Origin of the sequence: Sulfitobacter sp. F26169L, assembly GCF_026410285.1 — a bacterium.
Lineage (GTDB): Bacteria > Pseudomonadota > Alphaproteobacteria > Rhodobacterales > Rhodobacteraceae > Sulfitobacter.
The window spans coordinates 57,672-170,841 of the sequence record NZ_JAPMLP010000001.1; the positions used below are offsets into that span (position 1 = coordinate 57,672).

The window sequence follows — 113,170 nt, forward strand, 5'->3', positions numbered from 1 at the left end:
CGAAACTGTCATGGAAAACGGTGAGCCGACAACAGATGTACAAAGTGTTGTGCAGGTTGCTGCAGATGGTTCTATTTCCGAAGTACAGGGTGAGCAGGGTACAAACTCACGCGGTGAAACAACGTTTGAATTTGCCGCAGATGTTCCTAACGGATCACAACTGATCGTCAACGCAACCGACCTGGCAGGCAACACATCGGGCACCTACCTGGTTCTGGATGACGAAGCCGCCACTGATACAGTTGATCTGACCAACATGGCGCTGGGTGACTTCCAGATCGAAAACCTCGATCTCGACTTTGCAGAAGCCGCAAGTGTTGTCATCGACGAGGCAAGCTTGCTGGCCCTGTCCACAGCAACCAACACGCTGACAATCCGCGGCTCTGCCGAAGATCTGGTCACCATTCAGGGTGGCGAAGAAGACGGCACCCGCGAAGTCGACGGCCAGACCTTCAACGTTTACAACGTTGGTGATGAAGGCACGCTATTGATCGAGCAGGAAGTCCCCGTCATCATCTAAGATGAACGGCTGAAAACAAGGGGATGCGGCGGGGCCAAACCACCGCCGCACCCCAAACAAAAACAATAAAAACAAAGATAAAAATATACATAAATATCGGCACGTTAAGGGCAGGATATGGGGCAGTGTAGGCTAAAGACGGCAGCGTTGTGCACGAGTGCGCTCGCGTTGGCGGGGTGTTTATCGGATGTAGGTGGCAACGCAGATGCGCCGGATGTTGTGGCGATGCAAAGTACGCAGTCCAATACTGTAACTGCGAAACCCACCCATTCCGAAAAGATCAACGCACAAAGTGACATCATTCAGGGTCTGATCGCCCGCCGTTCCGTGCTGCCCTCGGACAGTGCGTACAGTCGTGTGGCGACTGCGGTTCTAGCGGCCAATTCGCGCAGTGCTGAAAGCGAACTGCGTGCGGCCCAGTTGCGCGCCCGCGCCGCGTCGAAAAACTGGCTTCCACAGATTGGCCCGAACATCAGCCTGACATCGCTCGGCTCTGTTGTGGCGAATTTGATCGTCGAGCAGGTGATTTATGACAATGGCCGCAAGATGGGCGAGCGTGAATTTGCCGTTGCGGATGTGGAGGTTGCCGCCGTTGCGCTGGTGACAGACACCAACGAGCGCGTGCGTACTGGGCTGGACCTTTATATCACCGCTGTCGAGGCGCGTGAGAAACACGCGCTCGCCATCAAAAGCGCCAAGGATATCGGGCATTTTGAATGGGTGATGCAACAGCGCGTCAATGGCGGTGTCTCCGACAGCTCCGATCTGCATGTCCTGCGCCAGAAACTGTTGGAAATCCGCGCAAGCCAGTCCGCAGCTTCCGAAACAGCAACCACCGCGATTGCCGAGCTTAACGCAATGTCTATTGGCGATCTGGGCGATGTCCGCGGCACCCCGAACATTCCAGTCAGCGCCCACATTGCACAGCCGCTTAGCGTGATGCAGGCCGAGGCCGAAAAAATCCGCGCCGTTGCAGCAGCAAAGGTGGACCGCGCAGGCCAGTTGCCGGGCCTTACCGCTGGTGGCACTGTCGGCAAGAACAGCACTTTCGGACTGAACATAAAATCCGAGGGTCTTCTTGGGCTGGGTACGGGGGATCGTCTGAAAGCGATCGAAGCGACCAGAGAGGCGGCAGGTCGCCGCGTGTCCCAAGCGACAGAAGACGCTAACCGCCAGTTGCGCAAGTTCGAAGGCCAGATCGCCTCGAAAGAGCGTCAGGCGCAAGAGGCTGCAGGTCTCACTGCGCAGGCCAAGAGAAATCTCGATCTGTTTCAGGCCCAATACGATGCAGGGCAGCGGCAGGTGATGGATGTGGTCGGCGTCTATGAAACATTCGCACGTCAGCAAGAAGCTGAAGTTGCCCTGAAATACGAAGCGATCCGTTTGCGTGTGGCCATGGCCGAGCTTTTGGGCGTGTTGGCTGATGGATCCGCAATATGAGCAAGCCCTTTACCTTAACAATTGTAAATGGAAACTCCGCACGGTTGCGGGTCGACGAAAGCGTCGAGGCGCCCAAAGCAGACAACACATCGACATTTGAGGATAAACTGCGCGCGCGAGGTGCATTGATCGCCACATACGCAAGCGTATTGGGTAGCGAGATTTCGCAAGCCGATTTAGCTGATGCACTGGCCCGCAGGCTAAAGCCCGACGCGTCCGAGCAGGACGAGGCGCAGATCATTACCATGCTGTTGCGCAGCAACGGGTTGACTGCGCAGATGATCCGCAGCAATTCGCTGGAGGACCAAAGCTTTCCGGCGCTGGTGTATATGACATCCGGTCAGTTGTTGCTGGTGATGGGCCGCGATCGTGAAGACATGATCGTCTACGACACAACCTGCCCCGATAACCGCGCAATCGTACCCGCAACTGATTTTGTACCGTTCTTTTCCGGCCTGACGCTGCGCGCGCAAATGCCGATTGAAAAGGTGGCAGAGGTTCACAAGACCGCCGAAAAGCCAAAACACTGGTTCTGGGGGCAATTCGGAAAATTCAAACGCCAGCTTGGCGAAGTTGCCCTTGGCTCGTTTGTGGCCAACCTGCTGGCGGTCGCTGTGGCGCTGTTTTCCTTGCAGGTCTACGACCGGGTCATCCCGCACCAGTCCGAGGCGACGCTGTGGGTGCTTGCGGCGGGTGCTGTTCTGGCGCTGCTGATGGAAGCATTCATCAAGATGGCGCGCGCGCAACTAATGGACGGAGCAGGCCGCCAGATCGAACTTTCGGTGCTGCAACTGCTGATGAACCGCATCCTCGGGATGCGCAGCGATAAACGCCCCCAAGCGCCCTCCGATTTGTTTTCTTCTATGCGTGAATTCGGGTCTGTTCGGGAGTTCTTCACAGCCTCTACCATCGGCACAATCGCGGATATTCCGTTTATCTTTGTGTTTCTCGCTCTTGTGGCGTCGATCGCGGGTAATGTCGTCTGGGTGCTGGTGCTTGGGGGGATCCTGATGGTGGTACCGGGCTTTTTCATGCAAAAGCGCATGATCCGGCTGACGCAGGAAACCCAAGGAGCCACGGCGAAATCCTCGCGCCTGCTGCACGAAGCGATTTTCGAACTCGACACGGTAAAGACCCAGCGCGGCGAGGATCGCGTGCAGCGCATATGGTCCGAGTTGACGACCTTGTCGGCGGTAAAATCATCCGAGCAACGCAAGCTGGCCTCGGCACTTACATTCTGGAGTCAGGGCATACAGCAGGGCACCTATGTCGCCGCGGTAATCATGGGCACCTATCTGGTGTTTGCCGGTCAATTTACTGTCGGGTCAATCATTGCCACGGGCATTCTGACCTCACGCACACTGGCACCGCTGACGCAACTGGCCGGGACAATGGCGCGCTGGGGAAATGTGAAATCCGCCCTTGACGGGTTGGAGCATATCGCAGGTTCCGAGCAGGACAGCGCCGAAGGCCGCACCTATATGCGCCGCGATCACCTTGCAGGAAATTTCGAACTGCGTGACGTGACTTTCCGTTACACCGACGAAGGCGCGCCGACGCTTGAGTTGCCCGGGATCAGCATTTTGCAGGGCCAGCGGGTTGCGATCCTTGGGGCAAACGGATCGGGGAAATCATCTCTGCTGAAAGTGCTTAGCGGGCTTTATGCACCGACAAAGGGCCGTATTCTGATTGACGGCACCGAGATGACCCAGATCGAGCCGCGGGATCTGCGCCGCCTGATCGGATATCTGGGGCAGGACATCCGCCTGTTTTCGGGCACATTGCGCGACAACCTGAACCTGACCATGCTGGAGCGTGACGATGCGCGCCTGATGCAATCGTTGGAATTCGCAGGGCTGGGTGAATTTGTGCGCAATCATCCCAAAGGTTTGGATCTGGAGATTCTGGATGCTGGGGCGGGCCTGTCCATCGGGCAGCGGCAGTCCATCGGTTGGGCGCGTTTGTGGTTGCAAGACCCCAAGATTTGCCTGCTGGACGAGCCGACAGCGGCGCTTGACCAAAAACTGGAGCAGGCATTGGTCAAGCGGTTGGAAAAATGGATGCAGGGCCGCACAGCCGTGATTGCTACGCACCGCGCACCTATTCTGGCGCTGACAACACGCACCATCGTGCTGAACAATGGCCGGATGAGCATTGACGGGCCGCGTGACGAGGTCTTGGCACATCTGACCGGCAAAAAGGGAGATGCCGCATGAGCATTGCAATGGACGCTCATATCGAGCAGCAAATGCGCCGCCCTTCCATGGTGGTATGGCTCAGCGCCGGTGCGGTAATTGTTTTTGTGATCTGGGCATTCTTTGCGTGGGTGGATGAAATCGTGCGCGCTGAAGGGGCAATGATTTCAAGCTCGCGCCCGCAGATCATCCAGAACCTTGAGGGCGGCATACTGGCCGAACTGGAAGTGGGCGAGGGCGATATTGTCGAAGCGGGCGATGTTCTGGCGCGGTTGCATAATACGCAGTTCCAGTCATCGGTTGATGATCTGCAAGACCAGATCAGCGCGTTTGAAATCCGCCGCCTGCGTCTTGAGGCGGAAATCGACGGAGCCTTTACATTTGACGTTCCCAACGAATGGCGCACACGTACGCCGGATATGGTGGCCTCAGAGGCGGCACTGCTGCAAGCGCGCCAGTCGGATTATGTGTCATCGGTTGACGGGGCCAATAGGGTTCTGGTCGAAGCGCAACGCGAGCGGGACCTCATGGATGATCTGTTGAAAAACAAGATCGTTTCGCTGATAGAAGCGACGCGTGCGCGCAAGGCCTATGCCGATGCGAGGATCAAGTACGATGACGTTGTGACCAGCACCGAGTTGGAACGCGCACAGGAATATTCCGACGTATTGAAAGAGCTGTCGACGCTGCGCCAGAATCTCAAGGCAAGCACGGACCAGCTTGACCGTACACTACTGCGCAGCCCGATGCGCGGTATTGTAAACAATCTGAGCGTCACAACCATCGGCGGTGTTGTCCGTCCGGGTGAAGAGATATTGCAGATCATTCCACTGGATGAAGAACTGTTTGTAGAGGCAAGGGTGAAGCCCAAAGACATCGCCGGCGTGCGCCGCGGGCAGGCGGCGACCGTCAAACTGTCGGCCTATGATTACACGATTTACGGCACGTTGAAGGGCGAGGTGAAGTTGATCTCGGCGGATACGTTCAAGGACGAGCGTGCGCGCGATCCTGATGGCGATCCGCATTACAAGGTAACGCTGGCCGTAGACACCGAGCATCTGACACCGCGCCAGTCCGCGCTTGAAATCCGCCCCGGTATGCAGGCCAGCGTCGAGTTGCACACAGGTTCCAAAACGGTTTTACAATACCTGCTCAAGCCGCTGTACAAATCAAAAGAAGCCTTCCGCGAGCCGTGACCTGATCGGGCGCTTGCGCGCAAGACATGTTTTATGACGTACTCAATGCGGGCCGATGCGGTCCGCATTTTTCGCTTAGGGGTGGATAGAGGGTGTCAGGCGTCTGTATCGAGCCAGAGCGTGACAGGCCCGTCGTTTGTAAGGGCGACGGACATATCGGCGCCAAACCGGCCGGTCTGCACAGGGACATCCAGCGCCGCGAGCGCTTGCGCAAAATGCTCGTAGAGCGCACGGGCGTCTTCCGGTCTTGCCGCGCCGGAAAATCCGGGGCGGTTGCCGCGTGATGTGTCGGCGGCCAGGGTAAACTGGCTGACCACCAATGCCTCACCGCCCGTTTGCACAAGGCTGAGGTTCATTTTACCTGCGTCATCCTGGAACAGACGCAGTTTGGATATTTTCAATGCCAATGCGTCTGCTGTGGTGGTGTCGTCATCCGGCATGGCGCAAACAAGGATAAGAAGGCCGCGACCGATCTCTCCTATTATCTGCCCGTCAACGGTAACACTGGCATCGGTGATGCGCTGGATCAGGGCCCTCATGTGTCGTGCCAGCGGATGATATCATCCGTTCCGGCCCGATCGGTGCGAAAGCTGTTTGCGGGGGCGTGTTTGTCGGCGTAGCCGAGTGATATGGCGCACAGGATCAGGCGGTCGTCGGCAATGCTCAACTGCTGTTTCAGCAATGGTGCATGGGCTGCAATCGCCGCTTGCGCAATGGTAGCCACGCCCAGAGCGGTCGCAGCCAGTGTAAACGCAGTGACGAAGCCCCCCGAATCCATCGCGCCGTATGGACCCAATTGTGCGGGCGAATGAATGATCGCCACATGGGGCGCGTCAAAGAAGCAGAAGTTGCGCAGCATTTGCCTGCTCCGGCCTTCACGATCAGACCGATCTATCCCGACAGCGCTATAAAGCTGGAAGCCGCACGTGCGGCGGCGGTCTAGGTATTCGTCTCTATACTCGGTCGGCCAATCCAGATCGGGGGAGGGGGCAGGCGTGCCGGACTGAACGGCAGCCATCAGACAATCGCGCAGGCGGTCTGTGGCTGAACCGCGCGTGATTTCGACCTGCCACGGCTGGGCGTTGCACCACGACGGGACATGACGCGCAGTGTCTATGATGCGGGTCAGGTCCGCATCCGGGACCGGATCGGGCAGGAAGGCGCGGCAGGAATAGCGGTCTTGCAGAATCTGGTTGAGCGTTTCGATCTGGGTCATCTGTTATCCGTTCTGTGCATAAAGGTAGCCAATGATTGCGGCTGCGATGAGCCCCGCGATCACGGCAAATGTGATCTTGATCGCCGAATAAGGGCGTTCGCCCTGTACCCGCCCCGTGCGGCCGTTCACGACAAAGCGGTAAGATTTGCCGCGGTATTTGTAGGCGGCCAACCAGACGGGCAGCAGGATGTGTTTGAAGGTCATATCGCTGAGGTTCACATCCATGGAATGGATGCGCTGACGGTCACCACCGATGTCGAACTTGATATCGCGGCGGATCATCGCGTCCATTTTCGCGCGTGCCTCGTCAAACCCTTCGTCCAGTGTGACCGTATAGGCTTCCGCACTGAATCCGGCGAGGTATTCAGGTGCGTAAGGTTCCAGTGCGGTCAGATCCCACGGTTCCAGCGCATCGGTGAACCTTTTTGGCAGCGAGCGTGAGCCAAGAACAAGCACGTCATCAAAAAAGCGCGCTACACGCCCCGAAGTGCTACGCCAGCGTACCTTTGCCACCTGAACCTGCTGGCGCTTGCCATCACGCACGACGGTTTGGGTTTCGTAATAGACGGTGCCGCGTTCGCCGGTATAGCGGGTGTCGGATTGGGCGTCATAGGTCCAGTAGGGAACGTAAATTCCGTCCATTCGCCGCCCCTTTCGGGCATAGGATTGAAGGCCGTTGGGGGCAAACCACAGGCTGCCCAGCCAGTCCTTCATCGCATTGCGCGCGGTTTCTTCGGCCAAGGCAAAAGGCAGCACGCCGCGCGGTTTGATATGGCGGTTTACCCCTGTATCAACCACCACAGGAGTGGCACAGAACGGGCATTCGGTGGCTTGGCTATCTGCGTCGAATTCGATCTGCGCCGCGCAGTTCGGGCATTTGCTGACACGGGTTTCTTCCATTTGCACGGATTCAAGCGTCTGGGATAAGCCGCGCCTAAGGTCCAGCTCCGCAATAGCGCGCGAGTTGCTCCAGACTGTGCCGATTGCTTCTTCGTTGCCGCAGTGATCACACTTCAGCAGGGCTTTTTGGGGATCGTACCGCAGATCGCTGCCGCAAGTATCACAGGGAAATCGGTGTTCCTGCAGGACAGGTTTTGGCTGAAAATCTGGCAATGGTTGGCCTCTGGTCTGAACAAAACTGACCCCAACATTCAGCCTGCGACGAGGGGCGTCAAGGGGGGTCACAGGAAGCGGTGCAAGACTTTCGGTGCCATGATCCGCAGGGCATTGTCGCGCAAACGGAAGTGGCGCCAGATGTGAAATGCAGCGTGAAGCAAGATCACGACACCCAACAAATAAAACTGATAAATATGCAGCCGTCCGACCACCTCGTTTGCGCGTTGCCACCCCATTGGCGGAGCAATCGGTAGCCATAATCCGGCTTTGAGCTGAACAGCAGATGTCAGCCCCAGCAGGAAGCCCCCCAATGCGACCACAAACAGACCCCAGATGATCGCAAGGTGGAGCGGGCGATGAACCTTGCGCGCCCAGCCTTGCAGCTTTGGTCCCGGTCGTGAGGCAAGGCCGCGCCGCATTAATCCGACGGTACAGAGCAGGCAGATCGACACAAACACCAGCGCAAGATTGGAATGAAGCGCAAACCAGTGTCCGCCCAGTGGCACCACCATATCCGGCGTCACCAGCAGGAACCATACGAACAGCGGCATCATTGCGCCGTGCGTCCATTTCAGAACGGTACGGCGGGACGGCTTATAGCGTTTCAGACGGTTCATACATCTGATCACGTAGGATAGCAGGCCAAAGTTTCATTTGTCCCGGCCTGCTGTGCATCCACTACGCCTCTGGCGGTGGGGGCGGCATAACGGTGAACAGCTGCGCAAGCTCCATCACGTCTTCCGCTCGCTTCCATCCGTCCTGTCCGGCAGTCCAGACATAGGTTTCGCGCGAAAGCGAGCCTTCGCTTACCATGCGGCCCATTTTGGCTTTGGAGAATGGTCCGGATGTTTTTCCACCCTCTGCAATATGCCAGACATGTTCGACCGGAGGAGGTGGGGGCGGAGGCGCCGCAGCGGCGGCGGCCGGGGCCGGTTTTGCGCCCCAAGGACCGGCAGCAGCAGCTTGCGCGCCGATCTGCATGCCAAGACCCGCGCCCATACCCGCCTGAATGGCAGCCGCACCGGCACCATCGCGGCCCAGCGATTCCGCCGCCTGAAACTGCATGTATTCATTCAGGTTGCCAATCACCCCCATGGAGGAGCGTTTGTCCAGAACCTTCTCGACCGCAGGCGGCAGGGAGATGTTTTCGATGTAGAGTTCCGGCATCGCCAGCCCGTATTCTGCCAGTTGCGCGGCAATTTCGCTGCCCACCAGTTTGCCCAGCTCACGGGTGTTGGCAGCCATGTCGAGTACGGGAATTTGCGAGCGCGCGATGGTGCGTGAGAATTCCTGCACGATTATGTTGCGGATCTGGTAGCTGATCTCGTCCATGGTGAATTCGCCATCGGTGCCAACGATTTCACGCAGAAACAGTGCCGGATCAACCACGCGGACGCTGTAGGTGCCGAATGCACGCAGGCGGACGGGACCGAATTCGGGATCGCGTACGATGATCGGGTTCTTGGTGCCCCATTTGAGATCGTTGAACCGCGTCGTGTTGACGAAATAGATTTCGGATTTGAAGGGTGATTTGAACCCGTGATCCCAATGCTGAAGGGTGGTCATGATCGGCATGTTGTTGGTTTCAAGCATGTAAAGACCGGGAGTGAACACGTCGGCCAGTTGCCCTTCGTGTACAAACACCGCCGCTTGTCCCTCGCGCACTGTCAGCTTGGCACCGTATTTAATCTCATGCGCTTCGCGTTCAAACCGCCACACCAGCGTATCGCGGGTGTTGTCGGTCCAGTGGATGACGTCGATGAATTCACCGGAGAGGAAATCGAAAATACCCATGGAATGTCCTTCAGAAGTGTTTGTAGCGTACTCTATGCATCTGACAGCAGCATATCAAGAAACTGCGGTGCGTGCGTTAGACAGGCCCGCCATCGATCAGTTCGGCAGCGATTTTTTGCACAATAGGGCGCGCTTGTTCGGCAGTCATGCCGGCGCGCAGACGTGGATCGTACAGCATTTTCAGCAGCAGTTCGTCGTGGCGCGTCAGCAGGGAAAATTCGTCATCGTCGTTAAAGATCGACGGGCGCGCGGTGGGGCTGTCGTTGGCCAGACCCATGCCTTGCGCAAGCTCTTCGTGGATACACGACAGTCGCAGAAGGCTGGGGTTTTCGGCGCGGATCACCGCAAGGGCGGTGGTGTAGGTATTGGCCCCTGAGCCCGACGCATAGGCGGCAACCACGCAGTAGGTGTCGCGGGTCAGGTTATCAAGCGGTGCAAGGCTTGCCGCCGATACCCCCGGCAGGCGCGCGGCAGCGGCGGCAAGGGCAGCTGTGCGATCATCTTCGCCGGCGATTACAACAATGAAATTCGCTTTCTTGCTCATGCTCACAGAATGGCCCGACACGCGGCCTAGCCTTTCTGCATAGCTGCGCACATGTTCCGTATCACTCTTACGCTGCGAAGGCGGAACCCCATCGCCGAATATCAGATCCATCCGAACGGGCGTTGCCCAGCGGCGTAGGGGGCTCGGCCCGCCCGGACCTGAGAAATTACCGTCATATTCATTGAAAAAGGCGATTTTTTCAAAATTGCGCGCAAGCATCGTGCTGGTGAACGGCGTATCACCTCCTCCGCCATCACGGCGCAGCAGCCCTTGGCCCAACTGGGCGCTCTGCACCTGATTGAGATAACTGCGCAGGGCGGCACTTGCTTCGGATGTTGGGCGCGCGACAGCCGGAGGTTTGGCAGTCGCGCGGGGCTTGTCAGGGCGGGATACAGGTTTCAGGATCGGTTCGGCCGGTGCCGCGATGTCTGTACACGCGCTTAGGCCCAGTGCGATCAGCCCCAGACCCGCCATTATGATCTCACGCCCCCACATCATTTCTAGCGCGGTACGGCGCCGGACGCTGTATCGCCCAGTCCGGTCTTTTTGGATTTGGCGGCAGCTAGCGTATCGCGCAGCTTTGCCTCCATTTCCTTTAGGTCTTTTTCAGCGGAAGCACGTTTTGCTTTTCCTGCATCAGCGATCTGAAGGCTTTCCTCAATGGTCCCGATCAGGTCTGCGTTGGCAGCTTTTACAGCTTCGATGTCAAACACACCACGCTCCATTTCCTCGCGGATGATTTTGTTGCTGTCGCGCAGGTTCTTTGCATTCGAGGTCAGCAATTCATTGGTCAGATCATTGGCTTCACGCACCGCCGATGCCGCTTCGGCAGAGCGCTGGATGGTGACCGCCTGGGCCAGCTGTGTTTCCCACAGCGGCACAGTGTTTACGAGGGTCGAGTTGATCTTGGTCACAAGGCTCTTGTCGTTTTCCTGTACCAGACGGATGGAGGGCAGCGATTGCATGGTGACCTGACGGGTCAGTTTCAGATCATGCACACGGCGTTCCAGATCATCGCGCGCGGCGCGCAGGTCGCGCAGCTCTTGGGCGACCATCACCTTGTCGCTCTCCGCTGCCGCTTCCACGTCCGCTTCCTTGGCGGGGATCACGGTTGCATCAAGTTCTTCAACTTTGGCTTCGCCTGCTGCAATATAAAGCGCCAGTTCGTCGTAAAACTGCAGCGTTTTCTCATAGAGCATATCGAGCGATTTGATGTCCTTCAAAAGCGTATGCTCGTGGGACAGCAAATTATCGGTGATCTTGTCGATCTGGCCCTGAACCTGTTCGAACTTGGCGGTGAATTTGGCAAATGGTGCTGCGCGCCCGATCAGCTTTTCCCACCAGCTCCGCTCGCGGCGGACATCCAGTTCGGATACGGAAAAACCGCGAATGGTGGTGACGATGCCACGAAGGCTGTCACCCGCTGGCCCTACGTCCTTGTTGCGCACATCCTGCAACATCGCCTGCGATATTTCCTGCAATTCGGCCTGGGCGGCAGAACCGAAACTGATGATAGACTGCGTGTCGTTCATGTCCAACTCATCCATCCGCGCACGGATTTCGGCGCTTTGCGGTGCGTCTGCCTGCTCCAGTGTCGTTACGGCGTTTGCATATGCGGGTTCAGGCAGGACAACGGCGGTCACCTCCTCTACCATGGCGAGGGATTTGGCAGCTTTTTCGCGGACGTTCTCAGACATTTTCGGCTCCTTGTTTAATGTGCGCGGCTTGGATCACTCCAGACGCACACCTTCACGCGACAGCCGCTCGCGCAGCACGTCAATTTCGATGGTCAGATCACTACGGTCATCCAGCAGTGATTTGCGGTTACGGGCGGCAAAGTTCTTTTCGAGATCATCGAGAAGTGCCAGATAATCGGTTCTTGCCTGTGTGTCGCGTGTGCGCGCATAGATGTCAGCAAATTTTGCCGTCGCGTCACGTGCGCCTTTTAGATACACGCCCAGAAACTTGCGCGCAGCCGTCAGATCGCGCGGATCTTCTTCGACGGTGCGGATCAGTTCGCGCGCTGTGTCGATGAAATCTTCAAGACGCGCAGCGGACTGGCGATCATTCGCGCGCACAATCGTTTCGCGCATAGTGCCGAGATGCTTTTCGGCCTCGTCCACCACACGCGCAACACGGTCTTGCTGGAAGGTATCCACACCATCCATGCCTTTGTGGCGCATCGGGTCCAGCCCGAAGGCTGCGATGTGCAGGCCCGTAGCCACGATGCCGTAGATCACGGGGGCGACAATATCAAAGCCGTCCAGATGCGCGGTAACTGCCAGTGCCGTGCCGATCCCGCTAAAGGCGGCGGCGAAAATCTTGCGGGGCAGGGCAGGGCGGCGCGCGACCTTGCGCGCGTCATAGGCGGCCTGTGCGCGCAGGCCATTGCGCAACAACCACGCGGCCATCGTAAGCGAAAGTGCGCCCAATAGGGCAAGGAGAAGCGAAACGGGCCCCCCCGAAAAGCTGGTGGCGATCAACACAATGGCAGGCACAAACAGCACATTGGCCCGCCCGCCTACCGGGTCCACTTCGATCCTGCGGGCGCGACTCCCTTGGGGAAGGGATGTATCGGCACTGTCGTTTGTGCTGTATTTGCCGCCATACCTTTTAGCCACGCTCATACCCCTCCGAGCCAGCCGGAGCTGACGCCGAACAACAGCACGATCAGCGCGACATAAGCCGCTTTTTGAAAAGGTGTCGGTCCCATAGGCCCCCCGAATTCCGGCGCCTGGGCACCGATGTTAGAAATACCATAAGCAGCCACGCGCGCGGTTTCTAGTGCCGCCGGCCCGTGCGCCGCTCGGAATTAAGCTTTCGCGTGTAGCCCGATTGCAGAACCTCCACCGCGACCAGCACTAAAACGCTGAAATAGAACGTGGTTTTTGACATCGGGATAACTTCGTGCCCGAAAAACCGCAGCGCCAGTTCAGGATTATGTGTGGCATGTGCCGCCGCTTGCCCCGCTTCGCCCAACAAAACAATGCCAACAATCAAAAGGATAAACAGGCCCAATACCTCATACATCCGGTTGGCCTCCAGAAACTGGGTCACGCGCTCTGCCAGCAGCAGCATTGCAATGCCTGACAGGATGATCGCTGTGGCAAGGATGATAAAAACGTCCGTGATGGCCAGTGCCGACAGCACCGAATCAAACGAGAAAATCAGGTTCATCAAGACGATCAGCCCGACAACCTTGGTGGCTGATTTGCCCGACTTCGAGTTCAGGTCCGTACCGAGGTGTTCAATTGTCAGCATGTGGCTGATTTCTTTAACAGCCGTGTACATGATGAATGCACCACCGATGATAAACACCAACGTGGCAAAGTTGACGCCCCCTGTCAGCACACCTTCCCATTCGAGAATAAAGAACGGCTCGGCCAGCGCATCAATCAGACGGATCATCACAAACAGCAGAATAATCCGCAAGGCAACGGCGATTATGATTCCCCATTTACGCACGGCGGCCTGCTGGGCCACGGGGGCGCGCTGACTCTCGATCGAGATATAAAGCAGATTGTCAAAACCCAAAACGGCCTGCAAAAAACACAGCATAACCAGATTAACCATATTTTCGAATGTCAGCAGATCGAGCATAAACGTCACCTCATGAAAGCAATGATCCGCTTTACCGCAGCACATGGTTTATGTGAACCGGTTTGGCGCGGGGAATTCGGCGGAAAAAATGCCGTTTCAGGCATTAACGATAAATTGTGTAAATAATTCTAGGCTCTTGGAGGAGCGAAGGAGATATGTATGCTGCCACAACATCGGGAAAAAGATACCGCTGCCGCCCAACTGCTTGACGCGACATTGGGTAAGGGGCGGCGCCTACAGACCGCCCTTTGGGTTGGTGGATATACGCTGATCGTACTGGCGTTTATCTACGTCTGACGGGTAACAGATCATATCACCCTTCGCATCGCTAGCCACGGCGTGGATTTTTCGGCCCTGATGCGGGCTTTGATCCGGTCGCGGGGCGGGATTTTGATGCGGCGCTGCTGAATTTGCGCGGCTTTGCTGGTCCGCCTGCCTTGTTCATGGCTTCACGCGCTACCTTGTCCCTTGTGGCTTTGTCGGGGCGGCTTGGCTTGTATGATTTGCCACGTTTCGGACGGCTTTCTTCCATCTCTTCACGCGGCTTCGGCAGGCCCGGTTGGCCGGGGCCGCCGAACGCACCCTTGTGGGGGGTGCGCCGCTTGAATCCGCGTTTCACTTGCGTCGGCTCGGCGGGTGGCGCGCCCAGCAATGCCTCGGCATCCGGTCCCAACTGGTCACGCAGCACCTTGCGGCGGATCTCCTCAACAGCGCCCAGCTTGATATCGCCAAGCTGGAAAGGGCCATAACTGATGCGGATCAGCCGGTTTACGCTCAGCCCGATTTCCTCCATCGAACGGCGGATTTCGCGGTTTTTGCCTTCGCGCAGACCCACAGTCAGCCACGCGTTTGCGCCTTTCTGCCGGTCCAGCACGACATCCATCGGCTGGAATTGCTGCCCGTCCGCAATGATACCAGCGCGCAGCGGTTCCAGTTGTTCTTCGGTGGGGCGCCCGTTGACGCGCACACGGTACCGGCGCAACCACCCTGTCGAGGGCAGTTCAAGCATCCGTTTAATGCCGCCGTCATTAGTCAGCAGCAGCAATCCTTCGGAGTTCAGGTCAAGCCGCCCGACGCTCATCACGCGGGGTAGGTCATCTGGCAACGCATCATAAATCGTCTCCCGCCCCTTTTCGTCGCTGTCGGTTGTCACCAGCCCCTTGGGCTTGTGATACAGCCACAGGCGCGCAGGTTCGGCAGCGCCTACGGGTTTGCCATCCACGGTGATGCGATCCGCTGCGGTTACATTCAGCGCGGGCGAAGATATGACGGCACCATTAACTGACACGCGGCCAGCTTCGATCATCCGTTCGGCCTCTCGCCTGCTGGCGATACCTGCACGGGAGAGCGTTTTTGCGATGCGGTCACCGTCGGGTGAGGAGGGGGAAGAAGTATTTTTCATGCAGTGAGCCATAGCGCACCTGCCCCCCTTGCGAAAGAGACGGTTTTAGCGCCATCAAGGGATATGCAATTTACCTCGTTCATGGACGCCGCATTAACTCAGGCACGCGCAGCAGGTGCGCGCGGCGAAGTGCCTGTTGGCGCTGTGGTGGTGTCCGCCACGGGCGAGATCATCGCCCAGGCAGGCAACCGCACCCGCGAATACAACGATCCGACCGCGCATGCCGAGATGTTGGCGATCCGCGCAGCCTGTGCGCATTTGGGGGCAGAGCGGCTGACGGGATGCGCGCTATACGTCACGCTGGAGCCCTGTGCGATGTGTGCAGGTGCGATTGTCGCGGCGCGGATCGGGCGATTGTACTATGGCGCCGCAGACCCGAAATCGGGTGGTGTGGCGCAGGGCGCGCGGGTGTTCACCCACCCGCAATGCCACCATTCGCCTGAAGTTTTTGACGGCATCGCGGAGCGTGATTCCGAAACTTTGCTGCGCCAGTTTTTTGCTGCCAGACGCGAAAGCTAAGCTCGTCAGAGCTTGACGACCTCCATCACCTCGGGCGCGATCACCGATGTGCCCGGCGTAGTGCCGTTTATCAGTGCGTCAGCCGATTGCTCCAGCAGCGGGAAGGTGCGGTAATGGCACGGAATTACGACATTGAAGTTGAAATAGGTCCGCGTGGCGTAGGCTGCCATTTCCATATCCATGGTGAAATGTCCGCCTGCGGACAGGATGCCGATGTCGGGTTTGTAATAATCCCCGATCCACGCCATATCCGCCATCAGGCTTGTATCGCCCGAGATATAGATGCACCGTCCTTCGCCGCGCAGGATGAATCCGGCTTCGCTGCCCATGTAGCGCGGCGTGCCGTCTACCTCTGCGGTGGACGAGTGTGAGGCCGGCACCATGCTGGCCGTCACCTTTTCTCCCAGCGCAATTGTGCCGCCCATGTTGAATGCGTCGCCCTCAACAGCGCCCTGCGCGAACAGATAGTTGGCCAGTTCAAAAATGCCTGACACCGGCGCGCCGGTATCTCTCGAGATTTGCAGAATGTCTGCTGTGTGATCGAAGTGCCCATGCGTGACAAGGATTTGTGTCGCATTTTCAATGGCTGCGCTGTGTTGGTCTTCGGACAGCATAGGATTGCCGTTTAACCACGGATCAACCAGAATGACCTGATCCTCGATTTCGATGCGAAATGATCCGTGTCCAAGCCAGATGATATTCATGTCATGCCTCCTGAAGATATGTTCGCGCAGACATTAGCGCATCGCGCAGCGATAGCGAGGGGGGGAGCTAATTTTCACCTTTGCCTGATGTCAGATTGGTGTGTGACTTGCCTGCGCGCCGCGAGGGCGGTAGAGGACAAACAAGCAGATGAGGAAATCCTATGTCGATTGATGAAAGCACCGCCGCACGGGTGGCAAAACTGGCCCGTATCAAGGTTGAACCGGAGGCGCTGCCCGCGCTTGCGCAAGAGTTTAACACGATCCTCGGTTTCATCGAACAACTGGGTGAGGTGGACATTGAAGGCGTTGAGCCGATGACATCGGTAACCCCGCAAAACCTGCGCCGCCGCGCAGATGTCGTAGCTGATGGTGACCAGCAGGCCGCCGTTCTGAAAAACGCGCCCGATGCGCGCGAAGGCTTTTTTGCCGTGCCGAAGGTGGTTGAATAATGACTGAACTCAACAAACTGGGCCTTGCGCAGGCTCGTGATCTACTGCGCAAAGGTGAGACGACTTCAAAAGAACTGACAGAATCCTGTCTGAAGGCGATTGAGGGCGCAGACGCGTTGAATGCGTTTGTCCACCACACCCCCGAACTGGCGCTGGAGCGCGCGGCCGCTGCCGACGAGCGCCTGAAGAGCGGCGATGCTCCTGCGATGTGCGGTCTGCCCATCGGGATCAAGGATTTGTTTTGCACCAAAGGCGTGCCTTCCCAAGCGGCGTCTCGTATCCTTGAGGGGTTCAAACCGGAATACGAATCAACCGTCAGCCAGAATTTGCAAGATGCCGGCGCGGTGATGTTGGGCAAGCTGAACATGGACGAATTTGCCATGGGATCGTCGAACGAAACTTCGGTCTATGGCAATGCGATCAACCCGTGGCGGCGCGAGGCCTCCGATACGCCACTCACGCCGGGTGGATCATCGGGCGGGTCAGCTTCCGCTGTGGCGGCCGATCTGTGCCTTGCGGCAACGGGCACGGATACGGGCGGCTCCATTCGCCAACCTGCGGCGTTTACGGGAACCGTCGGAATCAAGCCAACATACGGGCGCTGCTCGCGCTGGGGTGTTGTGGCTTTTGCCTCGTCGCTGGACCAGGCCGGCCCGATGACCAAATCGGTGCGCGATGCGGCGATCATGCTGGAAGCCATGTGCGGCTTTGATCCCAAAGACAGCACATCCGCCGATCTGGCCGTGCCGGATTTCGAGGCGGCCCTGAGCGGAGATATCCGCGGTAAGAAAATCGGTATCCCCAAGGAATACCGTATGGACGGCATGCCCCAAGAGATTGAAAAGCTGTGGGCAGATGGTGCGGCGATGCTCAAGGATGCGGGCGCGCAGATTGTTGATATCTCGCTGCCGCATACCAAATACGCGCTGCCTGCCTATTACGTGATCGCCCCTGCCGAGGCGTCAAGCAACCTCGCGCGCTATGATGGTGTGCGCTATGGTCACCGCGCCAAACTGGATGCAGGTGACGGCATTACCGAGATGTATGAAAAAACCCGCGCAGAAGGGTTTGGCCCCGAAGTGCAGCGCCGCGTGATGATCGGCACCTACGTGCTGTCGGCCGGATTTTATGACGCGTATTACAACCGCGCGCGCCGTGTGCGGACGCTGATCAAGAAAGACTTTGACGATGTGTTCGCATCGGGCATTGACAGTATTCTGACACCGGCAACGCCCTCTGCCGCGTTCGGATTGGGGGAGATGACAGATGCAGACCCGATCCGGATGTATCTTAACGATGTCTTCACCGTTACGGTAAATCTGGCAGGGCTTCCGGGCATTTCTGTTCCCGCAGGCACCGACAGTCAGGGATTGCCAATGGGGTTGCAGTTGATCGGGCGTCCATGGGAGGAGGCCGATTTGCTGTCTTCCGCCTACGCGCTGGAGCAGGCCGCGGGTTTTGTAGCCAAACCCCATAAATGGTGGTAAACGGCGCGCAACGCGTAACAACAAATGCAGGCTTTTGATGATGAGTGTACGATTCGTGCTAGGTGTGTGTGCCGTAGCTGCCTTGACGGCATGCCAACCCGCAGCCCCGGAAGATAGCCGTTTCGGTGTAGGATTCGACCAGACATTTGATGCCCAGCGTGCAAATCGTGATGCTATGCTGGCGGGCAGTGTGCCTGCCGCACCATCGGTCAGCGCGCAGCCGCTTCCAGTGGCAGGATCACCAGCAGACACAGCTGCGCAGACGACTGCAATGCTGGCACGTACAGGGCGCGCACAAACCGTTGCGGATGCCGGACGGCTGGCCGCGGCGGCCAATAATTCTGGCGTTCCGCCGGTTGAGGCGAGCCCGTCCAACCCCGCACCCGGGCTTGTGAATAACGCGACCGGTATCAGCCAGGAAAACAACTTTGACGTGGTAACAAACCAGCGCAGCATCGAAAGCGATGCGGCGCGCCTTGCTGCCAACCGCGCGCAATATCAGGTTATCCAGCCGCAGGCCCTGCCCGAGAGGACAGATACAGGCCCCAATATCGTGGCATATGCGCTGAAAACCAGCCACCCCGTCGGGACAAAAATGTACAAACGCAGCCGCTTTAATGCGGCGAACCGGTTCAAGCGTAGCTGCGGCAACTACCGCCATATGGATCAGGCTCAGGCTGACTTCCTGACGGCAGGCGGGCCTGAACGGGACCCTAAGGGTATGGACCCTGACGGTGACGGATACGCCTGCGGCTGGAACCCTGCGGTGTATCGCACCATCGGCGACTAAGCCGCGCGTGGTGCAGGTTCTGAAATCCCCGAATTGTGGCGTGCGCCGGAATGGTTTAACGCCCACTATGGTTGTGCTGCACTACACCGCCATGGAGAGCGCGCAGGCCGCGCTTGATCGTTTGTGCGATCCGCAAGCTGAAGTGTCTGCCCATTATCTGATAGATGCGAAGGGGTCCGTGACCCGGATGGTCGAAGAAGCACAGCGCGCGTGGCATGCGGGTGCGGGTGAATGGGGCGGCGTTGATGATATCAATTCCCGTTCAATCGGGATCGAGCTGGACAATCGGGGGAGCCACCCGTTCTCTGCGCCGCAGATGGATGCGCTGGAGCAGTTGCTGGCGGGTATTATGAAGCGGTGGAACATTGCGCCTGAGGGTGTGATCGGCCATTCCGATATGGCGCCGGGCCGCAAAGATGATCCGGGCCCGTATTTTGACTGGGCGCGACTGGAGCGTTGCGGACTGGCAGCATCTGCGCACGCCCGAGACGTTGGAAACTGCGACGAAGCCGCTTTCTTATCGGCGGCGAAGACGGCAGGTTATAGCGCGGACGTTGCGTTCGAGACACTATTGACTGCCGTCCGACTGCGTCATGCACCTTGGCGCACAGGTCCGTTGTGCAGTGACGATTTCAGAATCTAAGATACGCAGGGCAAGTTTACCCATTGCACCCCATTGACGCGGCGCACGTGTAGGGCGTAAAGCCCGTTCTTGCGCGGAAGGCTGGATGGCTGCTTGCTTGCCTTCGGGCAAGCGGGAGGAAAGTCCGGACTCCGATAAGAAACGGTGCCGGGTAACGCCCGGGCAGGGCAACCTGACGGAAAGCGCCACAGAAAATAAACCGCCTGCCATTTCAAAGCACGCTTTGGATTGTCGGCAGGTAAGGGTGAAACGGTGGGGTAAGAGCCCACCGCGCGGCTGGCAACAGCGGCGGCATGGCAAGCCCCACCGGGAGCAACGCCAAATAGGGACCGCGTGCCGCTTTGTCTTCGGGCAGGGTGGCGAAGCTTCTTGTGCTTTAGCAGGTCCGGGTTGGCGGCTGTAGTTGTGTCGGTAACGGCATGGTCAGAGGAATGGTCATCCATGAGGGTGCGTGCAAGCGAATCCTCGGGACAGAATCCGGCTTATAGGCCTTCCGCGCATAAATTTACGTCGGTCAGCGGAATTTTTAAAATTCCGCAATGGAAAATTCAAATTTTCCACCCCTTATTTCTGCTGCTGCGCAATACGGGGTTGACTCGGGGCGTAGCAGGGGTAGAACCCGAAACTTAGAGATTACGCGCGTCAGTCAAGGGATATGCCGCGCCGCACAGGAGAATACAAAATGGCTAAGCCAACCACGATCAAGATCCGTCTGAACTCGTCCGCGGGCACAGGCCATTTCTATGTCACCAAAAAGAACGCGCGCACCATGACCGAAAAGATGGTTATGAAAAAATACGATCCCGTTGCACGCAAGCACGTTGAATACAAAGAAGGCAAAATTAAGTAAGACCGCCACTCTTTGACATTTAGAAAGCCGCGCAATTTTGCGCGGCTTTTTTGCGTTCTGTGCGAAAAATTCGCCGGTTGTATCCGGTGAGGAAACCGAACCTTTTCAAGAGCAAGGTAAAGAGGACGGGAGAGCAGCTGAGCCGCAATATGATCTTGGGTGGTGCGGGTTCTGATAATTCCACGCTAGCGCTTTGGGTGGGGCAGCAGACGGGTCTACCTGTAAAGCATCCGGATCAAGTGCATCTGTTGCCGCATTGAACGCCGCACTCGCAAGTAAAGCATGTCGCGATGGTGCGTGCGATTACCCCCCAGGATCGCTGGAGCAGCTTGTCAAAGACCTGTGCCACATGCAGATCCGGCCTGACCTGTTCGACGATTGTCCCAAGCGGTTTGATTTCGATACCTCTCGTATTCTTGTATAAATGTGGAATTATCGGAATACCTCGCGCAAAAGATACTTGGCTCACTTGCGGACAAGGGAAGCTTCCCGCCATTACATCATTTGAGAAGCTGACGTGGGGCGGCAGAATTCATGCGGCGATTTAGCTGCAGGGACCAGATGATGCTTGTAATGATTACTGGTGATGCAGCCGCAGGGGAGTTCACACAAGCGCATTAGCTGGGGGTGCAGACAAGATTGCCTGTGCATCATCTTGATCAGGTTTTCCGGATAGCCCGACCGGAGCCCCGGCCTGACGCGTAAAAACCTGCGATTATCGCGGGGATTTAGGTGTAGGAGTTTTGGCTCAGTGAAGGCTTCAATGCAGCGACGTTTGAAAGACGGTCGCGCAATTCGGGTGCGCTGCTCCGGCCGAATTTGCCGGTTCAACTGCGTCTTGCGCGTGTGGTGTGGTTGACGCTTGTGCATCTTCGGAGAAGTCGCCCTGATATGCCGGACGGCTGTGCGCAGTGCGTCGACCGGAACATCTATTCTATTTGGCAGGACTGCCATGAAGGGCGCCAGCGATTGAAGGCGTGTCGCGCATTGGCGGGGGATGGGGGGGCGTGCATTATCTGGCCAGTCGAAGGACGGCGCGGACGCTTCTAAGAGCGGTAGAAAAAGGAAAGCTGGAATGAAAAAAGCCGCCCCCTAAGGAGCGGCTTTGCGTCTTGTCACAGCAGGCTGTTGTTATTCGCGGCTGCCAAACAGTTGCAGCAAGAACATGAACATGTTGATGAAGTTCAGGTACAAGCTCAGCGCGCCCATGATGGCCGCTTTGCCCAACCATTCGCTATCGCCATGTTGTGCATGTGCGACGTACTCGGTTTTGATGCGCTGTGTGTCGTAGGCTGTAAGGCCGGCAAAGATCAACACACCGATTGCAGAGATCGCGAACGTCAACGCAGGGTTCGGGAAGAAGATGCTGACGATCGATGCAACAATCAGGCCGATTACACCCATAATCAGGAAGCTACCCCAAGCAGAGATGTCCTTTTTCGTGGTGTATCCCCAGAGCGATAGGCCCGCAAAAGCGATGGAAGTCACCAGAAATACCTGAATGATGGACACGCCGGTATATACAAGGAAGATCGAGCTAAGTGACAGGCCCATAACCAGAGCGAATGCATAGAACATCAGCTGTGCGGCTGATGCCGAAATGCGGTTGATTGCAGCGCCGAAGCCGAACACGAAAGCCAGCGGCGCAAACATTATAACCCATTTCAGCGGGGAGGCATAAATCGCTTGGCCAAGACCAGTAAGATACTGACCCTCACGCAGCGCGATCGTAGCACCGGCGGGATCGGATGTAACTGCCAGACCGGAAATGGCCCATGCGGCGGCGAAAGTTATCAACATGCCTACGGACATTGTTCCGTAGACCTTGCTCATGTGCGCGCGCAGGCCTTCATCAATCGCGGCTGTGCGGCTTCCGGCACGGGTCCGGATTGTATTCACGTCTGCCATGTAAAACTCCTAAAGATCGTCCGCGCAAAGATTTCGCGCGTATACAAGCGTAATATCATGCGGATGGGCCTTCTTTTCAAGGTGAATCGGTTAGGTTTTTATAAGTGGTTAATTCCACCATGATCTCGGAGCGTCCCAGAACGGTTTTGCCGCTTCAGCACTCGCTTCTGAACAGCGTAACAAGCCATCGCGCAACTGTGCATCATGAAACGCGGCAAAGGCACCACGTCTGCGTCAAACCGCAAGCAAGGGTAGGAAGGATATCCGCACCGGTAGTGCGCGGCTGGTTGGACGGGAAGGAGTAGTGCGCCTGGTCGCCTCCCGTATTTGTGATCTATTTGCATTAATCATTTTCAATAGTTGATGGGGTGCAAAACCTCATTATTCATAAAATCTAACGGGGTGAGGTGACACCTCGCGGCTTTATCGCGATTGCCGATGCTGGCGAGGTCTCGCAGGCTGCGGGTTTTTGAATTTGACGCAATCCGCAGTGTTGATGCACTGGAAACAGCTTAACGCCTATGAACCCGCGATTCGCGTTGTGCTAAAAACATCGCACACCAGAGCGCTGGAAGACATATTTGCCAAAGGCGAATGCGACGTGATCCTAACCATCGAAACCCCGATGCTGGCGGGCGGTACCACCCTTGCAGAGCGCCCTTTGCATTGGACAGGGGCACAGGGCGGTGCGGCTGATCAGCATTGTCTATGAACGCTTTTGCACTGTCCGTCCTATTTTTGTGGACGCACTGAACGCAGCGCGAATCCAGTGGCAGAGGCTTCTTGAGATAGGCAATAGCAGCCCAATTCACGCCACTGTCAATGGAGATCTGGCTGTCCATGCCGCCATTAAGGGCACGGAACCACCGCAACTGGTACGTATCAAACTCGGCGGCGCGCTGCCCGATCTGCCGGTGCAGATGGTCAACCTGTATCAAGCCGACGAAAAACTTGCGGCGTCAGTGTCAAAGCTTGTGTCGTTGCTGCAAACGCAGATTGTTGCGAAGTAACGGGGCAGCGCGTGAATTCATGGTTGTGGGAAGACTGGGTCTTGCAAGGTCTGCGTGCGAGTGAAACGATGAACGCATGAGATATGACACCCGCTTGATCAACGACCTTACCCATGTGGCCCACCTGATGGCGGATGCCGCTGGGGCAGCTATCCTGCCCCATTTCCGCAATGCTGATCTGGAGGCAGATAACAAGCTGTTGGGGGGGTACGATCCTGTAACCGTTGCAGACCGCGCCGCAGAGGCCGCTATGCGCGCGGTTCTCGATCAGCTTCGCCCCCAGGACGCGGTGCTGGGGGAAGAGTTGGGCACCAAAGACGGCACGAGCGGTTTGACATGGGTTCTTGACCCGATTGACGGCACAAGAGGGTTTGTGTCGGGCACGCCGACATGGGGTGTGCTGATCGCTGTGGGCGGCGCGGATGGCCCTTTTCTGGGGGTGATCGACCAGCCCTATACGGGCGAGCGGTTTATCGGCACGCCGCAAGGGGCGGAATTGATCCGGGGCCAGGACCGGCGCGCAATCCGCACCCGTAATGCGCGCGCCTTGTCCCAGGCGATTGTGTTTACCACCTTCCCCGAAGTCGGCACTGTTCAGGAAGAGAAAGCTTTTCATGCGGTTGCTAGCCGCGCGCAACTGGTGCGCTACGGAATGGATTGCTATGCCTATGCGCTGGTTGCATCGGGGCAGATCGATCTGGTGATCGAGGCAGGGCTACAGGCCTATGACATTCAGGGGCCACTTGCGCTTATTCAAGCCGCTGGCGGTGTGGTAACCGATTGGCAGGGCGGTCCGGCTCATAATGGCGGGCGGGTGATTGCGGCAGCAAATGCGCAAATCCATGCTGAAGCAGTGGAGATTTTGCGCAGACACATCACACCATGACCGTGACGCTGATCAAACGGGCAACGACCATTGTCACCATGGATGACGCGCGACGGGAGTTGCAAAACCACGATATTCTGATCCGCGGCGGCACGATTGCGGCGATTGGTCCTGATCTGGTTGCGCCGGAGGGGGCGCAGATTGTGCAGGCGCATGGGTGTCTGGTGACGCCCGGTTTGGTGAATACCCATCACCACCTGTATCAAAGTCTGACGCGTGCGGTTCCCGGCGGGCAGGATGCCCTGCTGTTTGGCTGGCTGCGCACGCTTTACCCGATCTGGCAGCGGTTTACGCCGGATCACATGTTCACTTCCGCGCAGGTAGGTCTGGCCGAACTTGCCCTGTCGGGCTGTACCCTCAGCTCCGATCATTTGTACCTCTATCCAAACGGCGCGCGGCTGGAGGATACGATCCATGCTGCCGCCGAAATCGGGCTGCGGTTTCACCCCACACGCGGCGCGATGAGCATTGGCGAAAGTAACGGCGGCCTGCCACCCGATGCGTTGGTAGAGGACGAGGCGGCGATTCTGGCCGATTGCATCCGCGTGATCGATGCGTTCCACGACCCTGCGGAAGGATCGATGTGCCGTGTTGGCATTGCGCCATGTTCACCGTTTTCGGTCAGCACCGATCTGATGCGCGAAGCAGCTGTTCTGGCGCGTGACAAAGGGGTGATGCTGCACACCCATCTGGCTGAAAACGAAGAAGATATCGCCTATTCGCTGGAAACCTTCGGGTGCCGACCCGGTGAATATGCGGAAAGCCTCGGCTGGGTCGGGCCGGATGTCTGGCACGCCCATTGCGTAAAGCTTGATCCGTCCGAAATCGCCTTGTTTGCGCGCACGGGAACGGGCGTTGCACATTGCCCTTGCTCCAACTGCCGCTTGGGCAGTGGCATTGCACCGCTGCGGGCGATGCGCGATGCGGGTGTGCCCGTGGGGCTGGGTGTGGACGGATCGGCAAGCAATGATGCGGGCAATCTGGTGGCAGAGGCGCGGCAGGCGATGTTGCTGCAACGTGTGGCCCAAGGTGCCGATGCCATGAGCGCGCGTGAGGCGCTGGAGATCGCCACCCGCGGCGGCGCCGATATTCTGGGCAGACCGGACTGCGGCCGTCTGGCCGTGGGCAAACGCGCGGATATCGCGATCTGGGATATGTCGGGAGTTCATGCGGCAGGATCATGGGACCCTGCCGCGCTATTGCTGGCGGGGCCGACTACGGTGCGGGATTTGTTTGTAGAGGGCCGGAAAGTCGTAAGCGATGGTGAAGTCATAACACTGGATATGCCAACCCTGCTGGCGCGCCAGAACGAACTGGCCGTTAAATTGAAAGACAGGACATGAAGAAAATTGCAGCAATGGCAGGGTTCTGTATGGTATTGGCCGCTTGTGGCGGCGGCAACGGGGGCGAGGTGGCAGCGCAACCCCAATCCGGCAGTCCGGCAATATCGGGTAGTACCGCGCACCAACAGATCAATGCGATCCGTGCAAAAGCAGACATGCCGCCGCTGGCCCGCAACGCACAGCTTGACGCGGCCGCCTTTGCCCATGCCAAGGATATGGCAGCCAACAATTTTATGGGCCACAAGGGCAGCGATGGTTCCACCGTGGGGCAGCGGGTCAGGCGGGCAGGGTATGGCTGGTGCAGTCTGGGTGAGAACGTCAGTCAGGGCTATGCTTCCGAAAGCAGCGCAATCGATGGCTGGCGTCGATCACCCGGTCACTATCGCAATCTGGTCAAGCGCAAGGTGAACGAATTCGGCATGGCCCATGTGAACGGCTATAGGGTACTGGTTGTGGGGGCGCGGCGCTGCTAGGTAACGCAGGCACCGGCGATCCATGTTGCCCTGATCGCGCGGTCATCGCCCATCATCAAGGTGGCGAACACGTCCTCCCAGACGGTGCCGGTGCGGTTTTCGCGCTGGGCAATAGCGGCGGTGGATTTCAGGTCAATCACAGCAATATCGGCAAAGTTCCCCGCGCGCAGGCTGCCGATCTCGTGGTCCAGATGCAGGCTGCGCGCTGATCCCGCCGTCGCCAGCCACAAGAGTTGGGCCGCGTGCAAAGCGTGGCCATGATGCTGCGCGGCCTCGTAGGCGGCGGCCATGGTGCGCAGCATCGAAAATGATGATCCACCGCCGGTGTCTGTTGCCAATCCCAACGGGATGCCGCGCTGGGCCAGTTCTGGCAGATCCAGCGCCCCGGACCCGATAAAGGCATTCGATGTCGGGCAATGGATCACACGGCCCTGAACCTCGGCCAGCCTGTCTATCTCACGCGGGGTCAGGTGAACGCAGTGGCCGTAAAGACCGCGCGCGCCCAACAGTCCGTGCGTCTCGTAGGTGTCCAGATAGTCGCGCGCTTGCGGAAACAGGCTGCGCACCCATTCTATTTCATCGGGCTGCTCGCTCAGGTGGGTCTGCATCAGGCAGGTGGGGTTTTCGGCCCACAGCGCACCCATTGCCGACAGTTGCTCTGGCGTTGAGGTTGGCGAAAACCGCGGCGTGATTGCATATTGCGCGCGGCCCTTGCCGTGCCAGCGAGCAATCAACGCCTTGCTGTCGTCATAAGCCGATTGCGCAGTGTCGCGCAGATCATCTGGGGCATTGCGGTCCATGCAGGTTTTGCCTGTTACCACGCACTGCCCGCGCCTTTGTACCGCCTCGAACAGCGCATCGGCGCTGTGCGGGTGGATCGTGCCGAAAGACGCCATCGTTGTGGTGCCGTTGGCCGCCGTCAGGTCAAGATACCGTTCGGCAATGGACTGCGAATAGGCAGGATCGTCAAACCGCGCCTCTTCGGGGAAAGTATAGGTGTTGAGCCAGTCTATCAGGCGTTTGCCCCAACTGGCGATCATCGCTGTCTGTGGATAATGGGCGTGGGCATCCACAAATCCCGGACAGATCAGATCATCCCCGTAAGAGATGATATCGGCCTGCGGATGCGCCGATTTCAGCGATGCAGCATCGCCCACCGCCACAATGCGCGCATCGTGCAACAGCACCGCCCCGGCAGAATTGATCTGCACGCAGTCTTCCCAAGGCTCGGCAAAGGGGTCGCCTTGAAACGTCAGGGTCTGGCCGGTCAAAAGTGTGTGTGTATTCATAAATTCGGACTTTACCTTTTTTGCCGGTGCAAGCAATGAGAGCTTGCGCAGTACCGTTGTGCTCTGCACGGTGCCTGTCTATGTTGCGGAACGTTTTTAGGGGGTAAATCATGTCGGATCAGATTACAGAAACGGATCAGACCCCCGAGAATAACGAGCCTGAGGCATATGTTCTGGGCAAACGTGATGTTTCGGCGATCCTTTATGCGGTGGAAACCGAAGACCGCGAAAAGCTGACCGAGCTGATGGAGCCGCTGCACGCGGCTGACATTGCCGACCTTCTGGAGCAGATCAGTTCGTTTGACCGCGCGCGTCTGATCCGGCTGTATGATCTGGAATTTGACGGGGAAATCCTGTCGGAACTGGATGAAGCGATCCGCGACGAAGTGGTATCGCTGCTGACGCCGCAGGTGTTGGTAGAAGCAATGCGCGAACTCGACAGCGATGATGTTGTCGACATTCTGGAAGACCTCGAGGACGCCCAGCAGGAAACCATTCTGCAAGCGCTGGAGGTCAACGACCGTGTCGCGGTCGAACAGGCGATGGGCTATCCCGAATACTCTGCCGGTCGCCTCATGCAGCGCGAGGTTGTCATGGCGCCCGAGCATTGGACTGTGGGCGCTGCCATCGACCATCTGCGCGCTACGCCAGAGGCGGAATTGCCCGACCAGTTCTATCATATCATCGTGGTTGATCCGCGCCTGCATCCGGTGGGCAATGTGACACTGGGCAAGCTCATGCGCTCGAAGCGCGAAACGCCCCTTTCCGCACTGTACGAGGATACATTCCAGATCATTCCCGCCCTGCGGGACGAAGGCGATGTGGCCTATGCGTTTAACCAGTATCACCTGATTTCCGCGCCTGTCGTCGATGAAGACGGGCGCCTGATCGGTGTGATTACCATTGATGATGCGATGGGCGTTCTGGACGAAGAACACGAGGAAGACATCCTGCGCCTCGCCGGTGTCGGCGAAAGCTCTCTTTCGGATCGCGTGATCGAAACGACCAAGCAGCGCCTTCCATGGCTGGCCGTCAACCTTGTTACGGCGATCCTTGCCTCTTTGGTGATTTCGCAGTTCGAGGTGGCGCTTGCCCAGATTGTCGCGCTGGCGGTGCTGATGCCGATTGTTGCCTCAATGGGCGGAAATGCAGGCACACAAAGCCTGACAGTTGCTGTGCGCGCGTTGGCCACAAAAGACCTGACCGGATCAAACGTGTGGCGGGTGATCCGGCGTGAATGTCTGGTCGGGTTGATCAATGGTGCGATTTTTGCGGTGGTGATGGGTATTGTCGGCCTGCTGTGGTTCGGCTCTCCGGCGCTGGGCGGTGTGATTGCGGTTGCGATGGTGATCAACATGGTTGTGGCCGGTCTGGCGGGAACGGGTATTCCCATTGTGCTGGAATGGGCTGGCGTTGACCCCGCGCTTGCTTCCGGTGCGTTTGTGACCACCGTTACCGATGTTGTCGGCTTCTTTGCCTTCCTCGGCCTTGCCGCTGCCGTCCTGCTATGAGCCTTGCGGACGACAAGGCAGCCGCGCGCGAAGCCGCGTTTGCACGGCGCAAGCCATTGTTCGAGACGGCAAGCGCCGCACAGGCCGGTTATCTAAGCGAGGTTCTGGCAGGGTATCACGGTGTCCCTGTGTCCGGTTTCATGCCAATCCGAACCGAGATTGATCCGCGCTCTGCAATGGCAGAGGCATCTGCACATGGTCCGGTTGGTGTGCCCGTGGTCATGGCCAAAGCGACGCCCTTGAAATTTGCGCTGTGGACACCGGAAAGCGAGATGGTGAAAGGCGCGTTCGGCGCGCTTGTCCCCTCCGATCCCGCTTTCTTCGAGCCGGAAATCCTGATCATTCCGCTGCTGGCATTTGACCGCAAGGGTGGACGGCTTGGATATGGCGGCGGCTTTTATGATCGCACGCTGGAAAAGCTGCGCGCGCGCCGCGCGACACTTGCCATCGGATTTGCCTTTGCAGGGCAGGAAGTGGCCGATGTACCGCTGGAGGCGACAGACCAGCCGCTTGACCTGATCGTAACCGAAGCCGGTGTGATCGAATTGGGGTAACCGTGCCCGAACAACCAACTGATCCCTTACCAGGATCTGCGCTGTATCTCCGGTTCAGGCTTGCACAGGGCGTAGCACAGGCGTAGCGATAGCATTATGAAAATACTCTTTCTTGGTGATGTGATGGGCAGCGCCGGACGCCGTGCCATCAGTGAAAATCTCGACCGCTTGCGGCGCGAATGGAAACTCGATTTCATCGTGGTAAACGGTGAAAATGCCACCTCTGGTATGGGGCTTTCGGGCGCGCACGCAAAAATTTTGCTGGATGCCGGCGCAGATTGCCTGACGCTGGGCGATCACGCGTTTGATCAAAAGGACATGCTTGCTTTCATCGAGCAGGAGCCGCGGATCATCCGGCCGCTCAACTTTTCCAAAAACGCCCCCGGTAAGGGCGCGCGCCTGTTCAAAACGCGTACGGGCAAGCAGGTACTTGTGACACAGGCGCTGGGGCAGGTGTTTATGAAACGCCCCTACGATGACCCGTTTTCGGCGCTTGATGCCGTGTTCAAAACCCACCCTCTGGGCGGCATGGCCAATGCGATCATCGTTGATATCCACTGCGAAGCCACATCCGAGAAGATGGCCACAGGGCATTGGTGTGACGGGCGTGCGTCCCTTGTTGTGGGCACCCATACCCACGTGCCCACATCCGACGCGATGATCCTTCCGGGCGGAACGGCCTATCTGTCTGATGCGGGCATGTGCGGGGATTACAACTCTATAATCGGGATGGATAAGGCAGAGCCGCTGCGCCGCTTTATCACCGGAATGCCAAAAGAACGGTTCACCCCCGCAGGCGGTGAGGCGACCCTGTCGGGTGTCTATATCGAAACCGATGACAAGACAGGACGCGCCACGCGTATCGTTCCAGTGCGCGAGGGCGGAAAGCTTCAGCAGAGCGTGCCGTGACAGAACCCATGCTGGGCCGCCGTGAGGTTCTGCTGCTCAGTGCGTTCCTGATTGTGATGGGCGCAGGCTGGGGGGCCTCGCAGCCCCTGACGAAAATCGCGGTCAGTACCGGCTATGGTCATTTCGGACTGGTGTTCTGGCAACAGGTCATTGGCGCCGTTCTTATGGCGGTGGTTTGCAGGGTGCGGCGCAAACCGCTGCCGCGCACGAAGGCTGCGTTGCGCACCTATCTGTTGATTGCTCTGATCGGCACAGTCCTTCCCAACACGATGGGGTATCAGGCGGCTGTGCATCTGCCTTCGGGCGTGATGTCGCTGCTGCTGAGCGTTGTTCCGATGTTTGCCTTTGTCATCGCGCTGGGCCTTGGCAACGACCGTTTTGCAATGCGCCGCCTTGTCGGCCTGTGCGTTGGTCTTGCCGGGGTTTTAATCATCATCGCGCCGTCTGTCGATCTGGGGCAGCGTGTTCCGGTGGGCTGGGCTGCGGTCTATCTGGCAGTTGCGTTGTGTTATGCATTCGAGGGAAATTATGTGGCGCGGTGGGGCGTGGCCGGGCTGGACCCGGTCCAGTTGATGCTGGGTGCGTCCCTCACGGGATTGGTGATCGTGGCGCCGTTGGTTTTGGTCACTGGCCAGTTTGTTGCCCCCCTATGGCCGCTGCCAGTGCCGCAGGCAGCCTTTGCCGCGTCGGCGGTGATCCATGTGCTTGTCTATGCCAGCTATGTCTGGCTGGTGGCGCGGACGGGCGCAATATTTGCAGTGCAGGTCAGCTACTTTGTGACGGGTTTCGGCCTGTTCTGGGCGTGGCTGGTATTGGGCGAGGCGTTTTCAAATATGGTCTGGATCGCGCTTGCTGCTATGTTTACCGGAATGTATCTGGTGCAGCCGCGGCCCCAAGCAGTGCTTGCCGCGGCGTCCGTGATACGCGACAACTAGACATCAACAGGGGCTGGCCCACGTATATGTTTGAACTTTCCCAATTTGCGCAGGCGATCCTTGCGCTCACCGTGGTGGCGGTGATGTTTATTCTGTTCTTGCGCGAAACGCTCCCGACCGAGGTTGTGGCCCTTGCGGGGGCTGCCGCGCTGCTGGCGATGGGGTTGCTACCCTATGAGGACGCGCGGATTGTGCTGTCCAACTCTGCCCCGTGGACGATTGCGGCGATGTTCATTGTAATGGGGGCGCTGGTGCGTACCGGCGCACTTGATGTGTTGACCCGAATGGCGGAGCGGTACGCGCGCACGAACCCCAAACTTGCGGTGGTCGGTGTGATCCTGTCGGTTATGGCTGCATCCGCGATTATGAACAATACGCCTGTGGTAGTGGTGATGATCCCTGTTGTGGTGCAGCTGAGCAAGACGCTGGGCACCAAGGCATCAAAGCTGCTGATCCCGCTGAGCTATGCGGCGATTATGGGCGGTTCGCTGACGCTGATCGGAACCTCGACCAACCTGCTGGTGGATGGTGTTGCCCGCTCTCAGGGGCTGGAGCCGTTCGGCATCTTTGAAATTCTGCCGATCGGTCTGGTGGTTTGCGCATGGGGTCTGATCTATATGGCAACCATCGGGCGGCGTCTGCTGCCCGAACGCGACAGCATGGCGGGCATGCTAAGTGACCGCTCGAAGATGAAATTTTTCTCCGAGGCGGTTGTGCCTGCGGAAAGCAACCTGATCGGGCGCGAAGTGCTGGATGTGAACCTGTTCAAACGGGACGGCGTGCGGCTGATCGACGTTGTGCGCGGGGATGCATCGTTGCGGCGCAATTTGAAAGATGTGGTGCTGCAATCGGGCGACCGCGTGGTCTTGCGCACGCAGATGGCCGAATTGTTGAGCCTTCAGGCCACGCCTGAACTGAAGCGCGTGGATCAGGTGTCGGCGGTTGAGACGACCACGGTAGAGGTGCTGATTACCCCGGGGTGCAAGATGATCGGACGCACCCTTGGCGCATTGCGGTTGCGGCGGCGCTATGGGGTGTATCCGTTGGCGGTGCATCGGCGTAACCAGAACATCGGTCGTCAGCTGGATGAACTTGTTGTGCGGGTGGGGGATACGCTGCTGCTGGAAGGCGCTGCAGAAGATATTCAGCGTCTGGCGCAGGATATGGACCTTGTGGAAGTGAGCACACCTTCCCAGCGCGCCTATCGGCGTGGACACGCGCCGATAGCAATCGCGGCACTTGCGGCGATTGTCGTGCTGGCCGCCTTGAACGTTGCGCCGATACTGATGCTGGCCGTCATTGCGGTTGCCGTGGTTCTGGTGACGGGGTGCATCGATGCAGACGAGGCATTCTCGTTTATCGACGGGCGATTGCTGGCGCTGATCTTTTCCATGCTTTGTGTGGGGTCTGCGTTGCAACATACCGGTGCTGTGCAACTGATCGTGGACGCCATATCACCCACATTGGCGACCTTGCCGCCGACAGGTGTGATTTTCTGCGTGTTTTTGCTGACAACGATCTTTACTGAAATCGTGTCGAATAACGCTGTCGCGGTCATCATGACCCCGATTGCGATATCGCTGGCGGCGGCGCTGGGAATGGATCCGCGCGCGCTGGTGGTTGCGGTGATGATCGCCGCGTCCTGCGCCTTTGCCACGCCGATCGGATATCAGACCAACACGCTGGTTTATGGTCCGGGTGGGTACAAGTTCACGGACTTCATGCGCGTGGGAATTCCGTTGAATCTGTCCATGTCGTTGATCGCCAGCGCGGTGATCCCGCTGTTCTGGTGAAGGGGCTAGGGCCTGACGGCCCTCTGGAGGCTCTGCCTCCAGACCTCCGGAGTTTTCGGGAAAAATGAAGCGGGGCGGGAAAAGCGCCGTTCTTCATCTTAAAGAGGCCAGAAGAACAGGATCGCGGGGATGGATACCGTCACTACGATGATTTCCAGTGGCAGTCCCATGCGCCAGTAATCCCCGAATCCGTATCCGCCGGGGCCGAGGATCAGTGTATTGTTCTTGTGACCGATTGGCGTGAGAAACGCGGAGGATGCGGCGATCGCCACCGCCATGAGGAACGGATCGGGGTTTACGCCCAACGACTGGGCCATCTGGATGCCGACCGGAGCCGCGACAATCGTTGTAGCGGTGTTGTTGAGGACGTCCGACAGGGTCATGGTGACGATCATGAGGATTGTCAAAACCGCCCATGCAGGCATCCCTGCGGTCAGGCTGACCAGAGAGCCTGCAATAAGTTCGGTGCCGCCGGATTTTTCGAGCGCTGCCCCCAGCGGGATCATAGAGCCCAGCAGCACTACGACTGGCCATTCGATGTGTGTGTAAAGCTCTGACAGGGGAACGATTTTGGTCAGCACATAGGCAACGACAACGATCCCCAGTGCAACGGGCAGATAGATAAGGCCGAACGAAGCGGCGACAACCGCCCCCGCAAATAGCCCGATTGCCAGCCAGACCTTGCTGTTTTCCGTGACCGCGAGTCCGCGGTCGGCAAGGGGCAGCACGCCCAGCCATTCGGTGACATCGTCGCCCGTGTCGCGCGGCACAAGCAGCAGCAGGATATCACCGGATTCCAGCGTGGTTTTGCGCAGCAGAGACGTTATCCTGCGGCCCCGCCGCGAAATGCCCAGTAGTACAGTGCGCTGGCGCCATGCAAGCCCCACAGCCTGTGCCGTCCGACCCGCAAGGCGGCTTTCCTCGGTGACGACAACTTCGATAATTTCGACACCTTCACCATCTGCCCGCAAGCGATGTTCGCGCGCACTGTCGGCCACAGCCAGATCAAGTGTCGAGCGGAATTCATCTAATGCGTCGGGCGTTGCCTCTAGCACCAGCGCATCGCCCTCTTTCAGGACGGTGTTCATGGCGCGGCCATACAGGCGCTTGCCCTTGCGCATCAGGCCGATGATGCTGACGTCGGTCTTATGGCCCGTCTCCTCCAGCTCGGACAGGCGTTTGCCGATGTGTTTGCTATCTTCGGGCACGACCAGTTCTGCGATATAGGCATCAAGGTCCTCGGCGCTGAGACCACCATCTTCGCGCGCAGGGATCAACCGCCAGCCAACCAGTGCGACAAACGCCAGACCCGCCAGCGCGGCAACGCCGCCCACTGGGGCGAAATCGAACATCTTGAACGGCGCGCCGAGGGATTCTTCGCGAATGGCGGCGATGATGATGTTTGGCGGCGTGCCGATCAAGGTAGCCATACCGCCAAGGATGGTGGCAAAAGAGAGCGGCATCAGCGACAGCCCCGGCGAACGGCCGGCCTTGCGCGCCGTCTGGATATCGACCGGCATCAGCAGCGCCAAAGCTGCCACGTTATTCATGAACGCGGACAATACGCCGCCCACAGCCCCCATCAGCGTAATATGCGCCCCCAGCGAGCGGGACGAATCCACCAGCGTGCGGGTAATAAGCAGCACAGCGCCCGATCGCACTAGACCGGCAGACACAACCAGAACCAGCGCCACCACCAGTGTGGCGGGATGACCAAAGCCGCTGAAGGCGTCCTTGCTATCTACAACCCCCAGCACAACGCCTGCCATTAGGGCGGCAAAAGCTACGATGTCATATCTGAACCGTCCCCAGAGCAGCAGGCCGAATACAGCGCCGAAGAGTGAGAAGAGGATGATCTGGTCAGATGTCATAGGGGCTATCCCGTTGGAGTTTTGGTTACTGTATCCAGCCGCAACGAGGACCGCCAGTTGCGATCTGTGTGCCAGCAGGGAGAGCAGCAAATCAACGGCCATGCCTCTGCTGCGGCGAAACGTAGGGTGCAGGTGTCCGGTTGTGACACGGTGCTGCCATCGCGCGGGGGCCTTCAACTGCGAGCGCGACGCAGCAGCCTACTTGAAGAATGACGCCGCTGTGACGTATAGAGACGCAAATCAGAATTGTCGGAGACATACATGGCAGGCCATTCCAAATGGGCAAATATTCAACATCGCAAAGGGCGTCAGGACAAGCTGCGCTCCAAGATGTTCTCGAAATTCTCCAAGGAGATCACCGTCGCTGCAAAGATGGGCGACCCAGATCCCGATAAAAACCCGCGCCTGCGCCTTGCCGTGAAGGAGGCCAAGCAGGCCTCCATGCCCAAGGACAACATCGATCGCGCGATCAAGAAAGCTATCGGGGGCGATGCGGAGGATTACGAAGAAATCCGTTATGAAGGCTATGGTAACAACGGCGTTGCAGTGATCGTCGAAACGATGACGGACAACCGCAACCGCACGGCATCAACTGTGCGTTCTACCTTTACCAAATACGGCGGCAATCTTGGCGAAACCGGCAGCGTTGGGTTCATGTTCGACCGGAAGGGCGAAGTGACCTATCCGCCCGAAGTCGGGGATGCCGACACCGTAATGATGGCCGCCATCGAGGCGGGTGCGGAAGATGTCGAAAGCAGCGAAGACGGGCACGTGATCTATTGTGCCGACACCGATCTGAACGAAGTATCCAACGCACTTGAGGCGGTTTTGGGCGAAAGCGACAGTACGAAGTTGATCTGGCGTCCGACCACCACAACCGAGCTTGACCTTGAAGGTATGGAAAAGCTGATGAAGCTGATCGACGCGTTGGAAGACGATGACGATGTGCAGCGCGTAACCGCGAATTTCGAAGCCTCGGACGAGGTAATGGCCGCGCTGGGAGACTAACCCGCAGGGAAGGCTACGCAAAAAGCGCCGCGGCATCTAATGCCGCGGCGCTTTTTGTTTTCAATGCAGAACATTCAGAAATAGAAACACGCTGCACGGGATCCGCTAGGCATGGAATTAATCAGGCCGCTTCAGGTTGCCTGACCCATGGAGCGCAGTAGCCCCCAAATACCGTTTTGATTGCTGCGTTTTCGGCGGATCACTTCGCGCTGGCTGGAAATGCTGGCCAGCACGCGTTTTACCTCGTTGAGGCGCGCCATAGCGCCACTGCCACCTGCGCTGGCCTGCATCCGCAGGATTTTCGCCTGCGTTTCCAGTGCGCCTGCGATTACTTCTAGTTCGGTTTGGCTGATTTCCAGCTTCTTAATCATATCGGGCATCTGCGGTTTCCTTCATCACTGTGGGGCAGATAGTCATTCGGACGTATATACGCTAGGGGAGATCGATCAGTTTCACGTGAACGGACGAAATATTATCGAAACAAGTTTTATTTCGGGCAAGATATTGAAATTTTGCAGAAGTTTTCGACCAGTTCTTTTCTACAAAAATTCCATTTTCGTCTGGCTCATGTGTCATGTAGCGCCTTCGCAGCCATAGATTGCGATGTGACATGCCTCGACACGGTGGCAGTGCGCGCATAGGACACAGGCGCGCAATAATCGCGACAGGAAAGGCCCGCTCATGATGTCATCGTTTGTTCCTGGCTTCCTGCTAAGTCTTTCCCTTATCGTTGCGATCGGGGCGCAAAATGCATTTGTGCTGCGGCAGGGATTGCGGCGCGAGCATGTATTCTGGGTTTGCCTGACCTGTGGTGTGTCCGATGCGTTGCTGATTACTGCGGGTGTGGCAGGGTTCGGCGCGCTGGCGCACAACGTGCCGTGGTTCGAAACAGTCATGCGGTACGGCGGCGCAGCGTTTCTGATCGTTTATGGGTGGCGCAACGCGCTCAGTGCATGGCGGGGTGGGGAAGCGTTGATCACCGAAGGCCGCGCGCCCACGTCGCTGGGGCGGACATTGCTGACGCTGCTGGCGCTCACATGGCTCAACCCGCATGTCTATCTTGATACGCTTGTTCTGCTCGGTTCGATCTCGGCGCAATATGACGACCGGCTGGCATTTGGCAGCGGCGCAGTGTTGGCAAGCATCGTTTTCTTCTTTGCGTTGGGGTATGGCGCGCGCCTGTTGCAGCCTGTTTTTGCAAAACCGGTCAGCTGGCGGGTGCTGGATGCGTTGATCGCGCTGACCATGTGGGTCATTGCGGCGACGTTGTTGATGCACTAACCCCGCACCTACCCAACAGGATTGCGACCGGACCCTATGCTGCTGCAAAAAAAACAAAGCCCGTTGATGGGCATCTTCTGGATGGCTGTGACAGGCTTTTGCTTTATTATGGTAACCGCGCTGGTCAAAACCATGGGACCACGCCTGCCCGCAGGGGAGGCGGCATTTTTGCGCTATGCAATGGGGTTTGTGTTTTTGATTCCTGCGTTGCTGTCACTGCGCACAGCGCACCTGACACGACGACAGTGGGTGCTGTTTTCGGTGCGCGGGTTTTTCCACGCGGGTGGGGTAATATTATGGTTTTACGCCATGGTTCGTATTCCCATCGCCGAAGTGACCGCGATGAATTACCTCGCGCCGATCTATGTGACCGTTGGCGCTGCCATTTTTCTGGGCGAGCGTCTGGCGGCGCGGCGTATTATCGCGGTGATTATTGGTCTCGTCGGCGCGGCGATAATCCTGCGCCCCGGATTTCGCGAAGTCAGCAGCGGCCATATCGCAATGCTGATCGCAGCTGTCGTCTTTGCTGGCAGCTATCTGGTGGCCAAGGTGATGGCCGACGAAGTGAAACCGGGCATCGTTGTGGCGCTGCTGGCGGTTTTCGTGACCATCGGCTTGGCGCCCTTTGCCGCTGCGGATTGGATCACACCGACAGGGCAAGAGCTCAAGTATCTGGCGGGGGTGGCATTTTTTGCAACCGCAGGTCACTACACCATGACGCTGGCCTTTGCCGCCGCACCTGTGACAGTGACCCAGCCGGTCACTTTTTTACAACTGATCTGGGCCGCGCTTCTGGGCGCATTGTGGTTTATGGAGCCGGTTGACATTTGGGTGGTGCTGGGCGGCTTTGTGATCCTTGGATCGGTGTTTTTCATAACGTGGCGTGAGGCCATGCTAAACCGCCGCGTGACACCGGATGCCCCTGCCACAAAGGGTTGATTTTTTCTTGATTGACCGATCAATCTAAAACCTGCACGTTGCGCGGCATGTTCAGAACGGTCCGATTCTAATGCCAAAGCTGGGGATGGAGCCTGTGCGCCGTGCCGCACTGGTGAAAGCAACGATTCAAGAAATCGGGCGCGCGCAGTCGTTGGATGTGACCGTCGGGCAGATCGCCAAAGCGGCGGGCATGTCCACGGCGCTGGCACATCACTACTTTGGCGGCAAACAGCAGATTTTTCTTGCAGCGATGCGCCATATTCTTACGGAATACTCTGTCGAAGTGCGCCGATGCCTTGCCCCGACCACCACCGCGCGCCAGCGCGCCGAGGCGATCATCACGGCCAGTTTTGATGAAACCTGTTTTGCGCCTGCCACTGTGGCCGCATGGATGACACTTTATGCAGGCGCGCCCGCACAGCCACAGATGAACCGGCTGGTGACGCTGTACCAGTCGCGCCTGCGTTCAAACCTGACCCATGCATTACGCCCGTTGACAAACACCCCGCAGAGGCATGCAGATATGCTGGCCGCCCTGATTGACGGCCTTTATCTGCGCGCAGCCTTGTCCGCCGACACGACCGGCGAAAACGCCAGACAAACCGCGCTGCGTGCCCTGAATATGTTTGTAAAGGACTAGACAATGAGCCAGCCCAATATCCTGATTCTGATGGTTGACCAGTTGAACGGCACGCTCTTTCCCGACGGGCCCGCCGACTGGCTGCATGCGCCCAATCTGAAAAAGCTTGCGGCACGCTCGACCCGCTTCAAAAACGCCTATACCGCATCGCCTTTGTGCGCGCCGGGACGGGCGGCGTTTATGTCGGGTCAGCTACCCAGTGCTACAGGCGTATATGACAATGCGGCTGAATTTGCGTCCTCCATTCCCACCTACGCGCACCATCTGCGCCGTGCGGGGTACTACACCTGCTTGTCGGGTAAGATGCATTTCGTAGGCCCGGACCAGTTGCACGGGTTTGAGGATCGCCTGACCACAGACATCTATCCTGCCGACTTTGGCTGGACGCCGGATTACCGCAAGCCGGGGGAGCGGATTGACTGGTGGTATCATAACATGGGCAGTGTCACGGGGGCCGGTGTGGCCGAGATCACCAACCAGATGGAATACGATGATGCTGTCGCCTACGAGACAACACGCAAGATTTACGAGCTGTCGCGCGGTCTGGACAAACGCCCGTGGTGTGTGACCGCCAGTTTTACTCACCCGCACGATCCCTACGTGGCGCGTAAGAAATACTGGGACCTCTACGCTGACTGCGAGCACCTGCTGCCCGAAATTCCGGCGATGGACTATGCCGATCACGACCCGCATTCCCAGCGCATTTTCGACGCCAACAACTGGCGTGAATTCGACATCACCGAAGACGACATCAAACGCTCGCGCCGCGCGTATTTCGCCAACATCAGCTATCTGGACGACAAGATAGGTGAAATCCTGCAAACGCTGGAGGATACGCGCCAAGAGGCGATCATCCTGTTCGTATCCGATCACGGTGACATGCTGGGCGAGCGCGGATTGTGGTTCAAGATGAGCTTTTTTGAAGGCTCGTCGCGGGTGCCGATGATGATTTGTGCGCCGCAGATGGCGGCAGGGCTGCACACAACGCCTGTCAGCAACATCGACGTCTGCCCGACGCTCTGTGATCTGGCAGGCGTCAGCATGGATGAAGTTTCGGAATGGACTACCGGCCAGTCACTGGTGCCGATGGGGCAGGGGGTAGAACGCAGCGAACCCGTGGCGATGGAATACGCCGCCGAGGGATCCTATGCGCCGATGGTGTCGCTGCGGTATGGAAAATGGAAATACAACCGCTGCGCGCTGGACCCTGATCAACTGTTCGATCTGGAATCCGATCCGCACGAACTGACTAACCTCGCAGAGGTGGCGGAGCACGCGGGCACCTTGGCGCAGCTCAGTGCCAAGGCAGACGCGCGTTGGGATCTGGAGGCCTATGATGCGGATGTGCGTAAATCACAGGCGCGTCGCTGGATTGTCTATGAGGCGTTGCGCAGCGGCGGCTATTACCCGTGGGATTACCAGCCGCTGCGCATGGCATCCGAGGCGTATATGCGCAATCACATGGATCTGAACGTTCTCGAAGAAAACAAACGCTTCCCGCGCGGGGAGTGATAAATACCGGTGGTTTCGTAGGGTGCGAGGGCCGCTGTTAAAATAAAGCACCCGAAAAACAACGATAGGGATAATCATGTTAACCACAATCATTTCCTTTGGAGTGATCCTTGCTTTTGCGCTGGTGGCCTTCTGTACAATCAGATGGTGGAACCTGACGCTCACAGGCGTCACGCCGATGCCGCTTTATGTGTTCATCGCCATTCTGTTTACCTCTGGCCTTGATGTGGGACTGATCATGTTCCCGCTGGCTTTCGACTTCCCGCTATATGCCGATACGGTGGCCGAGCCTGCTTACGGCGTCACGAACCCGCTTGCGCTTGAATTCGGGTTCTGGGGCTTTCTGATCTGGGCGTTTTACTTCCTCACGACATTCTATTTCTGCGCAATCGAGCCGCGGGTGAAGTTTTTCGAAATTCCGGCAGTCAAGATTTTGAACAACGTCGTGATCATTGCGACCTGCGCTTTCACCGGCGCGCTGTTCATCAACTATATGCCCTATTATATCATTGAGGTCGGAGATGGCGAAACCATCCTGCCAGTGTTCTATCTGATATGTTTCCTTGTCATCCTGATCGCTTCATTCAGTTCGACCGATCTTAAATTCGTGCGGGTTCTGTCGGTCAGTTCGACAGGGCTGTTTTTGTGTCTGATCGGATATATGTGGTATAATGCAGGCATGTCGCTCGGCGACTTTACCCGCACCGCCAGCAACATCGGCGGCTATTTCGGTAATATCGAAGAATTCATCACACCGATGACGGCCTATCACGAATTCTACCTGTTCTGGTGGTTTGCGTGGTCCATTATGATCGGCCAGTTTGTCGCGCGCTTTGTGGGCGGATTGAAGACATGGCAACTACTTGCCGCGCTGTTAATCTTTCCCTCCATCCCGCTCGGCATGTGGTTTTCGGTGCTGTATTTCTACTTCCTCAACGATATCGGAACAGACGGGCTGCCGAACTGGGCGATGACGATTGTCGGCATCGTGTTTGTGATCAATTCCTTCGACAGCCTGATCCGCCTTTATACCGATAACCTGAACCTGACGACCGAGCGTTTCGGCACCGTATCATATGTGTTTGCCAATGCGATTGGCCTGTTTGTACTGTCGTTGCTGTTCACGTGGGATTTCTTGAAAATCGAATGGATCGGCACGGTGGTGATCGGGATCTACCTTCTGGCGCTGAACTATTTGTTCTTCTTGAAACGCAAGCAGCTTACAAAGCTTACAGGTGATGCGCGCCCGATTGCTGAATAAACTTTTGTGCGGTTCCGATGTGGTGCCGCACAGAACCAACCAACCTGCGCCGCCTGCTGTTTCGGGCGGTGCAACATCGCGAAAGTGAAAGACCATGCAGACCCAACCCACCGCCAGCCATTTCATTAATGGTGAATACGTCGAAGATACCAACGGCGCCCCGATCGAGGTGATCTATCCGGCAACGGGAGAGGTGATCGCCACGGTTCATGCCGCCACGCCGGATATTATCGAGCGCGCGATTACTGCGGCGAAAAATGCACAAGCAGCATGGGCCGCGATGACAGGAACCGAGCGTGGCCGCATCCTGCGCCGCGCGGCCGACACCATGCGCGAGCGCAATCACGATCTGAGCGTGTTGGAAACCTATGACACGGGAAAACCGTATCAGGAAACATCCGTAGCCGATGCAACTTCGGGCGCTGACGCACTTGAGTATTTCGGCGGCATGGCAGCGACCCTGACGGGTGAACATATCCAGCTGGGAGAAGACTGGGTCTATACCCGCCGCGAGGCACTGGGTGTCTGCGTGGGGATTGGGGCGTGGAACTATCCAACCCAGATTGCCTGCTGGAAAGGCGCACCCGCGCTGGCCTGTGGCAATTCGGTAATCTTCAAGCCATCCGAAACAACGCCGCTCTGCGCGCTGAAGGTCGCCGAAATTTTGCACGAGGCGGGGCTGCCTGCCGGTCTGTACAATGTTGTTCAGGGTCTTGGCGATGTGGGGGCGGCGCTGGTCACCGACAGCCGCGTGGATAAGGTGTCATTGACGGGATCTGTGCCTACGGGGCGCAAAGTATATGCCGCGGCGGCCGCAGGCATGAAGCACGTCACGATGGAGTTGGGCGGCAAATCTCCACTGATCGTATTTGAAGATGCGGATATCGAAAATGCGGTGTCGGGGGCGATACTGGGCAACTTCTACAGCTCGGGGCAGGTGTGCTCCAACGGGACGCGGGTGTTTGTGCATAAAGACATCAAAGAGGCGTTTCTGGCCCGTTTGGCCGAACGTCTGGCGACCGCCAAAATCGGAGATCCGATGGACCCCGAGACAAGTTTTGGCCCGATGGTGTCGCACCAGCAGATGAAGATTGCGCTGGATTACATCGCCAAGGGCCGCGAAGAGGGCGCGCGGATTGTCTATGGCGGCGAAGCGATTGAAGGTGACGGGTTCTACATGCAGCCGTGTGTGTTTGCCGACGTGACCGACGATATGACCATCGCCAAGGAAGAGATTTTCGGCCCCGTTATGGCGGTACTGGATTTCGAGGAAGAGGCGGATGTTCTGGCCCGCGCCAATGATACCGAATTCGGTCTGGCCGCAGGGGTATTCACCCGCGATTTGACGCGCGCGCATCGTGTGGCCGCCGCGTTTGAGGCCGGCACCTGTTACATCAACACGTATAACGATGCGCCTGTCGAAGCGCCTTTTGGCGGGGTGAAAGCATCAGGTGTGGGGCGTGAAAACTCAAAGGCGGCAATCGAACATTATAGTCAGGTGAAATCCGTCTATGTCCGCATGGGCGATATGGAGGCACCATTCTGATGGTGAACATGCCGCAATCCCCGCAACCACGGATGTCTCGGGTCGACTTGGTAAAATGGATCGCAACGGCGGTGCAGCTTGTGGGCTATGGCCTTACGGGGTTGGGTTGGCAGCCGTGGAACGTATTCGCCTTTTTCATTGGCATCGCACTGTGGTTCGCAGTCGGTGTCATGTGGAAAGACCGTGCAATAATGGTGGTGCATGTGGGGGCGTTCGTTTCCCTGCTCGCCGGATATCTGAGTGCAAACTGATGGACGCTGATTTTGTAATTGTGGGTGCTGGCAGCGCCGGTTGTGCGATGGCCTACCGTCTGGGGGAAGCCGGCGCATCTGTGCTGGTGATCGAGCATGGGGGCAGCGACGTAGGTCCGTTTATCCAGATGCCTGCCGCGCTGAGTTATCCGATGAACATGAAGCGTTATGACTGGGGGTATCTGAGCGAGCCCGAGCCGCATTTGGGTGGACGCAAGCTGGTGTGTCCGCGTGGCAAGGTGGTTGGCGGATCGTCGTCGATTAACGGGATGGTCTATGTGCGCGGCCATGCGTTGGACTATGATCACTGGCGCGATGAGGGCGCGGACGGATGGAGCTATGCCGATGTGCTGCCGTATTTCCGCCGGATGGAAACATGGCATGACAATGGTCACGGTGGCGACGCGTATTGGCGCGGTAAGAACGGTCCGCTGCACGTGAGCCGTGGACCGCGCGAGAACCCGTTATTCGAGGCGTTTGTCGCTGCCGGAAAGCAGGCCGGATACGAGGCCACCGATGACTATAACGGCGAGAAACAAGAAGGCTTCGGCCCGATGGAGCAGACCGTGTATAACGGGCGCCGCTGGTCGGCGGCCAATGCCTATCTGCGCCCCGCGCTGAGACGCGACAACGTCACGTTGACCCGTGCCTTGGCGCAGCGTGTGGTGTTCGAGGAGGGGCGCGCCGTTGGTGTCGAGGTGAAGCGCGGCAGCAAAACCGAAACAATCCGCGCGCGCCGGGAAGTGATCCTTGCAGCATCCTCCATCAACTCCCCCAAGATTTTGATGCTGTCCGGCATCGGCCCCGCGGCACATCTGGCAGAGCATGGCATAGACGTGATTGCGGACCGGCCCGGGGTGGGTGGCAATTTGCAGGACCATTTGGAAGTCTACATGCAAATGGCTGCCAGCCAGCCAATCACGCTCTATCGCTACTGGAACCTCGTTTCCAAAGCCGCGATCGGCGCACAGTGGCTGTTTTCCAAAAGAGGTATGGGCGCGTCAAACCAGTTTGAAAGCGCAGCCTTCATCCGGTCGCGCGCGGGTATCCCTTACCCCGATATCCAGTACCATTTCCTGCCGATTGCGGTTCGTTATGACGGACAGGCAGCGGCGGAGGGCCACGGGTTTCAGGCGCATGTCGGGCCGATGCGGTCTAAGTCGCGCGGCCGGGTATCGCTAGCCTCTGCCAATCCGGCGGATGATCCGAAGATTTTGTTTAACTATATGTCCCATCCCGATGATTGGGAGGAGTGGCGCCGCTGCGTACGGCTGACCCGTGAGATATTTGCACAGGATGCGTTCAAGCCATACGTGAAACATGAAATCCAGCCCGGTGCCGATGTGCAATCAGATGCCGAGATTGATGCCTTTGTGCGCGAACATGCCGAAAGCGCCTATCATCCCTGTGGCACCTGCAAGATGGGCCGCGCGGATGACAAGGATGCGGTGGTAGACAGCCATGGCCGCGTGATCGGGGTGGAAGGTTTGCGCGTTGTGGACAGCTCTGTATTTCCGCGCATTACAAACGGCAATCTGAACGCGCCGTCGATCATGGTGGGGGAAAAGATGGCTGATCACGTGCTGGGCAAAGCGCCGCTGGCACCTAGTAACGATGTGCCGTGGATTCATCCCGAATGGGAAACGAAACAACGGTAACTGTCGCAGAAAAGCAAAACCCGCTGATTTCGTTAACCATTTGTTAACTTTTTGTTAACCTTTTGCCTCGTTTGCGATAGCATACGGGGATGAACACTCTGCATACGCGGCTGTAATGGCTGATTCATTTTCATACTTTTCGCTTCGCTGGCGCCTTGTGGTGCTGGCGGTGTTTGCCTGTGCCGCGGTCTGGCTGTCGGGCGGTGTGCTGCGCGCCAACATGAGCGAGGGGGGATTGTCTGGTCCGATCCGTGTCATTGATGGTGATACTTTCGAGGTTGCCGGCACCACCATCAGGTTGCATGCAATCGATGCGGTGGAAAACGACCAGATGTGCCGCACGCAACAGGGTAAGGACTGGGCCTGCGGGGGCTGGGTGACCAAGGTGGTCAAGGACCGCTACAGCGGCGCGATTGCGCGCTGTGAGGCGGTTGATATTGATCGTTACGGACGCACGGTGGCGCGCTGTAGTGCGCTGGGCGAGGATGTCGGCGCGTGGCTGGTGCGTGAAGGTATGGCATTTGCCTATGTAGAATATGGTGACGACTACGTTGCGATCGAGCGGTCCGCAGCAGCAGTTAATCGGGGTTTGCACGCCGTACGTGTTCAAACCCCGTCCGAGCACCGCAAATCCCGCGTAAAACGCATTTCCCAGCGCCCCCCATCCGATGGGAAATGCGTGATAAAGGGCAACATCAGCGCGGATGGAGAACGGATTTATCACCAGCCGGGACAGCGGTTTTACGCGCGCACACGAATCAATATCGCCAAGGGCGAGCGGTGGTTTTGCTCTGCCGGTGCGGCGCAGGCGGCAGGCTGGCGGCCCGCGCAGCGTTAGTCCACGCGGTAAGGCAAAACATCACGGCGGTCGGGATCAACGACAAGGTTACGCTCAAGCGGCGGCACAGCGCGTTGGTGACAGTTCTTGCGCGCGCATATCCGACAGGAAATTCCGATAGGTTCAAACGCGCTGTCGCGGCCAAGGTCCAGACCGTCGGCATATACCAGTTGCGAGGCGTGCCGCACCTCACACCCCAATGCGATGGCAAAGCGGCGGGTCGGCGCACCGAACCGGCCACCGGATTTGGATATATCACGCGCAATCGAAATATAGCGCACCCCGTCCGGCGTTTCGGCCAGCTGGCGCAAAAAGCGGGCAGGTGTTTCAAACGCGCGATGCACGTTCCATAGCGGGCAGGCCCCGCCAAAGCGCGCAAATTGCAGCCGCGTAGCCGAGTGGCGCTTGGTGATCGTACCTGCCTGATCCACCCGAACAAAGAAAAACGGCAGACCCTTTGCGCCGGGGCGTTGAAGGGTGGACAGCCGATGGGCCACCTGTTCGATAGATGCGCCGAAGTAGCGCGCCAAAACTTCCAGATCGTGGCGGCATTCCTGCGCGTGGGTCTGGAACAGACGGTAGGGTAACAGGGCAGCCCCCGCGAAATAATTCGCCAGACCGATTTTGGCGATATCGCGTGCCGCATCCGAATGAAATCGCGCCAGATCAAGCGTGGCGTCCAGCAGTTCATTGTGCTGGCGCAGGGCCACTTGCAGCAGCAACTGGAATGTCTGGGTTTCGGGCTGCGCGCGCGACGAGATGTGAAGCACTCTGCCATCCGGCTCGAGCAGGCGAAGGGAATCCATATCGCTGAACACAACGCTGACGCCGGACACAGCCAACGCATCTATCGCAAGACTTCGCATCTGCGCTGGTTCGCTGGCTTGTGATGCAAACCGTTCTGCGGCGCGGTCGACGGCATCTATATAATTGTCACAGTAATGGAAGAAATCGCGCACTTCTTCCCACGGGCTAGGCGTGGCGCGGGAATCTTCGCGGCCTAGTGCCTCATCCAGCGAGGCGAGGCGTTCCTGGGCCTGACGGTATCCCTGATGCAGCGCGATAAAGGCGCGCGCCAGCCCCGGCGCATTGGAAGCGGCAAGGCGCACATCTGCCAGCGGCGGGGATTCGCCCGTAAACAGCGGGTCCGCCAGCACTTCCTGCATATCACTTGCCAGCCGCTCGCTATCACCCGAGCTGAGTTCGGTAACGTCCATGCCGAATTCGGACGCCAGCGCCAGCACAACCGTGGTCGACACCGGACGGTTGTTGTTTTCCATCTGGTTGAGATACGGCAGAGAAACACCAAGGCGCGCGGCAAAATCCTTTTGCGTGTGCCCGATACGCAGGCGCTGTTCGCGCAGCTTTGCCCCCGCATATAGTTTCTGAGTAGCCATAGGAGCACGTCCTTTGCAAAGTGTTCGTGTGGGAACAGTTAACTTTGCAAAGCAATTCTCACAAGGGAGATTGCGGCGTGATACCAATCGTGCGTTCGCGACGCATTACGGCAAGGATCGCGAACAGACCCAAAATTGCAGTAATCAGCATCATCCATAACAGCGGATAAGCACCGGTTTCGGGGGTTAGCAATACACCAACCCATGCACTAAGGCCCGCGCCGCCGCCGATCATTATCGCACCACCAAGGCCCGATGCCGTTCCCGCAAGATGCGGGCGTACCGACAGCATGCCTGCGGTTGCGTTGGGGATCACCATTCCATTGCCGAGCCCCACCAATGTCATCATCCCAAAGAAGCTGAAAGGAGAGCCGTGCCCTGTAAGAAAAATCAATAACGAAATCGCGCTTCCCGCAGCATTGGCAACGCAGCCCCACAATACCATCTGGTTCACGCCATAGCGCGTTGTAAAGCGCCCAGTGATGAAATTACCTGCGAAATAGCCGATTGCAGGTGCGCCGAAGAAAAACCCGAGCGTCGCTGGCGACATGCCAAACACAACCTGTCCGACGAAGGGTGCACCGCCTAAATAGGCAAAGAATGCGCCCGAACTGAACCCGGAGGCGAGTGCATACCCCCAAAACCGAGGGCTACGCAGCAATTCGGGGTATTCGCCGAATTGTGCAGTCAGTGATTTATTTGAGGGAATTGCCGTTTCGCCCATGTCGTACCATGCTAACAACCATGTGCCGGCCCCCATCAGCAGAAGCGCCCAGAATACGGATTTCCAGCCAAGCAGTTCGTCCAGAATACCACCGACTGCAGGGCTGATCATCGGCACCACGGCCATGCCCATGCTTACATACCCGATCATCGACGCCGCCCGATCCTGACTGTACATATCGCGCACCGCAGCACGGCTAAGCACCATAGAGGTTGCAATCGCTGCCTGCATCATGCGGAACGTCAAAAACACTTCGATCGTGGGGGCAAAGATGCAACCGGCTGTCGCCAGCATAAAAATACCAATACCCCAGAGGGTTACGGGACGGCGGCCGAATCTATCCGAAATCGGCCCGATAAAGGTCTGTAGCAGTCCGGAAAACGCGAGGTAAACTGCAACCGAAAGCTGCATCACTGCGTAATCGGTCTCGAAATGCTCTGACATGGCTGGAAGGCTGGGCAGGAACATGTTCATCACGCAAGCGGACATGCCGGCAAGCAGAATGAGGGTCACAATGTGGGGCGGGGATCTTCGGTCGCCGATTTTGACAGGGCGCAGATCTGATCGGATATCTTGCATCACCCAGAGGTAGACCGCCCGATCATGCTTGTCTAGTTAAGTATTATGGGTTGGGCCGAAGTGACGGAAGGTCACTCGAAAATTAGCTGATTTGCAATTTGCAAAGAAACTTCTGAAAACTATTTGCAAATTTGCTAAATCGACCTTTGTCTGATCTCTGCACTGGTCTACAAGGCGAGTAAGTATTCCGATGGGAGGAGCCTGCCATGAAAGATATCCTGCAACAGCTTGACGAACGCCGCGCCGATGCGCGCCTTGGCGGAGGGCAAAAGCGAATTGACGCGCAACATGCCCGCGGCAAGCTGACCGCACGCGAGCGGGTTGATCTGCTGCTTGATGAGGGATCGTTCGAAGAATTCGACATGTTCGTTACTCACCGCTGCACCGATTTCGGCATGGAAAAGCAAAAGCCCGCTGGTGACGGTGTGGTGACGGGTTGGGGCACTATCAACGGCCGCCTCGTTTACGTCTTTTCGCAGGATTTCACGGTTCTGGGCGGGTCCGTTTCCGGCGCCCATGCCAACAAAATCTGCAAGATCATGGATATGGCAGTGCAGAACGGCGCGCCGGTCATCGGTATCAACGATTCCGGAGGTGCGCGTATTCAGGAAGGTGTGGACAGCCTTGCAGGCTACGCCGAGATTTTCCGCCGCAACACCGAGGCATCCGGCGTGATCCCGCAGATCAGCGTTATCATGGGGCCTTGCGCGGGCGGGGCTGTCTATTCTCCCGCCATGACCGACTTTATCTTTATGGTTAAAGATACCTCTTATATGTTTGTGACCGGCCCTGACGTGGTCAAGACTGTGACCAACGAACAGGTCACCGCAGAAGAGCTGGGCGGGGCCAGCACACACACGCGTAAATCATCTGTTGCCGATGCTGCGTTTGAAAACGATGTAGAGGCATTGGCCGAAGTGCGCCGTCTGGTGGACTACCTGCCAGCAAACAACCGCGAAAAGCCCCCCGTCCGCCCGTTCTTTGATACGCCGGACCGGGAGGAACCTTCGCTGGACACGCTCGTGCCTGCAAACGCCAACACGCCTTACGATATGAAGGAACTGATCCAGAAAGTTGCGGATGAAGGTGACTTTTACGAAATTCAGGAAGATTTCGCCAAAAACATGATCATCGGCTTCATCCGGATTGAGGGCCGCACTGTTGGTATTGTTGCCAACCAGCCGATGGTGCTGGCCGGTGTTCTGGATATTGACAGTTCCCGCAAGGCGGCGCGGTTTGTGCGTTTCTGCGACGCATTCGAAATCCCGATCCTGACGTTTGTTGACGTTCCCGGCTTCCTTCCCGGCACATCGCAGGAATATGGCGGCGTAATTAAACACGGCGCGAAGCTGCTGTTTGCCTATGGCGAGGCGACCGTGCCGCTGGTAACTGTCATCACACGCAAAGCCTACGGCGGTGCATATGATGTTATGGCGTCCAAGCATCTGGGGGCCGATTTTAACTATGCCTGGCCCACCGCCGAAATTGCCGTGATGGGGGCCAAAGGGGCGACCGAGATCATTCACCGCGCCGACCTTGGCGATCCCGAGAAAATTGCAAAGCACGCGGCGGATTACGAAACCCGCTTTGCCAACCCGTTTGTTGCAGCGGAGCGCGGATTCATCGACGAAGTGATCCAGCCGAGCCTGACGCGTAAACGCGTGGCGCGTGCCTTCGCGAGCCTGCGCAACAAGAAGACGCAAAGGCCGTGGAAAAAGCACGACAACATTCCGCTCTAGAGGAACGGCCATGCTGGATGTGATCCTTTTGAGGTGTTTGGCGCACCGGCATCTACACGATGCCGGAACCGCTACCTTGTGCGCATCGTTGACCCCGAAAGGAGAATGCGATGACCAAGGACCACGGCAATTCTATCAAGGACGACGAAACCTACGAGGCGCTGCGCGAGGACGGCGCGTCGAAGGAGAAGGCCGCGCGGATTGCAAACGCACAGGCCAGCGACAGCCAGTCGCCTTCAGAAAAGGGTGGGGCCGCATCACCCTACGAAGACTGGACCAAGGACGCATTGTACGAAAGGGCGCAGGAGCTGGAAATCAGCGGGCGCTCGGATATGAACAAGGCGGAATTGATCAAAGCCTTGCGCAACAGCTGACAGCGGGGGGCGCGGCATGATCCGCCCCATCGTTATGCGCTGGTGTTTCGCTGCGGCGGTCCTGTGCTTTCCAGTGCTGGCCGGTGCAGCAGAGGTGCCGTCGGGCCAAAAGATTGTTTTGCACGAGGTCCTGATTGATGACCAAGACACGGTAACCTATCTGCGTTTCCGTTTTCTGGCGCCGCAGATAGCAGCGGGCGACGGGCAGGTAACCTACGACGTTGCAGGGCAGGATATGATGCACCTGTGCGAGAATCTCGCCCTGCCATACGTTGCCGAATACGCGCTGAACGGGGACAGGATTGTGATTTCATTCATGGACCGGATCACCGAATTCGGCCAGCCCGATCCCGATGCAACCCAGTATTTTGAATCTTTTCGCCCTGAAAACGGGGTCTGCATATGGGACGATTTTTGATGCTTGCACAATATCTTGCGGCGCGACCCTCATGCGATCCTGCTATTGCGACTTTGGAGTCACAGAATTTGTCCACAGATTTATCCACATATCTACATGCTGCGCAGTTGGATAAGATGGCCACGGGCCGCATGTCTGTGCGGCTTGCATCCAATGCGGGCTATAATGCCGGCTACACAGGCCGGACCCGTACAACAAGTGACAGGAGATACAGATGTCGAAGAACATCAAGCTTTTGGGAATGCTCGGCCTTATGGTCGTCGTTGCCGCCTGTGCGCGCGAGCAGCAGGTCGAAGAATTTGTCGTGGTTGATCCAGAGCCGATCAGCCAAGAACCCGTCTTCACGGGCAAGTACAAATAACTTACTGACAGGACGGGCGGCAGCGCCCGTCCTGACCGCACCTCCCATCGCGGAGGGCGTGGCATGGCACTAGCATACATGCTGAAGCACCGCGGCTTTCCCGGCCGTCTGGCGGGAACGGATTTCCAGTTCACATTGCGCCGTGCAAACCCGAAAGGGGCAACCGAAATCACCCGCCGCGAGCGGCGCCCCGACCGGCGCGCACCAGACCGGCGGGCTGATGAAGCATTTTTTAAAGCGTTGTGGGAAAATTTCGGCGATCAGCCGTTCGAGCGGGGCAATCTGGATGCGGGGCGCCTGTCTTGGCTATTCGGACGCGAAGTCATTCCCGCGACCGATCCCTTTGATCCTGCGCATTACGAAGCAATGCTGGTGATTGATGTAAACGCTGCGCGCCAGTCATTTCCCCACATCATAGAGGCGTGACCGGCATGATTTCGCCCACCCATCCTGTATTCAAGCAGACCTTGGCCGAGAACCTTCTCCCCTTAAATGGGGACTATCGCGCGCAGCGTTTCGCACGCAGAGTCGTTCACGCGGTGCAATCGGGGTTTGCCCCCGAACGCAGCGCACTTCAGAACCACATCCCTCCCTTTGGCGGGCAGCAGGCGCACACAAAAGCTATGCTGCCCGTCCTTTTCAGATTGTATCCGGAAGGTGGGCTGGAGCGTTTCTGTTGTTCCGGCGTTTCTGCCAGAGGAAATTTAAGAAAAGGAAAAATGTCATGGGGCTTCGTAAAGTTACACTTGCATTTGCGGCACTTGCGCTCGTTACTGCTTGTGGCAAAAACATCGGCGAACAGGCGCTTGGCGGCGCAGCTATCGGCGCAGGCGCCGCAGCAGTCACAGGTGGCAAGCTCGCCAAAGGTGCGGCTATCGGGGCAGGGGCAAACGTTCTCGCCTGCCAAGCGAATATGGTGCGCTGTAACTGATTCAGGCACTGCAACACTCTACAATGCAAAGACCGTGCAGGCCCTGTGCCTGCGCGGTCTTGTGCGTTTCAACAACCTCTTTTTCAGTCATAAGGGCCCTGCATATGTTTAACAAAATACTGATCGCCAACCGGGGCGAGATTGCCTGCCGTGTTATCAAGACAGCGCGCAAAATGGGTATCCAGACTGTTGCGATCTATTCTGACGCCGACAAACAGGCGCTGCACGTCCAGATGGCGGACGAGGCGATCCACATCGGCCCGCCCCCTGCCAACCAGTCCTATATCGTCATCGACAAAGTGATGGAGGCGGTCAAAACCTCTGGCGCGCAGGCGGTTCATCCGGGGTATGGGTTTCTGTCCGAAAACTCCAAATTCGCCGAGGCGCTGAGCGCGGCCGGTGTGGCGTTTGTCGGCCCTCCGGTGGGGGCTATCGAAAAGATGGGGGATAAAATCACCTCCAAGAAGATCGCCAAGGAAGCAGGTGTAAACACCGTCCCTGGATATATGGGACTGATTGCGGATGCGGATGAGGCTGTAAAAATCTCTAACGAGGTCGGCTATCCGGTGATGCTCAAGGCGTCTGCCGGCGGCGGGGGCAAGGGGATGCGCATCGCGTGGAATGATGAAGAAGCGCGCGAGGGGTTCCAGTCGTCCAAAAACGAAGCGGCAAATTCCTTTGGCGATGATCGCATCTTTATTGAGAAATTTGTGACACAGCCACGCCACATCGAAATTCAGGTGCTTTGCGATGCCCACGGCAACGGGATTTACCTGAACGAGCGTGAGTGTTCGATCCAGCGCCGCAACCAGAAAGTGGTCGAGGAAGCGCCCAGCCCGTTTCTGGATGAAGCAACCCGCAAGGCGATGGGCGAGCAGTCTGTCGCGCTGGCGCAGGCGGTGGGCTATACCAGTGCCGGAACGGTTGAGTTCATTGTTGATGGCGACAAGAATTTTTACTTTCTCGAGATGAACACGCGTTTGCAGGTGGAACATCCTGTCACCGAACTGATCACCGGGGTGGATCTGGTGGAGCAGATGATCCGCGTTGCCAATGGCGAAGAATTGACGATCAAACAGGAAGACGTGCAGATCAACGGTTGGGCAATTGAAAACCGCCTTTATGCCGAAGACCCCTATCGCGGGTTCCTCCCTTCTATCGGGCGGCTGACACGTTATCGCCCGCCGGAAGAGATTGCGGCAGGTCCGTTGCTGGACAACGATAAGTGGCAGGGGGACGCGCCCGCTGGTGACACCGCAGTGCGTAATGATACAGGCGTCTATGAGGGCGGCGAAATCTCCATGTATTACGACCCGATGATAGCAAAGCTTTGTACATGGGCACCCACCCGCGCAGAAGCGATCGAGCGGATGCGTGTGGCGCTGGACAGCTTCGAAGTAGAAGGCATCGGCCACAATCTGCCGTTCCTGAGCGCGGTAATGGATCACCCGAAATTCGTCGCCGGAGAGATGACAACAGCCTTCATCGAAGAGGAATATCCAGACGGGTTCGAAGGCGTTGAACTGGGCGAAGGCGAATTGCGCCGTATCGCTGCCGCAACTGCCGCGATGCATCGCGTTGCAGAAATCCGCCGCGCGCGCGTGTCGGGCCGTATGGATAACCACGAACGCAAAGTCGGCAGCGCATGGAATGTCACCCTGCAAGGCAACAGCTTTGATGTGACAATCGACGCGGATCAGGCTGGTGCCACAGTGACATTCGATGATGGTAAGGTCATGCGCGTTTCCGGCGACTGGACGCCGGGTGATCATCTTGCCCAGATGAATGTTGCCGATGCACCGTTGATCCTGAAGGTGGGTAAAATTTCGGGCGGGTTCCGTATCCGGACACGCGGTGCCGATATGAAAGTGCATGTGCGCACGCCCCTACAGGCGGAAATGGCCCGTAAGATGCCTGTGAAAACGCCGCCGGATACTTCGAAACTGCTGCTCTGCCCGATGCCCGGTCTGATTGTAAAGCTGGACGTTGCCGTCGGCGACGAAGTGCAGGAAGGGCAGGCCCTGTGCACCATTGAGGCGATGAAGATGGAGAACATCCTGCGTGCCGAAAAGAAGGGCATCGTGAGCAAGATCAACGCGGACGCAGGCGACAGCCTCGCCGTGGATGATGTGATCATGGAGTTCGAGTGAGCTTCACACCCGACATAACGATTGCCGCGGGCGATTGCGCCCGTGGCTGTTACCCCTCGGCGGCTTCCTTGGCCTCGCGGATTTCGCGTTTGCGGATCGGCATTTTGTCGATACTGCGGGTGATTTCGCGCACGCTCCACGGGAATGGCTTGCGTTGGGTGACGTTGCCGTCTTTACCCACCAATGTCAGCATAAAGCCGCGCGGCCGCATTTGCAGCCGTATGGCACTGCGCGCATCCGGATCGGTATCGACAATCACGACAACGTCCCGTTCGGTCAGATCATCCGCACGCCGCACCAGAAATTCCATCTGCGAGACAAAGGCGGGATCTTCTGTACTGTCTGCAAACACAATGACGGGGCGCTTTTTCCACTTAAATTCAGCTAAATCAGTTGTACGTGCGTCGTACACCACCAATGGCAGGTCCGGCGAGAACAATGTCTGTGCCTGCGCAGTGCTGGCAAAAACTGCAATGATAACAGCACCTAGCAACGGTTTCATAAGTTCTCCCTCTTTACCCTATATAAGCGTTGTTTCGGCAATTGCGAAGGCACATACGGTCATTTTTACCATTAAGCCCGCTGCAAGGGAATCTATCGCATGAATTGTGCAGTTTCCCTTCCACGGCTGCCGCGTGTGGCCCATTGGCGCAAAGGCATTGTCAGGTTTATGGATATCATTCTTCACGTCGGGGCGCATCGCACCGGATCGACCAGTTTTCAACACTATCTGCGCGGCAATAGGGCGGTGCTGATGGCCGATGGTACCGCACTGTGGGAACCGTATATGCTGCGTAAAGGGCTGTTCACCGGCCTGTTCGCCAAGCCAAGAATGATGAACGGGCGCAACTTACAACGCCGCGCGATGGGGCGTATTCGTATGCAGGCGGCGCAAGCTATGCGCGCCGGTGCAGCCCGTCTGCTGGTGAGTGAGGAAAACATGATCGGCGCGCCGCGCGCCTGTCTGCGGTCCGCCACACTTTATCCTGCGATCGGCGAGCGTATGGCGCGGCTTGATGCTGCATTCGAGGGGCGGATCAACCGTGTAGTGATGAGTATTCGCGCGCAGGATTTGTGGTGGTCATCAGTTGCGGCCTATGGCGTGGGTCGTGGACATACAGTGCCCGACGCCGGGCGCATCGCCGGGATCGCGGATTCGGCGCGTACCTGGCGCAATGTAATTACCGATATGGCCTGCGCGCTGCCGCAGGTCAAAATTAAAGTTCTGCCGTTTGAACAATTTGCAGGGCAATCTGATAAGATCCTCGCAGCGGCAACAAACAGCGCGGCACCGCGAAACCATGCGCAAAGCTGGCTCAACAGATCACCGGACGCGGCGATGTTGCGCAAAAAGATGGCCGAAAACGGCGTGCCTGCCAGCGCACTGCCTGCGCATCTTGTGCAGGGCGAGGGGCGCTGGAACCCGTTTTCGCAAACGCAGGCAGCAGCCCTGCGTGAGGCTTACGCCGATGATATGATGTGGCTCACCGCTGGTGCGGATGGGCTTGCAACACTGACCGAGGATCATTCCCGCGAAAGAGCAGGCTTTAGCCTGCCGGCGGGGGTACTGACAAAAGGACAAACCCATGACCAACAAACCGACCCCCGCTTCCAAGGACGACTGGCGCAAACTGGCTGAAGGAGAACTGCGCGGCCGCTCTCTGGATGATCTGACGTGGAAGACACTGGAAGGCATTGATGTCTCTCCGTTGTATACCGCCGAGGATCTGGAAGATGTGAATCATCTGGGTGGCATTCCCGGGCAGGCGCCATACACGCGCGGCGTGAAGGCCACGATGTATGCAGGGCGTCCGTGGACCATCCGCCAATATGCAGGCTTTTCCACAGCCGAAGAGTCGAATGCGTTTTACCGTCGCGCTCTGGCGGCGGGACAACAGGGTGTGTCGGTCGCCTTCGATCTGGCCACCCACCGCGGCTATGACAGCGACCATCCGCGTGTCGAAGGGGATGTAGGCAAGGCTGGCGTGGCGATCGACAGCGTCGAGGATATGAAAATTCTGTTTGACGGCATCCCGCTGGACAAGGTCAGCGTGTCGATGACAATGAATGGCGCGGTGATCCCGATCCTTGCGAACTTTATCGTCGCAGGAGAAGAGCAGGGCCATTCCCGCGCGGTTCTGTCGGGTACGATCCAGAACGACATTCTCAAAGAATTTATGGTGCGCAACACCTATATCTACCCACCTGAACCATCGATGAAAATTATTGCGGATATCATCGAATACACCGCCAACGAGATGCCGAAGTTCAACTCGATCTCGATTTCCGGCTATCACATGCAGGAGGCTGGCGCGAATCTGGTGCAGGAATTGGCGTTCACCCTTGCGGACGGGCGCGAGTATGTGCGCACGGCAATTGCTGCGGGTATGGATGTGGACAAATTTGCCCCGCGTCTGAGCTTTTTCTTCTGCATCGGCATGAACTTTTTCATGGAGGCCGCGAAGCTGCGCGCTGCGCGTCTGTTGTGGAGCCGGATCATGGAGGAGTTCGAGCCGAAGAACCCCAAGTCATCCATGCTGCGCACCCATTGCCAGACATCCGGCGTCAGTCTGCAAGAGCAGGACCCCTACAACAACGTCATCCGCACCGCATACGAGGCAATGAGTGCCGTTTTGGGCGGCACCCAGTCCCTGCACACCAACGCGCTGGACGAGGCGATTGCCCTTCCGACAGAAAATTCCAGCCGTATTGCGCGCAACACCCAGTTGATCCTGCAAGAAGAAACCGGTGTTACAAATGTGGTCGATCCGCTGGCGGGGTCTTACTATGTCGAAAAGTTGACCCATGATCTGGCAGAGGCGGCATGGGAGTTGATCGAAGAGGTCGAGGAAATGGGTGGCATGACGAAGGCCGTTGCATCCGGCATGCCAAAGCTGCGCATTGAAGAGGCCGCAGCCCAGCGGCAGGCGGGGCAGGACCGTGGCACCGATGTAATTGTAGGTGTGAACAAATACCGCCGCGACAAGGAAGACGCGATCGATATTCTGGATGTCGACAATGTGGCCGTTCGCGACAGCCAGATCGGGCGGTTGAAAAAAATCCGCAGCAGCCGTGATGAAGACGCCTGCACAGCAGCGCTTGCAGAAATGCGCCGCCGTGCAAAAGAAGGTGGAAATCTGTTGGAAGCGGCGGTCGAGGCCGCGCGCGCCCGTGCCACAGTGGGAGAAATCAGCATGGCCATGGAAGATGAATTCGGACGCCACCGCGCCGAGGTGAAAACACTGGCTGGCGTGTATGGCGCCGCCTATGAGGGCGACGCAGGTTTTGCCGCCATTCAAAAATCGGTTGAGGAGTTCGCCGAGGCCGAGGGCCGCCGCCCGCGGATGCTGGTCGTCAAGATGGGGCAGGACGGACATGACCGCGGTGCAAAAGTGATTGCCACCGCCTTTGCCGACATCGGGTTTGACGTGGATGTTGGCCCCCTGTTCCAGACCCCGGCCGAAGCAGCGCAAGACGCCGTGGACAATGACGTGCACGTCATCGGCATCAGCTCGCAAGCGGCGGGGCACAAGACGCTGGCACCGCAGCTTGTCAAAGCCCTCAAGGATGCAGGAGCGGAGGATATTCTGGTTATCTGTGGCGGTGTTATTCCGCAGCAGGATTACCAGTATCTTTATGACGCGGGGGTTAAGGCTATCTTTGGGCCGGGTACAAATATTCCCGCCGCAGCGCAGGACATTCTCAAGCTTATTCGTAAAGCGCGGAGCTAAGCAAATAGCCCGCCTGACAGAAATGTCCGGCGGGCCTGTTTCATCCGATCAGCTACGCGACGGAAAAATACCCTGTAGGGCCACGCAATACCGCATGACGGTAAAGGGCATCCTGTTATCAAATGCCTGACCTAGACCGGTATTGGTGATCGCATCGGTTGCCATAGTTTCACCTGATTGGGTGTCTGAGTAGATATTGATATTTTCGGCAGGATTGTTGGGATTGTTATAGCTCGGGACCGCCAGATAATCTGTCGCCGGACGCGCTTTGTCCGCACCATCCGCCAGATTGTTCACCTGCATCTGATGATTATGGGGTGGTAAGTTGGAGATCGACAATGTCTGTAAATCGGCACCGCTTTTATCTCCGAGTGGGGCAGAAATCAATCCCGGACCATTGCCCGTTCCGATCGGTGTGCGACCGCGTAAATCCGGCAACGCAAAATTTGTTCTACCATCGCCACCAAAGGTGGTGCCGTAAAGTGAGAACAGTGCAGTGTTTTGCGAAATAGGTAGCAGCTGGCCTTCTGCGCTGGCATAGCCTCTGGGGCAAAACGTATACCCGACCAGTTTGATCTCGCCGATAAAGACCTCCTGAGCGAGGGCTTTTGTCGGTGTACTAATTGCAATCGCAAGTGCCAAAGGCGCTGCACATACTGCGAATTTTTTCAAATTAAACATATATTCTCCGATTATTGTTCGCCAAAATGGCAAAACGCCTTCAAATGTGACGCCGGTCAACTATAGCGTGTGGGGGACGGCGTGTGTCAAACCTTTACGGTCTTGAAATTGTCAGTGCGAAATCGCGAATAAACTTTGCGTAGGATTTGGCGCTTCTGATTGGCGTGCGCGCCGGTTTACCTTAAGCTGTTTGACAGCAGCTACGAGCGACACACAAGTCATGACGGAGGTTTCATGGAACTGGATCACATCGCGGTATCGGGAAGAACCCTTGGCGAGGTGACAGCGCATGTGGAGGGCCTGCTGGGGGTGCCGTTACAATCTGGGGGTGAGCATGCTGTATTTCATACCCACAATTCACTGCTGGGCCTTGCGGACGGTCTATATCTGGAAGCGATTGCGATCAATCCGGCAGCGCCGGAACCGGCGCGCGCGCGCTGGTTTGATCTGGACAGGTTTGCAGGGCCGCCACGTCTGACAAACTGGATTTGCCGGTGTGATGATCTGGATGGAGCACTGGCCCGATTGCCCAAAGGTTTTGGAACACCGGTAGATTTGCAGCGTGGTGATCTGCGCTGGCGTATGGCTGTTCCGGAAAACGGGATTTTGCCGTTTGATAATTGCGCGCCAGCGCTGATCGAATGGTTGGGCGATGCGCATCCTGCGCCGCGTCTGACGCAACACGGGTGTGCGTTGACCGGTTTGAATGTGTCCCACCCGCAGGCGGCAGAACTGGGTGCGCTGCTTGCCCCGTTCCTGGCTGATGCGCGGATTTCCTTCACCTGTGGCGCCGCTGCGCTGACCGCACAACTTACTGTGCCACAAGGTGCCGCGACATTATCGTGATCAATTCGGTGACAGGTTCAAACGGTGTGTCGGCGATTGTTGTTTGCATTGGCGGGTTGTTTGGCACAGTTAGGGCATACTGCTGACGGGCAGATGTGGATGACCCGCATCTACTATCGCCCTGACACGATGACACGCCTGCGCTAGGATATAACATGTCTATCTGGACCCGCATCTCCGAGGCACTCTCGGCCCTCGCTTCCGGCGAAAGCCTGACGGTTGTGTTCGACCGCCTGCGCTCGGCGCCGGAAAGCTCGGTTGCGTTTACGATTGCAGTGATCGCACTGGGTGCAAAAATGGCCAAGGCTGACGGGCAGGTCACCCGTGATGAGGTGACCGCCTTTCGCGAGGTATTCCGTATCGGGGATGATGATGCCAAAGGCGCGGCAAGGGTGTTCAATCTGGCGCGCACAGATGTTGCGGGCTTTGATGATTATGCCCGCAGGATCAAGGGGATGTTCAGCGAGGACGCGCCGATCCTGTGCGATCTGATGGAGGGATTGTTCCATATCGCGATGGCCGATGGCATCTATCATCCCAACGAAAATGCGTTTCTGGAGGAAGTGGCAAAGATATTCGAATTGCCCGAAGGGCAGTTCGAGACATTGCGTGCGCGGTTTGTGCCGAATTCTTCGCCTCTGCCGCACACTGTTCTGGGCATCGGCCCCCGCGCCACTAAAGAAGAGGCGCGCGCGGCGTGGCGAAAGCTGGTGCGCGACAATCATCCTGATGCGCTGATCGCCCGTGGTCTGCCCGAAGAGGCGGTGAAAATGGCTGAAAAGCGGATGATTGATATCAACCGCGCGTGGGAGACGATATCGGGCAAGGCAGCGTAATGCGGATTGCCACCTATAACGTCGAATGGTTTGCGAGCCTGTTTGATGCACAGGACCGTTTGATTGAGGATGATCAGTCTTCGGGCCGCTGGAATGTCACACGCGCCCGGCAGACTGCCGCGCTGGGAACTGTTTTTCGCGCGCTGGATGCTGACGCGATTATGGTGGTCGAGGCACCGGATGCAGGGCGCAAACACAGCACTGTTACCGCGCTTGAACACTTTGCTGCGCGGTTTGATTTGCGTGCACGCGAAGCCGTTATGGGGTTTGCCAACGATACCCAGCAGGAAATTGCGCTGCTCTATGATCCCGATATGATGACGGCGATCCATGATCCGCAAGGCAACTCGTCCGGGCGGGACGGCGCGCGCGGCGCACCACGATTCGATGGCAGCCTGCTGATTGATCTGGATATCGACGCTACCGAAGATCGCGTGGTTTTTTCCAAGCCGCCGATAGAACTGGCCGTGACAACGCGCAGCGGTTTTGCGTTCCGAATGATCGGTGCGCATCTCAAATCCAAAGCGCCGCACGGGGCGCGTAATGACGCCCACGCCATGCAGATTGCCATTGCAAACAGGCGCAAACAGCTGGCGCAAGCGATCTGGCTGCGCGCGCGGATTGATGCCCATCTGGCAGACGAAACACCACTGATGCTGCTGGGGGATTTGAACGATGGTCCCGGACTGGACGCTTTCGAAAACCTGTTCGGGCGCTCCTCTGTCGAGATTGTTCTGGGGGCAGAGGGGGCGTACCCGCTGTTTGATCCACATGCTGCGCGCGCGTTGGGGCAGCGGTTGGCGGCGATGCCGACCACTTCGCGTTTCTGGATCGCGCCGGAAAAGCGGTTTTTGCAGGCTTTGCTTGATTACATCATGGTGTGCCCGCGACTGCGTGCAAAATCACCGCGTTGGCGCATCTGGCATCCGCTGGATGACCCGACCTGTTGGGGGGATGTTGAACTGCGCGAAGCGCTAATTGCCGCGTCCGATCACTTTCCCGTAACGCTGGATATTGATCTGTAATCTGGCGAAACGCATCGGCCACCCTATATCAGGGGTATGAAACAGATACTCGCCGCACCGCTCGTCACCCTATGTCTTGTCACGCCCCTGCACGCAGAAGAGGAGCCGCCATCGCTGATGGAGCGGGGCGCGCAGCTGTTTTTCGAAGGACTGAAACAGGAAATGGCCCCGGCATTGGAAGAGATGTCAAAGCTGATCGAGGAAGCAGGACCGGCCTTGCAGGATTTTCTCACGGAGATGGGGCCAAAACTGCGCAGCGTGCTGGAAGATGTTCAGGACTGGAGCGTTTATTCTGCCCCTGAAAAGCTGCCGAACGGTGATATCATTATCCGGCGCAAGCCTGACGCGCCCGAAGAGACACCCCCGTCAGAGCCTGCGCCCCAGATCGATCTCTAGCGTTTTGACGTTTTTACAATCGCCTGCGCACCCAGCGATCCGGCAAGGGAGTTGAACCGTGCCTCGGCGACTTCGCCGAACAGGGGCATCATATCGGCACTAAGCCGCAGGTGCAGTTCCTTCTTTTTGGGATACCAGCGCAACTCGCCCAACTCGGCGACCTTATCCATCCACAGCATTGCGCCAAATCGCATGGCCTTGCCCAGAATTTCGGCCTCTGTGCGGGTCTTGTCGTCCACCATCGCAAACAGGTCGGCAAAGCGGATGTTTTCGCGTTTGTTTGAATAGCGGTGCATCAGGGCAAGCCCCATGAAGATACGTTCGGAGTGTTTCAGACCGCCCAGATTAGCGCGGGTTGCGTTGTCAAAACAAACTTCGGCGCGATAATCGGGATGCGCGCGCCAGCTTACATCATGCAGCAGGCAAGCGGCCTTGATCAGGCGCTTGCGCGGCTCTGGCGCTGATTTGTAGAGCGGCAGAATGAAGTTATACAGCATCCACCCGAACCCCGGAGAGCGCGCATCCTTGTCTTCGGCGAAACGGCAGGCTTCAATCAGCGGATCACGGTCACGCAGACGCTGTGGCATCTGTTCGTACAGCATTCCTTCACGGATGCCATAACTGGAAATCGCAATGTCTTTGGGTTTGAACGTCTTGATCAAACGGCTCAGCACTTCGCATGCGTAGGGTACAAGGGCCGCGCGCGTGGAGGAAACGCCCGCTTCAACCCGCAGTTTGTCCATCTCGGACGTGCGGATAAATTCGATTGTGTCGCGCACCGACTGGCTGGTCATCCGGTATTCGTGCAGCACGTGAAGGGGATAGCCTCGGCGGATCATATCTATCCGCGCAATGGCGCGCCATGAGCCACCCACAAGGAACAGGCGGTCACGTTGGCTGCCCATCTTGTCGGCCAGCGTTTGCATGACCTCTTTGATATGTGCGTTGCGGGCTTTTGCGCCGCCTTTGATATCGCGCAGCTTCAGCGGCCCGAGTGAGGATGTGACGCGTTTGCCCACGCGTCCGCCGGATATTTCGGCCAATTCCAGTGATGAACCGCCGATGTCGCAGACCAGACCATACGCACCGGGCCAGCCGAGCAGAACACCTTGGGCAGACAGACGAGCTTCTTCCTCCCCATCAATAACCCAAATTTTGATGCCTGTCTGCGCATGCACCTCATTGCAGAAATCGCGCCCGTCCGTGGCATCGCGCACAGCAGCGGTTGCAACGGCGGTTAGCTCTGACAGGCCCATTCCCTCGGCGAGCTTTGAAAACCGTCGCATGGCTGACAGGGCGCGCACGCGCCCCTCGGGCGAAAGATGGCCTGTGTCGGCCATACCCGAGCCCAAAGCGCACATGATTTTTTCGTTGTAGAAATACGCAGGAGATCGCGCAGCCCCGTCAAATACCACCATCCGCACAGAGTTCGAGCCGACATCGACCACACCCACGCGGCGCAAGGCCCGCGCACCCGGATCTTGAAACAGCGGCTTTCCGAACAGTCCCAGATCGGCAACGCCGGTTTCGGGAACAGAAGTGGTCGGGGGGGTGGGATCAGACATTCGCACTCCAAAAGGTGAGGCGTTGGATGGGGTTAAATTGGCGTATCGCCACAGTCAGGTCAATGCTTAACCGGATGTGGTATGTGCCGGAGTTAGCGTTTAACGGCGACTGTCGCTGCGGAGCCATTTGGGCCTAATCCTCGGTGTGGGTAAGGATTGGCACATCGGATGCACCTGCGGAACCGCGGCCGGAAAGGGACGGGTTTTCCATAAAAAAGCGGTGACAGCTGAATGCAAACTGGCCTTCGGGCAGGCGAGGGCGGGTGAAACTGCCGTCCGGTGACATAACCCAGCTTTGCGCGATGTCTGCCATATTTGCTGCCATGATCTGGCTGGTGATCTGCGCTTTTACCGTAGCGTTTTCGATTTCGACCAATGTTTCCACGCGTCGCGTCAGATTGCGCCCCATCCAGTCAGCCGATGACATGAACACGCGCGCTTTTTTGTGCGGCAATCCGTAGCCGTTGCCGAAACAGACAATCCGCGAATGTTCCAGAAAACGGCCAACGATGGATTTGACGCGAATGTTTTCCGACAATCCCTTAATGCCTGCGCGCAGCGTGCAGATACCGCGAATGATCAGGCTGATCTGAACCCCAGCGTTGGACGCAGCATAAAGCGCGTCGATCACTTCTACGTCCACAATGCTGTTCATTTTGGCCCAGATCACGGCGGGCTTGCCTGCACGGGCGTGATCTGCCTCTGCGGCGATCATTTCCAGCAGACGGGTTTTAAGGGTGATGGGCGAGATTGCCAGATTGTCCAGATGTTCGGGCTGGGCGTAGCCGGACAGGTAGTTGAAAACCTTGGTGGCATCGCGGCCGAGCTTTTCATCACAGGTGAACAGCGACAGATCGGTATAAATCCGCGCGGTGATGGGGTGATAGTTGCCCGTGCCATAATGGGTATAGGTCACCAGCTTGTCCCCTTCGCGGCGCACCACTGTCGAGATTTTGGCGTGGGTTTTAAGATCGATAAATCCGTAAACCACATGCGCGCCTGCACGTTCCAGCCTGCGCGACTGGCGGATGTTGGCGGCCTCGTCAAATCGGGCCTTCAACTCGACCAATGCGGTGACCGATTTACCGTCTTCCGCAGCCTCGCACAGCGCCTCGACAATTGGACTGTCGCGCGAGGTGCGATAAAGCGTCTGCTTGATTGCCACAACATCCGGATCGCGCGCCGCCTGTTGCAGGAAGCGGACCACCATGTCGAAGGTTTCATAGGGGTGATGTAGCAGCATATCTTTTGAGCGGATCGCTTTGAACATATCACCGTCATGGTCGGTGACCCGCTCGGGGATGCGCGGCGTGAATTGCGGCCAGAGCAGATCGGGGCGATCATCGGTAACAAGTTCGGCCAGATCATCAATGCCGATCATGCCGTCAATCTCTATCACATCCTGTGGTTTCACGCCCAGTTCCTGCATCACCGTGGCAAGCAGTTTCGGGGGGGCACCGACAGAATGGGTCATCCGCACCACTTCGCCACGGCGGCGGCGTTTGAGTGCAACCTCGAATTCGCGCACAAGGTCTTCGGCCTCGTCCTCGACCTCCAGATCGCTGTCACGCAGTACGCGGAATTCGAAATGCGCTTTTAACCTGTATCCTGGAAACAGATCGGGGATTTTCAGCGCAAGCAATTCTTCCATCGCCAGAAACCGTTTACAGCCCTCCGGTGCAGGCAGTCTGACAAAGCGGTCGATCTGCGCCGGAACTGGTAAAAGGGCGTGCAGCGGTTTCTTGTCGCGCTCGCGTTCCAATTGCACGGCAAGGGCAAAGCCGGTGTTGGGCAGAAACGGGAAGGGGTGCGCGGGGTCAATTGCCAAAGGGGATAGAACCGCGAACACCTGAGTTAGAAAAACGTCATCCAGCGCTTTCAGGTCATCCTCGCTGAGGTCTTTTTGACTTTCCAGCATGATGTTCTGGGCATCCATTTCCTGCAAGAGATTGGCCAGCACGCGCTGCTGGCTCAGCATCAGTGCGCGCGCCTCCTGATTGATCAGGACCAGCTGTTCGGCGGGGGTCAGACCATCTGCGGCGGGTGTGCTGTTGCCCGCCTGTGCCAACTCACGCAGGCCTGCAACGCGGACAGTGTAAAACTCGTCCAGATTATCAGCAGAAATGGACAGAAAGCGCAGCCGCTCCAGCAAAGGCACGCGCGGATTCTCGGATTCCTCCACCACACGCCAGTTAAAGCCGAGCCAGCTGAGTTCACGGTTCTGGAAACGGCCCGGACCGGACAGATCAAGTTCGGGCAGATCAACAGGCGCGTCAAAAGGTGCGGTGAGAAAATCGGCGTCTGACATGGGTTTAATCGTCCAACAATAGTTTCGCACCAGCAGGGTGCGGGTGGGATCACTATCGCGCGGTGGTGTTGCCTTTGTCCAGCACAAGTGCCGCCAATGCGCGGGTGATGGGCCGTTTGCGCGCAAGGCTGATACGGTCCAGCTCCGCAACGACGCGGTTTGCCGCGGCAAACGAACGATCCATGCGTTTCAGAAGAAACGGGATCAGATCGGGGGGCGGAATAAGCTGGCGATCGCCCAGAAGCTTTACCAGAACAGCCGACAATAACGCATCGTCCGGAGCATCTATGGATGCCTCCAGTGTCCCACGCAGGCGGCTTTCCAGATCGGGCAGGCTAATGCCCCAATGCGCAACCGCGCCGGTGCCGGTGAGCAGTAGGGAATGGCCTTCGGCCAGAACCATGTTGTGCAGATGGAACAGGGCGGTTTGCGCATCGGGATTTGCAGCGACTTCGGGCACGTCTTCGACCGCAACGCAGCCTTGCGCGAGCACTGGCACATCCGCGCTGGTGAGATCGGCGGCGCTGACAATTCGCGCTTGCGCAGCATCTGCCCAGACATGGGTAAGGTGGGTTTTTCCCGCACCTTCCGGCCCGCTTAACACCATTTTTGCACCCGACCAGTTGCGCCAGTTTTCGATCAGGGCAACAGCCATCGCGTTTGACGGGGCGACCAGAAAATCGTCACGCTCGCGCGCCGTGCGCACGGGAAGGTCAAGGCCAAGTTGCGTTGCCATTACAGCGTGTCTTCGTCCGGCAGGGCGGCTGCATTCAACGCGGTACCGCGATAGAGCAGGCTGTTTTGGTACTGCTCGACGGCAAAGCGCGCGATTACCCCCATCGCCGCGGCAACGGGTACCGCAACCAGCATCCCGACAAAGCCGAACAGTGTGCCGAACACGGACAGGGCAAGGATCAGCCAGACAGGGTGAAGGCCCACCGAATCCCCGACAAGTTTCGGTGTCAGGACGTTGCCCTCGATCACCTGACCGATCACAAATATCCCGCCCACCAGCCCGATGGAAAACCAGTCACCCCAGAACTGGAACAGGGCCAGGCCTATCGCCAGAACGCCACCGATGAGCGCCCCGAGATAGGGGATGAAGGTTACCAAACCTGCGACAAAGCCGACAACAAGGCCGAATTGCAATCCAACCAGCATCAGTGCAATCGCGTAGTAGGTCCCAAGGATCAGACACACAGTGCCCATGCCGCGAATAAAAGAAGCAAGGGTTTTGTCGATGTCGCGTGCGAGGCGGCGGATCACGGGCGCATGATCGCGGGGCAGCAGACCATCGATGTGGGCAATCATCCTGTCCCAGTCGAGCAGCATATAAACAGCAACCACCGGTACGATGACGAACAGCATGATGATGTTGATGATTCCGGCCGCAGAACTCAGCGCCGTTTCAAGGACCGCGCCACCACGCTCTTGAACAACAGTGCCAAGCGACATGATAGAACTGCGCAGCGTCGATCCTTCTTCCAGCAATGAGGGAAAGCGCTCTGTCAGGAAGGCCGTGAGCCGTTTGGTCAGATCGGGCGCGATTTCGAACAGATTGATTGCCTGTGATACCAGTGTCGGAATGACCAGCAGCGCCATGATGACAAATATCACAATTGCAAGAATGGTAATCAGCGCAGTCGACATGGCCCTGCTGAGACCCATCAATTGCAAACGATCTGCTACCGGATCAAGGAAATAGGCAATTGCACTGCCCAGTACAAACGGCAACAACACATCCCCCAGATACCAGAGTATGACCAGAAAGGCCGCCGCAGCGACGCCCCAATAAATGATCTGGTTCTTGACGGGCAATGCCATGGTTTTCTCCTGCGGGTTTGGTTTACACATCGCTTATGCAGGGGCATGTTTCAAGGGCGCTTGCATGTTTTGACAGACAGGAAGCAACCGCGCGCCTGCTGCACCAATGCAGTGGGTTTGGCGGCTTGACACCGCACAAAGACCAGTCACGCTATGGAAAACCACAAACGGAGACTGCTCATGCGCACCCCCTATGACAATGAACTACAGACCCGTCTGATGCGGTATGCCGCGATTGACAGCCAGTCTGATGAAACCAGCACCAGCCAGCCCTCTACCGCCTGCCAGCTCGAGATGAGCCGTCTGCTGGTGCGTGAACTGGAGGAGATGGGTGCGCAGGATGTTGAGCTGACAGAATACGGCGTCGTGCTGGCCACAGTACCGGCAACGGCCAAGGGACCGGTGATTGGTTTGTGTGCCCATGTCGATACAGCCCCGCAATACAACGCAACAGGGGTAAAGCCGCGACTGATCAAAGGGTATAATGGCGGCGATATCAGCTTTCCCGATGCGCCCGATCTCAGGCTCGGCCCTGATATATCTGCGCATCTGTCCGCCTGCGTTGGCCATGATCTGATCACTGCCTCGGGCACAACCCTGCTGGGTGGAGATGACAAAGCAGGGGTGGCAATTATCATGACTGCTGCGCGTCAGCTGTTGGAGAACCCCGATATTCCGCACGGCAAGATCCGTCTTGCCTTTACCCCCGATGAAGAGATCGGGCGCGGTGTGGATTCGCGCCTGCCCGCCGATTTCGCCTGCGACTTTGCCTATACCTTTGACGGATCAAAGCCGGGCGAAGTGGAGCATGAGACATTTTCGGCGGATCGCGGCATTGTCACTGTGCAAGGCGTTTCGATCCACCCCGGTTGGGCCAAGGACAAGCTGGTCAACGCGATGCATCTGGGGGCGAAGATTATCGACACCCTGCCGCAAGCAACCATGACACCGGAAACAACCAGCGGGGCGGAGGGGTTTATTCACGCTACCGATATCAGCGGTGATGCAGCCAGAGTGCACATCGGTTTCATCCTGCGTGACTTCGAGCGCGAGGGACTGGCCCAGAAAGGCGAGATTTTGCGCTCTGTTTGTGATGCAATCGCCCTGACAGAACCCCGGGCCAGGATTACCTGCGAAATCACGCCGCAATATCGCAACATGCGCTACTGGCTGGAAAAAGATATGACACCCGTCCATCTGGCGCATGAGGCAGTACGCGACGTGGGGTTGGAGCCTGTATCAGTCCCTATTCGCGGTGGCACGGACGGCTCCCGCCTGACCGAAATGGGATTGCCCTGTCCGAATATCTTCACCGGCATGCAGGAAATTCACGGCCCGCTTGAGTGGATATCGGTGCAGGATATGGGCAAGGCAACCGAGGTGGCTTTGCGTTTGATGCAGCGGGCTGCAACACAAGAAGATAAGGATGACTAGGCTTGGGCGGGCAGCGAGGGGCCAGCCCCTCGCGCTCCCCGGGATATTTCGGGCCAAAAGAAGAAGGGGTTGAAAATAGCGAATTGTAGGTGATTGTGTCGGGCGAGGGATTGGCATAGGCAAAACGGAAATGTTTTGAGGAGTTCTGCCATGCGTTTGAGCCGTTATTTTTTGCCCGTTCTGAAAGAGACGCCTGCGGAGGCGCAGATTGTCAGCCACCGTTATATGTTGCGTGCAGGGATGATCAAACAAAATGCCGCCGGAATTTATTCGTGGTTGCCGATGGGCTTCAAGGTGCTGCGCAAGCTGGAAAATATTGTGCACGAGGAGCAGATGCGCGCGGGACATATTCCGATGCTGATGCCCACATTGCAGCCTGCGGATTTATGGCGCGAGAGCGGACGCTATGACGATTATGGCGAAGAAATGCTGCGTATTAAGGATCGTCAGGGCCGTGATATGTTGTACGGGCCGACAAATGAGGAAATGATCACGGATATTTTCCGCAGCCACGTGGGAAGTTACAAAGACCTGCCGCTGACGCTCTATCATATCCAGTGGAAGTTTCGCGACGAGATGCGGCCGCGTTTCGGGGTAATGCGGGGGCGCGAATTCTTTATGAAGGACGGGTATAATTTTGACCTGACCAAAGAGAACGCGTTGCATGCCTATAACCGCCATCTGGTGAGCTATCTGCGGACCTACGAGCGAATGGGTTTGCAGGCGATCCCGATGCGCGCGGATTCCGGCCCGATCGGCGGGGATGATACGCACGAGTTTCTGGTACTGGCGGAGACAGGCGAGTCGGAGGTGTTTTACGACAGTGCCGTGACTGATCTGCGCTTTGGCGATCGTGAGATTGATTATGACAGCCATGCAGATTGTGCAGCCGTCATGGAAGAATTCACTACCAAATATGCGCGCACGGACGAAACTCATGATCCGGCCCTGTTCGAACAGGTGCCGGAAGACCGGCGCCGTGTGGCGCGTGGCATCGAAGTGGGGCAAATTTTCTATTTTGGCACCAAGTATTCGGAGGCGATGGGCGCGACGGTGCAGGGACCTGATGGCAAGGTTGTACCGGTACACATGGGCAGCCACGGTATCGGGGTAAGCCGTTTGTTGGGCGCAATCATCGAGGCGAGCCACGACGACAAGGGCATCATCTGGCCCGAGGGGGTGACGCCGTTCCATTGCGGGATTGTGAACCTCAAGCAAGGCGATGACGAGGCTGATGCGGCTTGTCAGGCGCTTTATGACAGTCTGACCGCGCTGGGCCTTGAGCCGCTGTATGATGACCGTAACGAGCGCGCTGGCGGAAAATTTGCGACAATGGATCTGATCGGTCTGCCGTGGCGGATTACAGTCGGGCCGCGCGGGTTGAAAAACGGTGTGGTTGAGTTGACCTCGCGCCGCACCGGCGAGAGCGAAGAAATGCCTCCCGAACAGGCGGTCGAGCGTATTGCGCAAATCTACAAAGGTTTAGCCGTGCGCGGAATTTAACCGACTGACGCGGCGCGGGCTGGACCTGTGCCGCGTTTGCGCCATCTTCTGACTCGGTTAGGGAGATGTGCGATGAAACCGGTAGTCGGATTGGTTTTCGGGATTTTGACGGGCTCTGCTGCGGTGGCGCAGGGGGTTGAGCAGGGGGCGAAAAATGCGCCTATGTCTCAACCTGCATGGGATACCCAGACACGCGCGCCTGCGCAGCAAAGTGGTGTAAACCTGCGGATCGACGTGCTGGCCGAGGGGTTGCAGACCCCTTGGGGGATCGCTGTACTGCCCGATGGCGGCTACTTGGTGACCGAGCGTTCAGGCGCACTGCGTCTGGTGCGCAAGGGAAGCGTCGGGCCAGCCATCGGCGGTGTTCCGAAGGTTCTGGCGCAGCGTCAGGGTGGCCTGCTGGACGTAGCGCTTGCCGAGGATTTTGACGAAAGCCGCGTGATTTTCCTGACCTATGCCAAGCCTATGGGGGGCGGTATGTCTGCCACCGCTGCGGCGCGGGGTGTACTGAGCGCGGATAACACCGCCTTGACCGATGTGCGTGACGTGTTTGCTCAATCTCCGCCGTCTAAAAATGCAATGCATTTCGGGTCCCGTGTCGTCCCGCATGATGGCGCGCTGTACATCACTACGGGAGAGCACTTTTCGAACAAAGAGCGGGAGTTTGCGCAAGATTTGGACAAGACATACGGCAAGGTGGTTCGTGTCGGATTGGAAGGCGGTGCGCTGGCGGGAAACCCGTTTGATAACGAGGTCTGGACGCTGGGACATCGCAATGTTCAGGGCGCCGCAATCAGGCCCTCTGACGGCAGTCTGTGGACGCTGGAACACGGCCCCGCCGGCGGCGACGAGTTGAACCGTATCGAGCGGGGGGCCAATTATGGTTGGCCTCTGGTTAGCTATGGCGTGAATTACAACGGTGCGCCGGTCGGGACGGGGCAGGCGCGTGCAGACGGACTGAAAGAGCCGCGGTACTATTGGGACCCCGTGATCGCGCCGGGTGGTTTTGCGTTTTACGAGGGCGAAATGTTTGACGGCTGGCAGGGCGATGTGTTGGCTGCGTCACTTAATCCCGGTGGTCTGGTGCGGCTGGTGCTGGACGGTGACCGCGTGGTTGGTGAAGAGCGGTTCCTGAGTGGGGCGTTGCGGATACGCGATATTGAGATTGACCGTGACGGCGCGATCCTGCTTCTCGATAATACCAACGGCCGCCTGCTGAAATTGACCCCGCAATAACCTAGCACTTTTACGCTTGCGCGCTTGGTTTTCCGCCTTGGTGAGGCGGGTCCGACAGGATATGCTTTCGCAATCCGGCGCAGCGGTACAGGCAGTAGGCAGCATATGTTATTACGAACGATAGCTTTGGCAGGCGGGTTGGCCGGCGCGGCCGCGACATCGCAGTCTCCCGAGTTTTCGCAGCAATATCTGCAACGGCTGGGCGGTGCGGTGGATGCGCTGGGCGAAGTGGTCGCCGATTTCGACGCCTCTGCTACGGCCTCCGGTCTGAGCCGCGAACAAGCGCTGGGACAGATGCAGGGCACCGCGTTTCTGCAACGCCGCGGTGCGGATATGGCCCGCTCGATTGCGCGCTATGAACGGCTGAGCCGTGATCTGGTGGTGCTTGAGGGGCAGGGGCCGTTCATGCGGGCCTACAATGCCGCGCGCTTTACCGATAGTGAAATTGCGCAGGCGGCATGGCGTGCCTATCAACCGGCCATTCCGGTCAGCTTTGCGGGGTTGATATTTGCCGGTGTCGGCTTTGTGCTGGGTGGTTTGGGGCTCGGCCTGCTGATTGGCGTGTTACGCGCGCCGTTTCGCAGGTGGCAAACCGGCTGAATATAGGGCGGATCAATGGCTACAGCGCGCTGTTCCCCGCCTAACGGTGATTGGCGCAGGTTTCGCCGCGTCTAAGCCTTGACCCCAAGTGCCCAAAGCCTCACCTTGCCGCAAAACGCTTTCCGAGTAAGGACCGAAATGGCCTCCAGTACCCCTCCTTTTGCACCGTTTGAATGGATGATCGCATGGCGCTACCTGCGCGCGCGCCGCGCCGAGGGCGGGGTCAGTGTGATGACGTGGATCAGCTTGATCGGCATCACGCTTGCGGTGTTTGCGTTGATTGCAACTCTTGCCGTCAGATCGGGATTTCGGGCGGAATTTGTCGATACGATCCTCGGGGCAAATGCCCATGTTACCGTATACGAGATGGGGGTGATACAGCCCAACGGCGCGGTGGACCGCAATATCCGCGACTATGATGCGTTGGCTGCAAACATTGCCGCAGTTGACGGCGTGACCCGTGTGGCGCCGATTGTGCGCGGACAGGTTATGGCGACCTTCAGCGGTAACAATGCGGGAATGGAGGTGTATGGCATCACCGCCGAAAACCTGAACACCATCCCCCGTATCGTTGACCCGCAAGCCGCTGAAGGAGACATCGCCCGTTTTGGCGAGGGGATCGCAATCGGCTCTGGGGTGGCGCGCAGTCTGGGCGCGCAGGTGGGAGACCGTATTCGCCTGATCTCACCTGACGGCGTGAAAACCGCATTCGGCACCAGCCCGCGTGTGAACGCCTATGAGGTCACGTATATCTTCACCGCAGGCCGGTATGACATCGACCGTACCCGCGCCTATCTGCCGCTGGCCGAAGCGCAGAGCTATTTCAACTCGGAAGGGGCTGTAAACGAGTTGGAAGTCATGGTCGCTGATCCTGACAATGTAGATCGCCTCGGCCCCGATATCCTTGCTGCCGCAGGCGATACTGCACTGATCTGGACGTGGCGCGAGGCGTCATCGGGTTTTTTGAATGCACTGGATATAGAAGACAATGTGATGTTTGTGATCCTGTCGATCCTCGTCTTGATTGCCGCAATGAATATCGTGTCGGGGCTTATCATGCTGGTGAAAAACAAGGGTCGCGATATCGGCATCCTGCGCACCATGGGTCTTTCGGAGGGATCGATCCTGCGGGTGTTTTTCATCTGCGGGGCGTTTACGGGGATTATCGGCACGGTTATGGGTGTGATCCTCGGCTGTCTGTTTGCGCTCTATGTGGATCAGATTTTCGGCATGGTGAACTGGCTGTCGGGGGGCAATGCATGGGACCCGTCCATTCGTGGTATCTATTTCCTACCGGCCAAGCTGGAACTGGGTGATGTTCTGTCTGCTGTCGCTTTGTCGTTGGGGCTGTCGTTTGTGGTAACCATCTTTCCTGCGCGCCGCGCTGCGCGCATGAACCCTGTCGAGGCGCTGCGTTATGAGTGATCCTGCCCTTCGCCTGAATGGCATTACCAAGGCCTATAACCACGGCAAACCGAACGAGGTTACCGTACTGCGCGGCATCGATCTGGCGGTTGCGCGCGGCGAGGTAGTAGCGCTGGTCGCACCGTCAGGTGCTGGTAAGTCAACGTTACTGCATATCGCGGGGCTGCTCGACACACCTGACGCGGGCACAGTGGCGATTGGTGGCACGGATATGACAGGCAAACGCGACACAGCCCGCACGGGTGTGCGGCGGCGCGATGTGGGGTTCATTTACCAGTTTCACCACCTGCTGCCCGAATTCAGCGCGCTTGAAAATATCATCCTGCCGCAGCTGGCCAATGGTGTGGCGCGCAGCGATGCAAAAGCGCGCGCAATGGAATTGCTGGCGCAGGTTGGCGTGGCCCCACGGGCGCAGCACCGCCCCGCGGCCCTGTCGGGGGGCGAACAACAACGCGTTGCCTTTTGCCGGGCTCTTGCCAATGGCCCTAAACTGCTGCTCGCGGACGAGCCGACAGGCAATCTCGATCCCGAAACGTCGGAGACGGTGTTTGCCACGCTTATGGCACTGGTGCGCGATACCGGATTGTCGGCGCTGATTGCCACGCACAACCTTGAATTGGCCGCGCGGATGGATCGCCAGATCCGTCTGGAGCAGGGCGCCCTTAGCGTCTGAATGCCGAGCAGTTTCCGCGAATTCGGCGCGGCGTGACCTAAGTGTCACCACATTTGCGAGCCATTAAGATGGCAATCAGGCACAAAAACAGGTTCCGCTATGTCTCCAATTCTCGTCATGCTTCTTGCATCCCTCGGCCCGATGATTGTCGCCGTGACAGGCTTTAACGATGACGATGATTTATCCGAGGCAGGGGCGGAATTGCCCGAAGAAACGGAAGAAGACCCTGTGGAGATGGTCGACGTCGCGACCTTCATCGAAAACGCGCGCAGTACAGCGGATAACATTAACCCCGTAACGATCAGCCGAGGTACCGATCAGGACGAGGAATTTGCGCCCGAAGTGGATAGCAGCGTGCACCACGATGCGTCTGGCGGACAGGACACGCTGAGCGGATCATCACAGAACGACACACTCGCCGGTGGTGACGGCACAGATATCGTCGAAGGTGGCGACGGTGATGATACCCTGTTTGGCGCCTTTGGCCGTGAAACCCGCGCGGATGATGAACAATCCGATACGCTGGACGGTGGTGCAGGGGACGACACGCTGTTTATGGGGGATGGCGATACAGGCACTGGCGGCGATGGCACTGACGTATTCGTCACCACTCAGGATGCGGTTGAGGTTGTCCAGATCACTGATTTCAACGTCGACGAAGACGTGATCGCGATCGAAATTGAAACCCCCGAAGAGGCCGGCATTTCCGAGCAAGTAGTTGAAGAAAGCGGTCTGCGCATCGAATTATCAACCGGCCTCAGCCTGCGGTTGGAAGGGGTAGCAGCACCTGTGCCAGCGGGAAGCGTGCAATTTGTACCCGTAGCACCGATTGAGCAGGCATAAAGCTTGACGCAGGTGCGCCGCGCTGGTCTTTCTGGATAAACCCGCCGGACCGGAGCCTTTTGCATGCCACAGATCAGCCTTGATGAAATTGAAAACACCGTCCGTCGCGCCTTGGCCGCACACGGTGCCGGCGAATTTGCGGCCGCCGAAGTGGCGCGCGCCGTGCGCAAAGCCGAAAGCGTGGGCAACAAGATTTGCGGCCTTTACTACGTCGAAAGCTATTGTCAGCAATTGCGCACGGGCCGTGTGTCGGGCACCGCAACACCCGCTGTCAGCACGCCCCGCACTGGTGCGGTTGTGGTTGATGCCGGGTTCGGCTTTGCCCAGCCTGCATTCGCCCACGGATTGCCTGTTGCACTGGATGCCGCGCGGCGGTGTGGGGTTGCGTCCCTGTCGGTGGCCCATGCCCACACTTGCACGTCGCTTGGGTATTTCACGGAACAGATCGCGGCGGCAGGAATGATCGGGATCGGGTTCACCAATGCCTCCCCCATCGTTGCCGCCCCCGGTGGGAAAACCCGCGCGATCGGCACCAACCCCATGGCATTTTCGGTGCCGGACGGGCAGGGCGGTCTTGCCATGCAGTTTGATCAATCAACCACGACCGTTGCGCTGGGCAAAATCACCATGGCGAAGGCAGCGGGGCAAAGCATCCCCGAAGGTTGGGCGCTGGATGCAGACGGCAACCCGACAACCGATCCCGATGCGGCGATCAAAGGATCGCTTGTTTCGATGGGCGGCTACAAGGGCTGGGGCCTCGGCCTGATGGTGGAGGTGCTGGCGGCGGCGATGACAGGCTCTGTCCTGTCGCGTGACGTGAAACCGCTGAAAGCGCCCGAAGGCGCGCCGCATGATTTGGGGCAGTACTATCTGCTGATCGATCCGACGGTCAGCCCCGATTTCGGAGATAAAATCCAGACTCTCGCAGACCATATCGCACAAGACCAAGGTGCGCGGATGCCGGGGCAAAACAAGGCCACTATGGACCCCGTCGAAGTGGGCGAGGAAACTTGGCAACTGATCACATCGCTTGCGGCGGGCTAACCCGACGCTAAGCCAGTTGCGTTAGCCAGACCCCGATTGCCATGGTGCAAATGCCTGCCGCCCGCGTCAGGCTAACGGGTGAGATTTGCGCGCCGAACAGGCCGAAATGATCAATCAGCGCGGCAGAGAACAGCTGCCCCAGCAACACAAAGAACACCGCATTGCCCACACCGAAATGCGGCGCGATATAAGTGATGCTGAGTATGTAAAACGCTACCAGCACCCCCGCGAAAAACAGATGCTTGGGCGCGGCGGGTAGTTTGGCAAACCCTTGTGGCGCCATGACCAGCGCAACCACCAGCGCCACAGAGAACGCGATGATAAACAAAACCGTTGCCGCCGCAGCGGGAGAGCCGACACGCGCGCCCAGTTGCGCGTTAAGCGCGGCGAGTACCGGTATTCCCACACCCGCCAGCAACATGATCAATGCGTATTGTGCCATTTTTTCTCTCATTTCAATTTAAGCCTCAGCTGCAAATCTGCTTCAGGTCCACACCATCCCACGGCAAGCCAACATCATGGGCGGGGCTGTGCGGCAGCGGCGCGACGGGCATCACCTGAGACACCAGCGCATGTAGCCGTTTTGTGCGCGCGCCCTGGGGCTGCAGGGCGCGACAGCACACGAATTCTTCTACGATTGAGCCTTGCTGCTCGAACCCGAACTCCAGAAACTTGTGGTCTTTCAGATCAAACAGGTAGGGATCACCGCCGGGGCTATGCTCGGACGCGGCTTTCAGCGGGGAATAGCCGGTCAGCTTGCGGTTTTGCCACTGCCAGACGTGAGTAAGCTCGTGACCGAGCAACATTGCGGCCACCAGCCCGATGCGATCAGGATAGTCGGGCAGATAATCATCAAGGAACCAGTCCTTGTCGAACAATACTGTATTATACAACGCAACCGCCGCGGGTTTGGTCTTTATGATTTTTTCCTCGGGCGGATTGGGCGGGAAAATCAGCTCGCGGCAGGTGGTGCGCGGCCTTGGTTTGCGCCGGAAGGTCACCGCGCGGGTTGGCGCACCGTCATGCAACCGCACCCGATCCATGTTGAGGGTCGAGCCATGAATTGTCGCGGCAAAGGCACGCTCCGCCTCGGTAAGGGGGCGGCCACAGGCGGCAAGAAACAGAAAGATCACAAGAGCGTAGCGCATGGCCATATTAAGGCGCTGCGCGATGGACGATACAACCCCAAATGAGGCGGAAGGTGGTGATGTTTGCACAAAGTTAATCCTCAACCGGCAAATGTTTGATCCAGATTAAGGCGGGCGTGGGAATGTCGTGCCATGCTGGAGAAAACCTGGATGGAGAGCGCTATGAAACTGGTACTTGCAGCAGCGACAACACTATTTCTGGCCCCTGTCATGGGCAGTGCGCAGGATGTGGAAAACGGCACGGCGCTTTACGATCAGCACTGCGCGGTGTGCCATGGCGCCGATGCCCGCGGCAAAGGCCCGCTGGCCCCCGCACTGATCGTGCAACCGCCGTCCCTGACAGAGCTGACCAAACGCAACGATGTCTTCCCCACAGTCCGCGTGGTGCAGCGCATCGACGGCAGCGACCCCCTGGTCGCCCACGGCTCCCCCATGCCGATCTACGGCCCGTTTTTTGAGGAGAAAGACGCGGTGATCAAATCGGAAAGCGGCCAGCCGATTATGACCAGCATCCCGATTGCGGATTTGGTGGCGTATTTGAAGCATGTGCAGGAGTGAGGGGGACTTCACAGACGATCTTACCTTAAAGTGCTTCAAGAAAAAGTAAGCCATGCTATTGAAGTTTTTACGACCATGCACAAATAGAATTTACACTGGCGGAACCATGGCATGTGCGGATCATATGTAATGATTATCATGTGTTGTTGGTATGGCGGATTATCCACTGTGAATATCGGATGATTGATTGGTTGGGAACAGCTGCATTGCAGCAAGGAAGCCGGTGTAAGTTAAGGAGGTTCCTTATGAATAAGAGAACCAAGAACTACCTTCGTCTCGCTCGTAAGTATGGGCCATGGATCATTACCGCACTCCGGTTTATGAAGTTGGCCTACGACTTATTGAGCGAGACGCCTAACTATGCCGGACGAAAATTACCAAACGCGCTTTGAACTTAAGCCTGGTAAGTGGGTTTTTGTGCAAACGAAACAGAGCGCGTTAGATGGAAAAGTTATTGTCGAGGAATTGTTAAAAAAATGGCAGCCAGCCACGCACTATTATCATTTTGGTAAGCGTGGCGGCCATCTTGGTGCGCTGCGAGCGCACAGCGTTTGTAAGTTTAGAGCGAGTTTAGATTTAAAGAACTTCTTTTCTTCTGTTAGCCGTAACAAGGTTTCTAAATCTCTGAAATCGATTGGCTTCAATCAGAAAGATTCGTTTGATATCGCTAGAAGGTCTTGTGTAGAATTTGGCGGTAAGCGGTTCATCCCATTTGGATTTATCCAGTCCATGGCATTGGCGACACTTGTGATTGATCGCTCAAGGCTTGGAAAGACCTTAGATAACCTGCGTTCAAACGGAACCTTTGTCTCGATGTATGTTGATGATCTTCTAATTTCGTCAAATAGCGAAACAGAACTGTCCGACATCTATGAAATGCTTGCCAGAGAGGTTTTGTGTGCTGGTTTCGAACTTGCGAAAGAAAAGTGCATTTTGCCTACAGAAAGCCTTGACGTATTCAACTGCCGAGTCGGTGAGGGAACACTTTCAGTAACGGAAAAAAAGAATGGAGGCATTCCGAGATCAGCTTTTATTTGCGAATGAGGATTCAAGAGATGCAATTCTGCGCTACGTGAGCGTGATTAACCAGAACCAAGCTAAGCAGTTGGAAAAATGATTCAAACATCCAACTCCTCCACAAACCGCGCGTTTTCCTGAATGTACTGGAATCGCAATTCCGGCTTTTTCCCCATCAGCCGCTCTACCAGATCGCTGGTTTCGCCGGGTACGTCTTCATCCACCGTGACGCGGATGAGTTTGCGGGTGGCGGGGTCCATTGTGGTTTCTTTCAGGTCTTTTGCGTCCATTTCGCCCAGACCCTTAAAGCGTTGCAGGTCGATCTTGCCTTTGCCGCCAAGGCCTTTCTCCAGATACGCGTCCTTTTCCGCATCATCCGCCACATAGACGCGTTTCGCCCCTTGGGTCAGGCGGTATAGCGGCGGGCAGGCGAGATAGAGGTGGCCGTTGTCGATCATCGGGCGCATCTGGGTGTAAAAGAACGTCATCAGCAGGGCCGCGATATGCGCGCCGTCTACGTCCGCATCGGTCATAATGATAATCTTGTCATAGCGCAGATCGTCGAGCTTGAATTTCGTACCCATGCCCACACCCAGCGCTTCGCACAGATCGTTGATCTCGGCGTTGGTGTTCAGTTTGCCCGAGGCCGCGCCAAGCACGTTGAGGATTTTCCCTTTCAGGGGCAGCAGTGCTTGGTTCACACGGTTGCGCGCACCCTTGCCCGAGCCACCGGCGGAGTCGCCCTCCACGATAAACAGCTCCGTCCCCTCGCGGGTTTTGGAGGTGCAATCGGTCAGCTTTCCGGGCAGGCGCAGTTTTTTGGTCGCGGATTTGCGCGCTGTCTCTTTTTCCTGACGCCGCTTCAGGCGCTCTTCGGCGCGCAGGACAAGGAAATCAAGGATCGCGCCCGCGGATTTTGTGTCAGCCGCCAGCCAGTTATCAAAGTGGTCGCGCACGGCACCTTCGGTCATTTTCTGCGCGCTTTCGGAGGACAGGCGGTCCTTTGTCTGCCCCACAAAGGCGGGATCGGCGATAAAGCACGACACCAGCGCGCAGCCGCCCGACATCAGATCTTCGCGGGTGATTTGTGCGGCCTTCTTGTTGTTGGACAACTCGCCGTAGGCCTTGATGCCTTTCAGGATCGCCGCCCAAAAGCCTGCCACATGGGTGCCGCCCTCAGGGGTGGGGACGGTGTTGCAGTAGGACTGGATGAAGCCGTCACGCATCGGGGTCCAGTTGATGGCCCATTCGACCTTTCCTGCCTCGCCGAACTTTTCGCTGAACTCGACACTCCCCGCGAAAGCGGTCTCGGCATAGGTGGTGGCCTTGTCCAAGGTTTCGGTCAGGTAATCCGCCAGACCGCCTGGAAAGTGGAATGTCGCCTCTTGCGGGGTGTCGCCGTCGGGAATTTCGGATTTCCAGCGGATCTCAACGCCGGAAAACAGGTAAGCCTTGGATTGTACGGATTTGTACAGCCGCGAGGGTTTGAAGCGGTGGCTGCCGAAAATCTCTTCATCCGCGTGGAAAGTAACAGTGGTGCCGCGCCGGTTGGGGGCCGCACCCAGTTTTTCAACAGGGCCGAGGGGTTTGCCGCGTGAAAACCGTTGTTCGAACAATTCACGGTTGCGCGCAACCTGTACAACCATGCTGTCCGACAGCGCGTTCACCACGGAAGAGCCTACGCCGTTCAAACCACCTGACGTCTGATACGCCTTGCCCGAAAACTTGCCGCCTGCGTGAAGCGTGCACAAGATCACCTCAAGCGCGGATTTGTCGGGGAATTTCGGGTGTGGATCAATCGGGATACCGCGCCCGTTGTCGCGAATGGTGATTGAGTAATCGGCGTGCAGTTCCACCTCGATCCGGTTGGCGTGGCCCGCGACCGCTTCATCCATCGAGTTATCGAGAACCTCGGCCACCATGTGGTGCAGTGCGCGTTCATCGGTGCCGCCGATGTACATGCCGGGGCGTTTGCGCACAGGCTCCAGCCCCTCCAGCACTTCGATGGAAGAGGCGTTGTATTCGGTAGGCTCTGGGGTCGCGCCGGAAAGAAGATCGGACATGGGATGCGCCTGCTGCTGTTGCTTTTGATTGGGGCCATTTTGACAGGTCCAGAGCGGGTGGGCAATCGCCCGGCGCGTTTTATCCCCAGCCAATTGTCCTTGGCGTGAAAGAGAATGTTTGTTTTGGAGGTTCAGGTGCCCCTTGCGTGCAAGCGGCAGATGTTTTCAGGCTGGTCAGTGTTGTTGTTCATGCCCTTCAGCCCGTCGTTAGAGCCATCCCAGTACGGCATCTGCGACCTCACGCGGTTTCTGGTGGTGCAGCCAATGGTCAACCCCCGCAATCTCGACGCGTTTAAGGTCCGGGGCATAGTCCTCCAGTCCTTTGGTTGTTTCAGGCAACAATGCGGTGTCCGCGCTGCCCCAGATTAACAGATGCGGACATTGTACCTGAAGGCGCGCAGGATCAAACGTCAGCCCGTCAATCGCTTCGCCTGTTGCACCGATCTTCAGCGGTGATGCGCGATACCAGTTGATCATGCCACGCAGGCCCGATGCGTCACGCCACGCGGCCTTGTATCCGGCCAGTGTTTCACCGCGCAGCCAGTCCATATCCATATTGGCCGAGAATAGCCCCATCAGCCGTGAAAAATCATCCGCTGCCAGAATATCCTCCGCCCCCTCGCGGCGCAGAAAATGGATATATTGTGAGGCGTCGGTTTGCGCGCCGCCCTTCGCCAGTTCGCGTTGGAAAGGAGCAGGGTGAACGCCGTTCATTATGACCAGCTTTGACACCAGATCGGGCCGCCCGATGGCAAGCGCATAGGCAACCGATGCGCCCCAGTCATGGCCCAGTACAATCACCGGCTCCTCTCCGATCAGTGCGACGATATCGGAGACGAGCAGCGAAGTTTTGTACTTCTCCACTTCTGACGGACGCCAGCTTTGCCCATATCCGCGCTGGTCGGGCGCGATGCAGTGAAACCGTGTGGAAAGCAGCGGTGCCAGATCGGCCCAAGCACCTGAATATTCGGGAAATCCGTGCAACATTACGATCTTCGGCGCGTTCTTGTCGCCCCAGTGGCGCACAAAGAATTCCTCGCCGTTCAGATCCACCGTTTCTGTCCAATTTTCTGGCATCATTTCACCCCGACCTAACCACACCGCTCTGATGGTTCTTGCGGCCAGCCTAGGCCAGTGAAGGCGGTGTGCGCAATCGTCATGGCCGCGAATGACGTAACATCACTGAAATTGGCGTTCGGGCACTTCTCATCTTTCGCCGCAGCCTTATTCGGCCTAGACATGCGGAATGCTGAAAACCATGTCCACTGCCGCCCACATCCGTGCGATTGCCGTTCTTGGCCTGCCGTTGATCGGCGGGCACCTTGCGCAGATGGCGATCGGCGTAACCGATACTGTCATGTTGGGCTGGTACGGGGTAGAGGCGCTGGCGGCTGTTACGCTTGCCTCGACCTATTTCTTTACGCTGTTTATTTTCGGGTCGGGTTTTGCGTTTGCTGTTATGCCGATGGTGGCAAGTTATCATTCTGCTGACGATACGACGTCAATTCGCCGTGCAACGCGTATGGGACTATGGCTTAGTTTCGGGTTTGCATTGCTGGCACTCCCGCTGATGATCTTTTCCGCGCCATTGCTGCGCCTGATGGGTCAGGGGGAGGACGTTGTCGCGCTTGGATCGACCTATCTGTCAATCGCGGGATGGGGCATTATGCCCGCGCTGTTTGTGATGGTCCTGAAATCTTATCTGGCAGCGCTGGAGCGGACGCAGGTTGTGCTGTGGATCACTATTCTTGCGGCGATTACCAACGCTTTGGTGAATTACGCACTGATCTTCGGAAACTGGGGGGCGCCCGAACTCGGGGTGGCTGGTGCGGCGATTGCATCGCTCAGCACGCAGCTTGTGTCACTGGTTGGTGTGGTGATCTATGTGCGGCTGGTCCTGCCCGAACATGATTTGTTTCGCCGCATGTGGGTTGCAGATAGTGATATGCTGGGGCAGGTGTTCCGGCTGGGCTGGCCGATCTCTCTCACTTCGCTGAGCGAGGTCAGCCTGTTTGCAGCTGCTGCTGTGATGATGGGCTGGCTGGGCACTGTACCGCTGGCGGCCCATGGCATCGCGATGCAGCTTACCTCGATCACGTTTATGGTTCATCTGGGTCTTGGAAACGCGGGCACGGTGCGCGCTGGCAACGCCTATGGCCGCGAAGATCCGCCGCATCTGGCGCGCGGTGCGTGGATTGTCACTGTGATGTCGCTTGTCTTTTCGTCTGCCACAGTTGCGGTCTTTATCCTGTTCCCCGAATTCTTCATCGATATCTTTATTCTGGAGGATGAGCCGGCCCGCGTCGAAATCACTCAAATCGCTGTCGGCTTTTTGCTGATGGCTGGCCTGTTCCAATTGGTGGACGGGGCGCAGGTTATCGCGCTCAGCACCTTGCGCGGTGTGCAAGACACCCGATTGCCGATGGTTTTTGCCGTGCTCAGTTATTGGGGCATCGGCGTGCCGACATCTTATGTGCTGGGCTTTACGCTGGGGTTTGGCGGGATCGGCATCTGGGGCGGTCTGGCGATTGGGCTGGGCGTCGCAGCACTGCTACTGAACGGGCGTTTCTGGTTCAAGGTGCTGCCCGACATCACCCGCAAGTTCAGCCAGCCCTAGCTTTGCGTCAGCCGTGCGGCCTTTTTGCGTACGAGAGTGCTGCGCAGATCATGCATGGCAAGCAATAGCGCGTCCGTCACCGCCTCCAGCTGATCATCGGTAGCGCGTGACTGTGCCCAGTGGGTGGTTGTGTTGAGGTAGTCAACAGCGCGCAAGATATCGTCAATCTCGCGGTGGGCGAGGGTGCGGGCGCGCTCTTCCATCCAGTTCTTGATGGCTTCGATGTCCTGGGGCGACAGCGTGCGGTCCCCGTGCGCCTTGATCTCGCCATTGCGCATGTTCAGCACGGCAATCTGGTCCATCTCAATCCGGCGTTGGCGGTTTTCGGTATCCAGACGAAAAACAAACGCACCATTTTCGCGAACGCGAAAGTAATAGTCGGGCAACATGTCGGCCATCTGGATCGTCCTAACTTGTCTTCTACATCGACCCGATTAGCGTAAAACCGCAGTCTGCACAGATTAATGTTACTTTTGCCTCTCATACAGGGGTTTTCAGGAAGATGCCAAAGAAACGATCGACCGATACTGCAATCGCCCGCTGCATGACGGGGCTTGAGAAAAATTTGGATTTATTGGCCAAGCGTCACGTTCCTCAAGAACCCAAAGACGGAACTAAACGTGCTGCGCAAGCGATTGAGAACTTCGGCCTTACCCGCATTTTCGCCGCCGCAGGCGTATGGCTGTTGTCGTCACGGTCATCAGCTTCTGGTTCGACCAAGCTGCCTGTCGTGATCAGTGGATAGCGCATAACAAGGAGGCCGAAAAAGAAAGAAGGCTGCGTGAGAAAGGCTCTACGACTTCGGCCATCCCTCTAGGTGGCGGCGAAGCAAAAAAATGGGATGCAGCACGAGCCCAATAGTTTGATGTGATGCCAATGGAACAGCGTGGCGCCAATGATTTTGGAAACCGGTGCCCGAGCAGGTCTATAATTGTGGTTACCGATATTGGCATGTCGAACCATTGTTGCGCCCCCGCCTCCTAAAAATGAAAAAGGGCGGGGGTGGCTAAATTTTACGACAGCTCTGCACAAAAAGCGGTAATCCGCTTGCAGGCTTCTTTCAGGTTTTCATCCGAGGTCGCATAGCTGATGCGGAAATTCGGGCTAAGGCCAAAGGCTGCGCCGAACACAACCGCGACGCCGGTTTCTTCCAGCAGTGCAGTTGCAAAGACCTCGTCGGATTCGATAACCGTTCCTGCAGCGCTGGTTTTTCCGATCAATCCCGCGATGGACGGATAGACGTAGAACGCACCTTCGGGAACGGGACATACGATACCGTCAATTGCATTCAGCGCGCTCACAACCAGATCGCGGCGACGCACAAACATTTCATTGTTGGGTGCGATAAAATCCTGCGTCCCGTTCAGCGCTTCAACTGCCGCCCACTGGCTGATCGAGCAGGGGTTGGATGTGGATTGTGATTGCACCTTACGCATCGCCCCGATCAGCTTTTCCGGCCCTGCGGCATAGCCGATGCGCCAGCCTGTCATGGCGTATGCTTTGGATACACCGTTTACTGTAAGTGTGCGGTCATACAGGTCCGGTTCTACCTGTGCGGGGGTGCAGAATTCGAACCCGTCATAGGCAAGGTGTTCATACATATCGTCAGTCATCACCATCACATGCGGATGGCGCAGCAACACATCTGTCAGCGCATTCAGCTCGTCCCACGCATATCCGGCACCTGTCGGGTTGGAGGGAGAATTAAAGATCAGCCATTTTGTTTTCGGGGTGATTGCTGATTCGAGTTGTTCGGCGGTCATTTTGAAATTCTGCTCGATACCACATTCAACGATCACTGGCGTGCCGCCTGCAAGCAGTACCATATCGGGGTAGCTGACCCAATAAGGTGCCGGAATGATGACTTCTTCGTCGGGGTTCATGGTTGCCATCAACGCGTTGTACAGAACCTGCTTGCCACCGGTTGAAATGCTGACCTGTGAGGGCGCGTATTCAAGCCCGTTGTCGCGCTTTAGCTTGGCGCATATCGCTTGCTTGAGTTCAATAATCCCGTCAACAGCGGTGTATTTGGTCTTTCCCGCGTTGATCGCTGCAATGGCCGCGTCTTTAATGTTTTGTGGTGTGTCAAAATCAGGCTCGCCTGCACCCAGCCCGATCACATCACGGCCTGCGGCCTTGAGTTCCTGCGCTTTTGTGGTGACGGCGATTGTGGGGGATGGTTTGACGCGGGCAAGTGTACGGGAGAGCAGTTCCATTTAGGCCTCATTACGTTATATAGCGTTAAATCCACTCATAGGGGGTGGCCCCCCGCAGTTGCAAGCGCCTTTGGCGCGATTAGGAGTACGCAATGACCGTCACGGAAAATTCCGACACCCAGACAGACTGGTATAGTCCCGATGCAGCCACTTTCGGGGACCGTGTTGCGGCCGCGCGCGATCTTGCCGGTATGTCGCAGGCCGTTCTGGCGCGCCGTCTGGGTGTGCGGCTCAGCACTTTGCGCGCCTGGGAAAATGACACATCCGAACCCCGCGCCAACCGGCTTTCAATGCTGGCGGGGCTGCTGAACGTGTCGATGATGTGGTTGATCAACGGAGAAGGCGAAGGCCTAGACGGAACAGAAGAAGCGGGTGTGCTGCCACAGGACGCCGCCGAAATACTGGCGGAAATGCGCACGCTGCGGGTTGAGATGGCGCAAAAAGCCAAACAGGTTGCCCGACTGGAAAAGCGCCTGCGCGCAATGCTGACGGAACCGCGCGATGTTTGAAATGCCACGCCCCGAGCGCCCTGTGGGCGAGCCGCGCGACGTGCGCATCAAACGTCTGGCCATGCGCTCCATGCGGCGCGGGATCAAGGAAATGGATTTGATCCTGTCCGCCTATGCGTCTGACCGTTTGGGCGGTATGTCTGCGGAAACGCTGACGCTGTATGATGATCTGCTGGATGAAAACGACCACGATCTGTATCAGTGGGTTACAGGGCAGTTTGCCCCCAAGCCCGAATTTGCGGTTATGATCGAAGACATCCAGAACCATATTTCCAAAAGCTGAGCCGGATCGACGGCTTTTAACGAAATATTCTGCTTTATTCTGCAATCTGACGTCAGAGCCATAAAATGTCGGAGAGTAGTATGAGCATTCTGGATCCCATTGGTCTGCCAACCAATGAGAAACCGTCCCCCCCCGAAAAAGGGTTTATGACCGGATATCTGGAGGCGCTATCGCTTGTCGAACGTCTGCACCGGTTGCTGCTGGATGTGATCAAGGACGAGTTCGAACGCGTTGGCGTTCTGGAGATAAACGCGGTTCAAGCGCTTTTGCTCTTTAACATCGGTGATCACGAGGTGACAGCGGGGGAATTGAAAAGCCGTGGGTATTATCAGGGCAGCAACGTCAGCTATAACCTCAAAAAACTGGTCGAAATGGGGTACATGCACCACCAGCGCTGCGAGATCGACCGGCGATCCGTACGGGTCCGGCTTACCGAGAATGGCCGCTATATCCGTGATGTGGTCGCAGAGTTGTTTTCGCGCCATGCAGGCGGCTTGGAAGATCGTGGTGTGCTGGGGCCGGAGGGGATTGTTGAAATCACCGCTTCTCTCAAGCGGGTGGAGCGCTACTGGACGGACCAGATCCGCTATATTTATTGATGCGGCACGATAGCATTGATTTCATCGGCTTTGGGATCGGTTAGAACGGTTTCGCCCAGGAACGGCGTCACTTGTGAGGAGGCTTCCGGTTTGTGAGGGGGTTGGGGCGCTGCCCCGTCTTTGGCCTGGATGGCCAAAGACTCCCCGGGATATTTTTGGCCAAAAGAAGTCGGGACCTTAGCGGCGGGACAGGACGAGGCCGTCAAGTTCGCGTAACAGCTTTGTCTGCATGACGGCTTCAAAATTCTCGAAACTCTGGGCGGCTTCGATAAAAGCGTCGGGTCCGAGGATGACTTCGGCCTGAAAGTAGGCGCTTAAATCGGCAATGTTGGATGCGCGGTTCTGCCCTGCCGGTTGCGCGTCCGAACCGATTACCAAGGCATTGATGGTTATTCCTTTATTGGTAAGTCGGGGTTTGACGGCTCGGGGGCGGGGGCCGAGATTGCTTTTCCCGTCGCCTGAGATATCCAGAGTTCTGCGCCAGCAATGGGTGCGTTGCGCAAGGTGCTGTGCGCCGAGTATCATCGCGACGCCAAGCGCTGTGCCCGGTGTTGCTTCGGGTCTGCGTTCGGTGCTGCGGATGGTTTCGATTGCGGCGCCCAGAGCGGCGGGGCTTGAAATCTGCGTCCAAGGAAGCAGCGTTTTCTGGTCCTTTGGTCCGCTCCATTCGAAAATCAAAAGCTCTACGGGCGGGTCCGGTTGGTCCAGCAATGCTGCGCGCACCGGCGCGCTGTCGAGTGCATTTGCCAATCCTGCAATTTGTAGCCGGTACTCGCGCGCATCCACAGAGCCGGATACGTCAAGGCCAAGTGCCAATGCCTGACGGCAGGGTTCTGCGGCAATAGCCGATCCTGAGGTGAGGGCGAAAATCGCGGCAAGGGTTGCGGCAACGGGTTTCATCCGGCTTTGCCGTTTTGTCTGAGTGACCCGATGGAAGGGGGGGTGAGCTCCCGTTCAAGCTTGCGGCGCATTGCGCGTTCGTAATCTTCGAACCCGTCAGCGACAATCAGGAACGCGCCGGGGCCATGGATGACCTCTGCGCGATAGAACGCGATGAGGCCAACTTCTCCTTCGAAATCGGCAGCGTTGACGACCAACCCGTTAACTGTGACATTGTCGAAAGGAAAAGCGCGAAAGGCGCTGGCGGGTGGAAAACCTTCGTTGCTTTGCCCGTCGCCTGCCATATCAAGCGTTTTGCGTAAGCATTCCGGTGCGCGATCAAGCAGCTGGGCGCCGTAGCCGAGCGCGTATCCCATTGCTGTGGGTGAATCGAAATGGCTGCGGTTTGTAGACGATAGCGTTTCAGCCGCCGAGACCAGGGCCGCGCGACTGTCAATCAGGGTCCAATCGAGCAGAATTTTCTGATTGTAGCGGCCTGACCATTCATAAACAGCCAGCGCTACCGGAAGGTCGGCCGCAAAAAATGCGGCTTCGACTTCGGGCGAAACCAATGCTGCCACCATGCCGCCGCGCTGTAATCTATCTTCTGCGGCATCTACCGAGCTGGACACATCCATTGCCATTGCCAGCGCCAAGCGACATTCAATGGCGCTGGCGGGCAAGGCGGCACAAGCCAGCCCTGCGGCTGTAAGGGCCGCACGTATCACCAGCTTCCTGTGTTTTCCATTGATGCCCAAGGTTCGACAGGGGGAAGCGCATCCCCTTCCTGAAGCAGCTCAATCGAAATATTATCCGGCGAGCGGACAAATGCCATTCGGCCGTCACGCGGGGGGCGATTGATAGTTACGCCGTTTTCCTGTAAAAAATTACAAGTTTCGTATATGTTTTCAACAGTATACGCTAGATGCCCGAAATGGCGGCTGTCTGATGGCAGGCCGTCGTCACCGTCCCAATTGTAGGTCAGCTCAACATCGGCATGGCCATCGTCCATCTCTGGTGGACATAGAAAAACCAGCGTAAACCGGCCTTCTTCATGTTCCATGCGCCGACGTTCTTTCAGCCCAAGTAGTTTGTAGAACGCAATCGAGGCATCGAGATCTTTCACGCGCACCATTGTGTGCAGGTATTTAATTGGCATGGAAAAGCTCCTGTATAAGCAAATTCAAGTTGCTTCTACCCTAGCACTGCTTGTCTGGGTGTCGAGGTCCGCGTTGGTCAAAACGACGATGCGATCCCGATGCTCAGCCCCACGCGGTTGACGTCATAAAGCCCGATATTGCTGTCGGTGGTCGACGCGCTGAGGCTGACGGTGGGGTTGAAACCGAAGTAGTCGATCTGTTTGAACGTTGCGCTCACTTCAGCGGCGATTTGGAAATCCCGCCGTCCCGATGCGTCATGCGGGGATACATCGTAATCGCGAAAGCTGGTGCTGAGACCGAATTGCAGTGCTGTTCCCATCACCTCCCGGCCCAGCACATACCCCGAGCGCAGGCGCAATTCATCGTATTCCAGCCGGTCCAAATCCGCGCGCTGCGATGTGACTGCGACACCAAGATAGAGGCCATCACCGCTGGCCAGACGGCGGCTTAATCCTGCGCTCAGGCTGAGGGAATGTTGATCAGACCCACTTTGCGCACTGCGAGTTTCGGCGCCAAGACCAAAACTCAGCTTGGAATTGGGGTTGACGTGATAGGTCTGCCCCAGTTGTGCGCGCAAAAAGCGATTGTAGCGCGCACCGCCATAAAAGCTCTGGCCAATATCGGCGCTGAGGCTGAATTCTCCGCGCCGGTCATGGCGCAGTTGTTTGTACCCATAGCCGATCTGCACCGTGCCATAGGCGAAATCACTGCCCGTCAGCTTGCGCGCTTCTTCACCGCGCGCCACGCGCTCGGCATCCTCGGCGGCTAGATCGTCTTTGGCCGAACCGGACAAGTGATAGGTCTGATAGGACAGGCTGAGCCGCAGATCATGGGCGCTACGCTCTGTCTGGTGGAACCGATAACGGCTCTGGATATCAAGGCCCGTTTCCATACCTGACAGCGCCTTCGACGAAGCTTTAAGAGTAGCTTCAACTCCATCTGGATTAAAAGGATCGATAAATTCGTAATAAAGGGAGGAAGTGTCGCGTGAAGATCCATTGTTGATGTTTGAATTCGGAGCAAATGTGAAAGAGAGTTGGGTATGCCACGGGTTCCGTTGCTGGACATAACCGTAGTCCTGACGTGCTTTAGCTGCATGTCCAGACGACGGTGCGATATTATAAGCTCGTCTCAACCAAAGCTGCGCTCGCGTCCTTTTTCCATCTGAAGATAGCGCTTGGGCGATTAATAGAGCTGATGAAAACTTTTCATTGTCGTTTACTGCGTATTTCCATCCTAGTAGTGCGGCTTTTCTTGCAGCTTCAAACTGTCCCATGTTCCGCAATGCACGTGATCGTATAAGATGAGGTGTAGTATCTTGACGATTTCGCAATATTAGTGCGTCAACGAGGGCAATAGCTTGCTCGCTTTGACCAGCGACCAAGCTGAGCTTGGCCGCCTCTTCCATTTCTGCTGGAGTAAGGACAATCTTAGCATGGCTTGGATTCGCCTCTGTAACAAATATGAGAGATATCACAAGAACGTGCTTCACGTAACAACCAGCGGGCATGACTAGTTATTAGCGCCACGGTAAACGATGAAACCTGCTGTCTCTCGTGTAGTTACATTTTCGTAATCCGTATCGTTTGTAACTACGATTACACCCGCGATTTCATCTGGTCCATCACCTGAAACAACAGCGTAGAAATTACCGGCTTCGTAGTCTTGAATTTCTCCGGAGCCATCTACATAGGTGCTTTCGAATTCACCAACCAGATCACCGCTGTCCTTCAGGCTGTTAGGCCTAATGATCAATTGAGCAGTGGGATATGCCTCCATTCCTGGGTTGATATTATCGATAATCCTTTGTGTGATATCTACACCGTTCGCATCAAATATTCTTCTATTTGTCCATTCGGCTTTGACCCCATCGCCTCTCGTGCCGGTGACATCGTTGAAGTCTTCGAAGTCGATATCGATATTCAGATTCCCGGTTGTGTACTCCAAGCCTCCCTTACCCTCAAAATCACGTATGCCGGCAGTCTTACCACTGAACGTTGCCTGGCCGGTATCTGGTAGGGTTACAGTTCCATTGCGTTGATAGATGAAACCGCCGAAGCCGTAGTCTCGAAAGCTAGATGAGCGTACGATCGCGAATTGGGTGTTAGGCACGCCATCTGCATCAGTTGCTCTGCTTACTCCATATATCGCGCGATACCCGAATTGAGAAATTGGATCATTTGTGACTGAATCAGGAAATGGAGTTGTCGATTCATATACAGAAAAGCCATTTAGACTACTAACGTCGGTTCCCCGAACATAAACATTAGCTGAGTCAAACGCGAGATTATCTACAATAAAGGTATCACCATCACCGTTCTCGTCGAGCGGGATGTACCTCACATCTCGTACGTATCCGTCAGTACCATCGTTGCCGGTATTCTCTTCATATCGCACAATTTTGGTGCTGCTGGTTGGCGATGTCGTTCCAGGGGGGACGCCTATACCAGAGATGCCGTCATTGTCTGAGCCACCCGCATCAGTGCCACCACCCGTCGGTTGACCATCTCCTGTCGTGCCATCCCCGCTGGATCCAGCACCGTTGTTCTCATCGAAAGGGTTGCCCCCGCTGCAAGCGCCCAAACCCGCAATAAGAACAAGGCCAATGATTGTATTTTTCAATTTTCTGCCCTCAATGTAGTCGTTTTTGTTTTGAAGACAGTCACCCCCCCAATATGCGATGTCAATGACACGGCTTGTGCCGTGCGCAAGAAACATCTTAATCATGGCGAAAAAGCAATACCGTATATGGGTTTCACGCCGCCCCATCCACCAGATATAGTCACCCACGAATCCCACCGACAGGAAACATCATGCCAATCAGCCCAGACCAACAAGCCGAAATCGACGCCCTGCGCGCCCAGACCAAACCGACCCTGCGTGCCGTTTCCGAAGGAATGGAGGCGCATTTGTATACCGCGCACGAAGTTCTGGACCACGGGTTTATCCGCGTGATCGATTATATGGGGAACGACGAGGCGATCTGCCAGGCGGCCCGTGTATCGTATGGTAAAGGCACCAAATCGGTGCAGAACGACGAAGGGCTGATCCGCTATCTGATGCGGCACTGGCACTCGACCCCGTTCGAGATGTGCGAAATCAAGCTGCACGTAAAGCTGCCCGTTTTTGTGGCGCGCCAGTGGATCCGGCACCGCACCGCCAACGTTAACGAATACTCCGCCCGCTATTCGATTCTGGATCGGGAGTTCTATATTCCCGCGCCCGATCACATAAATGCGCAATCTGTGGTCAACAATCAGGGCCGCGGCGGCGTGCTGGAGGGGGCAGAGGCCGCGCGCGTGCTGGAGATCCTGAAATCCGATTCGAACCGCGCCTATGATCACTACGAGGCGATGATCGGCACAGAAGGGCCGGACGGAGAGCCCCAGGACGGCCTCGCGCGCGAACTGGCGCGGATGAACCTGCCCGCCAACATCTATACCCAGTGGTACTGGAAAGTTGACCTGCACAACCTCTTCCACTTCCTGCGCCTGCGCGCCGACCCCCACGCCCAATACGAAATCCGCGTTTACGCCGATGCCATCTGCAAAGTCGTCGCCGATTGGGTGCCAGCGGCATACGGCGCCTTCGAGGACTACCGCCTCGGAGGCGCAACACTCTCCGGCAAGGCACTGGACTGCATCCGCCGGATGCTAAAAGGCGAAGAGGTGACGCAGGAGAATAGTGGCATGAGCAAGGGGGAATGGCGGGAGTTTGAGGGGGTATTGAAGTGAGTAGAGGCCGCTCAGTTCGTGTTTATCTAGCTGATGGAAAAGCCGCAGGGATTCTTACGGCCGAGATTATGAATTGGACAGGGCATGTGTTAGCAGCTCCTCGGACACGGTTTGAGGGCGTCCTTTCTCGGCCAGAGTTCCGGCGAACCGGCGTCTATCTCTTGATCGGAGCTGATGACGAGGGCAGTGACCTTCCAAAAGTATATGTCGGTGAGGGAGATGATATTGGAAAGCGCCTCTATTCCCACAATAAAGAAAAGGATTTTTGGGATCGCTTTATCGCCGTGACAAGCAAGGACATGAATTTAACAAAAGCCCATGTACGTTATCTGGAAGGCCGAATTTTGACTTTGTTGCAAGAAGCGAAGAAGGCAAAAATCGAAAATAAGGGGATGCCCCAATTCGATTTGCTGCCTGAAGCTGATATCGCCGATATGGAAGCGTTTCTTGTTGAAATTCAGCTTGTTCTGCCCGTCATCGGCGTCGAAGTGTTAAAGAAGCCTCAACAGTTGAAAACAGGAGAGCAGACTCAATACGAACAAGCTTCCGAGGCAATTCAATTCGAATTAGCAAACATCAAAGCCGGTATAACAGCTACAGCAAGAGAAGACGCTGGTGATTTTATCGTCGAAAGAGGAGCGATCGGAGCATGGCGGGAAGCAATTTCGTTTAAGGGCAATATCAAGTCGATCCGCGATGATGCGTTGCAGACGGGCCAGATTGTAAAATTGGGCGAAAATAACTTCCGAGTTGAGGAGGATATATCCTTCAGCAGCCCGAGCGCAGCCGCTGTTTTCCTTTTTGGTACTGCACGCAACGGGCGGACCGACTGGATTGTTGTAAATAACGGAGCTACCTATGGAGCGTGGAAGGACGCTGCTATTGAGCGAGAACTTAACAGCCGTATCTGATAAGTATTTCACTGGACAGATACTCGACACAGCCCAATCTCCGATTGGGCAGCGCCCGAACGGCCCCCGCGGGGTGGGCGCTTTGCTTCCTGCCCCTCGGATCGGGCGCGGGGGTTTAATTGGGCGCTTCGCACGCCATCACTGTGCGCTGTTTGTAAATTAGGGGTTGGAGTGCGACAGGTTGGTTTTACAAACGCTGGCCCGTTTTGCGATGATGGATGGGGCGCTATTCAGTGGCATACCCTGAACAAACAGAAACACCCCGACCGCCAATTTCCCGTGAAAAAGCTGGACTTGCCCTGAGGGCTCGGCAAAACTACACCCAACATATCAATGATCGAGGTGTAATATGCATAGATTCAATGGATTGGCGCTGGCTGCGGCTTTTGGTGTCCTTACAGCGCTACCCGGTGGCGCGGTGGCGGATGTTAATATCTATCCATACCCGTCAAAGCATAATTTCTGTCCCGCAGGGCTTCAACCTGTCACAATCGACGGGACAGTCTCTTGTGGACGGCCGAACCAGCATGTGAGTTACGAGCATGTCAACGCTCATCCCGTCACGCGCAAAAAACACCGTAAGGTCGCACGGCACAAACCCTATCACGCGCGCAGCTATTGCGAAGTTGGCACTAAGGGCTGCACATTCGACTAAGCCCTTGTCGGCAAATAATCCTCCGGCATTTTCCATCGCGGATCAGCCGGAGAAACTGCATTAGATCAGCGTAAGGTCTGATGCCATCTGGCGTCCGTCGCGCCCTTCGGTCAATTCATAGCTAACCTTCTGATCATCGGCCAAGCCGGTCAGCCCCGACCGCTCTACCGCCGAAATATGCACAAACACATCCGAGCCGCCGCCATCGGGCGCAATAAATCCAAATCCTTTGGTCGTATTAAACCACTTAACAGTTCCTGTCGGCATCGTTTCCACGCCTCCTCTTTTCAGTATCATCCCGCGCCTGCGGGAGGTGAGGAGCAAGCCTTCAAAATAGCCCTCACTCTTTAAACATCTGGTCCGTTTGGAAAAATTTCAAGGACTCGGGCGTAAATATTGGGTAGTGGTGGTGCAGCACATATACCAGACGGAGGATTTTAGAATGGTTGAACTGTACGGTTTGAAAAACTGCGATACCTGCCGTAAGGCATTGAAAGCGCTGCCGGATGCGGCGCTGGTTGATGTGCGTGCAGATGGTGTGCCAGCGGCGGTTATGGCGCAGGCCTACGCGCAATTCGGAGACAAGCTGTTAAATACCCGCTCAACCACATGGCGGGGCTTGGACGAAGGGGCGCGCGCGCAAGACCCGCTGGCGCTGCTTGCAGAGCATCCAGCCCTGATGAAACGCCCGTTGATTGCCGTGGGAGACAGGCTTTTTCTGGGCTGGTCTGCGGAAACAGAGGCGCAGGTGCAGAGCGCGCGTTAATCGCGCGACTGCAGCGCGCGATCAAAGGACAGCGGCCCCGCGCCCTTGATCACCAATATCAACAGCAGCAATATCCACAGTGCGCGCTGGTCTATAATTACCGCGTCCGCAAAGCGGTCAAACCACGCGCCAGCAATTTTCGGATCACCCCAGAGGCCGTGGCCGAATAGGTCTGTAAGCGATTGCACCACCACAAATCCGATCATTCCCAAGGCAGCAAACCGCGTAAACAGTCCCAGCACAATCAACGCAGGCAAAATAAACTCCGCCCATGTGCCTGCCAACGCAATAACCTTGTGGAAGATCGTGAACTGTTCGGTGTCATAGCCCGCCGCTTCCATCATGCGCGGAAATATCTGAACGTAGGCGCCCGCTGACGGCGAGAAAATACCGGCAAACCCGTCCCCCAGCTTTGTCAGGCCAGATACCCAGAAATAAATCAGCAAAATTGCTGAAAACAGCAGGCGAGCCAGCGTGGGCAGAAGCCATTCCGCATGTTCCAGTTGCTGTGTAAGTGAGCGGTAACGGGTCAGCAGGGCGGTCATTCAGGTGTCCTTTCGGGTGTGCAAAAGGCGTGGCTTTGCAGGGCAAGTGTGAGGGTGGTGGCGAAATCGAAATCGGGCGCGGCGGCGGTTGCCGCTTCAATTGCCGCGCCCAGCGAGCGGGTGCGCAGTGTGGTGAACCATGTCGCAGCGCCCGTCGGCAACAGATGCACTTCGGGGTCAAACTCGGGGCGGGTGATTAGAACTGCCTGGCCCACAGGGCGCGGCGCAGGCGCGGTCGGGTCTGTCGCGCGCTGCCACAGATCAAACACCGGCCAGCGTGAGCGGATCAGCCGCGTTGCGGGCGCGCAAACCAGATGCAGATTTCCCAGTACTTCGGGTGGCCGCTGCAACACCGCTGCGTCAAACGGTACGGCATCGGCAGCGTGATAACACGCCCGCCGGGCCAGATCGAATCGCGCGACATCCCCCAGATACCCCAAGTGTGCCAACGGCGTGAACGCCTCCAGAAACGCAGGGAAATCTGCGCCGTAATGCATCATCAGAGGAGACGAAGGTGGGTGCTGGCGTACAAACAGCGGTGCAAGGCTGTCAAAATTCTCGGGCCCGACGAGTGCGCGCACAGTCGGAAAGGCAAGCTTCATCGCTTCCGTCAATGAGACGACCACATTGTTTCGATATACGTCATAACGGCGTCCGGCCGGTGCGCCGGTTGCGTCCTGCAAACCCTGTGGTGCAGGTGCCGCCGCATCCAGTAAAGCGGCGCGAAAACTGGATTGGTTGACGGACATCAACACGCCGGCGCAAGCGCGAGCGCTGTCGCCGCGCGCTCTGCTTCGGCGCGCAAGATAGGCCATTCAGGCACATCGGTGTCCCATTCCACCAGCACGGGTTTGGGGCCGCATCGCGCCAACGTATACTCAAGCAGGGCCCAGACAGGATCAACCACAGGCGCGCCGTGACTGTCGATCAACAAGGGCGCGCCATGATCGTCTGTAACCTCATCATGCCCGCCAACATGAATTTCGCCGACCGCATCCAGCGGATAGGCATCGATATACGCTTGCGGACTGACACCGAGATTGACGGAAGAGACGAAGACGTTGTTCACGTCCAGCAACAGGCCACAGCCCGTCCTTTGCACGAGCGCGGCCAGAAAATCGGTTTCGGCGTAGGTGCTTTCGGCGAAAGCGAGATAGCTTGACGGGTTTTCGAGCAGCATTTGGCGGCCCAGCGTATCCTGCACTTGCGCAATGTGATCGCCAACGCGGGCCAACGTCGTGTCTGTATAGGGTAGGGGCAACAGATCGTTCAGAAACTCTGCGCCATGGGTGGACCACGCCAGATGCTCGGAAAAACTGCCGGGGTTCGCCCGCTCCAGCAGCTTGCGCAGGCGCGCCAGATGGGCAGTGTCTAGCGGGTTTTCGCCGCCGATGGACAGCCCGACACCATGTACCGACAGCGCGAAACGTTCGGACAGCGCACGCAACTGCGCATGGGGGCGGCCACCATCGCCCATATAGTTTTCGGCGTGAATTTCAACCCATTCGACAGGGCCGGGTGTTTCCAGTAGTTCGGCGAAGTGCTGCGGCTTGTATCCCACGCCAACCGCGTTCGGCAACTGTTGGGAGGGGATGGATTGATCATACATTTCAGCGCCCTCCGGTGTTCAACGCGGTGGTAAAAGCCCCGCCCTTGGGCAGGGCTTTGTCAGGTGGCTTATGCTGGCAGGTCGCGGTCAAGCGCTTCCAGTGATCCACTGCGCGCTGTGCCATCTGCCATTTCTGGCAACTCGATCTCGGTGCAGGTGCCCGCGTCAACGAGCGTCCATGCGTTGCCCTGGTAATCCGTGACAGATGTGCCCGCGCATGTGGTTCCCGGACCCGCAGCGCAATCGTTGTCACCCGCCAGCGATACGCCATAGCATTTCTCTTTCGAGGCTGCTTGCGCTGTGGTGGTGGCACCTGTCACGGATGCGGCGACGACGCCTGCAATGGCGAGGGTTTTCAGTGTTGTGGACATCAAGTATCTCCCTGTTTTGAAGTCACGTAAATTTTGTAACTTCAATTTAAGCAGGACAGGCCGCGTAAATCTACTCACGAGGCAGTGTGTCACGGCACCGTCAGCGGTTTCGCCGGAATGTGAGATGAAATGCCGTCAATTCGGGCTCTTCTGGGCTGTTTTGTAACAAAAAGGGGGCATGAAGCCCCCCGATGATGTCATTTGTTACAATAGATCGGGCGGCGTTGCCTCGATCTTGAGGGCGGCTGTAACATCGTCCAGCGCCTGTACCGATGTCTGTTTTTCACCCAAGCGGCGCACGGAAACGGTGCGATCTTCGACCTCACGCGCGCCGACAGCCAGAATGACAGGCACCTTGCCGACAGAGTGTTCGCGCACTTTATAGTTGATCTTTTCGTTGCGAACGTCCGCCTCCGCGCGCACGCCAGCGGCGTTCAACTGCGCCACCACCTCTGCCACATATTCATCGGAATCAGATGTGATTGACGCCACAACCACCTGGCGCGGGGCCAGCCAGAACGGCAGTTTTCCCGCGTGTTCCTCGATCAGGATACCGATGAACCGCTCGAACGAGCCAAGTGTCGCGCGGTGCAGCATCACGGGGCGGTGTTTGCCACCGTCCGCGCCGACATATGTGCTGTCGAGACGCTCTGGCATCACAAAATCCACCTGATGCGTGCCACACTGCCAGTCACGGCCAATGGCATCCGTCAGGACAAACTCCAGCTTGGGGCCATAGAATGCGCCCTCACCGGGGTTGATCTCCGGTTCGATCCCCGCCTTGCGGGTGGCTGACAATAACGCGGCCTCTGCTTTGTCCCAGACTTCGTCCGAGCCCGAGCGCGTTTCCGGACGGTCGGAAAACTTTACTTTGAAATTGTCGAACCCGAGGTCTTTGTAAATGGCGGAGAGGAATTCGATGTAGGTGAGGGTTTCTTCCTCGATCTGGTCCTCGCGGCAGAAGATATGCCCGTCATCCTGGGTAAATCCGCGCACCCGCATAATGCCGTGCAGCGCGCCCGATGGTTCATAGCGGTTGCAGGACCCGAATTCGGCCATGCGCAAGGGCAGATCGCGATAGCTTTTCATGCCGGTGTTGAAAATCTGCACGTGGCAGGGGCAGTTCATGGGTTTCAGCGCGTTCACGGTTTTTTCGCGCGCGTGTTCCTCGTCCACTTCGACGATAAACATGTTTTCCTGATATTTTTCCCAGTGTCCCGATGCTTCCCACAGTTTGCGGTCAACGACTTGCGGTGTGTTCACCTCAACGTAGCCGCCCGCGCGCTGTTTACGGCGCATGTAGTCTTGCAACTGCGTATAGATCAGCCAGCCGTTGGGGTGCCAGAACACCTGACCGGGTGCTTCTTCCTGCATGTGGAACAGGTCCATCTCGCGGCCCAGCTTGCGGTGATCACGCTTTGCCGCTTCCTCCAGCATGTTGAGATGCGCGCGCAGCTTTTCCTTGCCGGTAAACGCCACGCCATAGATGCGCTGCAACATCGCGCGCTTGCTGTCGCCGCGCCAGTATGCGCCCGCAATGCTCATCAGTTTGAACGCGTCACCGGGCAACTGGCCTGTGTGTTGAAGATGCGGACCACGGCACAAATCCTGCCAGTCGCCATGCCAATACATGCGCAGCGGCTCAACACCGGGGATGCTTTCGATCAACTCGACTTTGTAGGGTTCTTTTAGGTCTTCGTAATGTTTGATCGCGCGCGCGCGGTCCCAGACCTCGGTGCGGACCGGATCACGGGTGTTGATGATTTCTTTCATCTTCTTTTCGATTGCGCCCAGATCTTCGGGCGTGAACGGCTCGGCGCGGTCAAAGTCATAATACCAGCCGTCCTTGATGACGGGGCCGATGGTGACCTTTGTGTCAGGCCAGATCTCCTGAACCGCGCGGGCCATAACGTGCGCGAAATCGTGGCGCACCAGCTCGTTTGCCTGATCCTCGTCGGCCATGGTGTGAATGGCGATGTCGGCGTCGGCATTGATCGGCCATGCCAGATCAAAATGCTGGCCGTTCACGGTGGCGCTGATCGCCTTCTTGCCAAGGGATTTCGAGATGTCGGCAGCGACTTCGCCCGCAGTGATACCTGCGTCGTAGTGCCGTGCATTGCCATCAGGAAGGGTAAGTGCGATCTGGGCCATTTTGGGCCTCCTCGTCGGTTTGGCGCCTACGAGACGCCCGGTTGCGGGTTCAATGGGGGCTATTTGGCCGTACCCGTCGCTTGCGTCAAGGGGGTGTGCACCTTTCGCGTGCCTGCCACACGGATCGTGTTAATTCTATCAACGAAGCCATTGCGCGCTTGTATTAGTGTTCTGGATGCCGGACGCGCAGCATGGTTGAATACAAGCAGCGCTTGCGGCACAATCGACGGATCATAGAAAGGCCATCAAATGTCCAAATACAATCGCAACTTCGAGCTGACCCTCGCTGACATTGATATGATCGAAGCAGCGCTGAACGTGGTGAAGCGTGATCTGTCGCTGGGGCGCGAGGGATCGCGTGCTTTGCTGCCGCCGTCGGCTGACAACAATCACACAGCGGAGATTGACGAACTGTTGGGCCGCTTGCACAACCAAAAAATATTCTACCGTCCCAGCAACGTGCCCTACGTCAGCGGCTGAACCATCTCTTTTTTCTGCGACTGCTCGGGCTGGCATTGTGTGTGATGCCCCATAAACCACACCCAAAACTGCGCCGCATTTACCATCACCTAAAAACCGGAGGTCACCATGGCAGAGCCATCGTATCTGGAAACCGCGCAAGGGCGCCGCATTGCCTATCATCTGACGCCGGGCGAGGGGCCGTGTGTGGTTTTTCTCGGTGGTCTGAAATCTGATATGGAGGGCACAAAGGCGGTGCATCTGGAAGATTGGGCCATTGCCAAGGGGCGCGCCTTTCTGCGGCTGGACTATTCCGGCCACGGTCAATCTTCGGGCAGCTTCGAAGAAGGCTGCATCGGGGACTGGCACGTCGATACGCTCGCCGCTGTTGATGCGCTGACAGAGGGGCCGATTGTGCCTGTCGGCTCGTCCATGGGGGGCTGGCAAGCGCTGTTGCTGGCGCGCGCGCGCCCCGAGCGGTTGGCCGGAATGGTCACCATTGCCGCAGCGCCCGATTTCACCGAAGAAGGCTGGTGGGCAGGCTTTGACGCCACTCAAAAGGCGCAACTGGAAGCGCAGGGGCGTGTTGAACTGCCTTCGGATTATATGGAACCATATGTCGTAACCAAGCGCATGATAGAGGACGGGCGCGCGCATCTGGTGCTGCGCGATCCGCTGGAACTGCCGTTTGCGGTGCGAATGCTGCAAGGAACTGCCGACACAGCGGTCAGCGTGGCCACGGCCACGCGTTTGCTGGAGCATGCCAGCAGCCCCGACATGCAACTGCTATTGGTGAAAGATGCCGATCACCGGTTTTCGGACGGTCCATGCCTTGGCCTGATCGAACAGGCAGTCGAAGACATACTGCGCGCCTGAACTGGAACGGGCTTTGCAGGCAACAATGACACAGGGCAGGGAACCTACCATTATGGAACAGCGGATCAGCCTGATCACACTTGGCGTACACGACCTGGATCGCATCACTACCTTCTACGAAACGCTCGGCTGGACGCGGGTTGAGTCGCAGGACGGAGTTGTTGCATTTGATCTGATCGGCCAGACGCTTGGCCTCTATCCGTTGGAAAAGCTGGCCGAAGACATTGGTGTGGCGGTTCAAACGCTGGGGCGGGGTGCGGCAACACTTGGCTACAATGTGCGCACCAAGGAAGAGGTTGCACCGCTGCTGGAACGAGCCAAAGCAGCTGGCGGCAAGATACTGCGTCCTGCTTCCGATGTCTTTTGGGGTGGGCATGTCGGCTATTTTGCTGATCCCGAAGGCACAATCTGGGAGGTGACGCACAATCCGTATTCGCCCCTGGCACCCGATGGCAGCTTTCGCTGGAACGGCCACTGATGCGCAAGCCACGCAGCATGTGGAGCCTTGAGACTTTCGGGCGGGTGCGCCTGTCCAGACATTTCTACATGCGGGATTTCCTGATGAGCGAGATCAGCGCGTTTCACGGGGTTCCAAATATTCCCGATAATCCCGATCTGGCCATCAAACACGGCACCTGCCTCTGCAAAGACCTGCTGGACCCGCTTGAAGAAACCTTTGGCCGCGTTGCTATCCGGTCGGGCTACCGCTCGGCGGCGCTGAATACATATGGCAACGAAAACAATCTGAACTGTGCGCGCAGTGACAACCCGGTCGAATGTCATATCTGGGATAGGGCAGAGCGCCCCATTGCTGGCACATCGCTGATTGTCCCGTGGTTTGCTGACCAATACGCGCGGGGGCGCGACTGGCGTGATCTGGCGTGGTGGATACATGACCATCTGCCCTATTCGGAAATGTGGTTCTTTCCCAAGCTGGCGGCATTCAATCTTGTATGGCGGCCAGAACCGCAGCGCACCATCAGCAGCTACATCGCGCCGCGTGGCATGTTACTGCGCGCTGGCGCGGACCCTGTTGAAAACCGTGCAGTCCGCGCGGCCCGATACGCGGATTTCCCCCCATTGCAGGGCATTGCATACCCCTGAGGGCTTGCACCTGCGCGCCCGGCACGGCATTGCTGGGCAAGAGCGTAACCGGAGTGAGACACCATGAAGGAACCACTGGTTCTGTTACCGGGTATGATGTGCGATGCGCGATTGTTCGGGCCGCAAATTGCCGAATTATCGCGCGATATCGCTGTCATGGTCGCACCCGTGACCGCAGGGGAAAGGATCGAGGAGATAGCCTCGACTTTGCTGGACGTTCTGCCAAAGCGGTTTGCGCTGGCGGGCTTGTCGATGGGCGGCGTGGTAGCGATGGAGGTTTTGCGCCGCGCGCCCGACCGCGTGACGCGCATTGCGCTGATGGATACGCATCCGCTGGCCGAAACCCCGGTGATCGCAGCCAACCGCGAGCCGCAGATCGTCAAGGTCCGCTCGGGGCGCCTGATGGAGGTGATGCGCGATGAAATCAAGCCTGCCTACCTCGCTCCCGGTCCCTACCGCAACGAGGTGATCGACCTTGTGATGGACATGGCGCAAACCCTCGGGCCCGAGATATTCATCCGTCAGTCGCGCGCGATGCAACGGCGTAAGGACCAGCAAGCAACGCTGCGCCGCTGCAAAGTGCCTGCCTTGGTGCTGTGCGGCGCGCATGATGCGCTATATCCTGTCAAACGCCATGAATTCATGGCGGAATTGATCCCCTACGCCAAATTGTGTGTGCTAGAGGGGGCTGGCCATCTGCCCACGCTTGAACAGCCAGACGAAACAACCTTAGCGCTGCGTGAATGGCTGACACAACCCTACGTCTTGCAATAACGTTTACTGTTAGAATTTGTGGAGAAGGGGCGTTCCGGTAAAGGAACCGGTCGCGCCGCAGCATTAAGCAGGTGTCAGTTTTTGCTGCTAAACGGAAGATCCCGATGTACCCCCGCCGCGCCACAACGGCGCGACAGGGGGGTATTAGCGAATTCTCAGGATTTCTTTTTGTTGCCGTTTGTCTTTTTGCCAGATGATTTCTGGACAGCGGCAATCCGGTCGGCATTCTCTTTATCAACAGCCGCTTTGGCCGCCGCTACCTTCGCTTCTGCGTCCTTGGCGGCAGCAATTTTGGCTGCGGTGATTTTGTCTTCAGCTTCCTTATACGCTGCAATCTTGGCAGCAGCGCTTTTCTCCGCGGCTTCCTTGTCTGCGGCGATTTTTGCCTCGGCAAACTTCTCGGCTGCGTCCTTGTCTGCCGCGATCTGCGCATCGGCACCGCGATCGGCCGCATCGCGGTAGGCTGAAATCTTTGCCGCCTCTTCTTTATCGTCCGCGACGGCCACGCCTGCTTTCAGCTTTGCCTGTTGCTTGCGGCGGAAACCGGGAGGGGTGGCTTTTTCATGATCGTCAATAAAATCCAGAACCAGCGGGCGGATATTGTCGCGCCAGCTTTTGCCGGCAAAAATACCGTAGTGGCCCGCACCGTCCTCGACGTGACTTGCCTTTTTGTCGTCAGGAAGACCGGTACACAGGTCAAGCGCGGCAATGCACTGTCCGGGTGCCGAAATATCGTCTTTGGTGCCCTCAACGGTGATAACGGCCACGGTTGTGATTTTGCCGATATCCACTTTCTTACCTTCGATGGTAAATTCGTTCTTTGCCACTTCACCGTTTTTGAAGATGCGGTCGACCGTGGACAGATAGAACTCAGCCGGCATATCCATCACTGACAGATACTCGTCGTAGAACTTGTTGTGCTTGTCAAATTCATGCGCTTCGCCTTTGGCGACACGCTGTATCTGGGTCATGAACGCGTCTTTGTGGTTGTCGAGATTCATCGAGATGAATGAATTCAACTGCAACAAACCTGGATAAACCTTGCGACCGACACCGTTGTATTTGAAGCCGACGTTCTGGATCATGAACTCTTCCAACTGCCCCATAGAAACAGCATGGCCAAAGTCGGTAACTTCGGTCGGGGCGGCGCTCGGATCAACTGGGCCACCGATCAGGGTCAGCGAGCTTGGCTGTGCCTTGGGATCTTCTTCGGCCAGATAGGCGGTGGCAACCAGCGCAAGCGGCGCGGGTTGGCACACGGCAATTACATGCGTGTCAGGCCCGAGGTGGCGCATGTAGTCCACCAGATGCAGGGTATAATCCTCAATATCGAATTTACCTGCGCTGACGGGGATATCACGGGCATTGTGCCAGTCGGTAATGTAAAGCTCGCATTCAGGCAGCAGGCTGATCACGGTTGAACGCAGCAGCGTCGCATAGTGGCCCGACATCGGTGCCACCAGCAGAACCTTGCGGCGTTTCTGGGTGCGGCCCTGAACGCGGAAATGCAGCAGATCGCCAAATGCGCCTTTGATTTCTATTTCTTCGTATACCAGACGGTCGGTCCCGTCCGCGCCCACGAACGGGGGAATGTTCCAGTCAGGCTTTGTAGCCATCCGGCTGAACGAGCGTTCGGTAACTTCGCCCCATGCACCGATCCATTGCAACGCAGGGTTGGGAAAGATAGAAAGAGCAGGATAGGCCGCCATCGCCTTTGCGGAAGCGCCGAGCCATTCGTTTGTGTTTCGTATTGTTTCCATAATGTCGTATGATGCCATTTGGCGCATAGCGAAGCTCCTGATCTATTACCCAATTTCATGGGGGGGTCATCTTCGCCGCGCGCCTCGGATGGGGCGGCTGGCCGAAAATGCTGCAGGTGCGAACATAGGATGGAATCGTTAAGATGACAACAGAATCTACAGAGAATGGTGAACCAACTGCGGCTTCTATGGCACGGATGACCGAAAACTTGAGTAAACTGGACGCTCTACGCGAGCGTTTGACCCATGTCATTGCAAATCGTCACACGCATCAGGCAGCCCTTGATGCCCCGAATCAAGAGCTGTTTACCAAAGCTGCACAAGCGTACATGCAGGAGGCGGTGACCAATCCTGCAAAGCTGATTGAACATCAAATGGCGTTCTGGACCAAATCTGTCACCCATTTTGTCGAAGCACAGCAGGCGTTGGCCAAAGGCACACTTTCCGCGCCGGAAGACCGCACCGCCAAAGACCGCCGTTTTACCAACCCGATGTGGGAACAACACCCCTATTTCAACTTCGTGAAGCAGCAATATTTTCTGAACGCCGAGGCAATAACACAAGCAGTTGAAAGCGTGCAGGACATGGAGCCGCGTGAAAAGCAGCGGCTGGCATATTTCTCCCGGCAGATCATCGACATGATGAGCCCGACAAATTTTCTCGCCACCAACCCCGATGCGCTGCAACGTGCAGTCGATACCGAAGGCGAAAGCCTGATTAAGGGTCTGGAAAATCTTATTTCGGATCTGGAGGCCAATAACGGCGAATTGATTGTGCGCCTTGCCGACGAGGATGCATTTGAACTTGGCGGCAATATCGCCACCAGTCCGGGAAAAGTAGTGTTCCGTAACAAGATGTTCGAATTGATCCAGTACACCCCGACCACCGAAAAGGTGCACGCCACGCCGCTGGTCGTTTTCCCGCCGTGGATCAACAAATACTATATCCTTGATTTGAAGGAACAGAACTCGCTTGTGAAATGGGTGCTGGATCAGGGCTACACCCTGTTTATGGTATCCTGGGTGAACCCCGATCCCAGCTACCGCGATGTTGGCATGGCTGATTACGTCGAGGACGGCTATCTGGAAGCGTTCCGCGAGGTGAAAGCGATCACCGGCGAAAAAGAGATTAACGTCATCGGCTACTGTATCGCTGGCACCACGCTGGCGCTGACGCTGTCGCTGATGAAGCAGCGCGGAGATACATCCGTAAAGTCCGCAACCTTCTTTACTGCCCTCACCGATTTTTCCGATCAGGGAGAGTTCCAGCCGTTCTTGACAGATGATTTCATCGACGGGATTGCGGCAGAGACAGAGGACAAGGGCATACTGCCCTCTATTGTGATGGCGCGTACGTTCTCCTTTCTGCGTTCCAACGATCTGGTCTACGGACCTGCGGTGAAAAGCTATATGATGGGGGAAACACCGCCAGCGTTCGATCTGCTGTACTGGAACGGCGACGGGGCCAACCTGCCTGCCAGAATGGCAATGGAATACCTGCGCGGGCTGTGTCAGGGCAACCAGCTTGCCGATGGCGGGTACGAATTGGGCGGTCACCGTCTGGTGCTGGATGATGTCGATGTGCCGCTATGTGCTGTTGCCTGCGAAACCGATCACATCGCACCATGGAAAGATTGCTATCGCGGTGTGCAGATGATGGGCAGCAAGAACAAGAAATTCATTATGACCCAGTCAGGCCACATCGCCGGCATCGTCAACCCGCCCAGCAAAGGCAAGTACGGCCACTATACCAACCCCGACATGTCTCTGGATCATACAGACTGGCAGGAGGGCGCGAAATTTACCGAAGGATCATGGTGGCCCACGTGGGAAAAATGGCTGACCGAACGTTCGGGAGAGATGATTCCCGCCCGAAAACCCGGAGATAACGGACAGGAAATTTTAGCCGATGCACCCGGCCCCTACGTTGCCGTTAAGGCAAGAGGCTGATTTCTCAGTCGTATTTGACGCTAGGGAACCCATATTGCTGCAGTGCAGAAAATACTTGCAATGCCGCGCTGCAGCATCTATATGTTTTGCAGACGCAGCGACTTGGATCACTCAAGGAACTGCAGTGAAATTCAATGGGGCGCTTTTGCCCTGATGATGCAAACAAAGGATGATACCAATGGCTAACGCAACAACACCAGACATGACAAAAATGCTCAAAGACATGATGGGTGCATTCCCTGTGGACACAGCGTCCATGGAAGCATCTTTCAAGACATCCGCAACGCTGAACGAAAAACTGTCCGGCGTAGCGCTGTCAGCAGTTGAGAAATCCACCGAGATTTCTTCCAAGTGGACAAAAGACACAGTTGCAAAACTGGCAGAAATGTCAAAAGCAAAGTCCGAGCCAGCTGACTACGCAAAAGCAATGACAGACTTCGCAACTGTATATTCGGAAGCCGCTTCCGAGCACATGGCAGCATTTGCCGAAGTTGCGAAAAAAGTTCAGATGGAAACTGTTGAGCTGATGATGGCCGCAGGTAAAGACCTGTCCAACGAAGCGACTGCCGCAATGACCAAAGCGTCCAGCGACGTTCAGGCCGCTGCGAAAAAAGCGACAACAAAATAAGTCTGGTTTCCAGACATTCCCTTCATCTTGAATGAAGCGGAGAGAGGAAGGGTGGGCTGCTTGCAGCTCGCCCTTTCTTTTTGCGCGTGTGGGGGCTAAGCTGCGGTGCAGCACAGTTCGTGGAGGAACTCACGTGGCAGAGACGGGAAAACCCCTTCTGATCAAGAGATACGCCAGCCGGCGGCTCTATAATACAGAAACAAGCGATTACGTTACGCTTGAAGATATCGCGGGTTTCATCCGTGACGGTCGTGAAGTCCAGATTATTGACCTGAAAACGGGTGATGACCTGACGCGCCAATACCTGCTTCAAATCATTGCAGAACATGAAAGCCGCGGAGAATCGGTGCTTCCGGTTGACGTGCTCAACGATCTTGTGCGCAGCTATATGACCGGAAAGGTCAGTGTTGTGCCAGAGTTCTTGAAGCAGTCGTTTGCGATGCTGCGTGACGGTCAAAGCAAGGTTATGGAGAATATGACTTCGCTGAACCCGCTCGCCAAGATGCCCGGATTTGAGGCGATGCAAGCGCAGCAGGAAGCGTTTATGAAAGCGATGACAGGCACTTGGCCTGCTGGCGGCAGCACGACCGAGCCAAAAAACTCTTCTGCTGAAAGCGAAGAGGATCTGGCGGCGATCAAGCGGCAGTTGGCCGAATTGCAGGAAAAGCTGTCAAAGCTGAAATAAAAGAAAACCGGCGGCAAAAATTGAAGTGATACAAGGCGGGGTTATGCCCGCCTTTTTTCGTCAAAAAGGGCTCGGTCCTTGCACAGTCTAAAGGCCTAATCTGTCGCGCAATGCATACCAACTCATCGCGAGCACCAGCAGCGGAGAGCGCATTGCCGGACCGCCAGGGAACGGCGTATTGGGCAGAGCCGCCAATGTGTCGAACCCGTCTGCATCACCCTGCACCGCACGTGCCATCAACTGCCCTGCGTGTGTGGCGGTGCCCACGCCATGCCCCGAATAGCCCGAAGCGGAGAGGATGTTTTTGCCAACCCGCGCAACGTAGGGCAGGCGTTTCATCGTAATCCCAAGAGTGCCACCCCAAGCGTAATCGATTTTCACATCGCTGAGGTGGGGAAACACAACCGACATCGGTTTGCGCACCTTCGCGGCAATGTCAGCGGGAAAACGGTAGCCATAACTTTCCCCACCGCCGAACAGCAGCCTGCCATCATGGCTCAACCGGAAATAGTTCACCACAAAGCGGCTGTCGGCCACGGCAACATCGCGCGGCAGAACATCTGCGATCCGCTCTCCCAATGGCTCCGTTGCGATGATGAAATTGTTGATGGGCATCACCCGCGCGGCGACTTTTCGGTTCAGGCCGCCCAGATACCCGTTGCAGGCAAGGATCACATGATCGGCCACCACATGCCCTGCGTCAGTGCGCACCGTGGCGTGGGTACCCTCATCTATGTGATGCACGGCGCTGCGTTCGTAAATGCGTACACCTGCCACATCAGCTGCCTGTGCAAGCCCCAGCGCGTAGTTAAGAGGATGCAGATGCGCTGCACCCATGTCCAGCACACCGCCGCGATAATCCGGCGAGGGGCATACGGACTGCAGCGCGGTATGGTCAAGCGTTTCGATTTCACCGTAGTTGTATTTACGCGCAAGGTGCTCGGCGTAGCCATGCAGGTGCCTAACCTCGCTTCCGGTCGACCCTGTCCATGCCACGCCCGGTTTCAGGTGACACTCTATCCGGTGTTTGCCGATCAACGACTTGACCAACTCTTTGGCATCCTCTGCCAGATTCCACAGTTTCGCCGCTTCCGGATCACCCAACAGCCGCTCAAGGTCGTCCTGCTCCATCCGTTGACCTGATCCCAACTGTCCGCCATTGCGCCCAGACGCGCCAAAGCCCACGCGCTGCGCATCCAGCAGCACCACGTCGCGGCCAGCCTGTGCCAGATGCAACGCGGCTGACAGCCCCGTGTAACCCGCGCCAATGACGCAGACATCCGCCTTGTGCGCGCCTTTCAGCGGGGCGCGCGGCGTTTGCGGGGTTGCCGTGGCTGCATACCAGCTGGGGGGGTAAGCGCCGCGTTTGTCGTTTGCGTAAAGCAGGTTCATCGGGAAAAATCAGACGTTAAGCAACAGGTGTTCACGCTCCCAAGGGGAGATGACCTGCAGGAATTCATCGTATTCGGCGTATTTGACTATGCTGTAAACGCGCGCAAATTCGGGGCCAAGAACCTCGTGCAGGGCGGTTGCCTCGTCAAATACCTGTAGCGCCTCGCCCATGGTGCGGGGGATGTCACCATCACCTGAATAGGCGTCACCTTTGAATTCGGCCAGCGGCAGTTTGCCTTCTTTCAATCCCAGATATCCGCAGGCCAGCGAAGCGGCGATGCCCAGATAGGGGTTGCAATCCATACCGGCCAGACGGTTTTCGACACGCCGCGCTGTTGGGCTGGACAGTGGAACACGGATGCCGGTTGTACGGTTGTCACGACCCCATTCCAGATTGATCGGGGCAGCGTGATCTTTCACATAGCGCCGGTAGCTGTTCACATAAGGTGCGATCACCGCCAGTGCCGAGGGCATGTGGTTCTGCAAACCCGCGATGAAATGCATGAAAGCATCTGTCTCGGCACCCTGCGCATCGGAAAAAATGTTCTTGCCTGTCTTCGCATCCAGAATTGAGTGATGGATGTGCATCGCCGAACCCGGCTCATCTGCGATGGGCTTGGCCATAAACGTAGCATAACATTCGTGACGCATTGCCGCTTCGCGGATCAGGCGTTTGAAATAAAACACCTCGTCCGCCAGCTTGACCGGATCACCGTGGATCAGGTTGATCTCCAACTGTCCCGCGCCGCCTTCCTGCGTGATGCCGTCGATTTCAAATCCCTGCGCCTCGGCGAAATCATAGATGTCGTCGATCACCGGCCCGAATTCGTCAACAGCTGTCATCGAATAGGCCTGACGCGCGGCCGCCGGACGGCCTGAACGGCCCATCATTGGTTTAATCTCTTGCGCGGGGTCCAGATTGCGCGCTGTCAGGAAAAATTCCATTTCTGGCGCTACGATAGGTTCCCAGCCCTCGGCGCGGTACAGATCGACAACGCGTTTTAACACGTTGCGCGGGCTGAACTCGACCACGTTTCCATCGCGGTCATAGGCGTCATGAATCACTTGCAGCGTCCAGTCCGCGGTCCACGGTGCGGCGGTGGCAGTCGACATATCGGGGCGCAGGACCATATCTTTTTCGGTAAAACCGTCTTCGCCAGCGGCCTCGCCCCATTCACCTGTGATGGTCTGGAAAAAGATGCTGTCGGGCAGGTGAAAGCTGTCTTGTTTGGCAAACTTCGAGGCTGGCACCGCCTTGCCGCGCGCAATTCCGGGAAGATCGGGAATAATGCATTCCACCTCATCCAGCCGGCGGTTTTTCAAGTAATCGGTCGCTGCCTTTGGCAGGTTTTTCTTCCAGTCGGCCATCACGCTCTCGCTTTGCTTTTGAAGAATTGCGCCATCTGTGTGGCGATATTTGCACTGTCGACAGGCAGGGATAGTGTTGTCGTCGCTGCCTCAAGATGGGCATCGGGCACCACACCTTTGCCACGGGTGCGGATCAGCCCGTCAATAAATTCCGGCGAAAATTCGGGGTGGGGCTGAATGGTCCAGATCGTATCGTCATAGGCCAGCATCGCATATTTGCAAAAATCCGATTGCCCTATCACCCGCGCGCCTTCGGGCAGCACGGTCACCTGATCCTGATGCCAGGCGTTCAGCGCAACGGGCTGACCGTCGAGCATGTAATTGACGCGCCCGACAGACCATCCGCCTTTGAACTTCTCAACCTTGCCGCCCATTGCCTGCGCGATAATCTGATGGCCGAAACAGACGCCCACCAACGGTTTGCCCGCCGCGTGGATCTCACGGATCAAGTCTTCCAGTGGCGGAATCCATGCATGATCTTCGTAGGCACCATGTTTGGAGCCTGTAATCAACCAGCCATCCGCGTCCTGCACGCCTTCGGGAAATTCACCGTCCACGACAGAAAATGTCTGGAAGGTGAAACCGTGGCCCGCAAGAAGACGCTCGAACATGGTGTCGTAGTTGCCAAGCTTGTCAATCAGCTCTTCGGGGGAATGGCCTGTGCGCAATATGCCTATTTTCATGGTTACACCGTATCCAGATAAATTTCGACCTGCTCGGCGCGGCTCAGTTCCTTCATGTAATGAAGCTCCTGACGTTTTGTCAGCACCAGATTCTGCACCAGCTCGGGGGCAAAAATGCGCGCAACGGCGGGGTCTTTTTCAAACGCATCAATGGCAGTTTCCCATGTATGCGGAATTTGTGGCAGATCGGCTGCATAGGCGTTTCCGGTGATCGGTTTCGGCGGGTCCAGCCCGTCTTCGATCCCGTTGATCGCCGCACCAAGGACCGCTGCGAGCATCAGATAGGGGTTCACATCGCCGCCCGATACGCGGTGTTCAATCCTCCGCGCTGCGGTGGAACCAGACGGAATCCGGATCGCCGAGGTGCGGTTTTCATAGGCCCAGCTGACGCCTGTGGGCGCATGGCTACCCGGCACCATGCGATCGAAACTGTTGGCATGGGGCGCAAATATTAGCGCGGAACCCGCCATTGCCTGCAAACAGCCGGCAACCGCGTGGCGCATGATGTCTGTGCCTTCGGGACCGCCGTTGTCAAAGACGTTTTTGCCGTCTGCATCCAGAACCGAAAAATGGGTGTGCAGCCCAGAACCTGCATAATCCTTGTAGGGTTTTGCCATAAAGCTGGCGGCAAACCCGTGACGCCGCGCCAATCCGCGTACCAGCATTTTGAACAGCCACGCATCATCCGCGGCGCGCAGTGCATCATCGCAGTGCATCATGTTGATTTCGAACTGCCCTAAACCCGCTTCCGAAATGGCGGTATCTGCGGGAATATCCATTTCCTCACAGGCGTCATACAGATCGGTGAAGAACTGGTCGAATTGATCGAGCGCCCGGATACTCAGGGTTTCTGCCCCCTTGCGTCGCTTGCCTGAAATTTCGGACGGCGGGATTTGCAGTTTGCGGCCACTGTCGTCGATCAGGAAAAACTCAAGCTCGACCGCGCAGACGGGGGTCAGGCCGCGTGCCTTGAACCGGTCAAGCACGGCGCGCAACGCATGGCGCGGATCACCCGCATAGGGCCGGCCGTCCTCGTGAAACATCCAGATCGGCAGTAGGGCGCTAGGCGCATCCAGCCACGGCATTGGCATAAATCCCCGCTCTGTCGGTTTTAGCACCCCGTCGCGGTCGCCGCTGTCAAACACCAGCGGGCTGTCGTCGATGTCTTCGCCCCAGA

115 protein-coding genes, 1 other RNA gene and 1 pseudogene (2 of these 117 only partly in view) are annotated in these 113,170 nt (G+C 57.2%); 72 read left to right on the plus strand and 45 right to left on the minus strand.

The window, feature by feature from the left end; translation table 11 throughout:
* The 4 genes from OS189_RS00235 to OS189_RS00250 form a co-directional block, all read left to right on the plus strand.
* Positions 1-520, plus strand: partial view of an Ig-like domain-containing protein gene (locus tag OS189_RS00235; RefSeq protein WP_267165275.1) — the 3' end only. It extends 2,621 nt beyond the left edge of the window; 520 of the gene's 3,141 nt are visible here — the last part of the coding sequence; its start codon lies beyond the left edge, outside the window; its stop codon occupies positions 518-520.
* 225 nt (positions 521-745) lie between these two features.
* Entirely contained in the window at positions 746-1,960 is a 1,215-nt protein-coding gene (locus tag OS189_RS00240) for a TolC family protein (protein ID WP_267165276.1), read from the plus strand.
* Positions 1,957-4,176, plus strand: a complete 2,220-nt coding sequence (locus tag OS189_RS00245; protein ID WP_267165277.1) for an ATP-binding cassette domain-containing protein — start codon at positions 1,957-1,959, stop codon at positions 4,174-4,176. Before OS189_RS00240 ends, OS189_RS00245 begins: the two co-directional genes overlap by 4 nt.
* Positions 4,173-5,351 (plus strand): HlyD family type I secretion periplasmic adaptor subunit, encoded by a 1,179-nt coding sequence (locus OS189_RS00250; protein WP_267165278.1) that lies wholly within the window; start codon positions 4,173-4,175, stop codon positions 5,349-5,351. The genes OS189_RS00245 and OS189_RS00250 overlap by 4 nt, the downstream gene beginning before the upstream one ends.
* A 95-nt stretch (positions 5,352-5,446) precedes the next feature.
* Here OS189_RS00250 and dtd read toward each other — a convergent pair whose 3' ends face one another.
* The 9 genes from dtd to OS189_RS00295 all read right to left on the minus strand — a co-directional run bounded on the left by dtd (position 5,447) and on the right by OS189_RS00295 (position 13,621).
* The gene (gene dtd / locus OS189_RS00255; RefSeq protein WP_267165279.1) at positions 5,447-5,890 is read right to left on the minus strand and encodes a D-aminoacyl-tRNA deacylase; all 444 of its coding nucleotides are present in this window, start codon (positions 5,888-5,890) and stop codon (positions 5,447-5,449) included.
* Positions 5,887-6,567, minus strand: coding sequence for a nitroreductase (locus OS189_RS00260; RefSeq protein ID WP_267165280.1), 681 nt, complete (start codon positions 6,565-6,567; stop codon positions 5,887-5,889). Before OS189_RS00260 ends, dtd begins: the two co-directional genes overlap by 4 nt.
* 3 nt (positions 6,568-6,570) lie before the next feature.
* Complete coding sequence (locus OS189_RS00265; protein ID WP_267165281.1) at positions 6,571-7,680, minus strand: TFIIB-type zinc ribbon-containing protein; 1,110 nt, start codon at positions 7,678-7,680, stop codon at positions 6,571-6,573.
* Between the two features lie 68 nt (positions 7,681-7,748).
* On the minus strand, positions 7,749-8,300 hold the full coding sequence (locus OS189_RS00270) for a cytochrome B (protein WP_267165282.1): 552 nt from the start codon (positions 8,298-8,300) through the stop codon (positions 7,749-7,751).
* 61 nt (positions 8,301-8,361) lie between these two features.
* The gene (locus OS189_RS00275) at positions 8,362-9,477 is read right to left on the minus strand and encodes an SPFH domain-containing protein (protein ID WP_267165283.1); all 1,116 of its coding nucleotides are present in this window, start codon (positions 9,475-9,477) and stop codon (positions 8,362-8,364) included.
* Between the two features lie 76 nt (positions 9,478-9,553).
* Positions 9,554-10,519, minus strand: a complete 966-nt coding sequence (locus OS189_RS00280; protein ID WP_267165284.1) for a DUF2927 domain-containing protein — start codon at positions 10,517-10,519, stop codon at positions 9,554-9,556.
* Positions 10,520-10,521: 2 nt separating this feature from the next.
* Positions 10,522-11,718, minus strand: coding sequence for a toxic anion resistance protein (locus OS189_RS00285; protein WP_267165285.1), 1,197 nt, complete (start codon positions 11,716-11,718; stop codon positions 10,522-10,524).
* A gap of 33 nt (positions 11,719-11,751) precedes the next feature.
* The gene (locus OS189_RS00290; RefSeq protein ID WP_267165286.1) at positions 11,752-12,642 is read right to left on the minus strand and encodes a 5-bromo-4-chloroindolyl phosphate hydrolysis family protein; all 891 of its coding nucleotides are present in this window, start codon (positions 12,640-12,642) and stop codon (positions 11,752-11,754) included.
* Between the two features lie 160 nt (positions 12,643-12,802).
* On the minus strand, positions 12,803-13,621 hold the full coding sequence (locus OS189_RS00295; protein ID WP_267165287.1) for a TerC family protein: 819 nt from the start codon (positions 13,619-13,621) through the stop codon (positions 12,803-12,805).
* A 159-nt stretch (positions 13,622-13,780) separates the two neighbouring features.
* On the opposite strand from OS189_RS00295, the gene OS189_RS00300 reads away from it, so the two are divergent.
* Positions 13,781-13,918, plus strand: a complete 138-nt coding sequence (locus OS189_RS00300) for a hypothetical protein (RefSeq protein WP_267165288.1) — start codon at positions 13,781-13,783, stop codon at positions 13,916-13,918.
* A gap of 31 nt (positions 13,919-13,949) precedes the next feature.
* Here OS189_RS00300 and OS189_RS00305 read toward each other — a convergent pair whose 3' ends face one another.
* Positions 13,950-15,023: a pseudouridine synthase gene (locus tag OS189_RS00305; protein WP_267165289.1), complete on the minus strand. Its 1,074-nt coding sequence runs from the start codon at positions 15,021-15,023 to the stop codon at positions 13,950-13,952.
* Between the two features lie 63 nt (positions 15,024-15,086).
* Here OS189_RS00305 and OS189_RS00310 point away from each other — a divergent pair, with 63 nt between their 5' ends.
* Positions 15,087-15,542, plus strand: coding sequence for a nucleoside deaminase (locus tag OS189_RS00310; RefSeq protein ID WP_267165290.1), 456 nt, complete (start codon positions 15,087-15,089; stop codon positions 15,540-15,542).
* A 5-nt stretch (positions 15,543-15,547) separates the two neighbouring features.
* Here OS189_RS00310 and OS189_RS00315 read toward each other — a convergent pair whose 3' ends face one another.
* Entirely contained in the window at positions 15,548-16,246 is a 699-nt protein-coding gene (locus OS189_RS00315; protein ID WP_267165291.1) for a metal-dependent hydrolase, read from the minus strand.
* A 161-nt stretch (positions 16,247-16,407) separates the two neighbouring features.
* On the opposite strand from OS189_RS00315, the gene gatC reads away from it, so the two are divergent.
* The 6 genes from gatC (at position 16,408) to rpmG (ending at position 20,465) form a co-directional block, all read left to right on the plus strand.
* Positions 16,408-16,695, plus strand: a complete 288-nt coding sequence (gatC, locus tag OS189_RS00320) for an Asp-tRNA(Asn)/Glu-tRNA(Gln) amidotransferase subunit GatC (RefSeq protein ID WP_267165292.1) — start codon at positions 16,408-16,410, stop codon at positions 16,693-16,695.
* Positions 16,695-18,182, plus strand: coding sequence for an Asp-tRNA(Asn)/Glu-tRNA(Gln) amidotransferase subunit GatA (gene gatA / locus OS189_RS00325; protein WP_267165293.1), 1,488 nt, complete (start codon positions 16,695-16,697; stop codon positions 18,180-18,182). The genes gatC and gatA overlap by 1 nt, the downstream gene beginning before the upstream one ends.
* Positions 18,183-18,222: 40 nt before the next feature.
* Positions 18,223-18,972 carry a hypothetical protein gene (locus tag OS189_RS00330; RefSeq protein ID WP_267165294.1) on the plus strand — a complete coding sequence of 250 codons (750 nt, stop codon included), beginning with the start codon at positions 18,223-18,225 and terminating at the stop codon, positions 18,970-18,972.
* 67 nt (positions 18,973-19,039) lie between these two features.
* On the plus strand, positions 19,040-19,615 hold the full coding sequence (locus tag OS189_RS00335; protein WP_267165295.1) for an N-acetylmuramoyl-L-alanine amidase: 576 nt from the start codon (positions 19,040-19,042) through the stop codon (positions 19,613-19,615).
* A gap of 73 nt (positions 19,616-19,688) precedes the next feature.
* Positions 19,689-20,116: RNase P RNA component class A (gene rnpB / locus OS189_RS00340), an RNA gene on the plus strand.
* Positions 20,117-20,297: 181 nt separating this feature from the next.
* The gene (gene rpmG, locus OS189_RS00345; RefSeq protein ID WP_025061397.1) at positions 20,298-20,465 is read left to right on the plus strand and encodes a 50S ribosomal protein L33; all 168 of its coding nucleotides are present in this window, start codon (positions 20,298-20,300) and stop codon (positions 20,463-20,465) included.
* Positions 20,466-21,596: 1,131 nt separating this feature from the next.
* On the opposite strand, the gene OS189_RS00350 is transcribed toward rpmG, so the two are convergent.
* Positions 21,597-22,373, minus strand: coding sequence for a Bax inhibitor-1/YccA family protein (locus tag OS189_RS00350; protein WP_267165296.1), 777 nt, complete (start codon positions 22,371-22,373; stop codon positions 21,597-21,599).
* 496 nt (positions 22,374-22,869) lie between these two features.
* On the opposite strand from OS189_RS00350, the gene OS189_RS00355 reads away from it, so the two are divergent.
* The 5 genes from OS189_RS00355 to OS189_RS00375 all read left to right on the plus strand — a co-directional run bounded on the left by OS189_RS00355 (position 22,870) and on the right by OS189_RS00375 (position 26,085).
* Complete coding sequence (locus OS189_RS00355; protein WP_267165297.1) at positions 22,870-23,085, plus strand: hypothetical protein; 216 nt, start codon at positions 22,870-22,872, stop codon at positions 23,083-23,085.
* Positions 23,060-23,383 carry a hypothetical protein gene (locus OS189_RS00360; protein ID WP_267165298.1) on the plus strand — a complete coding sequence of 108 codons (324 nt, stop codon included), beginning with the start codon at positions 23,060-23,062 and terminating at the stop codon, positions 23,381-23,383. Before OS189_RS00355 ends, OS189_RS00360 begins: the two co-directional genes overlap by 26 nt.
* A gap of 76 nt (positions 23,384-23,459) precedes the next feature.
* Positions 23,460-24,269 (plus strand): histidinol-phosphatase, encoded by an 810-nt coding sequence (gene hisN / locus OS189_RS00365; RefSeq protein WP_267165299.1) that lies wholly within the window; start codon positions 23,460-23,462, stop codon positions 24,267-24,269.
* The gene (locus OS189_RS00370; RefSeq protein WP_267165300.1) at positions 24,266-25,612 is read left to right on the plus strand and encodes an 8-oxoguanine deaminase; all 1,347 of its coding nucleotides are present in this window, start codon (positions 24,266-24,268) and stop codon (positions 25,610-25,612) included. The genes hisN and OS189_RS00370 overlap by 4 nt, the downstream gene beginning before the upstream one ends.
* Positions 25,609-26,085, plus strand: coding sequence for a CAP domain-containing protein (locus OS189_RS00375; protein WP_267165301.1), 477 nt, complete (start codon positions 25,609-25,611; stop codon positions 26,083-26,085). Before OS189_RS00370 ends, OS189_RS00375 begins: the two co-directional genes overlap by 4 nt.
* Here the strand turns inward: OS189_RS00375 and guaD are convergent.
* Positions 26,082-27,374, minus strand: coding sequence for a guanine deaminase (guaD, locus tag OS189_RS00380; protein ID WP_267165302.1), 1,293 nt, complete (start codon positions 27,372-27,374; stop codon positions 26,082-26,084). The genes OS189_RS00375 and guaD overlap by 4 nt on opposite strands.
* A 110-nt stretch (positions 27,375-27,484) precedes the next feature.
* Here guaD and mgtE point away from each other — a divergent pair, with 110 nt between their 5' ends.
* From mgtE to OS189_RS00405, 5 genes are all read left to right on the plus strand, one after another.
* Positions 27,485-28,885: a magnesium transporter gene (gene mgtE / locus OS189_RS00385; protein ID WP_267165303.1), complete on the plus strand. Its 1,401-nt coding sequence runs from the start codon at positions 27,485-27,487 to the stop codon at positions 28,883-28,885.
* Positions 28,882-29,439, plus strand: a complete 558-nt coding sequence (locus OS189_RS00390) for a 5-formyltetrahydrofolate cyclo-ligase (RefSeq protein WP_267165304.1) — start codon at positions 28,882-28,884, stop codon at positions 29,437-29,439. The genes mgtE and OS189_RS00390 overlap by 4 nt, the downstream gene beginning before the upstream one ends.
* 96 nt (positions 29,440-29,535) lie before the next feature.
* Positions 29,536-30,348 (plus strand): TIGR00282 family metallophosphoesterase, encoded by an 813-nt coding sequence (locus OS189_RS00395; RefSeq protein WP_267165305.1) that lies wholly within the window; start codon positions 29,536-29,538, stop codon positions 30,346-30,348.
* On the plus strand, positions 30,345-31,283 hold the full coding sequence (locus OS189_RS00400; RefSeq protein ID WP_267165306.1) for a DMT family transporter: 939 nt from the start codon (positions 30,345-30,347) through the stop codon (positions 31,281-31,283). The genes OS189_RS00395 and OS189_RS00400 overlap by 4 nt, the downstream gene beginning before the upstream one ends.
* Positions 31,284-31,309: 26 nt before the next feature.
* A complete protein-coding gene (locus OS189_RS00405; RefSeq protein WP_267165307.1) occupies positions 31,310-33,076 on the plus strand; it encodes an SLC13 family permease in 1,767 nt (588 codons plus the stop codon).
* 98 nt (positions 33,077-33,174) lie between these two features.
* Here OS189_RS00405 and OS189_RS00410 read toward each other — a convergent pair whose 3' ends face one another.
* Positions 33,175-34,947 carry an SLC13 family permease gene (locus OS189_RS00410; RefSeq protein ID WP_267165308.1) on the minus strand — a complete coding sequence of 591 codons (1,773 nt, stop codon included), beginning with the start codon at positions 34,945-34,947 and terminating at the stop codon, positions 33,175-33,177.
* A 261-nt stretch (positions 34,948-35,208) separates the two neighbouring features.
* Here OS189_RS00410 and OS189_RS00415 point away from each other — a divergent pair, with 261 nt between their 5' ends.
* Complete coding sequence (locus OS189_RS00415) at positions 35,209-35,955, plus strand: YebC/PmpR family DNA-binding transcriptional regulator (RefSeq protein WP_267165309.1); 747 nt, start codon at positions 35,209-35,211, stop codon at positions 35,953-35,955.
* Between the two features lie 131 nt (positions 35,956-36,086).
* On the opposite strand, the gene OS189_RS00420 is transcribed toward OS189_RS00415, so the two are convergent.
* On the minus strand, positions 36,087-36,335 hold the full coding sequence (locus tag OS189_RS00420) for a hypothetical protein (RefSeq protein ID WP_267165310.1): 249 nt from the start codon (positions 36,333-36,335) through the stop codon (positions 36,087-36,089).
* Between the two features lie 301 nt (positions 36,336-36,636).
* On the opposite strand from OS189_RS00420, the gene OS189_RS00425 reads away from it, so the two are divergent.
* The 9 genes from OS189_RS00425 (at position 36,637) to OS189_RS00465 (ending at position 45,881) form a co-directional block, all read left to right on the plus strand.
* Entirely contained in the window at positions 36,637-37,236 is a 600-nt protein-coding gene (locus tag OS189_RS00425) for a LysE/ArgO family amino acid transporter (protein WP_416237431.1), read from the plus strand.
* Between the two features lie 36 nt (positions 37,237-37,272).
* Positions 37,273-38,175, plus strand: a complete 903-nt coding sequence (locus OS189_RS00430) for a DMT family transporter (protein WP_267165312.1) — start codon at positions 37,273-37,275, stop codon at positions 38,173-38,175.
* A gap of 70 nt (positions 38,176-38,245) precedes the next feature.
* Positions 38,246-38,815, plus strand: a complete 570-nt coding sequence (betI, locus tag OS189_RS00435) for a choline-binding transcriptional repressor BetI (protein WP_267165313.1) — start codon at positions 38,246-38,248, stop codon at positions 38,813-38,815.
* A 3-nt stretch (positions 38,816-38,818) separates the two neighbouring features.
* Positions 38,819-40,327: a choline-sulfatase gene (gene betC / locus OS189_RS00440; protein WP_267165314.1), complete on the plus strand. Its 1,509-nt coding sequence runs from the start codon at positions 38,819-38,821 to the stop codon at positions 40,325-40,327.
* A gap of 76 nt (positions 40,328-40,403) precedes the next feature.
* A complete protein-coding gene (locus tag OS189_RS00445) occupies positions 40,404-41,588 on the plus strand; it encodes a BCCT family transporter (RefSeq protein ID WP_267165315.1) in 1,185 nt (394 codons plus the stop codon).
* Positions 41,589-41,682: 94 nt separating this feature from the next.
* A complete protein-coding gene (betB, locus tag OS189_RS00450) occupies positions 41,683-43,134 on the plus strand; it encodes a betaine-aldehyde dehydrogenase (RefSeq protein WP_267165316.1) in 1,452 nt (483 codons plus the stop codon).
* A 32-nt stretch (positions 43,135-43,166) separates the two neighbouring features.
* Positions 43,167-43,385 carry a DUF6552 family protein gene (locus tag OS189_RS00455; RefSeq protein ID WP_267165317.1) on the plus strand — a complete coding sequence of 73 codons (219 nt, stop codon included), beginning with the start codon at positions 43,167-43,169 and terminating at the stop codon, positions 43,383-43,385.
* Positions 43,385-45,043 carry a choline dehydrogenase gene (gene betA, locus OS189_RS00460; RefSeq protein WP_267165318.1) on the plus strand — a complete coding sequence of 553 codons (1,659 nt, stop codon included), beginning with the start codon at positions 43,385-43,387 and terminating at the stop codon, positions 45,041-45,043. Before OS189_RS00455 ends, betA begins: the two co-directional genes overlap by 1 nt.
* A gap of 115 nt (positions 45,044-45,158) precedes the next feature.
* On the plus strand, positions 45,159-45,881 hold the full coding sequence (locus OS189_RS00465) for a thermonuclease family protein (protein WP_267165319.1): 723 nt from the start codon (positions 45,159-45,161) through the stop codon (positions 45,879-45,881).
* Here OS189_RS00465 and OS189_RS00470 read toward each other — a convergent pair.
* Positions 45,878-47,278: a helix-turn-helix domain-containing protein gene (locus tag OS189_RS00470; RefSeq protein ID WP_267165320.1), complete on the minus strand. Its 1,401-nt coding sequence runs from the start codon at positions 47,276-47,278 to the stop codon at positions 45,878-45,880. The two genes, OS189_RS00465 and OS189_RS00470, sit on opposite strands and share 4 nt — an antisense overlap.
* Before the next feature lie 58 nt (positions 47,279-47,336).
* Positions 47,337-48,581 (minus strand): multidrug effflux MFS transporter, encoded by a 1,245-nt coding sequence (locus tag OS189_RS00475; RefSeq protein ID WP_267165321.1) that lies wholly within the window; start codon positions 48,579-48,581, stop codon positions 47,337-47,339.
* A gap of 206 nt (positions 48,582-48,787) precedes the next feature.
* Here OS189_RS00475 and OS189_RS00480 point away from each other — a divergent pair, with 206 nt between their 5' ends.
* From OS189_RS00480 to OS189_RS00510, 7 genes are all read left to right on the plus strand, one after another.
* A complete protein-coding gene (locus OS189_RS00480; RefSeq protein WP_267165322.1) occupies positions 48,788-50,320 on the plus strand; it encodes an acyl-CoA carboxylase subunit beta in 1,533 nt (510 codons plus the stop codon).
* Positions 50,321-50,430: 110 nt separating this feature from the next.
* Entirely contained in the window at positions 50,431-50,694 is a 264-nt protein-coding gene (locus OS189_RS00485) for a DUF7218 family protein (protein ID WP_267165323.1), read from the plus strand.
* Between the two features lie 16 nt (positions 50,695-50,710).
* A complete protein-coding gene (locus OS189_RS00490) occupies positions 50,711-51,112 on the plus strand; it encodes a DUF6497 family protein (protein ID WP_267165324.1) in 402 nt (133 codons plus the stop codon).
* A 214-nt stretch (positions 51,113-51,326) separates the two neighbouring features.
* Positions 51,327-51,473: a hypothetical protein gene (locus OS189_RS00495; RefSeq protein ID WP_267165325.1), complete on the plus strand. Its 147-nt coding sequence runs from the start codon at positions 51,327-51,329 to the stop codon at positions 51,471-51,473.
* Positions 51,474-51,551: 78 nt separating this feature from the next.
* Positions 51,552-51,899 (plus strand): hypothetical protein, encoded by a 348-nt coding sequence (locus OS189_RS00500; protein WP_267166032.1) that lies wholly within the window; start codon positions 51,552-51,554, stop codon positions 51,897-51,899.
* 298 nt (positions 51,900-52,197) lie between these two features.
* Positions 52,198-52,404 carry a hypothetical protein gene (locus OS189_RS00505; protein ID WP_267165326.1) on the plus strand — a complete coding sequence of 69 codons (207 nt, stop codon included), beginning with the start codon at positions 52,198-52,200 and terminating at the stop codon, positions 52,402-52,404.
* 104 nt (positions 52,405-52,508) lie between these two features.
* Positions 52,509-54,554 carry an acetyl-CoA carboxylase biotin carboxylase subunit gene (locus OS189_RS00510; RefSeq protein ID WP_267165327.1) on the plus strand — a complete coding sequence of 682 codons (2,046 nt, stop codon included), beginning with the start codon at positions 52,509-52,511 and terminating at the stop codon, positions 54,552-54,554.
* 49 nt (positions 54,555-54,603) lie between these two features.
* Here the strand turns inward: OS189_RS00510 and OS189_RS00515 are convergent, their stop codons facing one another.
* Positions 54,604-55,056: a DUF4174 domain-containing protein gene (locus tag OS189_RS00515; RefSeq protein ID WP_267165328.1), complete on the minus strand. Its 453-nt coding sequence runs from the start codon at positions 55,054-55,056 to the stop codon at positions 54,604-54,606.
* A 99-nt stretch (positions 55,057-55,155) separates the two neighbouring features.
* Here OS189_RS00515 and OS189_RS00520 point away from each other — a divergent pair, with 99 nt between their 5' ends.
* Both OS189_RS00520 and scpA read left to right on the plus strand, forming a co-directional pair.
* Positions 55,156-56,193 (plus strand): hypothetical protein, encoded by a 1,038-nt coding sequence (locus OS189_RS00520; RefSeq protein ID WP_267165329.1) that lies wholly within the window; start codon positions 55,156-55,158, stop codon positions 56,191-56,193.
* Positions 56,141-58,285 carry a methylmalonyl-CoA mutase gene (scpA, locus tag OS189_RS00525; RefSeq protein WP_267165330.1) on the plus strand — a complete coding sequence of 715 codons (2,145 nt, stop codon included), beginning with the start codon at positions 56,141-56,143 and terminating at the stop codon, positions 58,283-58,285. Before OS189_RS00520 ends, scpA begins: the two co-directional genes overlap by 53 nt.
* A gap of 48 nt (positions 58,286-58,333) precedes the next feature.
* Here scpA and OS189_RS00530 read toward each other — a convergent pair whose 3' ends face one another.
* Positions 58,334-59,026: a phage tail protein gene (locus tag OS189_RS00530; protein ID WP_267165331.1), complete on the minus strand. Its 693-nt coding sequence runs from the start codon at positions 59,024-59,026 to the stop codon at positions 58,334-58,336.
* Positions 59,027-59,200: 174 nt separating this feature from the next.
* Here OS189_RS00530 and OS189_RS00535 point away from each other — a divergent pair, with 174 nt between their 5' ends.
* From OS189_RS00535 to OS189_RS00550, 4 genes are all read left to right on the plus strand, one after another.
* A complete protein-coding gene (locus OS189_RS00535; RefSeq protein ID WP_267165332.1) occupies positions 59,201-59,812 on the plus strand; it encodes a VOC family protein in 612 nt (203 codons plus the stop codon).
* A 155-nt stretch (positions 59,813-59,967) separates the two neighbouring features.
* The gene (locus OS189_RS00540) at positions 59,968-60,648 is read left to right on the plus strand and encodes a molecular chaperone DjiA (protein ID WP_267165333.1); all 681 of its coding nucleotides are present in this window, start codon (positions 59,968-59,970) and stop codon (positions 60,646-60,648) included.
* Positions 60,648-61,673 (plus strand): endonuclease/exonuclease/phosphatase family protein, encoded by a 1,026-nt coding sequence (locus OS189_RS00545; protein ID WP_267166033.1) that lies wholly within the window; start codon positions 60,648-60,650, stop codon positions 61,671-61,673. Before OS189_RS00540 ends, OS189_RS00545 begins: the two co-directional genes overlap by 1 nt.
* Positions 61,674-61,709: 36 nt before the next feature.
* Positions 61,710-62,069, plus strand: coding sequence for a hypothetical protein (locus tag OS189_RS00550; RefSeq protein WP_267165334.1), 360 nt, complete (start codon positions 61,710-61,712; stop codon positions 62,067-62,069).
* Here the strand turns inward: OS189_RS00550 and OS189_RS00555 are convergent.
* The 4 genes from OS189_RS00555 to OS189_RS00570 all read right to left on the minus strand — a co-directional run bounded on the left by OS189_RS00555 (position 62,066) and on the right by OS189_RS00570 (position 67,766).
* Positions 62,066-63,634: a Ppx/GppA family phosphatase gene (locus OS189_RS00555; RefSeq protein ID WP_267165335.1), complete on the minus strand. Its 1,569-nt coding sequence runs from the start codon at positions 63,632-63,634 to the stop codon at positions 62,066-62,068. The two genes, OS189_RS00550 and OS189_RS00555, sit on opposite strands and share 4 nt — an antisense overlap.
* 133 nt (positions 63,635-63,767) lie before the next feature.
* Positions 63,768-65,942 (minus strand): RNA degradosome polyphosphate kinase, encoded by a 2,175-nt coding sequence (locus tag OS189_RS00560; RefSeq protein WP_267165336.1) that lies wholly within the window; start codon positions 65,940-65,942, stop codon positions 63,768-63,770.
* Between the two features lie 52 nt (positions 65,943-65,994).
* Positions 65,995-66,678, minus strand: a complete 684-nt coding sequence (locus tag OS189_RS00565; RefSeq protein WP_267165337.1) for a P-loop NTPase family protein — start codon at positions 66,676-66,678, stop codon at positions 65,995-65,997.
* The gene (locus OS189_RS00570) at positions 66,678-67,766 is read right to left on the minus strand and encodes an AI-2E family transporter (protein WP_267165338.1); all 1,089 of its coding nucleotides are present in this window, start codon (positions 67,764-67,766) and stop codon (positions 66,678-66,680) included. Before OS189_RS00570 ends, OS189_RS00565 begins: the two co-directional genes overlap by 1 nt.
* 180 nt (positions 67,767-67,946) lie before the next feature.
* On the opposite strand from OS189_RS00570, the gene pepT reads away from it, so the two are divergent.
* The 8 genes from pepT to OS189_RS00610 all read left to right on the plus strand — a co-directional run bounded on the left by pepT (position 67,947) and on the right by OS189_RS00610 (position 76,524).
* Positions 67,947-69,200: a peptidase T gene (gene pepT, locus OS189_RS00575; RefSeq protein ID WP_267165339.1), complete on the plus strand. Its 1,254-nt coding sequence runs from the start codon at positions 67,947-67,949 to the stop codon at positions 69,198-69,200.
* A 150-nt stretch (positions 69,201-69,350) separates the two neighbouring features.
* Positions 69,351-70,703 carry a proline--tRNA ligase gene (proS, locus tag OS189_RS00580; protein WP_267165340.1) on the plus strand — a complete coding sequence of 451 codons (1,353 nt, stop codon included), beginning with the start codon at positions 69,351-69,353 and terminating at the stop codon, positions 70,701-70,703.
* Between the two features lie 72 nt (positions 70,704-70,775).
* The gene (locus OS189_RS00585) at positions 70,776-71,939 is read left to right on the plus strand and encodes a PQQ-dependent sugar dehydrogenase (RefSeq protein WP_267165341.1); all 1,164 of its coding nucleotides are present in this window, start codon (positions 70,776-70,778) and stop codon (positions 71,937-71,939) included.
* A gap of 105 nt (positions 71,940-72,044) precedes the next feature.
* A complete protein-coding gene (locus OS189_RS00590) occupies positions 72,045-72,539 on the plus strand; it encodes a DUF2937 family protein (RefSeq protein ID WP_267165342.1) in 495 nt (164 codons plus the stop codon).
* Positions 72,540-72,677: 138 nt separating this feature from the next.
* Positions 72,678-73,964 carry a lipoprotein-releasing ABC transporter permease subunit gene (locus OS189_RS00595; protein ID WP_267165343.1) on the plus strand — a complete coding sequence of 429 codons (1,287 nt, stop codon included), beginning with the start codon at positions 72,678-72,680 and terminating at the stop codon, positions 73,962-73,964.
* Positions 73,957-74,637, plus strand: coding sequence for an ABC transporter ATP-binding protein (locus OS189_RS00600; protein WP_267165344.1), 681 nt, complete (start codon positions 73,957-73,959; stop codon positions 74,635-74,637). Before OS189_RS00595 ends, OS189_RS00600 begins: the two co-directional genes overlap by 8 nt.
* Positions 74,638-74,736: 99 nt before the next feature.
* Positions 74,737-75,480: a calcium-binding protein gene (locus OS189_RS00605; protein ID WP_267165345.1), complete on the plus strand. Its 744-nt coding sequence runs from the start codon at positions 74,737-74,739 to the stop codon at positions 75,478-75,480.
* Between the two features lie 63 nt (positions 75,481-75,543).
* The gene (locus OS189_RS00610; protein WP_267165346.1) at positions 75,544-76,524 is read left to right on the plus strand and encodes an Ldh family oxidoreductase; all 981 of its coding nucleotides are present in this window, start codon (positions 75,544-75,546) and stop codon (positions 76,522-76,524) included.
* A gap of 7 nt (positions 76,525-76,531) precedes the next feature.
* On the opposite strand, the gene OS189_RS00615 is transcribed toward OS189_RS00610, so the two are convergent.
* Positions 76,532-76,966: a DMT family transporter gene (locus OS189_RS00615; protein WP_267165347.1), complete on the minus strand. Its 435-nt coding sequence runs from the start codon at positions 76,964-76,966 to the stop codon at positions 76,532-76,534.
* 25 nt (positions 76,967-76,991) lie between these two features.
* Positions 76,992-77,678 carry a hypothetical protein gene (locus OS189_RS00620; RefSeq protein ID WP_416237447.1) on the minus strand — a complete coding sequence of 229 codons (687 nt, stop codon included), beginning with the start codon at positions 77,676-77,678 and terminating at the stop codon, positions 76,992-76,994.
* A gap of 156 nt (positions 77,679-77,834) precedes the next feature.
* Here OS189_RS00620 and OS189_RS00625 point away from each other — a divergent pair, with 156 nt between their 5' ends.
* Both OS189_RS00625 and OS189_RS00630 read left to right on the plus strand, forming a co-directional pair.
* On the plus strand, positions 77,835-78,230 hold the full coding sequence (locus OS189_RS00625; RefSeq protein ID WP_267165348.1) for a c-type cytochrome: 396 nt from the start codon (positions 77,835-77,837) through the stop codon (positions 78,228-78,230).
* A 360-nt stretch (positions 78,231-78,590) separates the two neighbouring features.
* Entirely contained in the window at positions 78,591-79,274 is a 684-nt protein-coding gene (locus OS189_RS00630) for a reverse transcriptase domain-containing protein (protein WP_267165349.1), read from the plus strand.
* A 74-nt stretch (positions 79,275-79,348) separates the two neighbouring features.
* On the opposite strand, the gene parE is transcribed toward OS189_RS00630, so the two are convergent.
* Positions 79,349-81,310, minus strand: a complete 1,962-nt coding sequence (parE, locus tag OS189_RS00635) for a DNA topoisomerase IV subunit B (RefSeq protein ID WP_267165350.1) — start codon at positions 81,308-81,310, stop codon at positions 79,349-79,351.
* Positions 81,311-81,517: 207 nt separating this feature from the next.
* Positions 81,518-82,387 carry an alpha/beta fold hydrolase gene (locus OS189_RS00640; protein ID WP_267166035.1) on the minus strand — a complete coding sequence of 290 codons (870 nt, stop codon included), beginning with the start codon at positions 82,385-82,387 and terminating at the stop codon, positions 81,518-81,520.
* Positions 82,388-82,556: 169 nt separating this feature from the next.
* On the opposite strand from OS189_RS00640, the gene OS189_RS00645 reads away from it, so the two are divergent.
* Entirely contained in the window at positions 82,557-83,927 is a 1,371-nt protein-coding gene (locus OS189_RS00645; protein WP_416237432.1) for an MATE family efflux transporter, read from the plus strand.
* Here the strand turns inward: OS189_RS00645 and OS189_RS00650 are convergent.
* A complete protein-coding gene (locus OS189_RS00650) occupies positions 83,924-84,325 on the minus strand; it encodes a hypothetical protein (RefSeq protein WP_267165352.1) in 402 nt (133 codons plus the stop codon). The two genes, OS189_RS00645 and OS189_RS00650, sit on opposite strands and share 4 nt — an antisense overlap.
* Before the next feature lie 104 nt (positions 84,326-84,429).
* Between OS189_RS00650 and OS189_RS00655 the strand changes: the two genes are divergently transcribed.
* Positions 84,430-84,672: a hypothetical protein gene (locus tag OS189_RS00655; protein ID WP_267165353.1), complete on the plus strand. Its 243-nt coding sequence runs from the start codon at positions 84,430-84,432 to the stop codon at positions 84,670-84,672.
* A 268-nt stretch (positions 84,673-84,940) separates the two neighbouring features.
* Here the strand turns inward: OS189_RS00655 and OS189_RS00660 are convergent, their stop codons facing one another.
* A complete protein-coding gene (locus OS189_RS00660; protein ID WP_267165354.1) occupies positions 84,941-86,143 on the minus strand; it encodes a pyridoxal phosphate-dependent aminotransferase in 1,203 nt (400 codons plus the stop codon).
* Between the two features lie 92 nt (positions 86,144-86,235).
* Here OS189_RS00660 and OS189_RS00665 point away from each other — a divergent pair, with 92 nt between their 5' ends.
* From OS189_RS00665 to OS189_RS00675, 3 genes are all read left to right on the plus strand, one after another.
* Positions 86,236-86,652, plus strand: coding sequence for a helix-turn-helix domain-containing protein (locus OS189_RS00665; RefSeq protein ID WP_267165355.1), 417 nt, complete (start codon positions 86,236-86,238; stop codon positions 86,650-86,652).
* Positions 86,645-86,935 carry a succinate dehydrogenase assembly factor 2 gene (locus OS189_RS00670; protein ID WP_267165356.1) on the plus strand — a complete coding sequence of 97 codons (291 nt, stop codon included), beginning with the start codon at positions 86,645-86,647 and terminating at the stop codon, positions 86,933-86,935. Before OS189_RS00665 ends, OS189_RS00670 begins: the two co-directional genes overlap by 8 nt.
* Positions 86,936-87,015: 80 nt before the next feature.
* On the plus strand, positions 87,016-87,534 hold the full coding sequence (locus OS189_RS00675) for a MarR family winged helix-turn-helix transcriptional regulator (RefSeq protein ID WP_267165357.1): 519 nt from the start codon (positions 87,016-87,018) through the stop codon (positions 87,532-87,534).
* Between the two features lie 177 nt (positions 87,535-87,711).
* Here OS189_RS00675 and OS189_RS00680 read toward each other — a convergent pair whose 3' ends face one another.
* From OS189_RS00680 to OS189_RS00700, 5 genes are all read right to left on the minus strand, one after another.
* Positions 87,712-88,434 (minus strand): DUF1194 domain-containing protein, encoded by a 723-nt coding sequence (locus tag OS189_RS00680; protein ID WP_267165358.1) that lies wholly within the window; start codon positions 88,432-88,434, stop codon positions 87,712-87,714.
* A complete protein-coding gene (locus OS189_RS00685; protein WP_267165359.1) occupies positions 88,431-89,141 on the minus strand; it encodes a DUF1194 domain-containing protein in 711 nt (236 codons plus the stop codon). Before OS189_RS00685 ends, OS189_RS00680 begins: the two co-directional genes overlap by 4 nt.
* On the minus strand, positions 89,138-89,572 hold the full coding sequence (locus OS189_RS00690; protein ID WP_267165360.1) for a VOC family protein: 435 nt from the start codon (positions 89,570-89,572) through the stop codon (positions 89,138-89,140). The genes OS189_RS00685 and OS189_RS00690 overlap by 4 nt, the downstream gene beginning before the upstream one ends.
* Positions 89,573-89,649: 77 nt before the next feature.
* A complete protein-coding gene (locus OS189_RS00695) occupies positions 89,650-91,083 on the minus strand; it encodes a surface lipoprotein assembly modifier (protein ID WP_323380207.1) in 1,434 nt (477 codons plus the stop codon).
* A gap of 2 nt (positions 91,084-91,085) precedes the next feature.
* Positions 91,086-92,363, minus strand: coding sequence for a hypothetical protein (locus tag OS189_RS00700; RefSeq protein ID WP_267165361.1), 1,278 nt, complete (start codon positions 92,361-92,363; stop codon positions 91,086-91,088).
* Positions 92,364-92,386: 23 nt separating this feature from the next.
* On the opposite strand from OS189_RS00700, the gene thyX reads away from it, so the two are divergent.
* The 3 genes from thyX (at position 92,387) to OS189_RS00715 (ending at position 94,873) form a co-directional block, all read left to right on the plus strand.
* A complete protein-coding gene (gene thyX / locus OS189_RS00705; RefSeq protein WP_267165362.1) occupies positions 92,387-93,307 on the plus strand; it encodes an FAD-dependent thymidylate synthase in 921 nt (306 codons plus the stop codon).
* Entirely contained in the window at positions 93,304-94,218 is a 915-nt protein-coding gene (locus OS189_RS00710) for a GIY-YIG nuclease family protein (RefSeq protein WP_267165363.1), read from the plus strand. The genes thyX and OS189_RS00710 overlap by 4 nt, the downstream gene beginning before the upstream one ends.
* Before the next feature lie 349 nt (positions 94,219-94,567).
* Entirely contained in the window at positions 94,568-94,873 is a 306-nt protein-coding gene (locus OS189_RS00715; RefSeq protein WP_267165364.1) for a hypothetical protein, read from the plus strand.
* Between the two features lie 60 nt (positions 94,874-94,933).
* On the opposite strand, the gene OS189_RS00720 is transcribed toward OS189_RS00715, so the two are convergent.
* The gene (locus OS189_RS00720) at positions 94,934-95,140 is read right to left on the minus strand and encodes a cold-shock protein (protein ID WP_267166037.1); all 207 of its coding nucleotides are present in this window, start codon (positions 95,138-95,140) and stop codon (positions 94,934-94,936) included.
* Between the two features lie 175 nt (positions 95,141-95,315).
* Here OS189_RS00720 and OS189_RS00725 point away from each other — a divergent pair, with 175 nt between their 5' ends.
* Positions 95,316-95,639, plus strand: coding sequence for an arsenate reductase family protein (locus OS189_RS00725; RefSeq protein ID WP_267165365.1), 324 nt, complete (start codon positions 95,316-95,318; stop codon positions 95,637-95,639).
* Here OS189_RS00725 and OS189_RS00730 read toward each other — a convergent pair.
* The 5 genes from OS189_RS00730 to thrS all read right to left on the minus strand — a co-directional run bounded on the left by OS189_RS00730 (position 95,636) and on the right by thrS (position 100,315).
* Complete coding sequence (locus tag OS189_RS00730) at positions 95,636-96,184, minus strand: DoxX family protein (RefSeq protein WP_267165366.1); 549 nt, start codon at positions 96,182-96,184, stop codon at positions 95,636-95,638. The genes OS189_RS00725 and OS189_RS00730 overlap by 4 nt on opposite strands.
* Positions 96,181-96,933: an HvfC/BufC N-terminal domain-containing protein gene (locus tag OS189_RS00735; protein ID WP_267165367.1), complete on the minus strand. Its 753-nt coding sequence runs from the start codon at positions 96,931-96,933 to the stop codon at positions 96,181-96,183. The genes OS189_RS00730 and OS189_RS00735 overlap by 4 nt, the downstream gene beginning before the upstream one ends.
* On the minus strand, positions 96,933-97,793 hold the full coding sequence (gene bufB, locus OS189_RS00740; RefSeq protein ID WP_267165368.1) for an MNIO family bufferin maturase: 861 nt from the start codon (positions 97,791-97,793) through the stop codon (positions 96,933-96,935). Before bufB ends, OS189_RS00735 begins: the two co-directional genes overlap by 1 nt.
* 68 nt (positions 97,794-97,861) lie before the next feature.
* Positions 97,862-98,164: a BufA1 family periplasmic bufferin-type metallophore gene (locus tag OS189_RS00745; RefSeq protein WP_267165369.1), complete on the minus strand. Its 303-nt coding sequence runs from the start codon at positions 98,162-98,164 to the stop codon at positions 97,862-97,864.
* A 204-nt stretch (positions 98,165-98,368) separates the two neighbouring features.
* Positions 98,369-100,315 carry a threonine--tRNA ligase gene (thrS, locus tag OS189_RS00750; RefSeq protein ID WP_267165370.1) on the minus strand — a complete coding sequence of 649 codons (1,947 nt, stop codon included), beginning with the start codon at positions 100,313-100,315 and terminating at the stop codon, positions 98,369-98,371.
* Positions 100,316-100,564: 249 nt separating this feature from the next.
* Between thrS and OS189_RS00755 the strand changes: the two genes are divergently transcribed.
* The 5 genes from OS189_RS00755 (at position 100,565) to OS189_RS00775 (ending at position 103,528) form a co-directional block, all read left to right on the plus strand.
* A complete protein-coding gene (locus OS189_RS00755; RefSeq protein ID WP_267165371.1) occupies positions 100,565-100,795 on the plus strand; it encodes a hypothetical protein in 231 nt (76 codons plus the stop codon).
* 108 nt (positions 100,796-100,903) lie between these two features.
* Positions 100,904-101,650: an alpha/beta fold hydrolase gene (locus OS189_RS00760; RefSeq protein ID WP_267165372.1), complete on the plus strand. Its 747-nt coding sequence runs from the start codon at positions 100,904-100,906 to the stop codon at positions 101,648-101,650.
* A gap of 52 nt (positions 101,651-101,702) precedes the next feature.
* The gene (locus OS189_RS00765) at positions 101,703-102,128 is read left to right on the plus strand and encodes a VOC family protein (protein ID WP_267165373.1); all 426 of its coding nucleotides are present in this window, start codon (positions 101,703-101,705) and stop codon (positions 102,126-102,128) included.
* 17 nt (positions 102,129-102,145) lie between these two features.
* Positions 102,146-102,754, plus strand: coding sequence for a hypothetical protein (locus OS189_RS00770; protein WP_267166038.1), 609 nt, complete (start codon positions 102,146-102,148; stop codon positions 102,752-102,754).
* A gap of 63 nt (positions 102,755-102,817) precedes the next feature.
* Entirely contained in the window at positions 102,818-103,528 is a 711-nt protein-coding gene (locus OS189_RS00775) for an alpha/beta fold hydrolase (RefSeq protein ID WP_267165374.1), read from the plus strand.
* A gap of 533 nt (positions 103,529-104,061) precedes the next feature.
* Here the strand turns inward: OS189_RS00775 and phaZ are convergent.
* Positions 104,062-105,315 (minus strand): annotated as a pseudogene (gene phaZ, locus OS189_RS00780) (polyhydroxyalkanoate depolymerase); the annotation flags it as partial.
* 116 nt (positions 105,316-105,431) lie between these two features.
* Between phaZ and OS189_RS00785 the strand changes: the two are divergent.
* The 3 genes from OS189_RS00785 to phaR all read left to right on the plus strand — a co-directional run bounded on the left by OS189_RS00785 (position 105,432) and on the right by phaR (position 108,550).
* Positions 105,432-107,237, plus strand: a complete 1,806-nt coding sequence (locus tag OS189_RS00785) for a PHA/PHB synthase family protein (protein ID WP_267165375.1) — start codon at positions 105,432-105,434, stop codon at positions 107,235-107,237.
* 178 nt (positions 107,238-107,415) lie between these two features.
* The gene (locus OS189_RS00790) at positions 107,416-107,865 is read left to right on the plus strand and encodes a phasin family protein (RefSeq protein WP_267165376.1); all 450 of its coding nucleotides are present in this window, start codon (positions 107,416-107,418) and stop codon (positions 107,863-107,865) included.
* A gap of 133 nt (positions 107,866-107,998) precedes the next feature.
* Positions 107,999-108,550: a polyhydroxyalkanoate synthesis repressor PhaR gene (gene phaR / locus OS189_RS00795; protein ID WP_267165377.1), complete on the plus strand. Its 552-nt coding sequence runs from the start codon at positions 107,999-108,001 to the stop codon at positions 108,548-108,550.
* An 87-nt stretch (positions 108,551-108,637) separates the two neighbouring features.
* Here the strand turns inward: phaR and OS189_RS00800 are convergent, their stop codons facing one another.
* The 4 genes in view from OS189_RS00800 to OS189_RS00815 are tightly spaced (at most 9 nt apart) and all read right to left on the minus strand, a layout consistent with a single transcriptional unit that may run on beyond the window.
* Positions 108,638-109,942: an NAD(P)/FAD-dependent oxidoreductase gene (locus OS189_RS00800; RefSeq protein WP_267165378.1), complete on the minus strand. Its 1,305-nt coding sequence runs from the start codon at positions 109,940-109,942 to the stop codon at positions 108,638-108,640.
* Positions 109,943-109,951: 9 nt separating this feature from the next.
* Complete coding sequence (locus tag OS189_RS00805; RefSeq protein ID WP_267165379.1) at positions 109,952-111,310, minus strand: glutamine synthetase family protein; 1,359 nt, start codon at positions 111,308-111,310, stop codon at positions 109,952-109,954.
* The gene (locus OS189_RS00810) at positions 111,310-111,993 is read right to left on the minus strand and encodes a type 1 glutamine amidotransferase (RefSeq protein WP_267165380.1); all 684 of its coding nucleotides are present in this window, start codon (positions 111,991-111,993) and stop codon (positions 111,310-111,312) included. Before OS189_RS00810 ends, OS189_RS00805 begins: the two co-directional genes overlap by 1 nt.
* 2 nt (positions 111,994-111,995) lie before the next feature.
* On the minus strand, positions 111,996-113,170 hold the 3' portion of the coding sequence (locus OS189_RS00815) for a glutamine synthetase family protein (RefSeq protein ID WP_267165381.1). The gene runs 160 nt beyond the window's last position; the window shows 1,175 of its 1,335 coding nt (coding positions 161-1,335); its start codon lies beyond the right edge, outside the window; its stop codon occupies positions 111,996-111,998.

Bases quoted from the DNA above. Each gene is read 5' to 3' on its own strand.
- OS189_RS00240 (WP_267165276.1), top strand. From the start codon at position 746: ATGCAAAGTACGCAGTCCAATACTGTAACTGCGAAACCCACCCATTCC.
- OS189_RS00245 (WP_267165277.1), top strand. From the start codon at position 1,957: ATGAGCAAGCCCTTTACCTTAACAATTGTAAATGGAAACTCCGCACGG.
- OS189_RS00250 (WP_267165278.1), top strand. From the start codon at position 4,173: ATGAGCATTGCAATGGACGCTCATATCGAGCAGCAAATGCGCCGCCCT.
- dtd (WP_267165279.1), bottom strand. From the start codon at position 5,890: ATGAGGGCCCTGATCCAGCGCATCACCGATGCCAGTGTTACCGTTGAC.
- OS189_RS00260 (WP_267165280.1), bottom strand. From the start codon at position 6,567: ATGACCCAGATCGAAACGCTCAACCAGATTCTGCAAGACCGCTATTCC.
- OS189_RS00270 (WP_267165282.1), bottom strand. From the start codon at position 8,300: ATGAACCGTCTGAAACGCTATAAGCCGTCCCGCCGTACCGTTCTGAAA.
- OS189_RS00275 (WP_267165283.1), bottom strand. From the start codon at position 9,477: ATGGGTATTTTCGATTTCCTCTCCGGTGAATTCATCGACGTCATCCAC.
- OS189_RS00280 (WP_267165284.1), bottom strand. From the start codon at position 10,519: ATGATGTGGGGGCGTGAGATCATAATGGCGGGTCTGGGGCTGATCGCA.
- OS189_RS00285 (WP_267165285.1), bottom strand. From the start codon at position 11,718: ATGTCTGAGAACGTCCGCGAAAAAGCTGCCAAATCCCTCGCCATGGTA.
- OS189_RS00295 (WP_267165287.1), bottom strand. From the start codon at position 13,621: ATGCTCGATCTGCTGACATTCGAAAATATGGTTAATCTGGTTATGCTG.
- OS189_RS00300 (WP_267165288.1), top strand. From the start codon at position 13,781: ATGCTGCCACAACATCGGGAAAAAGATACCGCTGCCGCCCAACTGCTT.
- OS189_RS00305 (WP_267165289.1), bottom strand. From the start codon at position 15,023: ATGAAAAATACTTCTTCCCCCTCCTCACCCGACGGTGACCGCATCGCA.
- OS189_RS00310 (WP_267165290.1), top strand. From the start codon at position 15,087: ATGCAATTTACCTCGTTCATGGACGCCGCATTAACTCAGGCACGCGCA.
- OS189_RS00315 (WP_267165291.1), bottom strand. From the start codon at position 16,246: ATGAATATCATCTGGCTTGGACACGGATCATTTCGCATCGAAATCGAG.
- gatC (WP_267165292.1), top strand. From the start codon at position 16,408: ATGTCGATTGATGAAAGCACCGCCGCACGGGTGGCAAAACTGGCCCGT.
- gatA (WP_267165293.1), top strand. From the start codon at position 16,695: ATGACTGAACTCAACAAACTGGGCCTTGCGCAGGCTCGTGATCTACTG.
- OS189_RS00330 (WP_267165294.1), top strand. From the start codon at position 18,223: ATGAGTGTACGATTCGTGCTAGGTGTGTGTGCCGTAGCTGCCTTGACG.
- OS189_RS00335 (WP_267165295.1), top strand. From the start codon at position 19,040: ATGGTTGTGCTGCACTACACCGCCATGGAGAGCGCGCAGGCCGCGCTT.
- rpmG (WP_025061397.1), top strand. From the start codon at position 20,298: ATGGCTAAGCCAACCACGATCAAGATCCGTCTGAACTCGTCCGCGGGC.
- OS189_RS00350 (WP_267165296.1), bottom strand. From the start codon at position 22,373: ATGGCAGACGTGAATACAATCCGGACCCGTGCCGGAAGCCGCACAGCC.
- OS189_RS00355 (WP_267165297.1), top strand. From the start codon at position 22,870: ATGCACTGGAAACAGCTTAACGCCTATGAACCCGCGATTCGCGTTGTG.
- hisN (WP_267165299.1), top strand. From the start codon at position 23,460: ATGAGATATGACACCCGCTTGATCAACGACCTTACCCATGTGGCCCAC.
- OS189_RS00370 (WP_267165300.1), top strand. From the start codon at position 24,266: ATGACCGTGACGCTGATCAAACGGGCAACGACCATTGTCACCATGGAT.
- OS189_RS00375 (WP_267165301.1), top strand. From the start codon at position 25,609: ATGAAGAAAATTGCAGCAATGGCAGGGTTCTGTATGGTATTGGCCGCT.
- guaD (WP_267165302.1), bottom strand. From the start codon at position 27,374: ATGAATACACACACACTTTTGACCGGCCAGACCCTGACGTTTCAAGGC.
- mgtE (WP_267165303.1), top strand. From the start codon at position 27,485: ATGTCGGATCAGATTACAGAAACGGATCAGACCCCCGAGAATAACGAG.
- OS189_RS00390 (WP_267165304.1), top strand. From the start codon at position 28,882: ATGAGCCTTGCGGACGACAAGGCAGCCGCGCGCGAAGCCGCGTTTGCA.
- OS189_RS00395 (WP_267165305.1), top strand. From the start codon at position 29,536: ATGAAAATACTCTTTCTTGGTGATGTGATGGGCAGCGCCGGACGCCGT.
- OS189_RS00405 (WP_267165307.1), top strand. From the start codon at position 31,310: ATGTTTGAACTTTCCCAATTTGCGCAGGCGATCCTTGCGCTCACCGTG.
- OS189_RS00410 (WP_267165308.1), bottom strand. From the start codon at position 34,947: ATGACATCTGACCAGATCATCCTCTTCTCACTCTTCGGCGCTGTATTC.
- OS189_RS00415 (WP_267165309.1), top strand. From the start codon at position 35,209: ATGGCAGGCCATTCCAAATGGGCAAATATTCAACATCGCAAAGGGCGT.
- OS189_RS00420 (WP_267165310.1), bottom strand. From the start codon at position 36,335: ATGCCCGATATGATTAAGAAGCTGGAAATCAGCCAAACCGAACTAGAA.
- OS189_RS00425 (WP_416237431.1), top strand. From the start codon at position 36,637: ATGATGTCATCGTTTGTTCCTGGCTTCCTGCTAAGTCTTTCCCTTATC.
- OS189_RS00430 (WP_267165312.1), top strand. From the start codon at position 37,273: ATGCTGCTGCAAAAAAAACAAAGCCCGTTGATGGGCATCTTCTGGATG.
- betI (WP_267165313.1), top strand. From the start codon at position 38,246: ATGCCAAAGCTGGGGATGGAGCCTGTGCGCCGTGCCGCACTGGTGAAA.
- betC (WP_267165314.1), top strand. From the start codon at position 38,819: ATGAGCCAGCCCAATATCCTGATTCTGATGGTTGACCAGTTGAACGGC.
- OS189_RS00445 (WP_267165315.1), top strand. From the start codon at position 40,404: ATGTTAACCACAATCATTTCCTTTGGAGTGATCCTTGCTTTTGCGCTG.
- betB (WP_267165316.1), top strand. From the start codon at position 41,683: ATGCAGACCCAACCCACCGCCAGCCATTTCATTAATGGTGAATACGTC.
- OS189_RS00455 (WP_267165317.1), top strand. From the start codon at position 43,167: ATGTCTCGGGTCGACTTGGTAAAATGGATCGCAACGGCGGTGCAGCTT.
- betA (WP_267165318.1), top strand. From the start codon at position 43,385: ATGGACGCTGATTTTGTAATTGTGGGTGCTGGCAGCGCCGGTTGTGCG.
- OS189_RS00465 (WP_267165319.1), top strand. From the start codon at position 45,159: ATGGCTGATTCATTTTCATACTTTTCGCTTCGCTGGCGCCTTGTGGTG.
- OS189_RS00470 (WP_267165320.1), bottom strand. From the start codon at position 47,278: ATGGCTACTCAGAAACTATATGCGGGGGCAAAGCTGCGCGAACAGCGC.
- OS189_RS00475 (WP_267165321.1), bottom strand. From the start codon at position 48,581: ATGCAAGATATCCGATCAGATCTGCGCCCTGTCAAAATCGGCGACCGA.
- OS189_RS00480 (WP_267165322.1), top strand. From the start codon at position 48,788: ATGAAAGATATCCTGCAACAGCTTGACGAACGCCGCGCCGATGCGCGC.
- OS189_RS00485 (WP_267165323.1), top strand. From the start codon at position 50,431: ATGACCAAGGACCACGGCAATTCTATCAAGGACGACGAAACCTACGAG.
- OS189_RS00490 (WP_267165324.1), top strand. From the start codon at position 50,711: ATGATCCGCCCCATCGTTATGCGCTGGTGTTTCGCTGCGGCGGTCCTG.
- OS189_RS00495 (WP_267165325.1), top strand. From the start codon at position 51,327: ATGTCGAAGAACATCAAGCTTTTGGGAATGCTCGGCCTTATGGTCGTC.
- OS189_RS00500 (WP_267166032.1), top strand. From the start codon at position 51,552: ATGCTGAAGCACCGCGGCTTTCCCGGCCGTCTGGCGGGAACGGATTTC.
- OS189_RS00505 (WP_267165326.1), top strand. From the start codon at position 52,198: ATGGGGCTTCGTAAAGTTACACTTGCATTTGCGGCACTTGCGCTCGTT.
- OS189_RS00510 (WP_267165327.1), top strand. From the start codon at position 52,509: ATGTTTAACAAAATACTGATCGCCAACCGGGGCGAGATTGCCTGCCGT.
- OS189_RS00515 (WP_267165328.1), bottom strand. From the start codon at position 55,056: ATGAAACCGTTGCTAGGTGCTGTTATCATTGCAGTTTTTGCCAGCACT.
- OS189_RS00520 (WP_267165329.1), top strand. From the start codon at position 55,156: ATGAATTGTGCAGTTTCCCTTCCACGGCTGCCGCGTGTGGCCCATTGG.
- scpA (WP_267165330.1), top strand. From the start codon at position 56,141: ATGACCAACAAACCGACCCCCGCTTCCAAGGACGACTGGCGCAAACTG.
- OS189_RS00535 (WP_267165332.1), top strand. From the start codon at position 59,201: ATGGAACTGGATCACATCGCGGTATCGGGAAGAACCCTTGGCGAGGTG.
- OS189_RS00540 (WP_267165333.1), top strand. From the start codon at position 59,968: ATGTCTATCTGGACCCGCATCTCCGAGGCACTCTCGGCCCTCGCTTCC.
- OS189_RS00545 (WP_267166033.1), top strand. From the start codon at position 60,648: ATGCGGATTGCCACCTATAACGTCGAATGGTTTGCGAGCCTGTTTGAT.
- OS189_RS00550 (WP_267165334.1), top strand. From the start codon at position 61,710: ATGAAACAGATACTCGCCGCACCGCTCGTCACCCTATGTCTTGTCACG.
- OS189_RS00555 (WP_267165335.1), bottom strand. From the start codon at position 63,634: ATGTCTGATCCCACCCCCCCGACCACTTCTGTTCCCGAAACCGGCGTT.
- OS189_RS00560 (WP_267165336.1), bottom strand. From the start codon at position 65,942: ATGTCAGACGCCGATTTTCTCACCGCACCTTTTGACGCGCCTGTTGAT.
- OS189_RS00565 (WP_267165337.1), bottom strand. From the start codon at position 66,678: ATGGCAACGCAACTTGGCCTTGACCTTCCCGTGCGCACGGCGCGCGAG.
- OS189_RS00570 (WP_267165338.1), bottom strand. From the start codon at position 67,766: ATGGCATTGCCCGTCAAGAACCAGATCATTTATTGGGGCGTCGCTGCG.
- pepT (WP_267165339.1), top strand. From the start codon at position 67,947: ATGCGCACCCCCTATGACAATGAACTACAGACCCGTCTGATGCGGTAT.
- proS (WP_267165340.1), top strand. From the start codon at position 69,351: ATGCGTTTGAGCCGTTATTTTTTGCCCGTTCTGAAAGAGACGCCTGCG.
- OS189_RS00585 (WP_267165341.1), top strand. From the start codon at position 70,776: ATGAAACCGGTAGTCGGATTGGTTTTCGGGATTTTGACGGGCTCTGCT.
- OS189_RS00590 (WP_267165342.1), top strand. From the start codon at position 72,045: ATGTTATTACGAACGATAGCTTTGGCAGGCGGGTTGGCCGGCGCGGCC.
- OS189_RS00595 (WP_267165343.1), top strand. From the start codon at position 72,678: ATGGCCTCCAGTACCCCTCCTTTTGCACCGTTTGAATGGATGATCGCA.
- OS189_RS00600 (WP_267165344.1), top strand. From the start codon at position 73,957: ATGAGTGATCCTGCCCTTCGCCTGAATGGCATTACCAAGGCCTATAAC.
- OS189_RS00605 (WP_267165345.1), top strand. From the start codon at position 74,737: ATGTCTCCAATTCTCGTCATGCTTCTTGCATCCCTCGGCCCGATGATT.
- OS189_RS00610 (WP_267165346.1), top strand. From the start codon at position 75,544: ATGCCACAGATCAGCCTTGATGAAATTGAAAACACCGTCCGTCGCGCC.
- OS189_RS00615 (WP_267165347.1), bottom strand. From the start codon at position 76,966: ATGGCACAATACGCATTGATCATGTTGCTGGCGGGTGTGGGAATACCG.
- OS189_RS00620 (WP_416237447.1), bottom strand. From the start codon at position 77,678: ATGGCCATGCGCTACGCTCTTGTGATCTTTCTGTTTCTTGCCGCCTGT.
- OS189_RS00625 (WP_267165348.1), top strand. From the start codon at position 77,835: ATGAAACTGGTACTTGCAGCAGCGACAACACTATTTCTGGCCCCTGTC.
- OS189_RS00630 (WP_267165349.1), top strand. From the start codon at position 78,591: ATGCCGGACGAAAATTACCAAACGCGCTTTGAACTTAAGCCTGGTAAG.
- parE (WP_267165350.1), bottom strand. From the start codon at position 81,310: ATGTCCGATCTTCTTTCCGGCGCGACCCCAGAGCCTACCGAATACAAC.
- OS189_RS00640 (WP_267166035.1), bottom strand. From the start codon at position 82,387: ATGCCAGAAAATTGGACAGAAACGGTGGATCTGAACGGCGAGGAATTC.
- OS189_RS00645 (WP_416237432.1), top strand. From the start codon at position 82,557: ATGCTGAAAACCATGTCCACTGCCGCCCACATCCGTGCGATTGCCGTT.
- OS189_RS00650 (WP_267165352.1), bottom strand. From the start codon at position 84,325: ATGGCCGACATGTTGCCCGACTATTACTTTCGCGTTCGCGAAAATGGT.
- OS189_RS00655 (WP_267165353.1), top strand. From the start codon at position 84,430: ATGCCAAAGAAACGATCGACCGATACTGCAATCGCCCGCTGCATGACG.
- OS189_RS00660 (WP_267165354.1), bottom strand. From the start codon at position 86,143: ATGGAACTGCTCTCCCGTACACTTGCCCGCGTCAAACCATCCCCCACA.
- OS189_RS00665 (WP_267165355.1), top strand. From the start codon at position 86,236: ATGACCGTCACGGAAAATTCCGACACCCAGACAGACTGGTATAGTCCC.
- OS189_RS00670 (WP_267165356.1), top strand. From the start codon at position 86,645: ATGTTTGAAATGCCACGCCCCGAGCGCCCTGTGGGCGAGCCGCGCGAC.
- OS189_RS00675 (WP_267165357.1), top strand. From the start codon at position 87,016: ATGAGCATTCTGGATCCCATTGGTCTGCCAACCAATGAGAAACCGTCC.
- OS189_RS00680 (WP_267165358.1), bottom strand. From the start codon at position 88,434: ATGAAACCCGTTGCCGCAACCCTTGCCGCGATTTTCGCCCTCACCTCA.
- OS189_RS00690 (WP_267165360.1), bottom strand. From the start codon at position 89,572: ATGCCAATTAAATACCTGCACACAATGGTGCGCGTGAAAGATCTCGAT.
- OS189_RS00695 (WP_323380207.1), bottom strand. From the start codon at position 91,083: ATGCCCGCTGGTTGTTACGTGAAGCACGTTCTTGTGATATCTCTCATA.
- thyX (WP_267165362.1), top strand. From the start codon at position 92,387: ATGCCAATCAGCCCAGACCAACAAGCCGAAATCGACGCCCTGCGCGCC.
- OS189_RS00715 (WP_267165364.1), top strand. From the start codon at position 94,568: ATGCATAGATTCAATGGATTGGCGCTGGCTGCGGCTTTTGGTGTCCTT.
- OS189_RS00720 (WP_267166037.1), bottom strand. From the start codon at position 95,140: ATGCCGACAGGAACTGTTAAGTGGTTTAATACGACCAAAGGATTTGGA.
- OS189_RS00725 (WP_267165365.1), top strand. From the start codon at position 95,316: ATGGTTGAACTGTACGGTTTGAAAAACTGCGATACCTGCCGTAAGGCA.
- OS189_RS00730 (WP_267165366.1), bottom strand. From the start codon at position 96,184: ATGACCGCCCTGCTGACCCGTTACCGCTCACTTACACAGCAACTGGAA.
- OS189_RS00735 (WP_267165367.1), bottom strand. From the start codon at position 96,933: ATGTCCGTCAACCAATCCAGTTTTCGCGCCGCTTTACTGGATGCGGCG.
- bufB (WP_267165368.1), bottom strand. From the start codon at position 97,793: ATGTATGATCAATCCATCCCCTCCCAACAGTTGCCGAACGCGGTTGGC.
- OS189_RS00745 (WP_267165369.1), bottom strand. From the start codon at position 98,164: ATGTCCACAACACTGAAAACCCTCGCCATTGCAGGCGTCGTCGCCGCA.
- thrS (WP_267165370.1), bottom strand. From the start codon at position 100,315: ATGGCCCAGATCGCACTTACCCTTCCTGATGGCAATGCACGGCACTAC.
- OS189_RS00755 (WP_267165371.1), top strand. From the start codon at position 100,565: ATGTCCAAATACAATCGCAACTTCGAGCTGACCCTCGCTGACATTGAT.
- OS189_RS00760 (WP_267165372.1), top strand. From the start codon at position 100,904: ATGGCAGAGCCATCGTATCTGGAAACCGCGCAAGGGCGCCGCATTGCC.
- OS189_RS00765 (WP_267165373.1), top strand. From the start codon at position 101,703: ATGGAACAGCGGATCAGCCTGATCACACTTGGCGTACACGACCTGGAT.
- OS189_RS00770 (WP_267166038.1), top strand. From the start codon at position 102,146: ATGTGGAGCCTTGAGACTTTCGGGCGGGTGCGCCTGTCCAGACATTTC.
- OS189_RS00775 (WP_267165374.1), top strand. From the start codon at position 102,818: ATGAAGGAACCACTGGTTCTGTTACCGGGTATGATGTGCGATGCGCGA.
- OS189_RS00785 (WP_267165375.1), top strand. From the start codon at position 105,432: ATGACAACAGAATCTACAGAGAATGGTGAACCAACTGCGGCTTCTATG.
- OS189_RS00790 (WP_267165376.1), top strand. From the start codon at position 107,416: ATGGCTAACGCAACAACACCAGACATGACAAAAATGCTCAAAGACATG.
- OS189_RS00800 (WP_267165378.1), bottom strand. From the start codon at position 109,942: ATGAACCTGCTTTACGCAAACGACAAACGCGGCGCTTACCCCCCCAGC.
- OS189_RS00805 (WP_267165379.1), bottom strand. From the start codon at position 111,310: ATGGCCGACTGGAAGAAAAACCTGCCAAAGGCAGCGACCGATTACTTG.
- OS189_RS00810 (WP_267165380.1), bottom strand. From the start codon at position 111,993: ATGAAAATAGGCATATTGCGCACAGGCCATTCCCCCGAAGAGCTGATT.